The sequence below is a fragment of the Rothia sp. CCM 9418 genome (assembly GCF_048512825.1).
Classification (GTDB): Bacteria; Actinomycetota; Actinomycetes; order Actinomycetales; family Micrococcaceae; genus Rothia.
Genome location: NZ_JBLXXX010000005.1, coordinates 1 through 115,343, shown reverse-complemented (window position 1 = coordinate 115,343; position 115,343 = coordinate 1). Strand labels below are relative to the sequence as shown.

The window sequence follows — 115,343 nt, the reverse complement described above, 5'->3', positions numbered from 1 at the left end:
ATCAGATACAAGAGCCCGTTTTTGATGGTGCACCCAGACTATCTATCAATACACAAGGACAAATAGAGCAATACACCATTATCAATGGTGCTAACCTTGGTCGTTTCCAATATAGAGCACACATTATTAACCACGACGGTGTACTTGCAGAAGTCCACATTGTTGATGATATTAACCGTGCTTCGTATGTTCGAGAGTCATCATTCCAAGAGACTACTCCAACAAAATCCCTTACGGTTGTCGAGTCCTTAGACGATTTTACGTTCGTACAACTCTTTGCATTACGTACAGTTATTGCATCTGGCTGTGAACGTCTACGAATCGTTTTGCACAGTGCTAGAGCAGATGCTGAAGTTGTGAAGAGCCTCGTAAAAACAGACTGGATTAAGGTTCAAGTTGTTGTTGTACGGCCTGTAGAAAACCTTGATATTACTCGCCGCCCATTTGCAAACTGGATTAAAAAACGTCGCCTTAATGTGCTGGGTAGTGCCCAACGTAAACGCACGTTGTTCACAGAAACACCTCATCAAAAGACGGTTCTTCCGCGTCGACGAGCAATCACCCCAGACCAAATTAGTCTTTCATCAAGTAGCACTCCACAACCTACCGTGAAGAAAGCAGTCAAAAAAACTACCGCAAAGGTTCTTGCTCAAAGCTCCCCCGCAGAAACTATCACCGAGAGCACCCCCGTAGAAAAGATGCCTTCTGCAGTGCTTCATGAAGTTTCGTATAAAGACTCACCTTCAGCTAATCTTAAGGAAAGTAACAAGGAGTCCTCCCCCGCGCAAAACACTGAAACCGTACAAGAAAATACCACCCCCAAACATAAAAAATCCCGTGGTTCTGCAAACCACAAGAAAAAGGGAAATCTACTTGCCCGCAAGCGCCGTCGATAGGAATGACGACACATGCACGTTTTAAAAGCTATATCTGAGTACAAAGATCAAGATGGAAACCAGATTATCTTTGCTGGTAAAAAACCGCTTGATAACAAAATATCTATTACTTTTCGAGGGAAGAATAACACTCTCGTTGTACACGAAAATGCACGAGTTCGTCTTGTCAATATCTTATTTGACCAAAACAATGGTCGATGTGAGATTGGTTCCAATGATGCTTCGGTAGCACCTTTCAGCGCAAATATCCGTATCGGAGAAGATTCTTCTGCCCTCATCGGCAATAACGTGTCAACAACAACCCCCGTACAGATTTCTGCGGTGGAAGGCACAACAGTACGTATCGGTAACGACGTGATGATTGCTGGTAGCGTTAAAGTACGAGGTGATGATGGACATCCAATTTTTGATGTACGCACCAGCCAAAGAATTAACACCGCAAAAGATATCACCATCAAAAACCACGTATGGCTAGGAATAGAGTCCTACATTATGGGAGGTGCTGATATTAGCGACGGTTGCGTAGTTGGAGCACGTTCCATCGTGAATAAGGCTTTTCCTAATAACTGTATTATCGCGGGTTCTCCAGCAAAAATTATTCGACGTAACATCGCATGGGAACGTCCCCATCTGTCAATGGCGTCTCCTGCTTACAAAGATTCTGGAGATACCGTAGAAAAAAGCGATTACTGGAATATCACCGTTGATCTTTAACCGATAAGTCTCACCTTGGGAGTTCTCATGTCTAACCGTTCAGTCACCTTTGTCGGCTTGGGGTATATTGGTCTACCTACCGCGGTGATTATGGCAAACCATGGGTTAGACGTGCATGGTTTCGACATTAACGAACAAGCCGTTGATGCTATCAACAGTGGTGAGCTCACTATTGTTGAACCAGGTTTAAAGCAGAAACTCCGTCATGCGCTAGACTCTGGTTGTTTCCGTGCCAGTACAGAGCCTCGGCATAGCGATACTTTTGTAATTGCGGTACCAACGCCTTGTACTGAGACGAAGGAAGGCGATCTTTCGTATATTTTTAGTGCTGGTGAAAAGATTGCTCCGTTATTGCGCGGTGGAGAACTCATCATTTTAGAGTCTACGTCTCCACCTCAAACAACTCAGAAGTTGGCGCAATATATTCTGTCGTTACGCCCAGATTTGTGCGCAGATGGGGCTCCTAATCCTCAGGGGTTGCCTGTTATATATTTTGCTCACTGTCCTGAAAGAATTTTGCCGGGGCGTGCTTTAGAAGAGCTGGTGACGAACGACCGTATTATCGGAGGACAGTCTCCGCGTGCTGTTGAGAAAGCCTGTGAACTGTATCGGACTTTTTGTACGGGAGAGCTTTTAGAGACTGACGATGTTACTGCGGAGTTAGCTAAGCTTACCGAGAACTCTTTTCGTGATGTCAATATTGCTTTTGCTAATGAGCTATCGCTGATTGCAGAGACTTTAGGTGTTGATGTGTGGAAGCTTATTGAATTAGCAAACCATCATCCTCGCGTTAATATTTTGCAGCCTGGCCCTGGTGTCGGTGGTCATTGTATTGCGGTAGACCCATGGTTTATTGTCTCTTCTGACCCCAAAAATTCACCTCTGATTCGTACTGCCCGTGAGGTTAATGATAGAAAACCGCAATGGGTGATAGAACAGGTACACGCGGCCGTAGCATGCGTAGATTCTGCTCGTATTGCAGTGTTGGGCTTATCTTTTAAAGCTGACATTGATGACTTACGCGAGTCTGCTGCGTTAAAGATTGCTCAGCAGCTAGCGCACGAGCTTCCTGGTGTTTCCTTAGCCGTGGTGGAACCGCATATTTCGGAGCTTCCATCTGTGTTAAGAGACTATCCTCAAGTACATTTGGCTTCTTTAGAGGATGCTTTAGAAGAAGCGAATATTGTGCTTTTATTAGTGGATCATCAGGTTTTTTCTTCAGTACCTGCGTGTGCTCTTGCTGGGAAAGAAGTTATTGACACTAAAGGCTTTTGGAGATAGCTACTAGCTGTGAGGCTCAGTTGATGGTGAATTCTTCGCAATCTGTACGTAGCCCAAAAAATTTCTCTAAAGCGTGAATGATACGCTCACTTGCGTAACCGTCACCATAGGGGTTTACTGCTACTGACATCTTTTGGTAGGCGTCGTTATTGTCAAGTAGTCGTATTGTTTCAGAAATAATGTTGTCGGTGCGTGTACCTACAAGTTTTACGGTGCCAGCGGTAATGGCTTCAGGACGTTCCGTATTCTCACGAAGGACGAGTACAGGAATGCCGATGCTAGGAGCTTCTTCTTGTAGACCGCCGGAGTCTGTGAGTACGAGTGTTGAGGCGCGCAGTAAAGCCGTAAACTCTTGGTACGGTAAAGCGTCTAAGACGATAATATTCTTGATACCGGCAAATATCGGTAGCAGGCTCCCCCGAATTTTAGGGTTCATATGTGCGGGGAAAACAAAACGATGCCCGGGATATTTTTGAGCTAAGTAGGCGATGGCTTGCCCGATTCGTTCCATCGGTTCGCCAAGGTTTTCTCGACGGTGAGCAGTAATGAGAATAATGGGTGAGGTGTCTTTGAGAAGGTGTTGCACCTCGTGGGAGAAACCTTCAATTGACAGTTCCTTTTGAGAAAGCAAAGCATCTATAACCGAGTTACCTGTTACAAGAATATCGTTAGGTTTAAAGTTTTCGGCAAGAAGGTTATTTTTAGAGCCCTCAGTTGGTGCTAAGTGCAAGCTAGATATTTGGCTGATCAGTTTACGGTTTCCTTCTTCAGGAAAAGGTGATGTGATATTTCCTGAGCGAAGGCCAGCTTCTAGGTGGATGACTGGTATCTGGTGGTTGAATGCAGCTAAAGCAGAGTATAAGGCGGTGCCGGTGTCTCCTTGTACAAGTACGGCGTTGGGTTGTTCTTCTTCGCAGAGTTGACCCATCTGGTCGAGGATTTTGACAGCGGTGTCGTTAAGACCTTGGTTCTCTTGCATAATGTCTAAGCTATAGTCTGGTTCAAGCCCTAGGACAGTGTTAACTTGTTCTAGCATTTGGCGATGTTGCCCAGTAGAAACTACGAGAACATTAAAACGTTCTGAGGTTTTGAGCTGGTGAATTACCGGAGCAACTTTGATTGCTTCGGGGCGGGTACCGTAGACGACCATCACGGTATATTTGCCAGATACTTTTTTCATGGTTTTCTTCTCTTAGTCACTCAAGAATGTTCTTCTTATTCTGAGTTCTTGACGTATCCTTCTCGTCCTAGTTCTTTTGCATCGTATAGTAGTCGGGCTGCTTTACGTTCGTCGCCTTGGGCGATGTTGTGGGCGAACCAACGATACTTTCTGGCTACTTCTCGAGCGTCACCGTCCATGACGAGTTCGCCAAAATCGAGCCAGATTGCGCGAGTACACATATTTTCGATGGTTTGAGCGGCGTGACTTACAAGAAATACTGTTCCGGCTTGGTCTAGGAGTTCTTTCATCGCTTGAGCTGAACGATCTGCAAAAGATGCGTCACCGGTTGAGAGGGCCTCGTCGATGAGAGTGATGCGCGGACGATTCGCTAACATGATGGCGAAGCGGAGACGGGCTGCCATACCTGAAGAGTAGGTTCGCATCGGACGGTTAATAGCTTCTCCGATACCTGCTAATTCCATGATTTGGGTTTTTGCATCAGGTAGTTCGGCGGGGGTAAGCCCCATCGCAAGACAGCCTAGCTCAATATTTTCTTCGCCAGAGAGGTCGTTGTTGAGCACACCGTGAACACCGATGAGGGAGGGCGGAGAAGATGCGTATACTTCGCCGCTGGTGGGTGTTTCTAGTCCGGCGATGAGGCGTAGGAGGGAGCTTTTTCCAGAGCCGTTACGCCCTACGATACCGATGAACTCTCCTTCATGGGCGACGAAGGAAAGTGGTTGCAGTGCGTGCACAATCTTTTTAGGGGCAGATTGAGTGATACGGCTTCTACCTGATGAGACAACGTAGTCTAGAGAAACGTTGTTTACAAGTACGTTCGGTGTTTTTGTGCCGAAGACGAGTTCGCTTAGATCAGTTGTTGAGTTCACGACCGTACACCTCCTCTGCATGCCAGAATGTGAAGAAACCGATGAGCAGTAATCCGATGCTCCATGCGCCAAGAGATCCCCAGTGATATAGGGTTCCGAGAGAATGATCCATGAGGATATGGCGGTATAAGTCTAAGAAAATATAGATGGGGTTTGATTGGATAATATGGGTTATGACGGGGTGGTGAATGAACCGTTCGATGGGGAAGATTACTGCTGAACCATACAATAAGAAACGTGTCAGGACGTTAATTACTTGAGATATATCGGGGATGACGTAAGCGATACGAGCAATGATGAGCCCCAAACCAAGGTTGAAGAGAACGTTGAGTAAGAATGCGGGGATAAAGAGTAACCATGTCCATGAGGGGATGACGTGTGGTGGGATGAGCACGATACCGATAATCATGACGATGATAACGGGTATGCTTGAGAGCGCTTCACGAAGCGCTAAGGAGATAGGCACAGTCAGTCTAGGGAAAGAGAATGCCCTCATCATTGAGCGGTTTTGTGACATAACGGTGGAGCTAGTCACGAGTGCTCGTGAGAAGTATTGGAACATCAGCACCCCAATGATGATGTATGCGTTGTAGTTGTGCATACCGCGTGAGGTGTTGAGGATAAGACCAAAAAGAACCCAGAAGAAGATGACGTCAAAGACGGGTTTAATCACTAGCCACCAAGAGCCGAGACGGTGTTGGCGGTTCTGCATTCGGACTTTAGCGCGGGAGTCTTTCCACATGTAGGCGCGGCGTTCCCAGGTTTGTCGTAGGTAGACGATGGGACTTTTACGGACACCTACTCGGTAGAGTTTTCCAGACTCGATATAACGTCGGTATTCTTCTACGGATGGATTTAACGGTGAACTCGGCGTGTATTGGGGTTTTTGTTTACTCATGTTGAGAACCCCCTACTATTTTGTGGTATACCTCTGTCATTCGTTCAGCGTTACTCTTCCATGTTCGTGTCCGTGCGAATTCTCTGCCTTGACGTGCTAATTCTGCTCTTAGGGGCGGATTATTCTTGAGGTCAATAATGGCTTCTGCCAAAGATTGGCAATTTTCTACTAAAAATAGTTTACCTGTCTGCGCTGTTACTGTGTTGTTGATAAGCTCTGCTAACGGTGGAATATCGCTACATAGTACTGGGCGTTTGAGCGCCATCGCCTCAATGGGTTTGAGTGGTGTGACAGAACGGCATACTCTTGTATTTTTTCGAGGAACAACGAAGAGGTCTAACCCTTGATGCGCAATCATCGCTTTGTCAGGGTTTATTTTGCCGAGAAACGTGGTGTGTTCTTGAAGGTTGAGTTCTTGGACGAGAGAACGCAGAGAAGGCTGCGCTGCTCCGCTTCCAGCAAGAAGTACTCGGATGTCTTCTCCTTGAGATCGTGCAATAGCTACTGCTCGAAGAAGAACGTCGAAGCCTTCATAGTCGACGAGGGAGCTTACCGAACCGACCCAGAAGCCTTCGGGGGGAAGACCTAAGAGGTTGCGTGCTTGTGTTGAACTGAGATTTTGTTCAAAGAGTTCTTCTCGGACGGCGTTAGGGATAACGGTAATTTTTTCAGCGGGAATACCGCGTTCGATGATGAGGTTTTTCATCACGTTGCTGAGTGTCACGATATGGTGGGCTTCATGCATGAGTTGTGTTTCTCGTGCTTGGATGCTTGTGAAACGTTGACTCTGCTCGGCATCTTTTTGCTGTTGTGGGGTTTTCTTTTGGGAGACCCACGTTTGTTCCATCATTCCTCGTACCTCATAGACCCACGGAATGTTTAGTTCTTGGGAGAGGGCTTTGGCAACGATAGCGTTGGGGTAGTTTGTGGTGGTGTGAATGAGGTTAATTTTTTCTTGTTGAACAATCTGACGGGCATAGTTTGCCCATTGGGTTAGTCGCTGGGCGTGGGTTTTTGCCAGTTTGAGGGGCAACGTACGCTGGTAGGTCACTTCCTCTACATGCACTGTTGGTGTTGCGTTCCATGTTCCAACCATGACGGGGTATCCGGTGCGGGTGAGCGCATGAATAGTCACTCCAGCATGGATGAGGGCGTTGAGTAGGCGTTGAGTGCGTAGAGTGTACCCAGATTGTGTTGCTGGCAGGGAGTTGGTGATGAGGTGTAGTGCGTTAATTTTTTGCCCGTTGGCTGAGGGTATTGTTCGTTGTGGCACGTGTTGTGTGCTGCCATTTAGTGGAAGCTGATAGTTGGGGTCTAGCAGGTTTTTTTCTGATTCTAGGCGGTGAGCGTAAGAGTGTGCTCCTGCAGTGTGCGCAAGGTCAATAGCCTCATCGATTGCACCGTTATCCCATGCGCTGCGGGCACGGGTTTTTGCTGGTATTTTTGGGTCTTTCCAGTGGATGAGTCCGTAATGTATGGCAGTTTCTGCGGCAATTCTTTGCTGAGTTTTTTGCCATCGTGAGGTGACGTGTGTGGTGAGCAATTCTTGTGCTTCGGCAGGAAAATCTTTTCCAAGCAGGTAGGCTCCTAAGGCATGTGTTCCGGCTCCGGGTAGTTGTGTTAAGAGTTTGCCGATGCGTTCAGAAAGTTGTGCTGGCGCTAAACGAGCAATGTTAATCCCTAGTAGTAAGGGGTCGTCGTTGAGGTGTCTACCGATAACTTGGCATGTGATAACGCTATTACGCGCGACGTCTCGTAGGGGTGGTAAGGTCATTTTCTTGTGCGAATTCTGGTTCATGGTGGTGTTTTAGCCGGTACGGTGTTGTTGGCAAAAGTCTAAAGCTTTTTGGTAGAGCTCTGCCATGGTGTTGTAGCTGTACCGTTCTTTGAGGAGTTTTACTCCAGATTCGCCGACGATAAGGTCTTCTGGATATGCGTTGAGGTCGGCGAGAGCGTCTGCTAAAGCTGAGGAGTTTTGTGGTGGTATCACGGTGGCAACACCGCTTTGTTCGAGGAGTTTTGCGGCACTACCGTCAACAAGGGCGATAATTCGTCGTCGAGTGGCTAGTAGCTCAAAGATTTTTGAGGGCACTGTCCATGCAAACGGTTTTGTTTTGCGAAGTGATACGAGGTGCACGTCTGCCCACGCATATGCTTCTCCTAGGTCTTTTCTAGGTACAGGGGGGAGAAAATGAACCTCAAGGTTTTCTTTTTGGGCAAGTTGTTTGAGGACTGGGATTTCGGCGCCTTCTCCGATGATACGTAAGATAAAACGTTGCCCTGGTCTTTTGTGTTCGAGTATTTTGAGGGCTTCAAGGACGACTCTCAGACCTTGACTACGCCCCACGGTACCGAGGTATTGAAGACGGAGTTCATGACGGTGCCGTTCTGTTAGTTGGAGAGGTTGAGCCTGCTCAAATTCTTGAGGTTCTGCCCCGTTTGGAACAACAAATACTGGGTGTATTCCACGTTCTTTAAGCACGTCACTAAAATGCTCAGTGGTGACGACAACAGCCCCTGCTTGACGTTGGCAGTATGTGATGGTGGCGTGAATACTGCGTTTAATGAAGTGACGATACCATGGAAGTTTTCTGGTCTGAGATGTGATGTCTCCGGTAATGATGTCTGGCCAAGCATCACGCATCTCTGCAATATGTTCAACACCCCATAGTTTGGACACAACAGCCCCAGCAAAAAGACTCGGGATACCAGGAACGGTCGAAATAACAACGTCAAAGGAGTGCTCTCTACTGTTTTCTGAGTTTCGCCACCTACGCAATACGTGTTGCACTCGTTGCACGGCACAATAACCTACCGTTCCTGCGGCGGTAATCATTTGATCTAGGGTTCGTGGTATTGAGTGGTATCCGTGTAGAAGATACGGCATGCGAATCAGGGTTTCACCGTATCTTCCGCTGGTACGGCGAAATATCTGACTACTGTTTTTGCGTAGGTTTTGAGTACTTGTTTTATCAGGATAATGCGGAGGTGGGCAACACACAGTGACGCTGTGACCGTCTTGCATCCAGCGTTGGATAAGGGCAGACCAGCGACGCTGAGGTGCGCCAAGTTCTGGCTCATAGTGGTGCGTGATAAGGAGTATGTTCATGTGTGTTGCGCTGTCTGTAGGCATAAGTTGGGGAGCCCACATTTTTAGCTACTCTTTAGGTTACCCTATAAGACAAAAGAGAGGACAGACATGTCTGACCCATGTCTGTCCTATCGTAGAAGCTATCTAGCAAACATTTGCTGCCGTTTATAGATGGCTGTTTCTGTAAAGAAAGCATGAGATTTAGGCATCCATAATGCAACGATAATGACGATAGAAGTAATAAATACTAAGACCTGAATGACGGTGTCGAAAGGTCCGGCGCTTGTTGTGTCGGGAAATTCTGATAGGAACGGTTGCAATATGCTTAAGAAGAATAGTCCAACCAGAGACGTAAAAATGCTAAGACCAGAGATCACCGTCATGACGATTCGTGCCCAACTAGTGCCTTTAGCGATGAGAATAGCAAGAAGAATATAGAAACCTAGAATTGCGAGGCTAAAGACGACTCCGACAAGTTTGGCAGCAAACTCTAGCGTTTCATCACCAATTTCGGTATCTGCTGAGGTGAAGAAGAGAGTGTAGATATTGGAGATGAGATAGAACCCCACCAGAACGTAAATAGCGGATGCCGCAATTTTGATGGTTTGTGGAGTTACGGGTTTTGTTCGTTCTTGCCCACCGGTATACCCCATGTATTGAGAGTATGGGATGGGTTGTTGCCCAGCATAGGGTTGGGAGGTTTGTGGTGTGTATTGATGTGTTTGGTAGTTCCCCTCAGTGCGAGGGGTGTAACCGTTATTGTCTGTCATCGTTGTCTTACCCTTCACAGAGATTTGTTGTGTCTATCTCATACTATCTCAGCTGGTATCAGTGTGCACTGATGAGTTTTTAGATACCTAACGTCTACTATTCAGAAACAAAGATTCCGCGTGAGCGGTCTTTGCGTACTTCTTCTGCGGAGAAGACTTTTCCGCTCATGCAGATGTAGACTCCGGGACTCAGTAGATTCATTGCACCCACTGCTACCCCGAAGTTAAAGCCTGCATCAGAGCTGCGCATAGAAGCTGGTTGCATGGCACCGCATAGGACAATGACTTTGTTCTCTCTTTGCGCATATTGGTGGATGTATCGTGCGGTCTCTGGCATGGTGTCGGTGCCATGAGTAATGATGATGTGGTTATCAGCAACTTTTTCAAGAGCATTCACGAGTACCGCACGATGTGAGTCTTCCATGTCGAGTGAGTCAAGACGGAGTACGGATTCAAGAGTGAGTTCGATGTCGGTCAGTACCGGCGCTAATAGTTGTGGGACGGAAGGGTCCCCGATCTCTAGTTCGCCTTGGAGGGAATACACCTTGTCAATGGTTCCTCCGGTGGCAAGAACAGTAATCCTGTCGATTTTATTGATGGTCATAAGGTTTGTTCATCTCCTTGAGATAGGTCGTTGTTGGTGGCCTCTGCACAGAGTGTGGCGAAGGCAGTGACTATGATTCTATAGCTAAAACTTGGTGCTATTTGTGTTCTATGAGGTGGCGGTTGAGTTCAATAACCGTAGTTTTTCAGAGAGTTCTGCGGTGGCTCGTTCAATACGGCTATTTGTGCGGTGAGAGTCTTCCGCTGAGGGGTTGAGCGAAGTGTTCGTTGTGTATATTCCGGTAGGTACAAGGTCAGCTTGAAGGTATCTGAATAGCGGTATGAGGCTGTACTCAACCATGAGTGAGTGTTTCCAGCTTCCTCCCACCGCAGCAACGATGGTTGGGGTTCGAGCAATGTCACCGAGTTCGGTCATATCCCAGAACATTTTGAAAAGACCAGAATAGCTGGCGTTAAAGACTGGTGTAATAGCGATAATAGCCGAGGCTGAGCGGACTCTTTCAAGCGCTTCTGCTAGGTCATCTGAGGGGAATCCATCTGAGATGAAGTCTGCCATGTCCATGGCATATTGGCCTAGGTATAGTTCATGAAACTCTCGTGAACGAGCATGATGCTCGCGTTCTGTGGTGAGGCCTTGACGTATTTTTTCTGCGAGCATCGCTGAAGCAGAATGACGTGACCCGGAGCCGATAACGATAAGGATTTTTTCTGTACTACGCACAACCATAGACACTATCCTAAGTCTCTATTGTGTGTAATGGCTCAAAGAATACGCAATCGGGGGTGCGCACCGTATCAAAGATACACACCCCCGTTTGTGTCACTGCAATGTTAGATAGTATCGCCAGTTTCTTCTAAGAGACGCTGACGAAGCTCTCGACGTTGAGCTTGAGCGTCAGGGTCTGGTAGAGGAACAGCAGCCAGCAGACGCTGAGTGTATGCTTCACGTGGGTGACGAAGAATCTGCTCACGAGAACCTTGCTCTACGATTTCGCCACGACGCATAACGCAAATACGGTCTGCAAGAGCGTCAATGACAGCAAGGTCGTGAGTGACGAATAGGCAGGCGAAGCCCATTTCTGCTTGAAGTTCTTGGAAGAGCTCCAGTACGCGTGCCTGAACTGAAACGTCAAGAGCAGAAGTCGGCTCATCTGCGATGAGCAGTTTGGGTTTCAAGGAGAGTGCACGCGCGATACCAACACGCTGTTTCTGGCCTCCAGAAAGTTCGTGTGGGTAACGGTTACGGTATGAACGAGGCAACTCAACACGGTCGAGGAGCGCTTCAATACGTTTTTGTAATTCAGCGCCTTTAGCAACACCTGCCAGTTGCATGGGTTCACCGATGGATTCGCCAATGGGCAAACGTGGGTTCAAAGAAGATGAAGGATCTTGGAAGACCATACCAACTTCGCGACGGACCTTAGCAAGCTGAGCACGAGTTGGTTTGGTGATATCTTCACCGTTGACGGTAAGTTTTCCTTCTGCAACGTCCAAGAATCCAACGGTTGCACGACCAATCGTAGATTTGCCGGAGCCTGATTCACCAACAAGACCGACGACTTCTCCAGCATGAACGGTAAGATTTGCGTTAGAAACCGCACGGAACGGTCCAACGCGTCCTTGCTTTGGATACTCCAAAGAGACGTTCTCAAGGCTAAGGATGACTTCACCGGTAGGTTGAGGAGCAACTTTTTCGAGTACCTCTGTTGCTGGGCGAATCTGTTCGGCGGCGTCGTCGATAGCTTCATTGACGTCAATTTCGTTACCGCCAAGGTGTAGCACAGCATCCAAAAGTGCCTGAGTGTATTCATGTTGAGGGTTATTAAACACCTCATGGATTTCGCCTGACTCAACGATGACACCACGACGCATCACAGCAACACGGTCAGCGAGGTCTGCAACAACACCCATATCGTGAGTAATCAAGATAATTGCTGAGTGAAGTTTTTTCTGCAGGTTGCGCATGAGCTGAAGAATTTCTGCTTGGACTGTTACGTCAAGAGCAGTTGTCGGCTCATCTGCAATCAGAAGTTTAGGGTCGGTCGAGAGCGATTGCGCAATCATGGCACGTTGACGCTGACCACCAGACATCTGGTGAGGATAAGAGTTAAATGCTTTGACGGGGTCTGGCATTTCTACCATTTCAAGCATTTTGAGTGCTTCAGCTTTTGCTTCAGCAGGAGAGATGTCCTTGTGAAGACGTAGAGTTTCAACGATTTGGTCGCCGACGGTCATGACAGGGTTCATCGCTGTCATCGGTTCTTGGAAGATGACGGCGATGTCGTTACCGCGAACGCTTAGTAGCTCACCGTTGCTCAGCCCAATGAGTTCACGACCATTGAGTTTAACGGAACCGGTGACTTTGGCATTTTTTGGGAGCAGCCCAATCATGCCCATTGAGGAAACAGATTTACCGGAGCCGGATTCACCAACGATGGCGAGGACTTCTCCGGGGTGAACCTCATAGTTGAGGTTCATGGCAGCAGGAACCCATTGTTTATCGACACCGAAGTCTACGGAGAGGTCTCGGACGACGAGGACAGGCTCACTGCCTTGACGTGTTGTAGCTGGCTGTGTAGTCATTGGTACTATCCCAACTGTAAAAAAATTTATGGTGTTCTAAAGCGGCAGATCAAAAAGATCAGAACGAAAGCTGAATAAGAATGAGAAGATAGCCTGTATGGCTTCACAATATTTGCACCAACCACCGGTAGTTATTCGTTCTAAGATGTCGTACGTTTATCTAGCTATTGCTATTTTTGGTGCGTTGAGCATCTTAGCTGCTTGGACAATGACTGGACGAACAGACCTTTTAGTTCGTTCTATCCTGCCTCTGTTCTTTGCTGTCTATGCTACCTGGTATGTGATGTACTACCCCAAAGTGGTTATCGATGTGGAAGATGTTGTGGTAGTTAATCCCTTTGTGACTCACCGCGTTAACTACTCTTGCCTTATCGATGTTTCTACACGCTATGCGCTGACTCTCGTCACCGCTGAAAAAAGTTACTCTTCCTTTGCCGTAAGTGGTTCTGGAATGGCTCATTCTTTCAAAGCTCATCGTTCGGAGTCACAAGGATTGCCCGCCATTACTCCCCAACAAGACGGGGCGATTCGTCCTAGTGACTTACCTTCGACTCTCTCTGGCGCTACTGCACGTATGATTCGTGGGTATTGGCAAGAGCTTGTCGAAGATGGTGCGCTCGAACAGGTAGAACCTGTAGCTTCTAGCGTTCGTGATACCCGCGGAATCATCATCATATGTATTCTTGGGGGTCTCACGCTTATTCAGCTGTTCACTCTGTAATTATCAATTCTCACGCCGTTGGTGGTTAGCTCAGGTGTTTTTATCTGAGCTAACCACGAGGCGTCTAGTTATCTCGTGTTTCTTTACGGATAACTTCTTGGTCGTGTTCACGGGTCTCGTCGTCTGAGAGAGGACCAGAACCTTGGAATCCGCCTGATTGCATTTGCAAGGATTCTCCAGCAATACCCAAACCGTTTTCAGCTGAGTGCGCTACACGCTCTTTAGCTTTGCGTGGATTGAATTTCTTTTGACGCGGGTCAAAGGCATCGCGTAGGCCGTCGCCAATGAAGTTGATGCACAAAGAAATTGCGAGAATAAACAAGCCGGGGAACCAGAAGAGCCATGGGCGGGTTGCAAAAGCAGTTTGGTTCTCGGAGATAAGGCTACCTAGGGACCAGTCAGGTGCTTTAACGCCGAAGCCCAAGAAGCTCAAAGCGGTTTCGGTCAGAATTGCTGAGGACATCAGCAAGGAGATGTTTACGGTAATAACGCCGACAGTGTTAGGCAGGATGTGTTTGAAGATAATACGAGTATCAGAAGCACCTGCTAGACGTGCAGCATCCACGAACTCACGTTCTCGCAAGGACAGAAACTCTGCACGGACAAGACGGGCAAGAGAGCTCCAGAAGAAGAAGCCGACAACCACGCCTAAGGCGATGATTGCGGTTCGTCCATTGAAGTGGGTTCCTGCAATTTTACCGAGCACTGCGCTGATGAGCAGAAGCGGAATGATAATGATGACGTCGGTAAAGCGCATGATAATGGCTTCAACCCAACCACGATAGTAACCGGCGAGTCCGCCAAGCACTACACCGATAACACCAGCAAGGATGCTAATAATCATCACAACAAGGAAGGTGTTTTGGATGCCACGCATCGTCATTGCGAAAAGGTCGCGGCCGGTGGCGTCCTGACCGAACCAATGTTCGGAGCTAGGAGCTGCACCATTGACGATAGGGTGCATGTCGGTGTATCCGGTATTCCACCATCCGGGGATTGGCCCGATTCCAAGTGAAGACCAAGAAAGGAGCAAGATGCCGATAATGATGATGAGTGAAACGACAGCGCCGGTGTTACCGAAGAAGCGTTTACGAACAATTTGTCCCTGAGTTTTTCCCAAGGTTTCGCGCTGGGTGATGTCGATGCTTGCCTCAACTTCGCGTAGTGCTGCAGTTTCGGTTGTCGGTTCTTTACCAGCATTAAAATCAACGTTTTTAGTTGTCATGCTTTCACCCTTACTCGCGGGTCGAGGATTGAGTAGACGAGGTCTGCAATGAGGTTGAAGACAAGCGCCATAATTGCGGTCACGATGAATACGCCCATGACGGGGTTAGGGTCGACTTGAGCAAGACCGTCAAGGAATAGTGTTCCCATACCTTTGAACGCGAAGATACGTTCGGTAATTGCTGCGCCACCGATGATAGAGCCGAAGTCCAAGGCAACGATGGTTGCTAGAGGAATGAGCGCATTCCGGAAAGCGTGCTTCATGACAACGCCACGTTCAGAAACACCTTTAGCACGTGCTGTGCGGATATAGTCTTGGTTCATGATTTCGAGCATGGATGCACGAGAGTAGCGAGAGTAGCTTGCTAACGAGATGAGCGTTAGTGCAACGGTCGGAAGCAAGATGTGCGTCATGGTATCGAGGTTAAGAATCCAGAAGTCACCGGTAAGGTTTGCGGTTGATGCATTTGCGGTGGGAATGGGGCGTCCACGGATACGGGAGTTACTGATGTAGTCCGGCCATGCTTGCATGAAGCGGTCTGTGAAGATTAACAGTGCCATGAGGAAGGCGGTTAGTCCGCCGACTCGCATATTTTGTCCGCGGTCGTATCCGCCAGCGACAAAGCCGAATCCGACACCGAGCAAGGTAAAGCACACGGCGATGATGAAGACCATCAAGAATGTTGCTTGGTTGAGAAGTGTCTGAAGCGGGAAGTAAACGATAAGTCCTAGTGCTACTGCTGCAATACCGCTATAGAGGGCACGGCGGTTTCTAATGCCGGAGACAAGAATTGTCATAACGTATGCGCAGAGTAGTCCAAGTACTGCTAGGAATGGAATGCCTAGTCCGGGGTGTAAGAACCAGTCGGTTACGGAGACGAAGAAAATAATGCCAAAAGTCAGTACGGCGCCGAAAAGACCGAGGCTGATTCGTGTTTTGGGTTTTCCGTAGGAAGCTGAGTACCAGAAGAGTCCGGCAACGAGAGAGATGAGCAGGTTACTCATCAAAGATACTTGCGGATTGGCGAGGAAGTCGTTGAAGCCAATCGCGAGGATTTCTTTGAGCAATACTGCAATCCAGAAAGATGGCAAGGAGAAGAACAGGAAGCTTGCAAAAGTGATGGTGTAGTCAAGCCCTGAGTACTGACGTAATGCTGAAACGATACCTAGGCTAATACCGATGAGAATTGCTAGAACGGTGGCAGCAAGAACCAAAATCAGTGTTTGGTAGATAGCGTTTGAGAGTAACTGTGTAACAGGCGTACCTGAGAGGTTTGTTCCAAAGTCGCATTGTCCGATAAGGCACTTGGATACGCCAGTAATCCATAGGACGTAACGAACGGGGATTGGTTTATCTAAGTTCAGCGCTTCAGTGCGCTGAGCGATAAGAAGGTCTTTATTAGGGCTATTGCTGGTACGTAGCTCTGCCAGAGGATCGCCAGACAGAGCAGTGAGTGTAAAGACTAGGAAGGAAGCGGCAAGTAGGATAAAGACCGCTGTTATTAGTCTCCTCACGGTATAGGTCAACATGATGATTTCCTGAAGGGGTGAGTCAATGTGGGGAGAGTTTTAAAAAAATAAATAAACGTACGGCGTGGATGCCCAAGAAGATGAGCATCCACGCCGCCGTTGGCGTATAGCACTCAGTGCTAAGCGCTATACAAAGAACGCTGCACCTAGATAAGATGAGCCGTTGTTACTTGATGTCCCAATCAGCTGCGTTCCAGGTAGCAGGGTACTGACCTGGCTTAGGCTCAATACCGGTGATGGACTTGTTGTAAGCAACGAGGCTTGGGCTCTGGAAGAGAGGTAGGCCGTAACCGTCCTTGAAGAGCTCACCATCAGCTTGGATAGTAACCTTTTCAATTTCGCCCTTATCAACAGTGCTCATAACCTTCTTAGCATCTTCGTCAACGGTTGCATTGGAGTAACCGGTGAAGTTAGATCCGCCGTCGGTTGCGAAAATCTGTCCGAGGGATTCGTGTCCGACGCCAGGGGAAACCCAACCGAAGATAGAAGCATCGTAGTAGCCTTCTTTACCCTTGGAAAGTTCGCTAGCCCACTGCTCAGAGCCGAGAGATTCAACCTTGAAGCCTGCCTTACCAGCTGCTTCTTTAATCATCTGGAAGGTATTTTCACGGTTGCTGTTCTTGTTGTTGTAAAGAATCTTCACGGTAGGTGTTGCACCATTGAGAAGTTCTTTAGCCTTAGCAATATTTGCTTCAGGGTCAGTAATGGGGTAATCGCTGGAGTTGTTCTGCTTCACAGCATCTTCATAGACCTTACCCTGTGATACAACGAATAGTTCAGAGTTGAGAACGACTGCATCTGGCTGCATCGGTTTGATGAGCTTGTCGACAACATCCTGACGAGGAATGGTGAGCAAGAATGCTTTACGAACGTTCTCATCTTTGAAGACCTCAGAGTGGAAGTTCAAATCGAGGTGATCGTAGGAAAGGTCTGGTGCAACGTGAGTTTCTGCGTTGTCCAAAGCCTTAGCCTGAGAAACAGTATCGATAGATGCCTGAGGATTAATGACGTCTACGTCGCCGTTCTTCAATGCCTGAATCTGAGCTGCCGCATCAGGAAGAATTTTAAGGGTAATTTCAGAAATCTTAGGCTTGTTAGGGCCTTGATACTTATCGTTAGCAACGAGAGTAACAGACTGGTTTTCGACAACAGCGTCAAGCTTGTATGGGCCGTTGCATACGATGAGGTCTTCGCTTGGCATGGTGGTGGTGTTGAAGCCGGTGTTCCATGCGTCTGCGATTTTACGTAGGTCTGCGTTTTCTTCGCCGGGCTTAGCGTTCTTGATAACCTCTACGAGCTTATCTTCGTCCATGCCTGCGAGCTTAGCTACGACGTGAGCGGGGGTAGCGATTAGGTCGTATGCAACCTCCCAGTCAGCAAACTTCTGTGGGTAGGTGAAGGTAATGGTCTTTCCGTTGTCAGAGAGAACGGGAACGCCAGCGTTGCCTAGACCAGCGGTGTCGCCAGCATAGGAGAAGTAGGTGAGGTCTTTTTCGGCGTCGTCGAAGTGTCCGGAAAGAACAGCCCATGCCAAGAGGAGGTCACCTTCACCGATTTCATTGCCGTCAGACCACTTCATGTCGTCTTTAACGGTGTACTTAACTTCCATGCCGTCGCCTTTATCGGATTCCTCGTAGGTTCCGAACCAGTCGTTATGTACAACCTCAAGCTTATTGTTGATGGAGTAGAAACCGGAGGTGGTCATGTTAGTAATCATGCCGTTGGTGTCGACGTTACCGTCAGCAGAATTGCTATTGAGGGAGCTGAAGGTGTTCACGATTGCCATTGAGACAGATTTTGAACCCTTATCCCCAGAAGATGAGCTTGCATTGTTTCCGGTGCTTGCACAAGAGGATAGTGCAAGAGCGGATACGGCTGCGAAGCCGATGATGGAGGATCTACGTGAAATGCGCATTCCTTCTCCTTTTTCAATATGAGATGTTGTGTGCGACTACCAGAGCTCATCGTAGATGAACGACAGGCAACCTAAGTGACTGGAAACACATGTAAGTTTCATTGTAAACAAAACTTAACCAGTTGTACATGAAGATACCCTAAAACGAATCTTTATTCATATGATGAGAAAAAGCTAAATAAAGGTAAAATTTTTATTACCAAACACAAGCAACCCTCTTTAATCCCAAATAATCAAATCAATAAATATCATTTGACTAGGTTTTATATGGGTTACATCAATAATTAGTTATTTTCTTCGTAAAAGATTTATGTTCTTTTTAAGTGCCGTTTAACACCCTCTCCAAGCCCAAAAAATAATATGGAATTAACATACAAACAGGCGTGGTGTACACATAGTGGACACTTAAAACACAGAAGCCGGCGAGAAAACACCCCGCCGGCTTCATACAGCAAGCCTTACATCTTATTACGATAATCAGCAGTTTCGCCACTAACCTCAGCACGCACAGCACAAAGATTATGCGCAATCAGCTCCTCAGGATTCACAGGACGTCCACCAGCCGAATGAGGAGTAATCACCAAATTCTTCGTACCCCATAGAGGAGAATCCGAAGGCAAAGGCTCTTGCTTCACCACATCAACCGCAGCACCAGCAATAGAACCACTCTCCAACGCCGCAATCAACGCATCCTCATCAACAGTGACACCGCGACCAACATTCACCACAAATGCGCGAGAAGGCAACAACTCCAAACGCTGTTCGTTCAACGCATTCTCCGTCTCAGCAGCAGCCGGAAGAATCATCACCAAAATATCAGTCTGAGGCAAGTACTGTTCAATATCATCAACAGCAATCACAGGGAAACCAGATCGTTCACCAGCAGAACGCGCCACACCCTGCACCTGAGCACCAAAGGCCTGAAATAAGCGGGCTGTGCTCTGACCGATAGATCCAAAACCCCAAATCAAAACACGAGCACCCAAAAGAGTTGTGACTTTATCCGCAGGATGAAGCTCCTGAGGACCACCTAACTCCCCCGCCCAACGAGAATTATCTTGCTCCTCAGAGAGTAACGGCAAGAAACGCACAAAATTTAATGTCAAAGCCAGCGCATGCTCAGCAACGGTCAAAGAATGCAAGCCAATACCAGAACAGATAACCGCTTCATCACGGAAACCAGCCGCACGAGCCTGATCAGGTCCAGCAAGAAGAGCCTGAACCAACTTCACCTGAGATAAATTCTTCGCTGCATCTTGCAACTGTTCATTAGTATTACCCCAGCTAATCATGACATCGGCATCATAGTGCTCTGCAGGTAAAAGCTCAGTAGGGTCATAAGAAACTAGCGTATCTTCTGCCTGAAGACCAAGCTTCTGAACGTCCAAAGGAATAATGGTAGGAGCAAGGATTTTCATATCAAATCTTCCATATCACGAGAAAATTAAACATGCCGTAAGGCACTCTTCTTAGATTATGTCTTAGAGCACACAGAATAAAAATATCAACACCCAAGTTACGACAAATACATCCACCCAACCAACACACATACCCCGAAGAAATATAAGAAAATACACTCTTCTAACCTGAAAAACTTTCTATAGAATAACTCTCGTGGACCCTCTTAACATCTTTGGACTAGCCCATCTACCTACGTGGTTAGCGTTAACACTCTTCATCCTCGATATCACCTTACGTATTATCGCAATCTGTTGGCTACCCTATAACCGCAAACCCGTGGTTGCTCTCGGCTGGCTCATGGCAATATTCCTCGTCCCATATATCGGGTTTGTTGCCTTCTTGCTCTTTGGATCTTCCCGACTACCACGACACCGAAGAATCCGACAACGCACCATCAACGACATGATGAAAGAGATACTCGCATCCAAAAATGCTGATGAAGAATCCCGTTCCGTCCTCGGAGCACATGGAGAACTCCCTGAACCAGCACGAGTAGCAGCGAACCTCAACTACAAGCTCGGAGCACTCCCCCTCGTCGGTGGCAACACTTTCACACTCATCAAAGATAACCACCAAGCTATCCGACAGATGACAGAAGAAATCAATCGGGCAGAACGATACGTACACTTCGAGTTTTATATTGCCGCCTACGACAACACCACCAAACCGCTATGGGATGCGCTTCTTGCAGCACACCAACGCGGAGTACTGGTCAAAATCATGATTGACCATTGGGGCTCTCGAAAATACCCCAATTGGAAAAAACTCTGCAAACTCCTTGACGACTCCGGAATCAATTGGCAACTCATGTTGCCCCTGAAACCATTCCAAGGTAAATGGCAACGACCAGACCTACGTAACCACCGCAAAATCGTCATTGTCGACGGACGCATCGCATTCTCCGGCTCACAAAACGCTATCGACCGTTCCTACAATCTACCTGCCAACCTCAAAAAAGGACTCGTCTGGCAAGACCTTACGTTCTCATGCACCGGCCCCGTTGTTGAAGAACTTAACGCCGTCTTCATCTCAGACTGGTACTCCGAAACACGAGAACTACCACTGAACGAAATCGAAACAGCTATTCCCCGTGTACACAGCGGAATGTTGGCACAAATTGTTCCATCGGGCCCCGGATTCGAAACGGAAAACAACCTACGCCTCATCAACTACCTCATTTACAATGCAGAACGACGCATCGTCGTCTGCTCCCCCTACTTCGTCCCAGAAGAAACACTCTTACAAGCACTCACCAATGCAGCACTATCAAAAATTGATGTCACCCTCATCGTCTGCGAAAAAGGAGACCAGTTCCTACCCAATATGGCTCAACGCTCCTACTACGAGAAACTTCTCCACGCCGGAGTCAACATCAAACAATATCCCGGGCCAACCGTATTGCACTCAAAATACATGTTTGTAGATGACCATCTCACCTTCATTGGATCATCAAACATGGATCCGCGCTCATTTGCGCTCAACCTCGAAGTATCCACCTTCATCGTCGATACAGGAATGGTTAAAGAGTTAGAAAGCATCTCTGAAGAATACATCTCTCAATGCAAAACCCTCCGATACGACGAATGGGTTGCCCGCCCCAACCGTATCAAGGTCGTAGAAAATATCTGTAGGCTCTGGTCATCGCTCCTTTAAAAGATTAGGGTTCTCTCTGATATACCCCCTACACCAAAGAGAACCCTAACATTGCGAATCATTACCAGAAGAAAAACTCTTATAAACGCTCTGCCTGATTCTGAGCCAAGCTCAAAAACTGACGGGCAGGAGTGTCAGCAGCATTAGGACCACCAGCAAAAGCGCCACGATATGCTGCCGCAGGATGACGCTCATTCACACGTGTATGCCCCACACCAAAAAGATTCTCACGTAATGTATTCCCCTCATACTCTGTGCGATACCGGCCACGCTTTTGAAGCTCAGGAACAACAAACTCCACAAAATCTTCAAAAGAGCCAGGAGATACATGGTAGGCAAGGTTGATACCATCTAAATCTCCCTCGTCAATCCAGCGCTCCAACTCATCGGCGACAGTCTGAGCAGAGCCAACAATTACATCACCCATACCACCGATAGCGCAATGACGAGCAATATCAGCACGAGTCCACTTCGTCGTCTGAGACTGCAAGGTAAAAGGTGTCAAAAAGGATTGAATGGATTCCGTCTTGACATACTCAAGAATCTCGTCCTCATCAAATGCTGAAAGATCAACACCAGACCAACCACCAATAATCCCTTGAGAAGACTCTACATCCACATATTTCAAATAATCCTGATACTTCTGCTGTGCTTTCTCGTCTGTCTCGTCAACTACCACCGAAAGCATGGCAAGAATCTTCACATCATCACGACGCCGACCGGCACGTTCAGCCTCATCACGGATACGAGAGGTCACATGCCTAGTCAAATCTGGACGTAACGCAGAAATGAAAATCGCCTCGGCATGTTTCCCCGAAAAAGCCTGACCGCGAGAAGACGCACCAGCCTGAAAAATAACGGGAGTACGCTGAACAGACGGCTCGGTCAAAGAAATTCCAGGAACTTGAAAATACTTGCCCTGATGCAAGATAGGATGAATTTTCTCAGGATCTGCGAAAATCCCGCGCTGACGGTCACGTAGCACCGCTCCGTCTTCCCAAGAGCCTTCCCACAACTTATAACAAACGTCGAGAAACTCGTCAGCAATTTCGTATCGTTCATCATGCTCAATCTGACCGGCAAGCCCCTGATTCTCTGCCGCAGATTGAAGATAAGAAGTCACCACGTTAAAACCAACACGACCACCCGTTAAATGATCTAACGTCGCATAAGAACGAGCCAAAGTATAAGGCTGGTTATACGTCACGGCAGCTGTCACTCCAAAACCAAGATGTTCCGTGACTGCTGCCATCGCCGAAATCTGTAAGAACGGGTCACCTACCGGTACCTGTGCACCATCACAAAGTACGGGTGCAACAGAATCCTTATATACGTCGTATACGCCCACCACATCAGCGATAAAGACCGCGTCAAAAAGCCCTTTTTCGCACACTTGAGCTAAATCTGTCCAATATTTAATGGTGTTATATTCATCGGCTCGCGAGCGCGGGTGACGCCATAAGCCGAAGCTTTGGTGGCTTGTTGTTGTCATATCAAACGCATTGACAACGATACGTTTTTTAGAAGAAGACGGTGTCGTAGTGGGTTGTTCTGTCGTGGCGGTATGAGTTGCCATAAGTTTTTTCCTTTGCGTTCTTAGAGGAGAGAGCCCTCCTCTATGAGGCGTGGCATGTCGAAAACCATATTTTTCGGTGTTGATATGCCCGACGCATAGGCGCCGTATTTGCCGTTGTGATTATTTTGAGCCGGATCTTCATCTGGGGCACCCCGCTACGGAAAGAGGGTTGCCGTCCAACGAGCCAGAGCTTGACGTTGGAACTCGTGATCGCTGGGTTTAGCTTATAAAAAGTTCTTCTTGGTACCCAAGAGCTTCAGTGTTTATTGCGGTGGGTGACGTTCGCTAAGGAATATGACTCTATGCAACGTCATGTGTTCATCTGCTGGCAATGGAAAGTAACGTCTAGATGAATGTGTACGGAAGGTATTACGGTAGAACTCGTCTAAACCATCCAGAGCGACTGAGAGACCTGGCTCTAAGACGTCGCAGCAACCTCGCTTATGCGGTGGTGCTAACGCCAGAAACGATGGGAGTATCGATGTCGTATTGTTCGTCTTTTTCTTATTCAGACCCTCGAAATCAGGTGCAGAATCCGGCAGATGTTTCAGATCAAGAACGTATTGATTTTTGGGCAAGGCAGGCGCGAGAACGTCTTAGTTGGGGGAAGCTATGGGATGAGGATAAAACGCATGAGTTTATTCCTCCTCGTTTAGTAGACGTTCGTGAAGATGGTGTTCAAGAATTTTCTGTTCCAACGATTAAGTGGTTTGAGGGTGGTCAGCTCAACGTTGCCTATAACTGTGTGGATAGGCATGTAGAGCAAGGTTTTGGCGACAAGGTTGCGCTTTTCTTTGAGGGTGAACCTGGTGATCGTGAAGCTATCACTTATGCTCAGTTGCAACGCCGTGTGGCTCAGGCGGCACATGGTTTAGAGCGTTTGGGTGTGGTTAAGGGTGATCGTGTTGTTGTTTATTTGCCGGTGATTCCTGAAACTATTATTTTTGCTCTTGCCTGTGCGCGTATTGGGGCGATTCATTCTCTTGTTTTTGGCGGTTTTTCGGCGGAGGCTTTGAAGTTTCGGGTAGAGGATACCGGTGCCAAGGTATTAATTACAACTGATGGTCAGAATCGTCGGGGTAAGGTTGTTCCGGTCAAGTCGATAGCGGATGAGGCGTGTTCGTCTGAGAATAATATTGAGCATGTGGTGGTGGTGAACCGTACCTCAGCTACCGAGCAGGAAAGACAGAGTGTTCCGTGGTGTTTGGGGCGAGATGTTTGGTATCACGATTTGATTGAGGGTGTTCCAGATACGCATGATTACCCATTGCATGATGCTGAAGATCCGTTATTTATTATTTATACGTCGGGGACAACGGGCCAGCCTAAGGGTCTTGTTCATACTATGGGCGGGTATTTGACGCAGACGGCGTATTCTCATGCGTTACTTTATGATTTATTACCCGATATTGTTGATGCTGATGGTGTGCTTCGTCCTGATGAGTTAGCTACTCGTAATAATCGGCAAAAAGTTGCGGATACTGTTCATTGGTGTACAGCCGATTTGGCGTGGGTGACAGCTCATACTTATGAGATATATGGGCCGTTGGTCAATGGCGTAAGTCAAGTAATTTTTGAAGGTACACCTGATACTCCTACTTTTGAACGGCATTTTGAAATGATTGAACGCTATGGTGTCACAAACTATTACACGGCGCCAACGTTGATTCGTTCGTTGATGGGGGCTTTCCCGCATGGCCCAGAGCCTGGAAAATATGATTTTTCGTCGGTTCGTCTTTTGGGTTCTGTGGGTGAGTCGATTAATCCACAAGCTTGGTATTGGTTACGTGAGCATATTGGTTCTGGTCGTGCTTCCTTTATTGATACGTGGTGGCAGTCTGAGACAGGTTCAACGATCTGTTCTCCTCGTCCGCATGATCCTCAGTTTGCGCCTGAGGGGACTTTTGAGCAGGGTACTCCAGGTATAGCTGTCAAACCAGGTTGTGCTACTCGTGCTATTCCGGGGGTTTCTGTGCGTGTTGTTGATGAGCACGGTGAGCCGGTTCAGACGGGAGCTCAAGGGTTCATTGTGGTTGATAAAGTGGGCCCGTCGATGGCTCGTACTGTGTGGAAAAATCCTCAGCGTTATCTTGATTCTTATTGGAGACATTATGGGGAGCGTGGCTGGTTTTTGGCTGGAGATGGCGCAAAGCAAGATGAGGACGGGGATATTTATATTCTGGGCAGGATTGATGATGTTATTAATATTTCGGGGCATCGTCTTTCGACGATTGAAATTGAGTCAGCTTTAGTACGTCATGAGGCTGTAGTTGAGGCTGGTGTTTGTCCTGTTGAGGATGAGTTGACGGGGCATCAAGCAGTAGCTTTTGTGACACTTAGTGATGAGGGTAAGGCGTTGTCTTCTTCTGAGCTACGTAAGGTGTTGGAGTTGCATATTCGTTCTGAGATTGGCCCTATTGCAAAGCCTAAAGATGTGGTGGCGGTTGCTGAGATTCCTAAGACTCGTTCAGGGAAGATTACTCGTCGTTTGTTGTCTCAGTTGTATGAGAGGAAACCTCTAGGAGATACGTCGTCTTTGCAAAATGATGAGGCGTTGCGGGATATCGCTCAGGTTTTGTCTTGCTCATGAGGGCAGGCAAAAATCATGGTTGTTTCAACAGTATCGAGATGCGAGTGTACTAATTCACTAACATCACATGATTATTTGCGTGGTTGGAGTCTTTCATCCTAAGAACCTCTATGCGAGATGCTCTCATCGAAGAATATCCTTACTATCCGCTTTAAAAACAATGTTCGTGAAAGGGCGGCTTACCGTGTGTGGTAAGCCGCCCTTTCGGACAATACTACCTGTACCGGTGGTCTGTACATGCTGTAGCATGTATCGGTATTTATTGAAGTCATTCTATCGATATGAAACGTCAGAAAGAGGCATGCGTATGCAGGTATGGGATCCAAGCGTGCTCTTTAGAGTGGTCGATGTAGCAGCAGTTGTTGCTAATGGTTTGCTCGGTGGCGCAGTTGCTCGCGCATTCCGCTTTGATGTTGTAGGTTTTATTCTCTTAGCGGTGCTCTCCGGTATGGGTGGAGGGCTAATCCGTGATGTTCTTCTTAACACTGGTTTACCCGTTGCATTGACTGATTCTGCGTATTGGGCGGGTGCTCTCATCTCAGCATTGTTAGCGTACTGTATTGATTTGGGGAGTCGTTGGGCTAACCGTGTTTTAGTTGTTGTGGATTTTCTGGGTATGGGTTGTTGGGCCGCTACAGGAACTATTAAATCTTTAGGTATTGGGCTTCATTGGCTTCCGGCTATTGCCCTTGGTGTGGTGACCGCGGTGGGCGGTGGCGTATTGCGAGATATGATGGTCAACCGTATTCCAGCTATCTTGGGAGGTAATTCTCTCTATGCGACAGTAGCGGTTGTTGGCGCGGCAGAGACTGCTCTATGTACGACACTTTTTTCTTCTCCTAATATTGGGATGGGCATATCCATTATTTCGTGTCTAGTTTTTGGGCTTCTTGCGCACACGAGGCGTTGGCAGTTGCCGGAGCCTGTTAAGCTTTCTGTTCCTCGACCACGTTTCAGACGTAAAAAACCTGAGACTCATACGATTGCTGGTGAAGGCTGGACGCCGGGGAATCCTCTTACCGAGAATTTAGAAGTTATTCCGATGAGCCAGGTCAAAAGAACATCACACAAGTAATGACATACCTGTTTTTAACGGTGATATATGCAGAACCCCGCAGCTAGTCTGCGGGGTTCTGCATAGGGTTGAGGTGTTGTGGATGGTAAGAGGTTTTAGCCGTCGATATCCCTAAATTTTGTAGGTGACGACGTTACTCAAAGCGAGAGCTCCGCCGTGTGCAGCATCTTGATAACGCCCAAAATGAACGTATGCTCCGCGATATGTCGTATCGGCGATGGGCGTAGAACGCGCCCCCGCAACATCAATAATGATGTTTGATGGTCGGACGATAATTTTGCCACGAATATCCTCACCTGCAACAAAAGGTGTGCGAGGGCGCAAGGTTACTAGTGGTGTTAGGTGCGCTGATCCAGCGTCAACACGTAGTAGCTGAACGACATCTCCTGAAACGTATGCACCGTTTTCATCGATGACGGATGCACCGGGGCGAATAGCTACGATGTATCCGCCGCCACGAGAGTTTGTGGTATCGAATTTTGCGGCGATACCAAAGGCTGAATCGTCTTCTCGCCCGAAGGCAAGATAACCGTATTGCCATGTTGTTTGAGGGAGGGCGTCTTTCCACTGCATCGTGAAGTTGATGACGTAACTATCAGCGGTGGATGTGCGGTGAGCTAATGGGCCTAGAAGGATAGAGTCGTCATAGGCTTGTTGATGGACGAGTTCACCGTTTTCCCAGCGGGGTAGGTTCACAACATCTTGTTGTCCAGCCGGTAGCATGCCGTGTAGTCGTCTGCCTTGTTCTAGGGCAAGGTTGGGGCTTGTTGTTCTTCCGCTGAGCCAGAAGGGGTCTGGCGACATGAATCCGCGAACACCTAGGGATGCAAAATGTTCTTGTACCCAACGACGGTGGGTTTCCCAGACGATAACGGGTTTTCCGAGATTGATAATTTGTGATATTTTTTCGTCGCTCATGGAGCTTTCAGTACGTCCAATGACGGTTTCGAAGAAGGGCACTCCCAGCATGTCGACGTTATCTGATGATGCTAATTGCGCAATGTCTTCGAAGGAATCGTGTGCGTCGAAGTAGCACCAGGTGGTGAATCCTGCTTCTTTTGCGTACCGAATGAAGCCGTTGTTGCCGTCGAATTCGCCTTTACCGTTGCGGAACATTTTAATGACGACTTGGTCTTGCATACCGCGGGCAGTTAGGAGTTCTAGCAGCTTGGGTTGACCGGCAGAGTCTTTAGCTTCAATGAAGAGAACAGCGGAGCCGCCTACGGATTGGTAGGGGCCGCCGGCTTCGGTTGCGAGGATGACGCCGAGGGCTTCTTCGAGGGTGGTGATGTGTACGAGGGGTGTGTTAGGTCCGAGGAAGTCTCTCATATCAATGAGAGGGCGTTTAACTTCGGCGAGGGTACTTGTGCTGACGTACCCTGTTTTTTCGGTGGTGGTGCGGCGTAGTGCGTTGTCGTGCATACAGACGAGTTCTCCGTCGGCGGTGGTACGCACTGATATTTCTACAGCTTGAGCGCCTTTGAGGATGGCTTGTTGATAGGCGTAGGCGCTGTGTTCAGGGTTGACGTCTCCTGCCCCACGGTGGGCTATGACGAATTGTTCTTGTGAGAGGAACTGTTCAACGAGTGTTGGTTGTGGTTGTTCTTCTGCGGTGTGGTTCTGTTCTTCTGCGTAGGCTGTTGTTGTGGCGGCGCTGAGTCCGAGTGTTGTGGTGGCTCCGGCTACCCAGCGGAGTGCGGTTCGACGGGATAAGCCATGAGAATGTTGTGGTATCGACATGGAGACTTTCTAAAATATGAGGTTATAGGGCCCTTGGGTATAAGGGTAATGTGGTCAGTTAGTTTTTACCAGATACGGTATCTGGAAAGATTATTCTCTCAGATAATGTTCTTGATGAGTTTTATCTCGTGATGTTTTTCTAGTTCAGGTTCTTCCCTGATTATGGCAAGGATTCTTTTGAGGAAAACACAGAGTTACTTATTTGATTCTCAAAACTTTTTTATTTTACCAATAGTTTTCAAAGAAAAATTTTCAGTTTTAGAGTTGATCATGAAAGCTGTCAAAACTGAAACCACGATAATACATCGTAGATACTTTAGACAACACTCTGCAAAAAAGTTTCACTATTTTAAAAATCTTTATTTTTGATCTGACCTGCGACGTCATTGATTTAAAGTTCAATTAATAATGATATTCGTCATCGTGTCGAGATACTCTAGAGAACAATTACCGTATAATCTCTAACGTCAAATATTTAAATATTTGCGGCCGCTTCTTGCGGTAATCATCTGTGGACATACCACGTATGAGAATCATTATAAGAATTATTCTCAGAGGTTTTCTTGGGGAAGAGAATCGGTAGTTCACATCTACGCAGGAAGGTGCTGACATACTTTGGGGAAGGTCATGTCAGCACCTTCCACCGCGTAAGAAACAACAAGCATAAAAGACTCATGCTCCTCAACGCAAGAAGGAACATGAGTCTTTTATGTATCTCAAGAAAACTATGCTGTTATTTGACGGCGTGAACTGACCACACCAGTATTAAAACCGGCAAGATGCAAACCCCCATGAAAACGGGCATGCTCAATTTTGATACACCGGTCCATCACGACATGCAATCCAGCCTGCTGGGCAATCTCGGCGGCTTCTTCATTCCACAAACCTAATTGCATCCACACGGTTTGAGCGCCGACCGCAATCGCTTCACGCACCACATCAGGAAGATCCTCATGGCGGCGAAAAATATCAACAATATCAGGAGCTTCAGGCAAATCCGCCAAAGTAGCATACACTTTCTGCCCTAACACCTGTTTCCCTTTCTGCGCTAACAGGGGGTTCACAAAAAAGAGCTGGTAATCGGCAGAAGAATTCAAATACGTTGCCACAAAATATGATGAGCGTGAAACTTTATCGCTCATACCGACAATAGCGACACTGCGACTACGACGAAGAATCCCTAAACGTTGCACAGCAGATGGTGCTTCCCACGTACGCTTCGTAGACATTAACGCACCTCCTGAGCAGAATTACCCTGTGATAATGATTCTTGGGTTCGCAGAATCTTTGCCCCATAATGGTCTTTACCCGTTGCGGCACTCAGCGCCTGATCTAAGTCCCATACAATGTCATCAAGGTCTTCTAACCCCACAGAAATACGAATCAAATCCTCCCCTACCCCAGCAGCGTCAAGTTGCTCCGCGCTGAGCTGCTGATGAGTTGTTGATGCAGGATGCAATACAAGCGTTTTTGCATCACCAATATTCGCTAAATGTGAAGCTAACTGAAGATTCTCAATAAAGCGCGCACCAACTTCACGAGCAGAATCTTCAGCGCCTGCAACAACACCAAAGGAAAACACAGACCCAACCCCTAAAGGCAGAAGTTTCTGCGCCCTCTCATAATGAGGATGATGAGCAAGACCAGCATAATTGATATAGCGAATACGGGCATCTTCATCAAGCCATTGAACAAGGCCTTGAGTGTTCTCCAGATGGGCGTCCATCCGCTGAGCTAAAGTTTCAACGCCTTGAAGCAAGTTAAATGCTGCTTGAGGACTTAAAGACGGGCCAAAGTCACGTAACTGTTCAGAACGCAGCTTCGTTAAGAATCCATATTCCCCAAAGTTGCCCCACCATGAGATGTTGTTATAAGAGGGAATTGGTTCTGTCATTGTAGGAAATTTTCCATTAGCCCAGTTGAAGCGGCCAGATTCCACCACAATACCGCCCAGAGTTGTCCCGTGACCACCAAGGAATTTCGTCATCGAATGAATCACAATATCTGCACCATGTTCTAGTGGACGAATTAGATACGGCGTTGAGAGCGTCGCATCCACCACCAAAGGAATGTTGTGAGAGTGTGCAATAGCGGCAAGACCTTCAAGGTCAGCTATCTCTCCAGAAGGATTAGCGACAACTTCGGTGTAGAGAGCCTTCGTTTCAGGGCGAATTGCATTCTCAAAATCTTGGGGGTCAGTTCCTGACACAAAAGTCGTATCAATACCGAATCTTCGCAAAGAGACATCAAGCTGAGTAATCGTCCCACCATATAGTTGAGAAGAGGCAACAATATGGTCTCCGCTTTGGCAAAGAGCCGCAAAGGTAATGAACTCGGCGGCCATTCCGGAAGCTGTGGCGACAGCTCCAAGACCACCTTCAAGAGAAGCGATACGTTCTTCTAAAGCAGCAACAGTAGGGTTTCCAAGACGTGAATAGATGTTGCCGTATTTTTGGAGAGAAAAAAGGTTGGCGGCATCTTGTGCGTCGTCAAAAACAAAAGAGCTTGTCTGATAAATCGGGACGGCGCGCGCCCCGTGGATCGCGTCAGGGGTAGCTCCGGCGTGGAGGGCACGAGTGCGAAAACCAAAGGTATGTTCAGCCACGGTATCTCCTCAAATGATGTAACACTGACGGGTCAACCCGTCACAAGACGTACCCCTATCTTGGCTGATGCACATCAGCAATGCACCATCGTGACGGCACATTGCTGATATTGCGTTTTATTGAGTTTTTATCGTTAAAAGTTACGTTATAACCTCACACAGGAACATCATCTAGATGTGATAGTCCGTAGTGTCATAAATATTCAAGAACTTTTGAATACGCTCTGAACTTGAGTTGAAGAACCCAGATGGGGCTCCCTCGTACACTATTTCTCCTTGGTCTAAGAAAATAATACGGTCCGCAACTTTCTGAGCGAACGCCATATTATGGGTGACCACAACTAAAGAGCGGTTCTCTCTCGCCAAAGCAATCAGGACTCTAATCACTTCGGCTTCTAGTTCGGGATCTAGTGCACTTGTTGGTTCGTCAAAAAGTAGATAATCCGGATTTACGGCTAAGGCACGAGCAATGGCGACACGTTGCTGCTGACCTCCTGAAAGGTGGTCTGGGTACGCGTCCGCGCGATGTTTCATTCCTACTTTGTCGAGTAGTTCACTAGCAAGAGCTTCAGCTTTTTCAGCGCTCAGGGTGCCGTTGAGCACGGGAGCTAAAGCCACATTTTTGAGTGCGGTGTAATGAGCAAAAAGGTTGAATTGTTGAAAGACCATCGCAGAGTGTGACCGAATTCGGCGAATGTCTTCCGTCTCAAGATTTTTGCTCAGGCTGACCGTATCAGAACCGATTGTTAGCGTTCCTTCTTCTGGTGTTTCAAGAAGATTTAAGCAGCGTAGCAATGTTGATTTACCAGATCCAGAGGGGCCAAGAATTACGGTAGTTTCACCATCATGCACATCGAAAGAGAGGTTTTTGAGGATGGTCTGTTCCCCGAAACTTTTTGAGATGTTTTTGACACTAAGCATGGGAACTCCTAATGTACCGGCTACTACGTTTTTCGAGGACTCTTTGCACCGCAGAAAGAGCGGTAAAGATTATGAGATATATCAGTGCAACCTCAACATACATTGCTAATGGTTCAAAGGTTCGTGCCGCTACTTGTTTTCCTGCTTGGAAAAGGTCAATCAAAGAGATGGTTGAAACAAGTGAAGTACCTTTTACTAAGTCAATGAGGTCATTACCTAATGGTGGTAAAGCAATACGTGTAGCTTGAGGAATAACAACATGTCGTAATGTTTGTTGACGTGTGAAGTTCAGCGTTTGTGCTGCTTCAAATTGTCCACGTGGGATAGATGCCACCGCTGCTCTAAATGTTTCTGCAACATAGGCACCAGTATTTAGACTTAAGGCAACGATGGCTGCCGTCCACGGGTCAAAAGTGATTCCTATTTTAGGTAGACCATAAAAGATGAGGAATAGCTGAACAAGCAGCGGTGTCCCTCGAAAGAACCATACATATCCTCGTGACATCCATTGGAGAAGGAAGAAGCGATGTGTTCTTAGGGCGGTTGCCACCAGCCCAATCAGCAGTGCAAGGATGAAGGAAACAACTGCTAATGGGATGGTGACTTGAATGGTTGCGATGAGTAGTTGAGGTAAGGATTCTGTCCAGAGGTTTAAAAAGTGGTCCATAATTTATGAGTTTTTAGGGGTGAGGTCTATACCCACGTATTTTTCGTAGATGGCTTTGATGTCGCCGTTGGTGAGGTGACGTTCTAAGGAGTCGTCGATAGCTTTTTTGAGTTCTGGTTGATCCTTAGGCATGAGAATTGCAGCTTCTGAGGTTCCGCCGAGTTGCCCGTCAAGAAGTCGAATAGGTGCTTCGGGGTGCTGTTGTTTGTAGATTTGGAAGGTGACAGCATCATTACCGCAGCAGTCTACACGTCCGGAGAGGACTTGTTCGATAGCCTCGTCAAAGCCGGTGACGGTGACGATGCGCGCTCCGGCAGCTTCTAGGAGTGTACGGAAGTTTGAGGTTTCAGATGAGGCTGCGGTATGCCCTGGGATGTCAGAGATGTTGCGCAATTCTGAAGAGTCAAGAACAGCTACTTTGCCTTCTGAACGAACATAGGTGGTAGAAAAGTCGTATTTTTTCTGTCGTTCTTCTGTTGGGGAAACATTGTTGATGACGATGTCGTAGCGGTCTGCGTCTACTCCTGCGATGAGCGAGTCCCAGAGCGATTCAACATATTCTGCTTTAACACCTAGGTCTTGGGCGATGAGGTCTCCGATTTCTTTTTCCATGCCGACGAGGTTTCCGGATTCATCGTGGTAATTCCAGGGGCGGTAAGTTCCTTCCATGCCGATGCGGATAGTGCCTCGTTCTTTAATCTGTTCCAGACGGTTGGTTTTTTGCGCCGGTTGGGAGGATGAGCATGCGGAGAGTAATCCGGCTAGGCTGAGGGCTCCGGTCAGGGCGATGGCAGAGCGTCTGTTCAGGGTGTTTTTCATGGGTTATTCCTCACGGTGTTGTTGATTTTTATATGGGATAGAAATTTTTAGGATGCGTTGAGTGCTGTGGTGAAGTCTTCGAGCAGGTCTTCGTAATCTTCGATTCCTACGGCTACTCGGATAAGCCGTGGGTGCACTCCAAACATGTCAAGGTGTTCTTGGGTGTAAGCGCCTTGAGTCATTGTTGCAGGTAGACATACAAGAGATTCAATACCGCCAAGGCTTACAGCAAAGCTGAAGATGTTGAGGGCTTCGATGAATTTTTGGATATCGTGTCCTTCTGCAAGGATGAAGGAGAATACTGCGCCTTGGCCTTGTGCTTGTTGAGATTGAATTTTTGTTTCTTCTGCGCTTGCAGAGCCGGGGTAAAGGATACAGTCTACTGCGGGGTGTTTCTTGATGGCTTGAATGAGGCGTTGTGCGTTCTCTTGTTGGCGCTCTAGGCGTAGGCCGAGAGTTTTAACGTTTTGGAGTAGACGGTAGGAGTCTGCAGGCGGGAGTATTCCACCGAGAATGAGTTGTGCTTTGTGAAGTTCTTCAGCTAGCTCAGGGTTATTTGTTGAGGCGACTCCGCCGAGGAGGTCAGCATGTCCAGATAGGTATTTTGTGGCTGATTGTACGGTGATGTCGGCGCCGAGTTCGAGGGGTCGTTGCAGGTATGGGGTTAAGAAGGTGTTGTCGACGACGACGATGGCCCCGTTTCGGTGTGCAATCTGGCTGATACGTGTAATGTCGCTGACTTTGAGGGTGGGGTTTGTGGGCGTTTCGAGGAACACCATGGTGACGTTATCTGAAAAGTCTTCATCGGAGAGGGTCGTGAAGTCTGCAATAAATTTGACGTGTGCTCCGCGTTTGGGAAGTTCTATGGTGGCAAAGCGGTAGTTTCCGCCGTAGCTGGGCATTCCCATCAGAAGTGTTTCGCCGTTGCGTACGAGTCCTAGTGCGGCGGAGCTTGCTCCCATTCCAGAGGAGTACACGTAGCTGTATTGTGCGTTTTCAAGTTGCGCCAATGTAGTTTCTACGGCGGTTCTGGTGGGGTTTGAACCGCGTTGGTATTCGTATTCTCCGGGTGTTCCGTCGCTAGGTTGTATGAAGGTGGAGGCTAGATAGATAGGAGGAACTATGGCATTTTTTTCGAGGTTATGTACGGCATGTATTGCTCGTGTGGTGAACCCTGCCATGTTTTCTCCTGAGGTGTAGGCGTGCGTTATCGTTGTGAGAACAAGCCTATATCCTCAGCAGTCAAATTGACGAGTTTTTATGACGCAATTGTTACGAAGATTATTTCCACTAGCCAACCGTGTTTTTTATGGGCAAAAAATATATTCCTCCAAAAGTATTAATTTTTTATTGCCAACCTCAGCGCCAAAAACGGTTCCGCGCGTGAATAGCAGAAGGACGAATCTGAACCCACGAAGGACACTGCAAACGCACAGCCCTTTCACAATCAGTCAACGCCACAATAATCGACTCACACCGTTGGTTGAAAGCGTGAACATACCCCTTAGCAACCACCTGCCCCGGAAAATGACGATGCATCTTCGACACAGAATCCGAGGACTCTTGAAGACCATGCCCAGAATGTCCCGGAATATGTTTAACAATCACACGATAATCACGAATCGCTTCAGTGAGTTTCATCATCTCAGCAACAACTAAATGATCTTGAACACCCTCATTTACCCATTTCTCAAAAGAGCAACGGTTATGGGCAAGACGCAAGACAAACGTCAAAGCCCCCAAAGAATCAGTATGAATCACTAGCTGACGCCCAGGGTGATAAAAAATATTAAATGCTGCCAACATGGCAGAAAGCTCACCAGTCATAATATTCGTCGCATCATAATGCAAATGGAAGTAGAAGCCTTCTTCGCTGACACCACCGATACCCATACGACCGCCGCGAGAATACTGCTTGTTCTTTGAAGCGCGGAAAGAACAGTCTGTAAAAACCTCATATACGGGTAATTCTTCTACAGGACGTTCACGTTGGTCTTCTTCTTTCTCCTGACGAGCTATCTCGGCAGCACGCTGAATATGCTCATCCAGAATTTTTCGGTCACAATCACTCGTCAACCGGATATGTAATTCCCCCAAAGAATATGAGTCTTGAGGATTCAATAATTTATCGATAGGACGATACTGCATAATGGTGCGTAACGTTGGAAACTGCTGAAAAAGAAGCTTCAAATAGCGCACATGAGCAGTAACCGTCACCAAATTATTCTTATAGAGCGCTGGGATATACTCCCAACATTTAAGAATCGCTCTGCCAATCATGCGAACATGTGCCTCATCGCATGGCTCTAAAAGTGAATGAGAACAAGAGTCCGTCACCGGCTCAATCTCAAGTATTTCTCGATCACCGTTCTCACGGGAAATAAATATCAAACATGACAGCCCTGTATAACATCGTCCTTTTTCTTGAATTGATTCCATTAAGAGCGCGATAACAGCTACTCCTAAGTCTATAAACCCTTCTGGATACGAGGATGTATAGTCTGGGGCTTCCCATGTAAGCGTAGTTTTTTTAATATGTGCTGGTGATATTTTCATCTTCTCCACCTCCTTAAGTTGGAATGTTCCATCATTAAATATGTGGCGTGATGCCATCTGTCGAGCGGCTAACCCGCTCCTTATGATGCGCTGATAAATCGTTAAGATTTTTACTGATAAAACACTACGCAGGTGCAAGAAAATTATTCAATATTTAGGGTAAAGACTAGTAGAGGTGCCTCATTCTTAAGGCTTTACGTATGGTTGTTGAGTCATCGCACTATCGTTTGCACATATATCCACACCTAGCTACGTAATATTGCTATCAGGTGTTTTCTCAGCGTTGCGCGTGTATTCAAAACAGGCGCTTGTATCATGAGGTCTAAAAAACAGCGAACAGAACATCGCGTGAACCGCTCTTATGAGAACTTAGAGCAGTAGCTTGTCCTCGAGATACGACAAAGCATATAACCAATTTCTACCCCCTTACGTTCTTTAAAACAGTTATCCCATATATATCTTTTATATCTTTTCTATGTGAACGAATCAACACTTTTTCTCTGCAAGAGCAAAAAGACAGAATATCCGCAGACAGCTATCATGGAATGTCCCACGTGCTGATACGCCCCTCGTCATCAGCCTCAAGCGGTGATAGGTTGATACCCCACACACAAGGAACCAAACACCCATATACTTTAAGGAGCATCATGATCGGCGTGTACGCACAAGCAATCATTAAAACCACCCATGCCCAAGAGTTTGAAAAAATAGCGCAGCACCTTGTTGACAAAGCTCAAGAAGAACAAGGTATGGTCAGCTATAACTTTGGGTCACTAGCCACCGAAGAACAACCGGCAGAACACCGAGAATACGCATTCATCGAACGATGGGAGTCCATCGAAGACCTCGAAACTCATATGGATACTGAGCATTTCAAAAAAGCTGACCAACAATGCCAGCGCCTTCTAGCATCTCCCATGCAAATTACCATCTATGAGCTTCCCACAGCGTCCTAACTGCTGTTAGGCTCTAAATACACCACATAATATGAGCCACATCCCAACCATTCTCATGTTAGGAGCAAAACCATGATTGGTGTTTTTGCCAAAGTATCCATCAAAGCAGAATCTATCGAAGCATTCGAAAAATCTGCACACACCCTCGTAGAAGCAACACGCTCCAACGATGAAGGACTCATCAGCTACGACTTTGGAACTCTCTCAGAAGAAGGCACCGAAGGCGAATACGCCTTCATCGAACGCTGGGAATCTCATGACGCACTCAAAGAGCACATGGGCAAAGAGCACTTCACCACAGCTGTTGGTGAGTGGGAAGAATACCTCGCAGAGCCCCTACAGGTAAGCGTCTACGACTTCTAAAAATTAGCACTGTTCCTCAAGGATGAGAGAAACAGAGCACGAAGAAGGGTGGGGTGGCACAGACATTATGTCTGTGCCACCCCACCCTTTATGTTGAGCTAAAAATATTTTTTAGACAGAAGTCTCGTCGCTGTACTCCGGCGGAAGAATACGCACGCCACCCTTATCAGCAGAAGCGGCCATCATGCCATAGGCGCGAAGCGCCTTTGATACGCGACGCTCTCGCGGTTTTGAAGGATTCCACGGAACAGCACCCTTGCGAGCGCGACGCTGTTCAAGAACCTCGTCCGAAAGGTTAACACGCAAAATACGGCGAGAAACGTCAATCTCAATTTCGTCGCCTGTTTCCACTAGTCCAATCGCTCCACCTGCTGCAGCTTCAGGAGAAACATGTCCGATAGAGATACCCGATGTGCCGCCAGAGAATCTTCCGTCTGTGATGAGCGCACAGGTTTTTCCTAGTCCAAGACCTTTAAGATACGAGGTGGGGTAGAGCATTTCTTGCATACCGGGGCCGCCTTTGGGGCCTTCATATTGAATGACCACGATATCGCCGGCTTGAACATTCTTTGAAAGAATTTCTCGTACTGCTTCATCTTGAGATTCCACAACAAAAGCTTTGCCAATAAAATGGAAAAGTTCTTCATCAATGCCAGCAGATTTGATGATGGCTCCGTCTTGAGCGATATTGCCACGTAGTACAGCAAGTCCACCGTCTTTGGTGTAAGCATGTTCAACAGAGCGAATACACCCGTTCTGCGCATCGTACTCGAGAGATTCGTATTGATTTGCGGTAGAAAATGCTACTGTTGTGCGGACACCACCAGGTGCAGCTTTGAAAAGTTCTTGCGCTTGTTCACTTGCTTTTCCGGAACGAATATCCCATGTGTTAAGCCATTGTTCTAGAGATTCAGAATGGACAGAATGAACGTTGGTGTTCAGTAGCCCAGCACGGTATAGCTCACCTAAGAGAGCAGGAATTCCTCCAGCACGGTGAACATGCTCAATATGGTATTTGGTGGAGTTTGGGGCTACTTTTGCTAAGCACGGGACACGTCGTGAGATAGCGTCAATATCGTCGAGGGTGAAATCTACTTCTGCTTCGTGGGCAATAGCAAGAATGTGTAAGACGGTGTTGGTCGATCCTCCCATTGCGACGTCTAGTGCCATAGCATTTTCGAAAGCTTCTTTTGTGGCGATAGAACGAGGTAAAACGGAATCGTCGTCTTGCTCATAATAACGTTTAGTGAGCTCAACGATGGTTTTTCCGGCATTGAGGAAAAGTTCTTTGCGAGCAATTTGGGTCGCAAGAGTGGTGCCGTTACCGGGTAGTGCTAGTCCGATTGCTTCGTTGAGGCAGTTCATGGAGTTTGCGGTAAACATGCCGGCACAAGACCCGCAGGTGGGGCAAGCATTCTTTTCGATTTGTGCGAGAGCTTCATCGGAGACTGATTCGTCAACGGCCATCACCATAGCGTCAACAAGGTCGAGGCGGTGTTCTACGATGTCTTCGATACCTTCTCCGGATTCCATTGGCCCACCGGAGACAAAGATTGTAGGAATGTTAAGGCGCATTGCGGCAAGGAGCATTCCAGGTGTGATTTTGTCGCAGTTAGAGATGCAGACGAGGGCATCTGCTCGGTGCGCGTTGACCATGTATTCTACGGAATCTGCGATGAGGTCTCGTGAGGGAAGGGAATAGAGCATTCCATCGTGTCCCATGGCAATTCCGTCATCTACAGCAATGGTGTTGAACTCTTTTGCGACAGCGCCGGCTTCTTCGATAGCGCCGGCGACGAGTTGTCCCATATTTTTGAGGTGGACATGCCCTGGAACGAATTGTGTGAACGAGTTTGCGATGGCGATAATGGGTTTCCCGAAGTCTTCGTCGCCCATTCCGGTAGCACGCCATAGTGCGCGTGCACCAGCCATGTTACGACCGTGGGTAGAAGTACGTGAACGTAATTCGGGCATAGCTCTTCTTCCTTATGTTCTGTGGTGACTGTCCTCAAGTGTACGCCTGCTTCTGGGCAATCATTCAATTTCTTCCCGTGAAGTACTCATATTCCGAGAATATTGCTGCGCTAGTCTTAGCTTCCAATATGTGTTGAGGATACAACAGCTATCCAATTGTCCGTACCTGTAGCATAATATTGCGTTAAAATGAAAAAAATATGTCAAAAACTCTTATATGCCCCAAAGTACGTAACGCTTAGTTAACACGTAGACACTCTTATAAAGCACACCTAAACTTGTGCTGTACTGCCAAGCACTCATGGCTATATCCTTCCCACCTTTTATATGAGTGTTAGCAGCAGTTTTCGACGCATACACACACCATGAAGAGGTAATCGATCGATGGGAAAATATGAGCGTGTTTATCAAGACCTGTCAACAAAGATTGATGATGGCACCTACTCGGTAGGATCCCTCCTACCCAGCGAAAAACAGCTCACAGAACATTACGGAGTTTCACGCGAAACAGCTCGTAAAGCCTTAGCTCTCCTGACCAACCGCGGGTACATCCAAAAAATTATGGGTAAAGGATCCATCGTCATTAACCGACCCCAATATGCGCTTCCCGTATCCTTTATCGCTAGTTACCAAGAACTTGCAAATATCAGCGGTTTTAGCTTCTCTAGCAAAGTTATATCGTGCGGCGAAAAAGTTCACCACCCACCACATATCTTTAGGTCTATTACCCCATCATTCCCCACCGGTCCCTATTACTACCTAGAAACCGTGCACTATATTGATGGGGAACCCTCCATTATTGACCGAAACTATATTCTGTGTTCAGTGGTGCCGAGCATTCCGCGCAACGTTGCAGAAGAGTCCCTCTTCACCTACCTTGAAGACACATTAGGGCTTGCTATCTCTTATGCCAGTAAACAAATCAAAATCGAACCAGCAACAATCGATGACCGCGAACGCCTGAACCTAGCCGCCGGAGAATACGTCGGTGTTACCACAACGGTCACAAGCCTTGAAGACACCACAACATTCCAATTCACCGAATCACGCCACCGCGCCGATAAATTTGTGTACCAAGACTTTGCACGCCGACAACGATTCCACCACTAACCGCTAAGGAGTAGGCGACCTTCGCCATACCACTAACTATGCCGTGGACAGAACGCACCATCTATCAGATATACCCAAAATCTTTTTACGATAGTAACGGCGACGGTATCGGAGATATCCGCGGAATTATCGAAAAAATACCCTATATCGCGTCATTAGGAATCGATATGGTGTGGTTTAACCCGTTCTTCGTCTCCCCACAACACGATAACGGATACGACATCTCCGACTACTACAATATCGACCCAAGCATGGGCACCATGGAGGATGTTGAAGAACTCATCCAAAAACTCAACGCCCACAATATCGATGTCATGTTTGATATGGTGCTCAACCACGTATCAACCGAACACCCGTGGTTTCAAAAAGCACTCGCTGGAGAGAAAAAATACCACGACTACTTTTACATCCAAGCACCACAACAAGACGGTTCACTACCGACCAACTGGGAATCTAAATTTGGTGGACCAGCATGGGAATCCTTCGGAAAAACCGGGCTCTACTATCTGCACCTCTACGATAAAACCCAAGCAGACCTCAACTGGCACAACCCTAATGTGCGTGAAGAACTCTTTAACATCGTCAACTTTTGGCTCAACAAAGGAGTACGAGGATTACGCTTTGACGTGCTCAACGTCATCGGTAAAGATAAACAGCTCTGCGACGCACCAGCTGGTGTCGTGGATAAGACACTCTACACCGACACCCCACAAGTTCATTCATGGGTCAAAGAGCTACATCAAAAAACCTTCGGACCATATCAAAACGTCATCACCGTAGGTGAAATGTCCTCAACAACCATCGAACATTCTATTGGGTACACCGAACCTAGCCGAGACGAATTATCGATGGTCTTTAGCTTCCACCACCTCAAAGCGGACTACGACAAAGGACAAAAGTGGACTAACACTCGTTTTGATTTTGCGTTACTCAAAGAAACTCTCAACGAGTGGGCTCTTCGCATGCAAAATGGTGGGGGCTGGAATGCTCTCTTCTTCAACAACCATGACCAGCCCAGAGCACTCAACCGTTTTGGTGATGCACAACAGTATCGCCAAGAATCTGCCACCATGTTAGCGACCGTAACGCACATGCTTCGAGGCACACCTTATATCTACCAAGGTGAAGAAATCGGAATGGTCGATCCAACATACTCCCAGATAAACCAATATGTAGATGTTGAAGCACACCACGCCTATCAGAGCCTACGAGCACAAGGACTCAGCGACGTGGAAGCCTTCAACATTGTTCGTACCAAGGCAAGAGATAACTCACGCGTACCTATGGCGTGGGATCACAGCACCTATGGTGGTTTTAGCGACGTACAACCGTGGCTCATGCCCACCCACGCACAGCAGATTAATGTTGCTCAAGAAGAACGTGATGGAAGAATCCTTCCCTATTATCGGAAGCTCATTCAACTGCGTAAACAATACGCGGTTATTGCCCGCGGAACGTATGCCCCCTATCAATTAGAGCACCCAGACATTTACGCATTCTTCCGTGAAGACCACAAACATCGTATGCTTGTAATCACCAATTTCTACGGCAAAAACAGCACCATTAGCGTGCCTGAAGAGTTCTCTCACGCGCAGATACTACTCAATAACCGTGAAGAAGAACCGCAGCTTACCCAATCAACAATTACTCTTGAACCCTATCAAGCTCTCGTGCTTCTTTACTCGCACTCAGCAGATAAAGAACACTAATCGTTCTTCTTCGAGGAGAAGTGTTCTTCCACCCACTCTTGAGCCACTTGTGAAGGGTTTGCTTTCTCCTGCCCAGAGACTCGACTATTCAGATGAATTAAGTCGTCCGTCGTCAACAGTGCAGACACTTCATCAAGAACTTGTGCTGCAGCATACGAAACATGTTGAGCGTTAATAACGGGTATCACTTGTTGAGCTAAGAAATTATTTTTGGGGTCATCAAGAACCACAAAATTATTCTGAGCAATTGCCGGATCGGTGGAAAAAATATTAGCAACCTGCACTTGATTATCTAATAACGCTTGAACGGTTAACGGCCCACCACCATCGTTAATAGGGTTAAACGAGGCTGGAGTGAAACCATATTTTTCTTTCATACCAGCTAACCCATAAGAACGTTCAGAGAACTCTGGAGGAGCACCAATCGAGAGCTGATCTTGATGTTGAGCGAGGTCAGCAAGAGAACGAATCCCATATTTTTGAGCGGTCTGCTCTGTTACCACCAGAGTATCTTTATCTTCTGCCGGCGAAGCCTGTAAAACGGCTAAAGAAGAAGGCAAAGCCTTAGGCAACGCTTGAAGTATCTCTTCTGGAGACGTTGCAGACGTTTGAGCATCAAAATATAAAAGAAGGTTACCCGAATAGTCGGGAACAACACTAATAGTTCCTTCTTCTAAAGCACCAAGGTACGCCTCACGTGCACCAATTGCTGGTTGTGTCTGAGCCGATAGTCCGCGAAGGTTAAGGGCACTTGCATAAATCTGAGCAATAATCTGAGACTCTGTAAAATCTGCTGAACCGACCACAATAGTCTCAGATGGGTTAGCAGTACCAAAAGCAGTATTTCCAGAAAGCCCACACGAAGAAAGCGCCAACGAGGTAACACCCACACCAGCAAGACCAAATATTTTTCGGCGAGAAAGAGAAGCAGTCATATCAACAAAGTCCTAACGAATATGAGAAGAAGTAACGAGCCGTTGCACCAAGCTCAACAGAATATCGACAAGAAACGCTAAGGCAGCAACAAGAACTACGGCGGCAACCATACGGGTGTAATCTCGAACAGCTAAACCATCAATGAGGTATCGCCCTAACCCGCCAAGATTGATATAAGCCATCACCGTAACCGTAGCGATTACCTGCAACGTGGCGTTACGAATACCACCAAAAATTACGGGTAATGCTAGTGGCACCTCAACCCGCCACAGAATCTGCCATTCTGTAAGACCTTGGGCACGAGCAGCGTCCACTGTTGTAGCGTCCACAGAAGAAATACCGGCATAGGTTCCCGCCAGTAGAGGAGCCAACGCAAGAAGAATCAGAGCCAACGCCGGAGCAGTAAAACCAATACCAAGCCACAACGCAAATAACGTCAACAAACCAAGAGTCGGCAAAGAACGTAAAGCGCCAGTTATCCCAACGATAAGAGACTCTCCCTTACCGGTATGACCGACCCACAAACCTAACGGTATGGCGATAGCCGCAGCAATAAGCAGAATAATCCCCGAATAGCTCAGGTGCTCAATGATGCGCTGCCAAATACCACCAGGAGCTGTCCACGCACCCTCAGCAGTAAACCATGCCCACGTTTTATCAAAAATATTCATAGCTTCCTCCACCGTGTCAGCAATGCGCCTGCGCTAGCTAATAAACGGTCCAAGACGAGAGCCAAAAGAAGAGTTCCAATAATTCCTGTCCAAATTTCAGCTGGTAAGTCACGACGTAAACCGTCGGTAAATAGCGTTCCTAAAGACTGAATACCGATAATAGCTCCCACCGAAACCATGGAAATATTTGATACTAAAGCAACACGTAAACCAGCCATCATCACCGGAATAGCAAGTGGTAATTCTACGAACCAGAAACGAGATATAGGACGATAACCCACAGCAGTAGCAGCTTCAAGGGTTATCGGAGACACTGATTCAAAAGCATCGACAGCCGAACGCACCATCATCGCAATAACGTATAACGTCAATGCCACGTAGACGTTAAGCACTGATGTGATAGAAGTGCCCAAAATCAACGGCATCACCACAAAAAGCGCAAGAGAAGGAATGGTATATAGTAACGCAGCAAAGTTGACGACCGATGAACGTCGAACCTTCCCCCAACGAGTGCTCTTTTCTGTGGAACGTCCATCTCGACGACGACCTAAAGCAAGACGAGCTAAAGGAATGGCTATAAGAGTTCCGGCAATAACCGGAATCACCGATTGAAGAAGATGTAAGACTAGCAGGTGTAACACATAAGTGCTGTTAGAAATCAGCCAGCTCACACACTCACCCCATAACGTCGGTGACGTTCTGCCTCTGTAGCGTCAAGAACATCATCAGAGTTTAGAAGACCTTTAACGTAGCCTTCATCATCAATAACGACGCCCCAACCTGAAGGTGAAGAAAGAACAGAATCTAAAGCGTCACGTAAGTTACCACCTTCACGATACAGCGAACCGCCTGCAACGAGTCTGTTGTCGATAAACCATCCGGCGGGTTTTCCGTCCTCAACGTTAAGTTTCCACCGCTGCCATGGGGTATTGAGACTATCGAGAGGGTACACTTTGAGCCCCTCTCCTGAGGCGAAGGTTAACCGTCGCATGCCACGGTCACGCCCAATAAAGGAAGCCACAAAATCGTTAGCTGGTTCGCGAAGAATTTCCTCTGGAGAACCAACTTGCGCTAACTCCCCCTCAGAAAACACAGCAATATAATCGCCAAGAAGAATTGCCTCATCAATATCATGCGTTACAAAGATAATGGTTCTATTCAAGGTCTTTTGAAGCCTCAATAACTCATCTTGAAGATCTTTACGCACCACCGGATCTACAGCAGAAAACGGTTCGTCCATCAAAAGGATGGAAGAATCATTTGCTAATGCACGAGCAACGCCAACGCGTTGCGCTTGACCGCCAGAAAGCTCTGAAGGGTATCTTTTCGCTAAAGAACGGTCTAAGCCCACCGTGTCCATTAGTTCACACGCTTTTGTGCGAGCAAGTGAACGACGCATACCGTTAAGGCGCGGAACTGTTGCAATGTTATCGACGATAGTTCGATGAGGCATCAGCCCTGCCTGTTGCAACACGTATCCCATAGAACGACGTAGCTGATAGTCACGGATGCTGTGGTTTGGTTCGCCATGAACAAGAATCTCTCCTTGGGTTGGCTCAATCATGCGGTTAATCATGCGCAATGATGTAGTTTTCCCGCAGCCAGAGGGGCCAACAAAAACCGTGATTTTTCCTTCAGGAATACTTAGATTGAGATTGTTAATAGCGGTAACCTCACCGTATTTTTTGGTGACGTTACGAAACTCAATAGCATTCTTGAGGTGATGAGTAGAGTGTGTTTCGTGGTGTAGTTGTCCCACAGGTGTCCTTGTGTTCAATGGAAGGTTTTCGCATAGATGAGGGTAACAATCATCTGATATGTGAAACAGTACAATCTAGAAAATTATTCCCTGCCCATCAAGAAAGGTGGGGTTGCTGAAGATACTACTGAGCAACCCCACCTCCTTGACGTTATGATGATGTTCTGCCTTCGACGCGACTAGCCTTAACTAATCTTGATACCACGTATCAAAGATAGTGACAGGGATAGTTCTCTTATGACGAGTGCGCATAAAACGCTGTTCAAGGTTCTGTGCTACAGCATCAGAGACCGTTTTTCCTTCAAGGTAGTCATCAATATCGTCGTAGCTTAGTCCGAGTTCATCTTCATCGGCACGTCCAGGCACTCCGTCGAGCAAATCTGCAGTGGGTACTTTCTCCCACAGACGCTTCTGTGCACCTAATTCTTTAAGTAATTCGCGGTTCTGACGTTTGTTCAGACCGTATAAAGGAAGGATATCAGCACCGCCATCACCAAACTTTGTGAAAAATCCCGTGATAGATTCGGCGGCATGGTCTGTTCCAACTACTAAAAGATTTTTCTGACCGGCGAGAGCATATTGGGCGATCATGCGTGAGCGAGCCTTGATATTTCCCTTATTAAAATCAGAGGAGCTCTCCCCTAACGCATGAGCAAACTCTTGAGTAAAGCCATCTACTGCGGGAGCAATGTTATAGGTGATGCTCTGCTGAGGTTGAATAAACTCTAAGGCTTGTTGAGCATCAGCTTCATCAAATTGCACCTTATATGGAAGTCGTACCGCAATAAATTCTGCGGGAGTTCCTTCTTCTGCTAGTTTTTCGACAGCGAGCTGGCATAGTCTTCCAGCAAGGGTAGAATCTACGCCACCGCTAATACCTAAAACAAAGCCCCGAGTATGACTTGCTTTGAGGTAATCACAAAGAAATTGCACTCGTTGGCGAATCTCTTCTGCAGGGTTAATGCTGGGTTTGACGCCCATCTGTTCAATAATTTTTGCTTGTATATCGCGCATAGTCCCTATCGTACTCGTGTGCTTATCCCAACCATAGGGGTTTATCCTCCTAAAGGATGATTTATTCTGCAGCTCCCCCCACCCTCATGGTGAGATAGTTACTATGGTTATCATCGAAAACTCTCAGATTCTGATAAGAAAGAGCAACGCTATGAGCGATCAACACCCCTCGGAGCCGATACCTCCAACCGACGCAACAACACCCATGGATTTTTATGGCAACTATACGCATCAGGCACCGCACGATTCTGAGAATTTCTACGATGCTTCAGGTGTAAAAATCAGCGATAAAGAACGAAGCATTGCCGTTTTATCACATATTCTTCCGATTATTTTTCTTTTCCTTTCTGCCGGCACTCTCAGCATCTTTTCTCCTCTGATCATTTGGTTTATCTATCAAGACAACCCAGATTATCGGTTCGCTTCAGCATCTGCAGCCCGCGCTTTTAACTTTAATCTCACTCTGATGACCATCAATATTGTGGCAATTATTCTGACACTTCTCACCTTCGGATTAGCCATTTTTGTACTGTTCATTACATTGGTCATTACATCTCTTATGCTACTGATTTTCCATATCAATGGCGCCCTTTCCGCTCGCCAAGGCACCATTTATGAATATCCACTACAGATTCGTGTTCTTAAATAATTTCTGTTATCAGTTCTACTTGTCATAATAAAATCCATAAAGCAAAGAGTCCTTGTTGTTCGTGCTGCAGCACGAACAACAAGGACTCTTATTATCTAGTGGAATATCATTCCACTAGATTGTTTTAGCGTCCGGAGAGAACTCCACGATCGTAACGATAGATAAACGCTGCCATCTGATCACGATTCACTGGTGACAGGGCACGGAAGGTTCCATCTGGCCAACCGCGAGTAATACCCTGCTCTTCCATCCATGAAATCTCCTTGTAGAAGACGTAATCCGTGGAAAGATCACTGAAAGCAGAAACGCTTGGTGCAGTGTACTCTGGTGATCCTGCCATGCGGTAGAAGAACGCTGCCATCTGATCGCGATTCACAGGAGTCATGGGGCGGAAGGTTCCATCTGGCCAACCACGAGTAATACCCTGATCGTGCATCCATGCAATTTCCTTGTAGAAGACGTAATCCGTAGGAACATCCTTGAAGGGGGATACGCTTGGTGCAGTGTACTGAGGTGATCCTGCCATGCGGTAGAAGAACGCTGCCATCTGATCGCGATTCACAGGAGTGAATGGACGGAACGAACCGTCTGGCCAACCACGAGTAATACCGCGTTGAGCTAACCAAGAAATTTCCTGATAGAAAGGATGAGTCTTGGAAACGTCAGTGAAGTGCGGGTCAAAAGCGGTGATAGGCTCTTCAGCCGATACTGCCATAACCTGTGCACGATCACCGTGAACACCCTGTTTGATGCCGGAGAGGTTTCCGGTCGCGTTATGAGTGAAAAGGAACAACGCCTTATCGTCTTTGTTGGTACCGTTACGGTGAGCTTGGAGTTTGTCGCCCGCTTTGAAAAGAACGGGAGTCAAGAAGTCATCAGAGCTGAACCATAGTTCAGGTGCTACAGGGTTGTAGGTGATGACATCACTCGTATCAACCGGAAGGCTTTCACCGGTTTCTGGATCAAGGTTACCAAGATACTTGCTGAATGCTTTGACCTGGTAATTGATGGTTACTGGCGAAGAGCCGTCGATACCCAATGCAGATAGGCGGATAGGAAGAACCAAGGTGTTGCTGTCCATAGTATTGGTATCGACGTCACCGAAAGCACCGTTGAGAGGAAGGATATCGAGAACCTCAACTTTTCCGCTAGCGTTTGGTCCTTTAAGCGCCACCACTGGGTAGTCCAAGCCCTTAGGCATCATGGTGTATGCGGTGTAGTCAGTAGTACCATCGTTATTTGTATCGATAGATACTTCAAACGATGCATCAGATGGGGTCAAGGAATCCCATGTTCCCCAAGTAGAGATACCAATACCGAGCATGGCCTCGCTGGGGTCACCCTTTTCAGCAAGAATCTGAGGCAGAGTTGAAGAAGCACCAACGTACTGCAAATCTGCAGACTGCATGGTAGGTCCGTTCAGGTCACCGGTGGGAATACGTCCACTGGTGTAACCTAGCTGGAAAGCTCCAAGACCAGCACGGTATCCCTTAAGATCAAGGTTCTTACCACTGATAGTTAGTTCTTTTTCAAGGGAACGTCCGAAGTCAATATTCTCTCCATCAACTTTAAGTGAGGAAGAGGGCTTCGGAGCAATGTGCAGTGGTACACGAAGGTGGCTTTGAGCATCACGAAGCTCTAAACGACCAGAATCAGTAGCAATAAACTGTCGTTCGTATTCGCCAAGCTGCTTTTCAACAGTTGCCTTATCAAAGGTCTTTTCCATGCGATTGCGATCGATATGAGCAGTAATCACAATGGTCTTTTTCTGTCCTGCGCCAACAGTAACAGATTCAGGGTAACTAAAATCTACGCCAGGCATATCAACGCTTGGAGCGTAGGATACCTTGAAAGTGCGCTCAGAAGCGGACTTGTTTTCAACAGTAAGTTTACGCGCGAAAGTTGCGGTATCTTCAGTAACTTCTACAACACCGAATGCGACAGAGACCTGCTGAGGTGAGTCAGCGTTGTACACCAAAACATCGTTGTTGATAGCAGCTAGAGCATCGACACGTCCGCTACCGGTACGCTCCACAGAATAGATGTTTCCTTCACTATCACGAACATCGTGAGTAGCGGTGTTCATGATAGTGCTCTTAACCTGAGCTGGAGTGTAGTCTTTGTGGGCTTCCATCACGAGTGCAGCAATGCCAGCAACATGTGGAGTTGCCATAGAAGTACCGCTCATGGTCAAGGAACCGTTGCCCAACCCGACACCAGCGGAAACGATGCTTGTACCAGGTGCAGCAACATCTGGTTTAACGTTTCCGTAGCTTCCATGGTCACCACGAGAGGAGCTTGTATTCAATGTGTCAAAGTTGCCAGATTCGAATTGCATAGCGCCACGCCATTCAGGGTTAACCTGAATCTTGAGGTTTCCGGCAGCAGCAGCGGTACGAACCTTTGCTGCACTGGACTTGTTCAAACGAACACCAGGAATGGTACGGTTACCAGCAATACCAGCATTTTCTGCTTCAACAGCGCCGGCAAGGACAACACCCTTACCGCCAGCAGCTTCAATGTTGTTGAAACGTGTTGCAGAACCACAGGGGAAGGAACCTGGTTCATCTTCCCAGTCAATCCATACCCATTTGCCCGCGAAGTCGACACCGTCAAAAGCGTTACAACCGAAGCGATTATCAGCTGGTGCCATAACGACGTCACCCATCAGGTCTTCTGGTCGAGCGGCATCATAGTCAAAGTTGACGCTGTAGTCACCGATTAAGTCCATAGGCTTATCAGACCCAACAGTAGCAACGACCTTATCGCCGTGTGCGATAGATCCAACCGAGTTAGCAACGGTCAAAGCACTTGGGGCGTTGCCGGGGTTACCACCAATAGAGTAGATATCGTCAGAATTACCAGCAGCAACGACAGAAAGGACGCCCGCACGAGTCAGAGCTTCGACAATAGCGTTTTCAGGGTCATCAACAGGTCCGTAGTCAGCGCCAAGAGACATGTTCACAACTTGAGCCATATCGTCAAAGTTGCCATCACCGTTAGGATCAAGCACGCGGTCGAGAGCCTCGCCAGTAAGGTTAGTGCTACCATCACAACCGAATACACGCAGGCTCACGAGCTTTGCTTCTGGAGCAGAGCCAGGACCAATTTGCATATTGTGGACGTCATCCGCAGTGAGTTTGTTATAGTCGCCTTGGAATGTTTCGCCGTCAGAGTTAACACCGTATCCAGCAGCAGTACCTGCTACGTGAGTTCCATGTCCAGCGGCTTTACAGTCTAGCGGGTTGTTATCTGGTTTCGGGATGCTTGTTTCAGGATTCCGTGCATCGTAATCATCACCAGCAAAGTCGTATCCGCCCACAAATTTCTGTGGGTTGTATAGTCCTGAACGGGTAGAAGGAAGATCCGTTGAGTTCTTCGCCTTTTGATAGGCTTCCTCAGTTCCAGGGCCACCAAAATCGGCGTGAGTGTAATCAAGTCCTGTGTCAATCACAGCGATGGTGACGTCTTTACCAGTCTTTCCGGTATTAACCCATGAAGCCAGTGCTTTAGTGTCTACGTCAGAAACAGAGTTTGCAGGGAATTTCTGGGTAATAGGAGTAATGCGTTCAACGTCTTTACGCTTCGCAAGCTGTCGAATAGCTTCAGCATCACCAAGAATAGCTGCACCACGAACAGTGTTGTGAGTGGTGTACAGCAATGTCGCATCAGAGTTCTGAGCGACAGATTGCCCTTGAGATTCAACGGCAGAGGCAATTGACTGCACGCGGCCTTTAGCTTCTACCGGCGCTTTATCGCCGTTGAGAACTTCGGCGGGCTGGGTTAGTTCGAATGCGCCTTGGCCTTTGAACTGAACAAAAGCTGCAATTTTTCCTTCAGCTTTTTTCATGGATTCAGACAAAACTTCGTTTGCTGCATCCTTCAGGTTAGTGATAGGCGATTGGCTATTGGACTCAGTAATAACTGCCTGTGCGCCGGGGAGCATGGATACTGCCATGCTGACTCCAGCAACAGTAGCTATACATGAGCGAGCCACTTTCCTACCGAAAGGGTGGTGTTTCATAGAAAACTCCTGTGAATTCAACATTACGCGAGTGACACGTAACACTCATGTTCCCTAGCATTACGGTGCAGGTCAAGTAAGAAACAGTTAATTGCCCATTAAAACGCCTAGTAATTCCACAATATGGAATTTTGGGTAGAAATGACCTCATCTCACCACCACCCACAACGCACAACACCAAAAGCAAACTGACTATCACATCAACACGGAATACACACAGCTACACCACAAAGCTATAGCCAGCCGAATAAATCACTGTATTCTAGTACATGGTGTGTTTTCTGAGCCGTATCAAAAAGCTAACAACCCTCAAAACACTTTGAGAATCACAACGCCACTAAGCTATGGACAGCACACACCGCACTGTTCGTGAAATCCGAACGGTGAAGCACTCAAAGGAGCATGACCCAATATGCCAGCAATAGTTATCGTCGGCGCTCAATGGGGCGACGAAGGTAAAGGTAAAGCAACTGACCTCCTCGGCGGAAGAGTCGACTACGTCGTCAAACCCAACGGAGGAAACAACGCCGGACACACCGTCGTCGTTAACGGTCAGAAATTCGAGCTAAAACTCCTACCCGCCGGTATCCTCTCTGAAAACGCAACCCCCGTCATCGGAAACGGCGTCGTCATCAACCCCGAAGCACTCTTCGAAGAAATTGACGGACTCGAAGCACGCGGAGCAGACACCTCAAAACTCAAAATCTCCGCAAATGCACACCTCGTTGCCCCCTACCACCAGACCATGGACAAGGTAACCGAACGCTTCCTCGGCAAACGAGCCATCGGCACCACCGGACGAGGAATCGGCCCCACCTATATGGATAAAGTAGGACGCCTCGGCATCCGCGTACAAGACATCCTCGACGAATCCATCTTGCGTCAAAAAGTTGAAGGCGCACTCCGCCAAAAAAATGAACTCCTCGTCAAGGTCTACAACCGCCGACACGTAGAAGTTGAAGAAATCGTCGAGTACTTCATGCAATACGCAGACCGACTCAAACCCATGATTGTTGAATCCACCCAACTACTCAACAACGCACTCGACGAAGGTAAAACCCTCCTTATGGAAGGTGGACAAGCGACTTTCCTCGACGTAGACCACGGAACATACCCCTTCGTCACCTCCTCAAACCCCACCGCCGGCGGAGCATCAGTCGGTTCAGGAGTCGGACCCACCCGCATTTCACGAGTCATCGGAATCCAAAAGGCCTACACCACTCGTGTGGGTGCGGGCCCCTTCCCCACCGAACTCTTTGACGAGATGGGAGACTTCCTCCGAACCACCGGCGGAGAATTCGGTGTTAACACCGGACGGCCTCGCCGTTGCGGCTGGTACGATGCCGTTCTCGCACGCCAAGCTGTACGCATTAACGGGTTTACCGACTTGTTCATCACCAAATTGGATGTGCTTACCGGTCTCGAAAAAATTCCTGTCTGCGTCGCCTACGACGTCGACGGAGTACGCCACGACGAAATGCCCATGACACAATCTGAGTTCCACCACGCAAAACCCATTTTCGAATATTTTGACGGCTGGAATGAAGACATCACCGGAGCAAAAACCCTCGAAGACCTCCCCGAGAACGCCCGCAAATACGTCGAAAAACTTGAAGAAATTTCTGGTTGCCGTATCTCTGCCATCGGTGTTGGACCCGACCGCGATAACACCATCGTCGTCCGAGATCTTATCGACAACGACTAATATTCCATCCACTACGTCAAAGGGTGGTGTGCTGTTCCCCATTTCTCAGGGAACAACACGCCACCCTTTGGCATATTAACAACGACCTTGTGAACGACGCGAAGCGGAACTCTTCATATCACCAAATCCCATCACCACGGCACCAGCTAAGACGAGTACCGCCCAAATCCACCAAGCAACAGAAAAACCAGCTACTTGTGCCATCGCACCAACAGCTAAACCGCCTAACCCCGTACCAATATCAAAGTTTGAGTTCCATAGAACAGCTGCACCAGCACCATTTTTAGCCCCAGCATCTGCCAAGGCACGCACCATAGAAACACTCTGCAAGAACCCATAACCAATACCTAAAATAACGGTGGAGACAATAAAAACTGTGGCACGAGAAGAACCTTCTTCCATGCCTGCAGAAATACCGATACCAGCAATACCCACCGAAGAAGCACCCAAAATAGGGGTCATCAAAATACGTGTACCCCAGCGATCAGTCAAAGAACCACCGTATAAACGGGTTGGAACCCCCACCGCCGTCAAACACAATAACGCTAACGTTGCCAGTGCCGGTGTATAACCTAGCTCGGTAGCAAACGTAAAGAATGCTCCGCCAGCGGCAGTAATTAATGTCAAGGTCAAAAGAGCCGGCCAGATTCTAAGAATTACAAGACCAAGACCATCTACACCTTCGCCAGAAGGTTCAGCAGAAGTCTGTTCTTCTACAAGACGCCCTAACTTCCATGCAAAGGGAGCACCAACTACCGCGATGAGTCCACTGCTGAGCACAAAACCGTACCCGAGAACCTCAATAAGCCACGGCGCAAGAGGAGTAAAAATAACTTGCGGAATAGCGGCAGCTAAACCATATAAGCCAACAGCAGTCCCTCGACGGTGACTAGGAATAAGAATAGACAACGCTGTTGAGCCGCACACCGTCACAATACCAAAACCAATACCGCGCAAAGCAGAACTTAAAAGAACCACCCATAGGTCTGAGCTAAGAGCCTGTAATGGTGAAGGGAGGCCCATGAATAAAGTGCCTGCGCACACTGTGACGGGCCAGCCGATATAGGTTAACATTTTGCGTACCGCAACCAGCTGAGTTAAGACGGTAACTCCCATGAGGGTAGCTGTCACTAAACCCGCCCCAGAAGCACCAGCACCTCCAGCAGTAACCCATGCAGGAGACGCCGGAAGAAGTATTGATAAGCTACTCATCACGGCAGCAAAGGTGGCAAGAATAGGAACCATGCCGGGCATACGAAGAACGTTCTCTTGCATCTTTTCTTTCTATCAGAGGAGTAACTGTCGGCAAAAACACCGACAAACTAGCGTATCACTCCAAAACAATATCTACAGAAGCTTTACGATTGTTGCTATGCCTATTCTCGTCAACACCATCAACCTGCCCGACGGTTCTTCAACTAGTAGCGATTCTTTAGAGAACACGCATTCACTATTACGTGAACAGCCAGAGTCTGTAGCGTTTATTGGAATGAGAGATCCCAGCGTTGAAGAGATGCGAAGTCTCGTTGAAAAATTTGGGATGAATGAGCTCGCAGTAGAAGACTCGATGGAAGGTCATCAACGAGCCAAAATTGACCGTTATGGCGACAGCTATTTTTTGGTGTTACGACCGGCAGTGTACCGTGACCGTGAAGAAGAGATTCGACTCGGTGAAATTCACTTATTCATGGGGCCAAATTTTCTTGTCAGTATCATCAAAGACTACCTACGAGAAGAGCAGGATATTCGTCAGCTCTTCGCTCAAATTGCAGGGCAAATGGGTGGGCAAGACAGCTCATGGGACATGATGCACCTCATTCTTGACGCCGTAGTTGATGGTTACACCCCTGTTATTGATGGTTTAGAGAATGATGGCGACGAAATTGAAGACAGTCTCTTCTCACGTGAAGATGTAGATTCTTCTAAAATCTCACAACGTATTTATGAACTACTCAACGAGGTTGCAGACTTTAAACGTGCATGTAAACCTATGACAACAATTCTTGACCTGTTAATGGGTAGGCTCAGAATGCTCCGATACCGTGATGATTCTGAAGAACAGTTAGAAATTCTTCGCCGTTTCCGAGATGTGCACGACCACGCCATTCTTGTCAATGAACGTCTTGACGATTTACGCAACTCGTTACAAAACGCTTTAGAGGTCAACAGTACCCTTGTCGCAGAACGACAAAACGATGATATGAAGAGAATTTCAGCGTGGGCGGCAATTCTTGTTGCTCCAACGATTATCGGAGCTATCTACGGTATGAACTTTGATAACATGCCAGAGCTTCATTGGAAGTATGGTTACCCGTTTTCTCTTGCACTAATGTTTGGTATATCCATGTTTTTGTGGGGGCTGTTTAAGCGTAAAGATTGGTTATAAAAGAACCGCTCTGTACATATCATAAAATCTGGTTTCATAAGATGATGTTGAACCGTTAACGGTATATCGCATCATCTCTAAGATACTATTCCAGTATTACTGGCTATCGGAAGAATAATGATGAAATTTCTACTCGTTCCCGGATATATGAACTGTACACCGGGGCACTGGAGCCGGTGGCTCTCAGAAACGTACCAAGACTTCATCACGGTAGAACAAGACGACTGGGCACACCCTATCCGAGAACAGTGGTTACAACAACTTCACCACACCATCACTCATATCACAGAGCCGTTATTCCTCATTGGTCATAGCTGTGGTGGTGCACTTATCGCCCAATGGGCAGAAGAATACGGGCAAGAAACCCATAGTGCCCCTGTCCTTGGTGGTATTCTTGTCGCTCCTGCCGATGTAGAATCTGCAACCCTATACCCCGACATTAAAGCCCAATCACCATTACCTAGCGGGAAACTCCCCTTACCTCTCCATATCATTGCTTCAACCAATGACCCCAACACCACCGTCGAACGCTCCAAAGAGTTTGCCCAACGCTGGGGAACAACTTTAGAGTTCGTCAAAGATGGAGGTCATTTAGATACGCCTGACGGGTTTGGGCAGTGGCCGTATCTTGCACATTTGATTGAAGAACGCTCTGGGCAAAAGTTACGCCCGCACAACTAATAGCTATGATGCGGGCGTAACTGGTCAGTGTGAGTTAGAGAGTTGGAAGAGTATAGAACCCTTCAATAGCTCTTGTCATATATGCCATATCATCTATATGGCACATTTCTCGAGCAGAATGCATAGAGAGCAAGCCAATTCCCACGTCGATGGTTCGGATACCTAGACGGGTTGCCGTAATAGGCCCGATAGTGCTTCCGCAAGGAACATTATTATTCGAGACAAACTCCTGATAGGGCACTTCTGCGTGACGGCAAGCTAACGCAAAAATACCGGCGCCGATGGAATCTGTTGCATACCGTTGGTTAGCATTGATTTTGAGAAGTGGCCCGTGCCCTGGTTGAGGTCGCACCTGAGTGTCGTGGTGTCCGCTATAGTTCGGGTGGACGAGATGCCCCGCGTCAGAAGATAGACACACTGAGCTTGCAATAGAGCGCAAATATTCTTCCTGAGTTTCTTCACGTGTCTGTGAAATACGTTTAATGACGTCCTCTAAGAAGGGCCCCGCAGCACCAGAACGTGTTTCTGAACCGATTTCTTCATGATCGAACGCTGCCAGCATGACGGTATGTTCAGCTGTTTCGTCGTACCCAGCGGTTACGTAACGTTCGAGTGCGCATAATCCTGCATGCACAGAAGACAGGTTATCTAAACGTCCAGATGCGAGGAATTCTTTGTTGGCGCCAAAGGTTTCAGGGTGTTGGTAGTCGGCAAAAAGTAAATCGTAGCCAAGGATATCTTCTGTAGCGATATCTTCCTCTGTGCCGTGTTCTACGAGGTAGCCGAGGACATCATTCTCTGTTTTGTCGGTTCCCCATACGGGGTAGAGGTTCTGTTGTTTGTTGAGTTGGAGTCCTTGGTTAACGTCTCTATCAAGGTGTATGGCTAGCTGTGGGATACGTGCCATCGCACCAGTTGAGACGAGAACGTTTCGGGTGGAGGCACCATCTTTGACGGTTAGACGTCCAGCTAGACGGAGTTCTCTATCAAGCCAAGAGTTCAGGAGTGCACCACCGTAGACTTCAACGCCGACTTGATTCCAGCCTAATGTTGAAATCGAAGACTGTGGCTTAACTTTGAAGCTAGGTGAGTCTGTGTGAGCACCTAAGATACGGTATTGGCTAAGATGTGTCTTTTGTCCGCCAGCCCAAGCGATGATGGCGCCATCTCTGATGACGAAGAATCGCCCTGTTGCAGTGTTTTTTGGCCAGCTTTCTTGTTCTGAGAGTTCGTAGAAACCAGCTTTTTTAAGGCGTGAGGCAACTTGTTCAACGGCGTGGAAGCTAGTTGGTGAAGCAGCAACAAAACGGGCAAGATCATCTATATTTGTACGAGCATCAACAGTCATGCTTCTATCCTATAACTACTGATACTTTATAGACGATCTTGCCCGTTGTTCTCAGAGGAAGATCTATCGTGGGATAGATTTTCCGTGAGTCATAGCAACACTGAATGTTTGTGTATTGTGGATACCCATTTTGCGTGCTGAGAGCATCACAATGAGCACGATAATGAGTTGTATGCTCAAAGCTCCGAGGAATTCTCCTGCTGTGGAGCCTTCCTGAGCGAAGGGGTCAGCTAGTCCAAGGCTTCCCATGAACATGACCCAAAGGTTGTTAACGACGTGCAGTGCGATGCCTGCTTCAAGACCACCAGTTTTCCATGTTAGGAATCCGGCAACTAAGCCCATGGTGAGTACGGACATTTGCGCCCAAAAATCGTATCTGTGGCCGAGCATAAAGAGTACGGCAGGTAGCGTAATAACGATGATGGGGTTACGTATCCACCGTCCGAGGGTTTGCATGAGGTAGCCGCGGAAGACAAGTTCTTCTGCGTAGCATTGGATGGGGGTAATCGTAAAGACGAGGACGAGGAGCCATACAAGGTTTTTACCAGGAGATTCAACGTCTGGGGCTTGGACGCTTTCGCCTAATGCGTTGATGAGCATGGGCAGTACGATGTATCCGATGATGGCGATAGCGAAGCAGAAACCCATCCAGCTCCAACGGATTTTTCCGTAGACGGAATGTACTAGCCCCCAAGGTTTTGGCCCGGTTACGAGCCGTGCTAAGAACATGGAGGGATAAAGAAGCGCGACGGAGCCGAAGACTAAAGCAAAGATGAGGGGGTCTTTGAGTGCAAGGCTCTGTAGGCTTTGCAGGTTAAGGGCGATGTTTTGCGGTCCGAGGATAGAGGCAAAGGCTATGCCGAGGGCTATGGAGAATCCGAGGTAGAAGAGTCCGCCGAGGAGGCCTTCTGCAAGGGGTGACCACCAGCGGGTACGGGGGTCGGCGTGAGAGAGACGGTGGTATGCGAGGGTACGTTCTTCTACCGGTACGTGGTAGATAAAGGGTTGTCCGACAGCGGGCTGGGGTGTTTGCTGTGGTGCTGGTTTGTGTGAGTTTTCCTGCTGGTTTTTTTGTTGCCAGGGTATGTGGATATTCTCTCGATGAGGTTGTTGTTCTACTGCCATGTTTCTAGCCTAATTTTCCTTGTGTGTTTTTTCATCAGCCTTAGGGAGTATAAAGCGTTTTATTGGCGCGTTGTGTGCCCTATTGTGAGGTTGTTATTCTTCTGTTTTTAGGTTTTTATTGCATGCGAGTTGGGTATATAGCTGATTTGGAATATGACGGTTTTGTGGAGGGTGCAGCCTTTTCTTTCACGACGATGCCATATTCTTTGAAGATATTTGAGGCGTAAAAAATGGTGCGTTCACTGTCATGAATGCACCACTTTAATTTAATGTTATGGACTGTTATACAAGTGGCTTATTTGTAGTTTTTAGAGAACTGTATATCCAAAGCAGTACGGCGCTAAAGAGTGCCGTAATGGGAATTGCCGAGAGAATAAGCCCTAGCGGTGCAATATCTTCCAGACGATCAAGGGAACCGTGTACAGCGATACCAATCCACATCGGTGAAATATAGAGTCCAACAACACCTACCCAGGAGAACACCAACGCGCTCATTCGAACGGCTGAGGACATCTGATCGATAAATAGGGGGAATGCATCCGCCCACAGAGCAATTGCTAGTAGCGGCAACCATGTGTTGTGGTGAGACCAGCTAATGGGAGAGATAGAGACCATTAAGAAGGCGTTGAGTGCTATCTGTGAGATGAGCAGTTGACGTTGTTCTAGACGGTAGATAAGCCATGCTGTACCTGCCATGAGCAATGCAATAAGCCCGTAGTGTAAAACTTTGAGTAGTATCCCCGAACTTAGCCCAAAGTGCATGAGCCAGCCCTGAATAGAGATGTTATCGAGGTAGTTCGTATTTCCGACACGGGAGGGGTCAGAAACCGCTGAGGTCCAGAATTCGATAGCTTCTTGGGGTAGGAAGATGAAACCAATAATGATAGTTATGAAGAAACTTGCACCTAAGGTTATGACGCCTTTGAAGTCTTTACGCATGAGCAGAATAAGCCCAAAAGCCAGAGGGGTAAGTTTGATACCACCGGCTATGCCAATAAATAGTCCGCGAGGAATACGCGTAGCTGGGCGGATAAAATCCCAAAGAACAAGAAGCATAATGAGCGGGTTAATCTGAACGAGCCCTAGCCCACGACGCCAAGGGCCTGAAAGCAAAATGATGGCAGCAAGCAAAGCAATGGTGCCGTATCGTCCGAGGCGGTGTTGAAGAGGTAAGGTACGCCCTCGTTTTTGCACATAATTGTAGATAAGGGTTGCAACCCACCATGCAACAGCGTAGGCGAGTATCATCATCAGGAAAATGCCTACTTTTTGGGGTAAGAACGCAAAGGGTAAGAACAAAAGTGCCGCAAAGGGAGGGTAGGTGAAAGGCAACGCAAAATCTGGGCCAAGGCGCAATAGGTCAATGACGTAGAGTTCTTTGTCAAAGCCTTCATTATGAAAAATGGTCATGGCCCCAGAACGGTACACCGAAAAGTCTAGTCCACCGATGCTCAGCGAATACATGAGGTTACCGATACAGACAACGGCTAACGCTGCATATGCGTATCGTTGCAACTGCGGTGTGTTTGGCCAAGATTCTCGGGGTGATATTTTCATGGTGCTCCGGTTCTGAAAGGTAACGACATAAAGGGTATATATTACCGTTATTTAGTAGTTTCTGAGGAGTTATTTTTTGTTGAAGTTGCTACCAAACGGGTGCTTCCATGACGATGTGGGGTCTTTTGTGCTGGTGGTTTAGGTGGCTTATTTTCTTTAGGTGGTAGCGCTGCAATGATAAGGCTGACTTCTATCACTAGTAGCAGTAGCGCAACATAGTACAAGTAGGGTGAGGGGTATAAGCTGGTGAAACTTGTAGCGAATCCTACGACTGTTGCCACGAGAGTTAAGAGCGCTAAGCCGAGTATGGTGAAGTGCCCAATTTTATATTTATCGGCAGCTTGAGGGTTACGGAATACAAGGTAACTTTGTAGCAGGATAAAGATAATGGGGAAGAATACTTGACCTGTAATTCCCATAGAGTCATTGGTGTACGAGAACATTCCCATTGCTTGGGTGATGAGTGTGGCAACAAGAAGTAAGGATACTGGCAAAGATTTCACGCAGGCTAGTCTACATCTTTTACTCGAGGTTGCGTTCTGATTTTTTTAGGAGCCTTATAATCGCAAGTAAAGTCACCACTTTTAGGTATAAAGGATGAGACGTTGACACATCGCGGTAATCAGCCAGTACGAACTTTTCTCACGGGGGCTCGCCCGATTCCCCAAGAATTTGTTGATCAGGCGTCAGGTCGAGCGACGTGGCATCGTAAGGTTGGTCGGCCAGTAACATTTTGGTTAGTGGTTTTGCCGTTCGTGCTTCTTGCGAAGCCTTGGGTTCCATCTTTCTCGTGGCTTGTTGTTCACATTGTGACGTTGGGGCTTATTACAACATCGATTATGGTGTGGAGTCAGCATTTTACGGAGGCGTTGCTGAAGAATCGTTTGCCTGAGTCAGCTCGACTATGGCAGGTACGTCGTATTTACACGCTGACCGTAGCAATTTTTGTCATTATTGCGGGGATGCTGAATAATATCTTTGCGCTGACTTTTATGGGTTCTTTAGCGGTTGGTATTGTTCTTACTTGCCATGGTTTTTCTTTACTATGGCAGTTGAAGAAGGCTCTGCCAGCACGTTTTAGATCCACTGTTTATTTTTATATTGTGGCGGCATGGACGCTTCCATTAGGTGCCGTATGCGGTGCTTTATTGACCTATCCTCCGGTAATTCATCGCTGGTATGCGCAGCTGCTTCTTGCTCATGAAGCGATTAATATTCTTGGTTTTGTGGGTATTACCGTTGTTGGTACGTTGATGACGTTATGGCCGACGATGTTGCGCACCAGAATGCACCCACAAGCAGTACGTTTGTCACTGGTAGCTTTAGCAATGATGAGCTGGTCGGTACTTGTTATTTTGTTAGGTGCATTCATTGGTGCGTACTATGTTTCGGGGGCTGGGTTTGTTCTTTATGCTGTGGCTATTGGGTTGGTTCTGGTGTTGATGGTTCAAACCTGTGCTGCTAAAAAGCCGGTTGATTATTCTACCGGTTCGGTGTTGTGTGCGGTGTTCTGGTTGTTTATTGCGGTTGTTGTGGCGTCATTTTTGGTGTTGAATGCTTCGTCTTTTGCTGATGTCAACATGCGTGTTTTGACGCCCATATTTGTTGCAGGGTTTTTATTGCAGGTTCTTTTAGGTTCTATGACGTATCTTTTTCCGGTGCAGATTGGTGGTGGGCCTTCTGCGGTGCGTTCCGCTAATGCTATTTTTAATCGTTATGCGTGGGTGCGGATTAGTGTTATTAATCTGGCGTTATTGGTCTCTGTTGGTTTTGAGTATGTTGAGCGTCCTCTTCCTCCATTGACGGCGAGTTTAGGGGTGTTAGGATTCTGCGCTTTTATTCCGTTAATGGTTCTTTCGGTGAGGGCGTCGGTTAGGGGGCGTGCTCGGCTTCTTGAGGCTCAGTCTCGCGGTGAGAAAGTGCAGTTTAGCTTGGAGCAGACGACTCAGCAGATTCCGGCTATTGGTCGGGAGGTGTCTGTGGGTGTTGCGCTGGTGATGTTTGCGCTTATTGTCGATGGGTTCTTCTTTTTATAAGTGTCTAGTTCTGATTCGTGGTGGTTTTGTTTCCGATGTGGTTCTTCCTCGTCGTACGTCAGAGAAACGCTCACGATAATTTGGGTTAGTGTATCTAAGCAGAGATTTACCTCGAATTTTAGGTTAGTCTAGTATCCGATGACTGCAGAAAAAACTTCACGTTCTCCTTTTATAGTCCGCATCTTCTCTGGCGTGCTCGCTCATTGGCAGGTTATTGCTTCAGCGGGTTTGCTGGCCGGCGGTGTGGCTGGTCTTGCCGCAACATATACAGATTATTGTGGTGAGACTGATTTGACGTATGCTCCTGTGGTGATTCATGAAGATCTTAAGCGAGCTTCTGAAGAGTCTGGTATTCGCACTGGTTTTCTTGCGGCTCAGTTAGAGACAGAATCTCATTGGAGAGTAGAAGCCTCATCTCATGCCGGCGCTCAGGGGTTAGCGCAGTTTACACCTGATACTTGGGAGATTTGGGGCCAGGGCGATATTTCTAACCCTCATGCTTCGGTTCGCGCTCAAGGCAAGTATCTTGCGTATCTGAAAGAGCGTCTTGCTCCTTTAGCTAAGACACCGCAAGAACTTCAGGATTTTGTTTTTGCTGGATATAACGCAGGCCCCGGAGCTGTCGAAGAGTACCGTGGAGTACCGCCGTATGGTGAGACTCAAAATTATGTGAAGAGTATTAATAAACTTGCTTCATCAAAGTACAAGGTTACTTGTGACCCGGATCCACATTATTCTGTCGAGAAACTTAAGTATCGTCAGTAATGTTCACTTCCCGGTATCTTCTTAAACGTTAGTTTGCATAGTGTATGGTTTGATGCCGTACAAGAGGATATTGAATAAGTTCTTTGCCGTTGGTATCGCAGGAAGACATCTCTATAGCATTGATACAGCTATTGTCGTATGTTTTGTAATAGTAGATACCACGGGAAGTATTGCAGCAGGACGAATACACCGTATGTTCGCATTCTCCTTGCTCATTAAAACAAGAACCTTTAACCATCCCAACATTGTCGAGAATGTGGAAGAACTGGCTTACAGCTACTGTTTCTTGTTGGTTTTCTGCTGTTTCTTGCAATATTTTTAGATGATTCAAAGTGCTAGAGCGCAAGAAAACAGCTTTGACGAACCGTGATGCTGGTGAGCTGTCGCCAGGTAGTCCAAAACCGCCGAAGCCAACACCCACAGGATTCAAGGGTTGTTCTGGTGCAACGTTATTCGCAGGCCATTCCGGCGTGAGATTAATATAGTTTTTGATGTTCTCAAGATGGTAAGGAAATGGCGGGTTATTAGTCAGGACGCCGAAGGGATTATCGTAAAATTTTAGCCCTTCAGTGGTGGATTCTATAACTATTGATTTTTGTGAGTCGCTGACCATCCAGTGCAAGGGTGCTAACGGCATATTTTGCGCAAAAGCAATATGGGTGAGGTTCAGGTTCGGCAGCACAACTTTTAGCTCATCTACACTTGCGTATCTGCTAAGAACCCAAGGAATTAGCTCGTAAGGTGAAACATTAGTTTTCTCGTGGTGAGGCTCAAAATAATGTGCATTATCCGGAAAATTTAGTCCAGCAATGCTGAGACCTTTTTCATTGCTTGCTTCAGCGTATAGAGGGTAGTTGTTCACAACGGTGGCCATACCAATCATGCAGTAATGCGATGGGGAGGAAGAACCGTCGGTGAAGTTGAAGGTGTAGTTTCGTGGAGTGATGACGACTTCTTCGCCGAATCCGCAATTTAGGTCTAGGTTCCTCCCGTAATAGGTCTCTCCGTTGACGGAAAAGGTGAGGGCCGTACACATGGCTATTGTCTCCTGAAGATTTTAAGACGTTATGTGAGAGGTGTTAGTGGTGCATATGTTTATGACGAGAAATCGCTCATGAGGTGTGCGTAATCGGTAAAGAGTCCGGTTACTCCCCAGTTCACTAATTCGTTAGCGCGAGCGCGAGAGTTTACGGTCCATACGTTGATATCGTATCCTGCATCTCTCATCTGTTGGGTGAGTTTTTCTGTCATGACGCTATCTTCTGGGTGGATAGCGTCTACCTCTAGCATTTGGACTACCGATAACCAGTCTGGTTGTAGCATTTCTGCGGTAAAGAGCGCCGCTGTTTTATGTCGGGGGGAACGACGCGAGAATTCGTTGAGAAGCACATGGTTGAAAGAGCTGACGAGGACTTCTCGTTCAGGGTTGAGTCGTTCAAGTTCTGCAATGACGGCGTCAAGTAGCTGGTAACTTCTTTCTGCGCCTTGTTCATTGGATTTAATTTCGATGTTGGCGTTAAGGCCTTCGGCGTTCATGAGATCAATGAGTTCGGCGAGGGTGGGTATTTTTTCTCCACGGTATTTCTCGTTGAACCATGAGCCTGCGTCAATGTTTTTGAGGTCTTCTTGAGTGATGTCGTAGAGGGTTTTGGTGCTGTTGGTAGTGCGTGCTAGTGAGGTGTCGTGCATGAGTACGGGTGTTCCGTCGGCGAGGATGTCGACGTCTGTTTCGAACCATGTCACGTTGTGTTCACAGCATGCTTTGATAGCACTGAGGGTGTTTTCAGGTGCAATTCCAGAGAGTCCACGGTGGGCAAAAATACGAGCCATAGTGACAGAGTACATAGTTTTTGCCGGAAAAGAGAAGTTTTTATGAGCATCTATTTTTAGTGTTTAACGTTTTATGCCCTCCTTCGTGGCTTGAAGGAGGGCATCGCTCGTCTTTGCATGCGTGTGTGGTTTTATATAAACGTCTTAGGTCGCGTTGTTTCACCGGTTGTGTTGTCAACTTGAGCAGAGGTGAAATATTCGCTCTATGTGTTGTGCCCTAGGACGCGAGCTTGATGCTTCTTAGACCATCCGCGCAGATGGGCTGCAAAGGTTGATGATTCATTGAAACGGCTTAGGGTTGCCGTTAGGGATATACAAAGAATCCAACTATCCCAAGGTAGTTGAATCTAAGATATTATCCTACGGTCTTTTTGTACGTAGTTTAGGTGACAGCGTGGGGTTCTCTTGTTCTGAGGTGCAGATTCTTTGGGGAAGGTTTTAAAAAAAAAATAGTGCGCTCCACCGCAACATGACCTTATTTTTGGTATTGCTGAGGTAGAGCGCACTATCGAGGTTTATCGGTTGAACACTTCTGCTAAGCGTCGTACCCCTTCTTCTAGTACTGCAGGTTCTACTGAGGAGAATGCGATACGTAGTTGGTTTGCTCCAGGGTTTTTTCCGTCTACGGTTTCGTAGAAGGCGGCTCCGGGGACAAAGACAACGCCGTTATCTATTGCTGGGGCTAGCGCGTCTGTTGCATCTTTCCATGGGCTGTTCTCAGGTAATGTAAGCCAGGTGAAGAACCCTCCGCTTGGGGTGCTCCAGCGGGTTCCTTCAGGCATGTATTTTTCGCAGGCGTTCAGGACTGCTTCGCATCGTTGTTGGTAAAGTGATGCGGTTTTTCGAGTGTGTTCTTCCCAGAGCCCGTCGCTCATGAAGCTCAAGACGAGACGCTGTGAGAGCACGGAGGGGCAGATGGTGACTGCTTCTGCTGCAATCTGTAAGAATTTACGGATGCGTTCTGGGGCGATCATCCAGCCGACGCGTACACCGGGAGAGAAGACTTTAGAGAAGCTTCCGAGATAGAGCACGTTCTCTGGGTCATATGAGTAGAGGCAAGGACGTCGTGTTCCGTCAAAGGAAAGCTGCCCATAGGGGTTGTCTTCGACGATGAGGATGTCGAGTTCTCTACATACACGGGTGAGTTCTTGACGTCGTTCTTCGGAGAGGGAGACTCCTGTGGGGTTTTGAAAGTTAGGGATGGTGTAGAGGAATTTGATGTCTTTTCCCTCGGCGCGAATGGTTTGCACCATTTTTTTCACTTTTTGGGGGTCAAGGCCGTTTTCGTCTACATCGATTTGGCGAACGTCGGCTTGGTATCCTTCAAAGACGCCGAGTGCTCCGGTATAGGTGGGTCCTTCTGCAAGGATGACGTCTTGTGGGTTGACAAAGAGTTTTGTTGCAAGGTCTAATCCCATTTGGGAGCCTGCGGTGATTTGGATGTCTGAGACTTTTGGGTTTGCCCCTTCTGTTTTCATGAGGGTGCAGATGAGTTCTGCAAGGGGTTCAAGACCAGCACCGGAACCGTATTGTAGGACTTCTAAACCTTCTTCGATGATGATTCGAGAGGCTCTTGCACCGAGTTCTTCTAGGGGCAGGAGGTTCAGGTCTGGGTTTCCTCCTGCGAGGGATATCATGCCGGGGCGCATTGCGACTTCAAAGACGTCGCGCACTGCTGATGGTCGGAATCCTCCTGCGCGTTCAGCGAAGTGTTGCATGAGTCGTGCTTCTTCGGTGTTTGCGCCGTCGAGTAGTTCATGAATTTTTACCATGGGGGTGGGGTTTCCTATTCTTTGTCGCCGTAGCTGATGGGGGCTTCGCCGTAGGCTGGTTTTCCGGTTCCGGCGTTGGCACCTAGTGCGTGGAGGCTGATGAATTCGTAGACAACGTGTGCTGCTGCTATTCCGGTGAGTTCGGCGTGGTCGTAGGCGGGGGATACTTCGACAAGTTCTGAGCCGACGATGTTCAGTCCGCGTAGTCCACGCAGTATTTCGAGTAATTCTCGGCTGGTGATGCCTCCGGCTTCGGGTGTTCCGGTGCCGGGTGCGTGTGCGGGGTCTAGTACATCGATGTCGATGGAGATGTAGAGTGGTCGGTTTCCGATGCGTTTTCTGAGGAGTTCAACAACTTTTTGCACTCCGAGGTAGTAGACGTCTGCGGAGGAGACGATACCGAATCCGAAGCGTCGGTCGTCGTCGAGGTCTTCTGTTCCGTAGAGTGGTCCGCGGGTTCCGACGTGGCAGAGGGCGTCAGTGTCGAGGAGTTCTTCTTCAAATGCTCGACGGAAGGGGGTTCCGTGGGTGTATTCTGCTCCGAAGTAGGTGTCCCAGGTGTCGAGGTGGGCGTCAAAGTGTAGTAGCGCAATTTTTCCGTGTTGGCGGTGCATATTACGTAAGTTTGCGAGTGCTATGGTGTGGTCTCCGCCGATGGTGATGAGTTTTGCCCCGTTTTTGGTGAGTTCTTGTGCGCCGGCTTCCATTTGTGCCAGTGCTTCTTCGATGTTGAAGGGGTTTCCGATGATGTCGCCGGCGTCGGCTACTTGTGCTTCTTTAAACGGTGAGATGTTGGCGGCGGGGTTGAAGGGGCGTAGGAGTCGGGAGCATTCGCGGACGTGGTTTGAGCCGAATCGTGCGCCGGGGCGGTAGGAAACGCCTGAATCCCAGGGCATTCCGGCGATAATGATATCTGCGTTGGGTGTTTCGTCGAGGCGTGGTAGGCGGGCGAAGGTGCCGAGTCCTGCCCAGCGTGGTACTTGTGCGGCGTTGATGGGCCCGATGCGTTCTACTCCGTCTGCGCCTGTTGCGATGACGCGTTCTGCTTGTGCAGAGAAGGAGGGTTGTGCGGGGATGTTGGTTTGGTGTGTCATGTTTTCTCCTGGCGGTGTCTGTGGTGTTGTGTGGTGCGGTTCTGTCTTTCCCACTATGCAATAAATTGACGGAGTTGTGAACTACCCCATAGGTTTTTATTCATTGGTGAATATTTATTAGTGAGCTGGATAACTTTTCATAAGGCTAAATACCTCATAAACAATCAGTGTACTTATACACTTGCTTCAATACACTGTATCGATATTCCATAAAAACTATCCACCTCAAAGACCCAACCACCGTCACCAAGGAGCTGTTTGTGACCACAACAACCCCGCGCCACAACGCAGGCTACGCCATTCTAGCCACTCTCAAAAATTACGGTATTGACACCGTCTTTGGCATCCCCGGAACACACAACCTTGAGTTCTACCGACACCTAGAAGAACTCAACATCACCCCCATTACCACCCGACACGAACAAGGTGCAGCCTACGGCGCTGACGGCTGGTCACAAATCAAAGGATTACCAGGGGTTGTCATTACCACCTCCGGACCAGGATTACTCAACTCTCTTTCTGGCGCAGCCACCGCATACGCAGAATCACGCCCCATGATTATCCTCTCCCCCGGCAGACCTGTCGGCCAAGAATACCGTGATATTGGGGCACTACACGAAACAAAAAATCCCACCGGAGCAGTAGACTCCATCGTGCAATTTAGCCGTCGAGTCAGCTCTGCAGAAGAAGCCGTCGACATTATCCATAACGCATTTCGTTCTTTTGCACATGAACGCCCCCGCCCCATTCATATTGAGGTTCCCCTCAATATCCTCGAACAAGAAGTTGACCTCCCTGACACACTACTCCAAGCACGCCCACTGGGAAGCCCACAACCAGCACCCGTAGAAGATATTGAGAAAGCTGCCGATATTCTTGCGAACTCTTCACGCCCACTCATCGTAGCCGGTGGCGGGTCCCTACCAGCAGCAACATCAATATTGGCGCTAGCTGAAACTCTTGAAGCACCAGTTATCACATCCGTCAACGGCAAAGGCGCGATTCCAGAAAAACACCGCCTGTCCTTAGGCGCAGACCTCCGTCTATCAGCGGCACACGCTTTCTGCCGTGAATCCGATGCCATGCTCATCATTGGCTCTAAAATTGGTGAAGCAGAATTATGGGATGGAGATATCCACCCACAAGGGCCCGTGATTCGCGTTGATATTGAGCGTTCTCAAATGCTGTGCAATATCGCACCTGATATTGAATTACCAGGTAATTCTGCAGCAGTAGTTCCCCAATTATTAGAAGCTCTCAAAGAGCGTGGAGTCACCCAAGGCACCCGAGAACAACGAGATTTACAAGAAGTTTTTGACGCTCTTGATAATGAGGGGCGAGCTATCGCACCAGAGCTTGCAGAACTCAACGAACGCATTATGGAAGTTCTTCCTGAAGACACCATTATTGCCGGCGATTCTTCTCAGGTAACTTACATGGGCACCACAACGTTCTACCGTGCACCACAACCTCATTCTTTGCTCTATATGGCAACGTACGCCACGCTAGGTTACGGCTTACCTGCAGCAATTGGAGCTAAAGTTGCAGCCCCTGAACGTCCTGTCGTCTGCTTACTCGGTGACGGCGCGCTCATGTTTGCAATACAGGAACTCATGACGGCAGTCGAGCAGCACCTCGATATTGCAATTATCTGCGTGGACAATGGCGGGTATGGAGAAATTCGTCAAAATGAGCGTGATCGTGGCATTTCAGATGTTGCGGTTAACTTGGTTCAGCCAGATTGGGTTAAGTTAGCTGAAGCGTTTGGTGCCACCGCGTTTTCTGCTACTGTCGATTCTTTGGCAGACACAGTAACAGAAGCTCTCAACACATCTGGTCCCTCATTAGTTCACTTGAAGATTAGTGAGACATTGCGCTAATTTTTAGGTACGCGCAAGGCGCTGGATATAGGAGGGAAATCCCCGCGAGGGTTTCCCTCCTGTTGTTTTTTATGGGAATGATTTTTATGGTGACGAGCGCACCATTTTGAGCGGTGAGTCATTTTTGAGGAAACACAGAAACACACCTGGTTGAATCGTTATACAGATTAGTGCATACTTTATATACATTGCACGTTACTCAGACCACATTTAGTGTCTGCGACCTATGGAAATGAACTTCTTATGAACATCCTCATTATTGTCCTCTATCTCATAGCACTCGTAGCATTCGGCTACCTCGGCAAAAAACGAGCACATAATGCAGAAGACTTCCGTGTAGCAGGACGCAGACTCGGCCCCGTTCTCTACACCGGCACCATGAGCGCACTCCTTCTCGGTGGAGCCTCCACCGTTGGCGGTGTAGGACTCGGCTATACCTACGGAATCTCAGGAATGTGGTTGGTAACAGCCATCGGCGTTGGAATGCTACTGTTGAGCCTTATATTCGCCCCTATCATCACCCGCGTCAAGCTATATACCGTCTCACAGGTACTCACCTTGCGGTATGGCGTGCGCACCACCCAAATATCATCTATCGTGATGCTCGCGTACACCGTCATGCTCACAGTCACTTCTACAGCTGCATACGCATCCATCTTCCGCGTGCTCTTTGATGTAGACCGCACATGGGCTATTCTTCTCGGCGCTATCATCGTCATCGGGTATTCCATGCTTGGTGGCATGTGGTCCATTACCCTCACCGACATGATGCAATTTATCCTAATGACCGTCGGCGTATTTTTCCTCCTCCTCCCTTTCTCTCTACATCATGCAGGAGGCTGGGACGGTCTACACCAGCGCCTTGATGCAGAGTTCTTTGCCGTTGGTAGTATCGGCACTGAATCTATCATCACCTATTTCGTCATTTACACGTTCGGTCTCCTCGTTGGACAAGACATCTGGCAACGCGTATTCACCGCTCGCTCCCCAGAAGTATCCCGTTGGGGCGGCACTGCAGCAAGTATTTACGTCATTATTTATTCTGTAGCTGGAGCAATTATTGGCATGTCTGCACGCGTCATCGAACCTCATATTGAGCATCGTGATGATGTCTTTGCGACTCTCGCTCAAAACTATCTACCGATTGGCATAGGCGGCATCGTCCTTGCAGCTGGTGTGGCGGCTATGATGTCCACAGCTTCTGGTTCACTCATCGCCTCAGCAACTGTTGCCCGCGTAGATGTTGTACCGTTCCTGCTAGGAAAAGATTCTTTGCAGAACTCCGATGAATCATCTGATAGCGCTCTTGTCGCAGACCGCTGGTATGTTCTTGGATTTGGTGTAATCACCACTGTTATCGCACTCTTCCTCACCGACGCTATTACAGGGTTGACGATTGCCTATGACATTCTTGTCGGCGGTCTTCTGGTTGCGATTCTTGGTGGCTTACTTTGGAAGCGCGGAACAGGAACCGCTGCAGCATTATCCATGGCAGTCGGCTCTATCGGCGTTATTCTTGGCATGATGATATACGGTGTAATGGCTAACGAACCGATTTATATCGGTCTGGTTGCTTCTTTCATTGTCTATATCGTGGCTTCACTTCTCACAAAGCCTACTGATCCTCAAGTGGCTCAGCGATGGCAAAAACGTATCCGTCAAGGTGCGTAGCTATTACGAAAGAATCCTTATGGTGGGTGTTTTCAATACATTGAATGTAGTGAAAACACCCACCATTGTTATATCGTGCAGGTATCTACACGATATGCAGATTTTTGCCCCTTAGAATAGGGCGATTTTCGGTGGGGCGGGAAAGATATGATTTAGTTCCTCAATATCAGATTGGTTTAGTGCCACTTGGGTTGATTGGACATTCATGTGTATTTGTTCTGGTGTCGTTGCTCCAGCAATCACAGAGCTGACGGTATCTTGAGCTAGAAGCCAGCTCAGAGCAATTTGTGCTTCTGGCAGTTCTCGTTCACGGGCGAAAGTGAAGAACTGTTCAAGTTGTTCCCACGGCGCTTGTCGTAGATATTCTTTACGCGAATGAGACAGCCGTGAGCCTTCTGGCGCTTGCTGATGTTGACGGTATTTTCCTGTGAGTAGACCGTTTGCAAGTGGGAAGTATGGCAGTACCCCAAGTTGTAGTTCTCGCGCTGCAGGGATAACTTCCAGTTCTGCTCGACGGTCCATGAGATTGTAATGATTTTCTGCTGCGACGAAACGTTCACATCCCAGTTCTCGAGCAACATATTCGGCTTGAGCTATTTGCCAACCAGCCTGATTAGAGTGAGCAATGTAGCGTACTTTTCCTTGTGCGATAAGGGTGTCTAATGCACGAAGTGTCTCGTCAATTGGGGTGATGCCATCGGGTGTGTGGTAGATATATACGTCAAGGTGGTCTACGCCAAGTCGCGTCAGGGAATGTTCTACTGCCCGCATAATATACGCGCGAGAACCGCGGGCGCCGTAATCTGCACCAGAGGCACCGTTCATGTCCATACCAAATTTAGAGACGATTACCATGTTTTCTCGTTCTTGAGTCCCAAGGTATTTGAGCGCTTGCCCGAAGCGTGTTTCAGCTGACCCCGGAGTTTTTCCATAAATATCAGCAATGTCAAAGAGGTTGATTCCTGCTTCTCGTGCTGAGCGGAGGACGGTATTAGTACCTTCTTGAGTTTCTGTGGGTGTTCCTGCACGTCCGAGGTTGTTGCATCCTAGTCCAATGGCGGAGACAGTGAGCCCAGATTGTCCTAATTGACGGTATTCCATGGTGTTTTGCATAGTTCTAGGGTACGCATATTCATGCTTGCTGTGGTAGCAGTTCTGCAATGTTTTAACTGCAATTACACGTGACTCTCCTCTAGACTTAGGTTGTATGAGTACTAAAATTTCAGGAATTAATACCGAATATTTTGACCAGTCGGTAGCCCCTTCAGAAGATTTTTTCCGCCACGTTAACGGACGTTGGATTGACAACCATGTTATTCCCGCAGACCGCTCTAAAGATGGCGGTATGTATACTCTGCGAGATCGGGCAGAGGAGAATGTCCGTGAGATTATCGAGCAGACAGCTCAGCAGGAGCCAGAGAGTCGTATCGGCATCCTCTATCAGGCGTTCATGGATACTGAGACCATTAATAAGGACGGCATTTCTCCTATTCTGAGTGAAATCGATCCGATTCTTTTAGCGTCAACTCGAGAAGAGCTCTTTGATGTCAATGCTCGTGCTTCACGTGTGGGGGTTGGCTCTTTTATTGGTTGGTACACTTCTATCGATGTTCAGAATCCTGAAAGATACGTTGCGTATCTGATGCAGTCTGGTCTAGGGCTTCCGGATGAGAGCTACTATCGCGAAGAGAAGTATGAGCAGATTCGTCGCCAATATCAGGAGCATATTCGTCAAGTCTTTTCTCTCAGTGCCCTCGATGAGCGTGTTGGCGTTGAGGCTGAGGACATTGCTGAGCGCATTATGTTGTTGGAGACTAAAATTGCATCTCATCATTGGGATAAAGTCACCTTACGCGATGCTCATAAACGCTATAACCCTTATGATGCTTCTGCGTTAGAGGGTGAGTTCCCTGGTTTTGCTTTTTCTCGATGGTTTGAGCTTCTTGGTTCTTCGGCTGAGCAATTTGGAACGGTGATTGTGGGGCAGCCTTCGTATCTTCGCAAGGTGGCTCAGCTATGGCAAAGTGTTGATCTTCAGTCATGGAAACTCTATTCGTTGTGGAAGGTGCTTCTGGCTCGGGTTTCATATCTTAATGACGAGTTAGTTCAGGCTCATTTTGAGTTCTTTGGACGAACACTTTCAGGTACGGAGGAGTTACGTCCTCGATGGAAGCGCGGAGTGTCTGCGGTTGAAAGCTATTTAGGTGAGGAATTAGGGCAGAAGTATGTTGCTCAGCATTTCCCACCGGCGCATAAAGAGAAGATGCTCGTTTTGGTGCAGAATCTTATTAAGGCGTATCACCAGTCTATTAGTGAGCTACCGTGGATGACAGAGCAGACTCGTGGTCGCGCGCTTGAGAAGTTGAGTCAATTCGTGACGAAGGTTGGCTACCCTGATAGTTGGCGTGATTATTCTTCTCTTGAGCTTGTGCCTGGTCAATTGTGTGAGAGTATCCGTCGTGCTTATGCTTTTGAGACGCAATTCCATCTTGACCGTATCGGGCAACCGGTGAATAAGGATGAGTGGTTGATGACCCCTCAGACGGTTAATGCGTATTACATGCCTCCGGCAAATGAGATTGTGTTTCCTGCGGCGATTCTTCAAGCACCTTATTTTGATCCTGAGGCTGATGACGCCGCTAATTATGGTGGTATTGGTGCTGTTATTGGCCACGAGATTGGCCATGGTTTTGATGACCAAGGGTCTAAGTATGATGGCACCGGTGCGTTAAATAATTGGTGGACTGATGAAGACCGTGAAGAGTTTGGGCGTCGAACACAGTCTCTTGTTGATCAGTATTCTCAGTACACTCCTCGCGGGCTTGATGCTGAGCAGTATCGTGTCAATGGTGAGCTGACTCTGGGTGAGAATATTGGTGATTTAGGCGGTTTATCTATTGCGTTGAAGGCGTATCGTATTGCGCTTCAAGAAGCTGGTGTTAACGATATTAGTCAGGCACCTGTTATTGATGGTTTTACGGCTTTACAACGTGTGTTTATTGCGTGGGGGCAGGGCTGGCGCACGAAGACTCGCCCTCAGCAGGCGCAGATGTTGCTTTCGACGGATCCTCATTCTCCAGATGAGTTCCGTGTTAATGGTGTTGTAAAGAATATTGATGATTTTTATGATGCTTTTGATGTTCCAGAAGGTAGCCCGATGTATCTTTCTACGGAGGATAGAGTTCGCATCTGGTAGATAACTTAAATGGAATATATACTAGCCATATAGTTAATTTTTCTTTTAGATAAAGAGTCGTGTGGGTGTTTTCAAAGTTTCTTTTTGAAAACACCCACACGACTCTTTATTGTAAGGTGCTGTTTTTTGGAACGACATGTAAAGAAAATTTTTTAGCCATATACTGATAACGATTCTCATTATTAAGTTATGATGCTGAATGCATATCACTAGAAAGGCAATGATGTTTACACCCACACCTGGTGCATCAAAGCACCCTATTACCCGTTGCACGCTAGCAGCAGGTTTAGCATTTAGCTCTCTCTTCGCCGCTCTACCAGCAGCACAGGCTGGACCTGATGATGGCAAAATTGTTGCCACTCAAGCACATATCGACACCCCCAAAAGTTTCTGGGATGAAGATCAAAACACCTTCGCGATTTATGCCGAAGCACCTTCACAAGATGGCACAGGGCCTGCAAACTACGATCCAAATGATGCTGTTATTTGGGTTGGCAAAGGCTGGGGCTCAGACTTTAAACAAGCCAATCAGTACGCTTTCGTTGTACCAGATTCTGAATCAGCACGCTTTTTAGGCAATCCTGGTGACGTACTCTATACAGCGCCACAGCTTCCGAACTTCAACCATGACCCTGCATGGGTTGGCTTTGGTGCAGACTCTGATATTCCTGTTGAAAAATTCCGTGATGCAACGTTCTACCTTGATTTGCTCCATGTAGACGGCCCAGGCGAAGTTCAGCTTTTTGGGTACAGTGGAAGCAACTCCCCCACCGCTTTCCGCCGTCTTCTTAGTTCAACAGAAAACGGTTATCAGTCTTCCCTCTTGCGTCAAGGAAGCCACACTCACAATTACACGAGTTTCACCACTCCTGGACGTTATAAGTTCACCTATCGCACTGTTGCTCGTGCAACAGATGGAACGATTATTCAGTCCAAGCCAACAACCGTTACATGGCAGGTAGGCGGTCAACGCCCACTCTCCGGTAGCGGAGCATCTCAAGCGAACGAGAATGACACTCAAAACCGCTACGATGCCGCGCCTTCTGGTGATGTAACGACGGCTCAGTACGAGCTCTCCTATGCTCCGAAGGAAAAAGTTGAACGTGATGGAGATGATTTACTCACAACTCTCACATTCCATGCCGACAGCAAGGTTAACGGAAAACTTACCTTGTTCAATAATGGTTATTTCCTGACTGATTTAGATGTTGTCGATGGACAGGCTCAATGGGATGAGCTCTTTGGAACATCAGCTACAAATATTCAGGCAGTATTCACTCCACATGAAGGTTCTGAAGGCATTCGATGGATTTCAAAACCTCTGTCTTACACTCAAGGGGGCTCTGGTAGCGTCACTAGCGCAGAGGGAGAGAGTCCTTGGCCTGAAAAGGTGTCAGACCCCGATAATTTGACCCTTAAAACCGAGAATTATTCTATGACTTCCGGTAAATATTCCGTTGAGGTTCTTCCTTCAGATATTGAAGGATATGGGAAAGTTAAAGTTAAATTTGATGACCCTAATTTCCGAGGAGTCTTAGGCGGAGGTTTCTACTTTAAGGCTGATTCTCCATATCCAGATACAGCTTTTGATGCGCCTTTTGTTAATGGTGAAGCAACGGCTTACTATAGCGATGATGGTTCTTGGATTAACAACGATCACTTGATTGTTAAGATTTTTCCTCATCCAGATATTGATGCTTATGCATCATCTCTTGTACTAAGCGATAAGTATAAGAGTGGTACTTCTTATGCTGCTGATTCAGAAATTAAGCTGAATTCCGTAGCTTCTCCTGCTCCGGCTGAGCCTGTTGATCCTGCTCCGGCTGAGCCTGTTGATCCTGCTCCGGCTGAGCCTGTGACTCCCGCTCCAGCCGAGCCTACTAAAGACCAATGTGTGGCAACACCATTTATTGGTAAAAAAATCCTAAGTGATGGACACGTCGACATTAAAGGCACGCTCAACCTTTCAGAAAAAAGCCTCGGCTTAGCTCTCAAAGACGAAACTGGCCAAATCGATTCAAAAGCTGTCGATAGAAACCTCAATGATATTGTCTTTACTGTTGGTGACCATGCTCGTCATACCCGCACAGCGCTCATGGGTGGAGAAGAACTTGATAGCTTTGTCGGTAAAGAAGGATCAATGTTCTACGCTTTGCCACAGACTCAGATTCAAGGAACCATCTGGCCAGGGTACAACACTCAAGAAATTGATTATTCAAAGATTGACGGCAGCGTTAAATTGCACATTGAACCGACGATGATGCCTCAAGACGCTACTTTTGGTATGTACCTTAGCGATGCTTTCGGTCAGAATCGAGTTCTTTTAGACTCAACAAAGAACCTCGATACTATCGATATTTCCTATGCAACGCATACCCATACGAACTGGATTTTCTCTACAGCAGGTAACTATGCATTTACGACGTATTACACTGCCACTCTCAAGGATGGAACTGAAGTAAGCAGCGAAAAACAGCAGCTTTCTTTTGCTGTTGGAGAAGAAGCTATTACTTCTTGCATGACTGCAGCTGAAGTCGAGGATAAGGCTCCTGAAGCTCCTGAAGCTCCTGAAGCTCCTGAAGCTCCTGAAGCTCCTGAAGCTCCTGAAGCTCCTGAAGCTCCTGAAGCTCCTGAAGCTCCTGAAGTAGAGGATAAAGCTCCCGAAGCAACGATGCCACCGTCTTCAGAAGAAGACACCCCAGCTCCAGAAGTCACAGACCCTGTCGTTGAGGTTGTTGTCCCTGAACAGGCTGAGCACGGTGACCATCATGAGCACGGTGACCATCATGAGCACCATGAACATGGGCACACCCACGGTGTAGCTCCAGCACCGACTGCCCAAGCACCATCATCTGCTCAACACGCTAAAGCAACAGCTCCAGCAGGTAAGAAGTGTTACCCCAAAGAGCAAGTGATTGCCCACGCATCTCACAATGATCACGCGCATCATGCTACTAACGCTTCATTTGTACCGGCTATCAAGCGAGCTGTTCAGACGAGCACCGTCGTCAATACTTCAGCTGACCAAGTTCACGAAGGACACTTTGACTTCGGTGCGCTACTTAACGGAGGAAAACTCTCAGCCTCCGTCAAGGACGATCGCGTTAGCCCATCTCGATGGGTTGCACCTACCTCATTGCAATTCGTCTTGGGTAACGCCGCACAGAAAAAACTCCCTGCTGGCATGAGTGACATCGCTCCAGCCGGTAGCGAGGTGTACTTGATTGGCGCAACCCAAGAAGCTGGAGTTCCATGGTTAGGTTGGAATACTCAAGATCCAGAACTTGTCAAAAACGCTCAAGGCCCTGTCACCATGAAGCTCAACAGCCTCAAAGGTCCAGGAAAAATGGCAGTATTCCTCTCCGGAAACTTCGGTTCTGCTGGGCAAAAGGTCTTTGACTCCAACACATTAGGATCATTTGACGTTCCAGTAAACACCCACCAACACGGCAACTGGGTATTTACCGAACCCGGCAACTACACCGCAAACATCTCCTTCACCGCAACGTTGAAAAATGGACAGAAAGTCACAACTTCTGCCGACCTCAACTTCCAAGTAGGAGACGTTCAAAAGGATAAGAGCCAAGCAGAAGAAAAAGCTTCTGCCCCTAAGGCACAGACTCCTCAAAAAACTCCACAACAAGAATCACAAGAAACCCAACGAGGCACTGTTGATACCGCAACAGGTATCGTCACACGTCCTGATGGGGCGAAAGTTCGCATCGTTGGAAAAACCGCTGACGGAGAAGACTGCACACTACCTCAGCAAGAACTTGCACAAGCACAGAAAGAATCTGCAGCCGGCAAACTTGCATACACAGGTTCGCAAACCGGAACATATCTCGGTTTCGCAGCTTTGCTTCTCGTAGCTGGCGCGGGCGCGTTGACTATCGCTCGTCGCAAGAATGCGTAAATCGCGCATAGCGCGCATATTGGCGTACATCCCAGTCTTTGCTCTTGCACTGACCGGGTGTACGCCCCCTGCAGCCACCACCAGCAACCAACCATTGCAGGTGGTGGCTTCCACGCCTATCCTGGCAGATTTAGCACAAACTGTTGGAGGCTCACGCGCGCACGTTACCTCACTCGTTCCCCCCGGTGCTAACCCCCACTCATATGAGCCTTCTTTACGCGATATTCGAGATATCGCCTACGCTCATGTCGCGTTAACTAACGGTCTTTTATTAGAACAAAATAAGCTTATTCGGACTATTGACGCGAACCTTCCCGAACCGGTAGAAGCCGTTCCCGTTGCAGAACATATCTCTCAATACGGTGGGCAACTCCAACGTATTGTCGAAGACGCATCCTTAGATTCCCTCTGGCTCGGTGTACGTATTGAAGGTGGACATGCTGGTGAGCCAGTTCATCTGAACACAACAAAGATGGTAGGCCCCGGACAATCCGCAAGTTTTATTACAGAAACTTTCGGTGCCGTTGACACTGTTTCAGATTCTCATTCTTCCCAAGCAACTCGCAAAGATTTAAATGGGCAAGAAGTCTCGACTGGTGCTTTAGGATCGGTAGAATTGCCGGCACAAGCTCATACCCACCTTTCGTGGAGTTTTGCAAAACCTGGGCTCTATGAGATAACGGTCCAAGCAGCAGACCATCAAGGAAAAACCACACAAGAACAAGTTGTTCGTTTTGCTGTTGGTGTTGATTCTGCCCAGCTTGCTCAAAAACTTGGTTCAGAGGTGAAAGTTCTCGATGCAGGACACGCAGATATTACTGCAAATATTGATACCGGCAAGATTTCTCTACGTACCGATTCACACGAAAATATCGAGTACTTAGACCCCGACAAGACCCTTATAGAAGTTCCGACCCGCACCTTGCAAGAAATACCTTCAGGTAGTCACTACCGTTTTTTGCATAACGATACGGGACAGGTGTATCTCTTAGCTCAAGCTGTTCTTGGAAAACACGTTCATGGGGATACTGACCCTCATTTTTGGCATTCTATTCCCAATGTTCAAGCTGCTGTCTCTGTTATTCGTGATGTCATGAGCGCAGCAGACCCTCAAGGTGCTACCGAGTACGCACGCAATGCTTCTGAATACGTTAAAGAACTCTCAAAAGGGCACCAAAAGTTACAGGAAATATATGGGGCCCTCAACGAGTCTGAACGAAATATCATCACCACTCATGACGGTTACCGGTATCTAGCCGATACATATCAGCTCAAAGTGGCAGGTTTTGTTACTCCTGCCGCCGGCTCAGAACCAAGTGCGCAACAGCGAGCGCGTTTGCGTCGAACCATTGAAGATCTCAATGTTCCAGCACTTTATTTAGAGCGTGGAATACTTCAGCGGACAAGTGTTCTTGCAGAAGTTGCCTCAGATACTGGTACAAGAGTGTGCGAGCTGTATTCAGACACGCTCGATGATCAAGCCCCTCATTATTTAGACATGATGTTAGCTAATGCAAACATGATACGAACCTGTTCATCAGGAAAATAATTCACAGATGACATGTTGGGAGAAAAAAATTCTATGAAAAAATTTCCTCGTTTAACCGCCGCTATATGCACTCTATTATTTGTGGGGATGAGTTCTTCTATTGCTCCAGCAATAGCAGATGAGTCTGGTTCAGAGCATCACGATGCAAATGTTTCAGTTCAAGAAAGAGCGTTAGAGCAGACGCTAAGTTCTGATGCCCCAATTGGTACAGAACATGTTGTCATTTCCCAAGGCCATGTTGATATGGGACCAAAGTTTGTTGATGGGCAGTGGCGTTTGATGCTTCACGACGATCATGGTCAGTCCCCTGTATGGCGTCATCTATCTGATGTTGTTCTTCACGGTAATGATGATGCTAAGCTTCCGGTACCAGATGACCCGCGCTATGCTTTTGTGCAAGCTTCTGCTGGTGATGATGTTTATGTTATTCCTCAGACCGAACGTTCTGGTGTTGTTTGGCCTGGATGGAACAGTCAAGACCCAGAGGTAGTTTCACGTCTTGGTGAGGGTATGACACTCACCCTAGAGAAGGTTGAGGGCCCAGGCCAGATGAGCCTCTACCTCGAAAACGGTAATTTCAGTGCCCCGCAGGTACTGTGGAACTCTGCAGATACTCAAGCTCAAGATATTTGGGTCGACAATAATAGCCACGTTCACGCAAACTGGGTTTTCACGAAACCTGGTGCATATTTTGTGACGGTTAAGGCTCATGGGACTCTCGCAGATGGCACAAAGGTCTCAGATACTGAAAGACTACAATTTGCTGTTGGCAATGTGTTAAATCCGCAAGAGCTTTTTACACAAGCAGAGTCAGAACCGGCAGAATCTTCTTCACCAGATGATGCTCAAGTGTCTTCTTCACCGGTAGCTCCTCAGTCAGCATCATCAGCTCAAGCAATTTCAGCACAAGATTCTCAAAGTTCAGGTTCTTCTATTCTTCCCATCGCATTATTTGCTGGTGTGGGAGTGATTCTTGTTGTTCTCCTGTATGTTTTCTCTCGTAAAAGTAAACGTGCTCAACAAGAAGCGCAGGAGCGTCTTCGTTGAGATATTCTTTTACTTCTTCTATTCAGGATTCTGCTGTGCAAACGCCCCTTGTGTTAGCTCAAGATGTTCGAGTTCATTACGGGCATCGGGAGATTATCTCGGGTCTTGATATGAAAGTTTCACCGGGAGAGTTTATTGCCTTAGTTGGTGCAAATGGTGCCGGAAAAACTACTCTTTTAAGAACTCTGATGGGCTTGATTTCTCCAAGTTCGGGTACCGTATCTATTTTGGGTCGGTCGCCGATAGCGGCACGTGAAAAGATTGGTTATGTCCCTCAGAAACATTACTTTGAGTGGTCTTTTCCCATTACTGTCAAAGATGCTGTTCTTACGGGTAGGACTCGTGCTATTGGGTGGTTTCGCCGCCCGTCAACGGATGATTGGGTGAGCGTGTTCCGTGCTATTGAGCGTTCGGGAATTACTCATCTGCAAGATCGGGTGGTCGGGGAGCTATCTGGTGGTCAGCGTCAAAGGGTTTTGCTTGCCCGAGCTTTAGCTTCAGATCCTTCTTTATTACTCCTTGATGAACCGTTCACCGGTGTTGATGCGCCCACGCAAGATTCTCTCAATGAGTTATATACGTCGTTAGCCGAAGAGGGTTTGGGTATTGTGATGTCTACTCACGATATGCTCTCGGCGCTAACGCATTGTTCTCGTATTTGTGGTGTTCGTGGGAGCCTTGCCTTAGATGCTCCTGCGCATCAGCTCAGTGTGGAAGAACTTCATCGTTGGCTTAGGGAGGCGTAATTGATTACCCCTTTGGATTTTATTCAAGATCTTTTGAACCCTCATCTGAGTTTTCTTCTTCGTGCGCTTGGTGCTGTTGTTATCGCCTCGGTTGTCACAGGAATTATTGGTAACCATGTTGTCTTGCGGGGGATGGTCTTTATCGGTGATGCTGTTGCGCACTCAGTTTTCCCTGGTTTAGCGGTTGCCTTTGTCATCGGTTCTAATCTGATGCTTGGCGGGATGGTCGCTGGTGTTGTGACTGCTATTTTGGTTGCTATTTTTAGTCAGAACCAAAAGTTACGTGAAGATTCGGTCATCGGCATTTTCTTTGCGGGGTCTTTTGCACTCGGTATTGTCATTATTTCCTTGCAGCCAGGGTATTCGGGGTCTGTCCAAGATTTCCTTTTTGGATCTATTGTTGGTATCTCGGCACAAGACGTTGCAACGGCTGCATTAATTGGTGCTGTTGTCCTTCTCGTTTTAGCTATTTTTCATCGCCCCATCGTCACGGTAAGTCTTGATAAAGAGTCCGCTCGAGCTCTTGGCATTCCTGTTTTACTGATGGATATTGTTCTCTACGTTCTGGTTACTGTTTCCGTGGTTATCTCTTTACAGACGGTAGGTAACGTTCTGGTTCTTTCGTTGATTGTTGTACCAGCGTCTGCTGCTCGCATGTTATGTTCTACGTTACGAGGGATGATGTTCTTCTCCCCTATTTTTGGTGCTATATGTTCAACGATTGGGTTGTATCTTTCGTGGTCTTGTGATTTACCCGTAGGTGGAACAATTGTTTTGACCATGATTGCGGGATTCTTAGTCGCGTGGGTATTTTCATCTGTGAAAACACGTCGCGCATCGTAGAGTTCAGCTCATTAAAAGAGTGTTTTTTGAAACCACGCTGGTTTCAAAAAACACTCTTTTGCGTTATGTCATAGGTTTTATGCTCTACGCAAGAGACGATGCACAACAACGGAAGCTGAAGCCATCAGTATTGCTGAGATAATAGCCGTCCACACAACCCCAGCGTCGAAAGCATGTTGAGCTGAGGAAAGTAACTGTGCACCGTGTCCCATATGTTGTGCCACAGCGACAGCACCTCCTAAGGTTTCTTGTGCATGATGTGCATCCTCAGCGTTAAGTCCTTGGGGTAGCTGAATCTGTGACCGGTATATTGCGGTGATGATTCCACCTAATATTGTTGTTCCTAAGAGTGCACCTAACTCATACGAGGCTTCTGAAATAGCTGAGGCAGCCCCAGATTTTTCAGATGGCACGCTCGAGAGCATGAGATCATTAGCGATAGTTTCACCTGCTCCGGAGGCAGAACCAAGCATGAGGAACGCAATCATCAGCCCTAAGTTCGTGACAGCGTTATCAGAAACTGCTACCACGACATAGGCGATAGCACTGAGCATCAAAGAACCAGCAACGACCGTCCCAGGAGCAATTTTAGGTACGATTTTTACGACAGCTAAACCTGCCAGAACGGTAATAGTTAGACCTGGTAAGAGAAAGATACCGGCGTCCATGGGCGACATTCCCCGAACTAGCTGAAGATGCTGTGAGACAAAGAAAATGAACCCCGCTAAGGAGAAAATTGCTAAGAGATTTCCGACGATAGCGCCGGTAAAGGTTGGGTTGGTAAACAACCGTACATCGAGCATCGGGATAGGACGCTTGAGCTGTCTACGAACGAAAAGTGCACCGCACATTATTCCGGTGATTCCTGTCAGAATGGTCAAGGGTGTTAACCCTGATTCTGCAACCGCTTTGATGGCGTAGACGATGGGGGTCATCGTTGATATTGCAAGAAAAATGGAGATAACGTCTATTTCTCCGGGGTTGGGGTCTTGAGATTCTGGAAGAATCCACGGCGCTAACGCAAGAAATGGTAGGAGAACCACAAGCCCCATCAGAAAGATGGAGCCCCAGGGGAAGTGTTCTAGCAGGAGCCCTCCAACGATAGGTCCCAATGCGGCACCACCAGAAAACGTTGCTGCCCAAATAGCTATTGCAGTCCTTCGTTCACTAGCGCGGGTAAAGATGTTACGAATGAGCGAAAGGGTTGACGGCATGAGCATTGCGCCAAAGAACCCGATAGTTGCCCGCCCGATGATGAGCCACGTGGCATTTGGCGAGAAAGCGGCTAAGGCGGAAGCGAGCGCAAACCCTGTTGAACCGATTAGTAGAAGTTTTTTACGGCCGATTCTGTCTCCGAGACTTCCCATCGGAACTAATAGGCCGGCAAGGACAAGAGAATATACGTCAATCATCCATAGTTGTTGCACCCCAGTAGGTTGTAGCGCTTGAGAGATAGAGGGCATTGCAAAAGCAAGTACAGTGTTGTCTACGGATACGAGTAGTACCGGTAGCATCAGCACAGCTAGAGCAGACCAGCGACGACGTGAGCTGCTTATCAGTTGGTGTTCAGAAACGATGGTGTTGGGGGCAGTTTTCACGAGTTATCTAAGGATTCTCCTATTTGAAGGTTCGATGCAGTTTGGCAAGGGATAGAGCAATATTTTTCCGGTTCCTGCGATACATTCCTAGTACTTTATATATTGGGTGGAGAGAGTATCTCCCCCATCGTGCTTCTCGGGCGTCAAAGGTTTCTCGTACTGTTACAGACCCGTCATGGTGGTCGATAAGTTCCCAGCCCCATTCGTGCCCTGCGGGGTGACGCCATGTGATGAATTGATTTTTTTGGGCACGGGTTACGGTGAGCGTCATCTGATAGGGAAGCAACAAGAACATTTTCTCTGTAAAACGGTCTCCTGTTGTGAGTTCTGGAGTTTGTTGTGAAAGCAGTTTTTGGACGCTTCCCCCACCATCGAGCTCGCAATGTTTTGCGGGGTTGGCAATGAAGGTGTAGAGCTCTTGGACGTTTGCGTTCAGTGTTGTTTCTGCGCAGATAATAGCGGCGTTAGTATCGACGAATTGCACCAAAGGTTGAGTCATATGCTGTACTCTATCCTAGGTTTTTATCTTCGTGGGAAATATTTCTTACTGTGCGTTTGGGGCTGTTATGCTGACGTGTCAAAATAAGAGTATCTACTTTTACAGTGGTTTGTACTCTAAATAGTTTAAATCCTCGAGAGGTACTTCCCATGATTTTTATTGTTGTTAAGTTCCCTGTTAAGCCTGAAGAAGCTGAGAACTTCGTTGAGAAGCTTACTCCGTTTACCGAGGCGACTCGTGCAGAACCTGGTAATAAGTGGTTCCAGTGGTCTCGTAGCGTAGAAGATTCTTGTGAGTTTGTCCTTGTTGAAGCTTTTGAAGAGGACGCAGCAGAAGCTCACGTTAATTCTGATCATTTCCGTGAGGCAATGAAAACGTTGCAACCACTTCTCACTCGTACTCCTCAGATTATTTCTCGTGTTATTGAGGGGCATGATTGGGATGAGATGGGAGAGCTTAAAGTCGAGGGCTAAACGGCTTTAACATGAGTTTTCTTGCGGGGAGACTCAGGGAATATGGGTGTTGTTTTCTCACCTCTAAGAGTAATAGCGTTTTCTCTGAGTCTTCTCGGTTCTAGTGTGGGTAATTTTCACTAGAATAAGTATGGATAGTGTAAACCCGTCTATATATAACCAACTATGGGAGATTCCTTAATGACTGTGAACCCACAGGAAACAGAAAACAATACTGCAGAGGGAGTGAATTGCCCTTCTACTCAGCTTGCGGTGTCTACTGTTATTCTTGCTTTGCGTGCTAAGGAGGGGGAATCGCAACATTCTCTATGGCTCCCATTAGTACGTCGTTTACGCGAACCTTATAAGGGACAGTGGGCGTTGCCTGGTGGTCCGTTGCCTTACGATATGTCTTTGGAACAGGCAGCAGGTTCTACCCTTAAACGTGCGACGGGGCTTGTTCCGGGTTATCTTGAGCAACTTTATGCTTTTGGTGATGTTCATCGGACACCAGATTATCGCGTACACCGTGATGGTGGGTCCTTACCTGTTCCATCGACGGATACTCAAAATACTCCGCGCACTGTGTCTGTTGTGTATTGGGCCTCTATTCCTGCGACGGAAGTCAGCCATACCCGAATCCATGAGAATATCCGCTGGTTCCCTGCTGATGAGTTACCGTTGTTGGCTTTTGACCATAACGAGATTATTGAGTATGCGTTATATCGTTTGCAGAACAAGGTGGAATATTCTCGTATTGCTCATTCTTTCTTGGGTGAGGAATTCACTTTAGCTCAATTGCGTGAGGTGTACGAAGCGATTTTGGGGCGTCCTTTGGATCCGGCGAATTTCCGTCGCCAGATTGCTGCGTCTAAATCTATTATTGATACAGGTAAACGAGTTGAGGGAACTCGTCATCGTCCTCCGCGTTTGTATCGTTATGATCATTCCAAGGCTTTTGCTGATCAAGGGCCGTTGGGTATGTATCGTGCTGCAGAGCATGCAGCAAATAACCTTTAACCTTTTTAACCTCTAAGGAATTTTATGAAAATCACTCGCACTTTTGTTCTCTCAGGGGTAGCTCTCTTGGCGCTTTCAGGTTGTTCTTCTGCTGCCCCGGAGGCTGAGCCTTCACCGTCTTCAAGCAAAATTTCTTATACGGATGGGTTGCACGCTAAGGTTCTTTCTGTTGAAACGGCGAACACGATTAGCGTTGATATTGATGGACAGACTAAGGAAGTCCGTCTGCTGAATGTTGTTGCACCAACCGAACATAATAATGAGTTTTCAGGGTCATGTTTAATACCTGAGTCCACAGACTTTTTAAGGCAGAAGCTTCCTGAAGGTACTGAAGTAACGTTGGACTTTGATAACTCACGAGTAGGTTCTTCCGGTTATCTTGAAGCTGCAGTCTATGTTGGTGATGATTTTATTAATGCTGATGTTGTCCGTGAGGGTTTTGCGACAACAACATTCCTTTCTCAGAGGGATGAGCATTATGCTCCTGTTTCTGAGGCTCAGCAAGAAGCTGCTCGTGAAGGGCGAGGTATTTATTCTAAAGATGTTGAGTGCGCTCTTCCTCATGCTATCCAGCTCCATATCGATCGAGTTCATCAAGCAAACGAGTCTGATGATGAGGATGCACGCATAAGCTCTTATAAAGCTGCGTCAAGATTTTATAACACGTTAATGTCTACGGCGAAATCTCCAAATACGTGGATTGGTTCTATCGTGACTCTTGATGCGGTCAAGGATCAGCTCAAAGAACTTAAGAACGCTCTCGGCAAGAACTATTATGACCTTCAAGGTAAAACTGAACAAGAAAAGCAGTCTGAGGCGAATGAGCCGGTTCGTCCTGGCAGCTAGTTTTAGCTGATTTTATAACCGTTAAATGCTGGTGGGGCAACACGTACGTGTTGCCCCACCAGCATTTAAGATTGATGTCTTAATGCAGGTTTATACGTTAGGGATGATGAGTCCTTTAGTTTGGGATACCGCACGGGAGAATCGGTCTTGGACGTCTGCCCAGTTAACGATGTTCCAGAATGCGTTGACGTATTCACCTTTGACGTTTTGGTAGTCGAGGTAGAAAGCGTGCTCCCACATGTCTAGTTGTAGTAGTGGGATAAGACCGACAGAGATGTTGCCTTGCTGGTCGTAGAGCTGTTCGATGATGAGGCGTTCACCAACGGTATCCCATGCGAGAATAGCCCATCCTGAGCCTTGGATGGTGGTGGCAACGTTCGTGAAGTGGTTGCGGAATCCGTCGAAGGAGCCGAAGAATTCATCGATTGCAGCAGCGAGTTCGCCGGTAGGTTTGTCGCCGCCTTCTGGGGAGAGGTTTTGCCAGAAGATGGAGTGGTTGGTGTGTCCACCGAGATTGAATGCGAGGTCTTTGGACAGTTTTGAGACGGTACCAAAGGAGTTGTTTTCGCGTGCTTCATGGAGCTGCTCTAGCGCTGCGTTAGCGCCAGCGACGTAAGCTGCGTGGTGCTTGTCGTGGTGCAGTTCCATAATGCGTGCTGAGATATGTGGCTCAAGTGCCGCATAGTCGTAGGGTAGGTCTGGAAGAACGTATTTCTCTGCCATCAGGAGAGTTCCTTTCACAAGTTGTGTTGTTTTGTATCGTGATTTTTTGGTTTCATGTACAGTTTACGCATTGAAAGTAGGGTTGTCTTCCAAGGGGAACTACAGTTCGACTTGTCGTTGAGGTTTTTTGAGTACTTTCAAGCTCTTGTATTTGTTCTATTGAGAATACATTTATTCATGTCAGAGACACTTTAAGTGGGTTTTAGGGGAGCTTTAGAGATTCACTCCCCCACATTGTTTTCTCAAGAAAATATTGTGAATAATGTGAACAAAGTTTTCCACAACTCGTGGATAAACATGTGGAATGTTCGAATATCAGCGATTGTATTGGCTTATTTTGAATAAAAATTGCTTATTTTTCTATGCAATTCGAATAATTTCAGAAATCATCGTATTAATCTTCGATAATGACAGTGGTGTAAGTTTTCCACCCTTGTGGATAAAACCTGTGCATAACTAGCCTAAAACAGCCTTCCCCTGAGGTCTCAACCATACATTTTTCCGATATTTCCACACCTAGAGCAGATTGTTCCGCCATTAAGTGGAAATTGTGCACATAGTTATCCACAAGTGGGGATAGTCAAATACTTTAGATAGGTAAGCCCCCGTGATGTTTTCTACCAGTGCTCAAAAAACACCTCTAGAAGCCAAAGAAACAGCATGTCAAAAGCTTATCGCTGAACACCCAACCTAGACCGCTATGACCCACATCCTCACACTGGTGTAATCACATAGTTGTAAGTTTTCCACCCCTGTGGATAAAAGCTGTGTATAACTCATCGCTATAAGAGACGATAAAAAAGGAAGGTTCGTCGTTGATATCAACGACGAACCTTCCTTAGAAGAATTTAGCGTGAAGACTAAGCAGCTACTTTCCCTCGAGAGAAGATACGGTCAACAGCGTAAGCTCCAGGCCCAGTAAGAACAAGGGCAACCGCCATGACTGCGTAGCTAAGAGGAAGCTCAAAGCCACTACCGCTTGCGAAGAATCCATGTGAAATGTGAACAAAAGCGATAGCGCCAAACATAGCAATGCTCGTAAGAAGCGCCGCTAAACGAGTTGCTAGACCGAGAACAATGAGCAAGCCACCAACAAGCTCAACATAGGTGGTAAAGTTTGCTGAGATTTCAGGAGCTGGAATCCCTAACTTCTCGAATCCCGCGGTAACACCACTGATGGTCTTTTCGCTGTATTTCTGCCAGCCGTGCAACATCATTGCAATACCTAGTCCAAGACGTAGGACCAAAAGCCCTACAGAAGATGAAGGTGTATTTCTTAAAATATCCATAACTTTATCTTCGTCTAGAAATACTTTCCATTACAAGTTCCTAGACGTATAAAGTAATATTTATCATGCCTTTTTATGGTGATTTATCACACTGTGACTCAAAAGGGTGTTTAAAGAGCAACGGGGCGCAGCTCAAAGATAATGCCACACCCCGCCACTCTTGAGACTCTATAAGAAGCTCAAATATTACACACTTTAGGAACCCGCGGGTGTCGGTGCAGAATCATCAACACCGTGGTCATCGCCAAACTCACGAGCAACAAAGTTCTCGATGTCAAAGAGGTTATCGGTACGCTTACAGATAGTTACCAAAGTTTCCATTGAAGCAACTTCCTCCACCTGCTCTTTGAGGAACCACAACATAAACTGCTCACCCAAAGCATAGTTCTCAGCACGAGCAGCTTCAAAAAGAGCCTCAATCTGCTCAGTCACAGTCTTCTCTTGCTGCAAAGAAAGCTCAGCAATTTCTAGAACACTTGAAAAATTGTTTTCAACATGAGGAATACCTGGAATCTGAATTTCTTGGCCCCGATCGAGCTGATACTGGACCATCATCAGAGCATGTCCGCGCTCTTCTAAAGACTGACGATAGAAATGGCGAGCAAGCTGAGGAAGATCCTCAGAGTCGAGCCACACTGCCATCGCTAAATATTGGTGAGACGCATGGAACTCATGTCCAATTTGTTCACTGAGAAGCTCATAGAAGTTCTTAGCCATTAGGTGTTCTCCTTATATATTGGCTCACATGCAGATAGGCATGTTTTTATGTGCAGAAAAAATACATGTTAATCTGCAATATCAATAGCTTCCTCATAAAGACTCAACAACGCTAAATCCTTAAAACCGGGCTATTTATATCCCAGTCTAAAGCACCCATACCCGACTAAGGCTAGCCCAAGAGCATAGAACGTTTAACCGAAATAACTTCAGAAGGCTTATCTCCTAAAACTGCTTCACCGATTTTTGCTAATTGTTTAACTTGGCGAGCGCCTAAATTATCAAAAATCTGCTGACGAACTTCTGTGACATGCCCCGGAGCAGCCTCTTGGACCTTCGTCAGACCTTTACTCTCTAACCTACACATCGACACTCGGCGGTCTTTACTCCACAAGGCGCGGGTGACATAACCATTTTTTTCAAGGCGAGTTACAACTCGAGAGAGTCTCGGCAATAACGTATTCGTTTGATGTGCCAGCTCAGTCATGGTCAGGCATTGTTCAGAAGCTTCTGATAACACTGCTAAAACCATATATTCGACAAAGCTCAAACCAGAATCTCGTTGGAGTTGCGCTTCAAGTTTTCCAGGCAAGCTAAACATCACGGAGGCGAGAAACAGCCATCCTTCGCGTTCTTCTTCAGATAGCCACGCTACGGTATCAGTATCCTGAGAAGATACTTCAGATGAGGGTGTACTCACGCTCAAGCCTCCGTTCTTTCTAATGTCCGCAGTATAAAAAATCTAACCTTTTCTATTTTAGTGATTAGTTAAGACATTATGTCTGTTTCATAAATATTTGAGGACATATATATGGACTTTTCTCATAGTAGTGGTGCCTAGACTAACAGAAGTCATCATTTATGACGCTTTCTCTCCTATGATAAGCTTGCTACCTAATACTCTATGTGGATAATACCGATGGAAAAGCGTATCGTAACTGTCCACCCGAGAGTATGGTGTGCCGGGAAGTCTGGTCGGCTCGTTTCTATATAACCCCTGTCGAAACGGAATATATCAAAGTCACACCACACACGCACAAGGAGCTATATGTCTTCTCAGACCGTCCTTTCGCGCGGCTCATATAAAGAGTCACAGCGCATTACTGAGATTCTACGCAAAGAATCTGTTGGTGGATTTATCCTACTCGGGGCAACAGTCCTCGCTCTCATACTCGCTAATACTTCGGCTGCAGATTTCTATTTCAACCTACGAGATACTAAATTAGGTCAAGATATTGGGGATTTTCACCTCAAATTGTCGTTAGGGCACTGGGCTGCAGATGCACTGCTTGCAGTGTTCTTCTTTCTTGCAGGTCTTGAACTCAAAAAAGAATTTGTTATTGGCGATTTACGCAACCCCGGAAAAGCTCTTGTTCCCGTTGCTGCAGCAGCAGGCGGCGTGGCACTTCCAGCCATTATTTATACGCTTATCAACCTCAATTCAGGTGCTGAAGCTCTCGGCGGATGGGCTATTCCTGCTGCGACCGACATTGCTTTTGCGGTAGCTGTTCTTGCCGTTATTGGCACTCATTTGCCAGCGGCTCTACGAACGTTCCTTTTAACTCTTGCAGTCGTAGATGATTTGATAGCAATTATCATTATTGCTATTTTCTACACCTCAGAGTTGAAAATTCATTACCTAGCGATCTCTATTGTGCCCATCATCATTTATGCGCTCATTGCTCGTAAAGGTGAAAAAATGTTCCACCTCAAGCCGGCCACTTCGTGGCTTGTGCTTCTTCCAATCGGAGCTATCGTATGGGCGTTATTCCTTAATTCTGGTATTCACGCTACTATCGCTGGTGTTATCCTTGCGTTCACTATTCCTGTAAAGCATACCTCGCATACCCATGCAGCTGATGCAGATCACGGGCTAGCAGAAGTCATGGAGCATCGAGTTCGCCCATTCTCTGCAGGGTTCTGCGTTCCAGTCTTTGCGTTCTTCTCCGCAGGTGTTGCTATCGGCGGTTTTAACGGTTTTACGAGTTCTCTCAAAGATCCTATTGCTCTCGGTATTATTGTCGCTCTCGTTGGCGGTAAAATTATCGGCATTTTTGGTTCTACATGGCTCATCACTCGATTGCGTCATGCAAACCTTGATCCTGATATTAAGTGGGTGGATGTTTTAGGGCTAGCGGCTCTGGGCGGTATTGGGTTCACCGTATCGCTACTCATTGCAGAGTTATCTTTCGGCATTGGTTCAGAGCACAATGACCACGCTAAAATTGCGATTCTTACAGGTTCTGTCTTGGCAGCATGTATTGGTGCTTTTATTCTTGGTTCTCGCAATAAATACTATAAGAACCTTGAAGCAAAAGAATCCGTTGATGCTGATGGTGATGGTGTCCCTGACGTTTTCACCGATGATTCAGACGGATAAAGTTACTCTTCTGTAGAAGTTTTCTATGAGCCCACGTTATAGCGTTTTTGACTATAGCGTGGGTTTTTTATGTCTGTCATGTATTAACTTTATTGTCATGAGATAGTACACACTATCCATCAACTAATCAGCAAACATACTATTTTTAGTCTTTATTAGCTAAAGTACATAACAACACACCAACACATTTAAAGGATTCTTCTTGCCATGGCACATTTAGCTCACGATGAAAACGACGAACAACCTAACGCTGTTTTCTCCCGTGGGACCTATGCAGAGTCTTCTCGTGTTGCAGATATTCTCAAACGAGAATCCACTGGCGGATTTATCTTACTTATTGCAACAGTACTAGCTTTGGTTCTCTCAAACAGCCCTGCCTCCTCTTGGTATTTTGGAGTCAAAGAAGCAGAGCTAGGCGCACATATTCCAGGGTTTAGTCACCTGATGATGTCTGTTAGCGAGTGGGCAGCAGACGGACTATTAGTAGTCTTTTTCTTCCTGACGGGTCTAGAGCTTAAAAAGGAATTTGTTCTTGGAGATTTGCGAGACCCTCAACGAGCTATTGTCCCCGTAGCAGCAGCTTTTGGTGGCGTTATTGCACCAGCACTTATATTTTTTGCTGTTAATCATTCCAGTTCAACAGCAGTCCATGGGTGGGCTATTCCTACAGCAACAGATATTGCATTTGCTGTAGCTGTTATTACGGCAGTTGGTTCTCATTTACCTTCAGCGTTAAGAACTTTTCTTCTGACGCTGGCAGTGGTAGACGACCTCATTGCGATTTTTATTATTGCTATTTTCTATACCCATAATTTTAAGGTAATGTACCTTCTACTAGCGATTATTCCGATAGTTGCATATTTGTGGATTGCTCATCGTTTTGAGTATTTCTTTCATACTCGGGATTGGGCGGCATGGGTGATTTTATTACCTCTAGGCGTCATAACATGGGCGCTATTTCTTGAATCTGGTATCCATGCAACAATCTCAGGTGTTATTTTAGGTTTTTGTGTGCCTGTCAAATATACACCACAAGCTCGCGCGGTTCAGGCCGATGCTGGGCTGGCAGAAGTCCTCGAAAAAAGAATGCGGCCGATTTCTTCTCTCTTTTGTATCCCGCTTTTTGCGTTCTTCGCTGCAGGAGTATCTTTCGGTGGAGTTGACGGGCTCCTCAAAGCTCTACGTGACCCCGTATCTTTAGGAATTATTGGAGGCCTAGTCCTCGGCAAGAGTATAGGTATCACGTTAACAACATGGCTGATTACTCGACTCAAAAATGCTCACCTTGACCCCGATATTCAATGGATAGATATTCTGTGTATTTCTATCACTGGAGGTATCGGTTTCACCGTCTCACTGTTAATCTCTGAGTTGTCGTTTCCGGCTCATTCTATCCATACAGAAAACGCTAAAATTGCAATTCTTGTTGGTTCCGTTACCGCAGCATGTATGAGCGGGACGTTACTTTCTCTCCGCAATAAAAAGTATCGAGATATTGAAGTTAAAGAGAACATCGATCAGAACGCTGACGGGATTCCTGACGTATTTAGCGACGATATTGACAAAATTAAAGCAGCATCACATCGGAAAACGAGTTAGCCAAAGTCCTCTTTACGCTGTTTTCAGGAATATCTCAAGAATTGCTTGTAGTACTGGATAGATAAACACATCTGCACATAAGATAGCACTCAAGCTAAAGCATAAGACGGGGATAATATACGCGAATAAACGCCCGCATCGACGACGTATCGCGTCAATCATGACCCCAAATATCGCTTCTCGTCGGTACAGCATCAACAGTAGCAGCAAGACAAGTGGAAGTTGGGAGATAGTAGCCCAACCTAATAATCCAAGGCTACGGATAGGTAGTGGTTGTTGTGCTGATAACGCAATATATGTGGTGAAAGAAATTTCGAAAGTAATGATTGCAAGGAAACCTAGTGTAAAAAGAGCTAACCCCACGGGGCTTGTGAAACGCATTTTTTTGGTGTGCATTTCATTGCTATCTAAGCGGTGAGCATGAAAACGTATTCTCATAATGGAATATATTCCGTAAGTGACCAATAGCAATGCACACACCAATTTACCCACAAGAACAGGAACCTGACGGCTACTGACAATCCACGAAAGAATCTGTTTCCACGGTAAATGATTTAGAGTCTCCCCCAAGACAGCAGTGAGCAAAAGACCCCACACTACAATGCCTAAAATAATTGACAGGCAGAAAACAAAGACGGCTCTACGTGAACGCTTTCCTGGGCGAACTGAAAGATAATACACCGCTAATAATGCTGGCGTCGGATCAAAACCAGCGATACCTAAAGGTAATAACAGCCCCAGATAATTCAAAACACTCATAAACACCGATTATTCTTATCAGCGTGTTGGTTTAACAAAAGGAAAACTCAAAACGCCTCGAATACTCTGCCCTGCTAACAACATGATTAAACGATCTACTCCAATACCCAAACCACCAGTCGGCGGTAAACCAACTTCTAAAGCGTAAAGGAAGTCTTCGTCAACTTCCATTGCTTCAACGTCTCCAGCAGCAGCTTTAAGAGATTGTTCATTAAACCGCTGACGCTGTTCTATCGCATCAGCCATCTCTGAATACGCAGTTCCTAACTCCATACCATCAACTACTAAATCCCATCTCTCAGCTAATCCAGGTATCTTTCGGTGAGCACTCGCTAAAGGAGACGTTTCTTGCGGAAAGTCAATATAGAACGTGGGGTATATCGTATACGGTTCTATGAGCTCACTATAGAGCTCCTCAATAATGGCACCAGAGCCCATATCATCTCGCACATAGATACCGTGAGTTCGAGCGTGAGCAAGCAAAACTTCAAAGTCAGTGTCTAAAGAAACAGGCTCTTTAAGCACCTCAGATAGTGCTTCGCACACCGTCTTGACGGGCCATGGTGCAGAGACATCGATAAGCTGTCGTTGTCCGTTCTTCTGTTCTCCTAAAGGTAGAGACTCACTACCAAAAACACTATATGCGACGTTCTTAATAAGAGTCTGAGTAAATGCAAGCATCACCCTGTAATCAGCATATGGTTTATAAGCTTCTAGGACTGTAAATTCTGGATTATGAGTAGCATCTGCACCTTCATTACGGAAGTTACGCCCAATCTCATAGACAGCGCCCATATCTCCTACAACGAGACGTTTGAGATATAGTTCCGGGGCAATACGTAAATATAGGTCTGAGCCATACGCATTGATAAATGTTTTAAATGGTCGTGCATTTGCTCCGCCATGGATGGTATGCAGTATAGGTGTCTCCACTTCAAGAAATCCTGACGCATCTAAGGTTTTACGTAAAGAAGTGATAACCGTGCTGCGCATTCTGAGGTATTCACGTTGTTTCGGGTGAACTAGCAAGTCTGTTGAACGGCGATGCAACCGTGCTTCAGCATCGCTAAAGTGTTCAAACGGAATATCGTGTAGAGCTTTTGCACCAAGAATCCAATGATGGACGATGAAGGAGGGCGTTCCGTTACGTGAAAAGCCTAAAGTTCCTGTAAGGATGAGAATATCGCCGCGATCTATTGTGGTGCGAAATATTCGGAAATCGTTAAGAAATTGTTGTTCGCAAATTGCTTGAGCTTGTTTAAAACCGTCTATGAGCGTTAAGAACACAACAGCTCCGTGCGTTCGGATAGCTCGAACTCTCCCGGCGACGGTTATATGGCCTGTAGGTTTCCCTCCATTAGAGGTCAAAAAATCTGCAAGTTGTCCAACAGTATATTGTGCTTTGACGCCTAGAGGGTAGGGGTTTATACCGTATTCCCTAAGCATCTCAAGATGACGAATACGGTCTCTTGTGTGGCCAGTGTATCGATGAGCGACCGAGGTGAGTGTTTCTGCATTATTTTCGATTTCATGAAGTTGATGCAGATGCTCATCATCTAGTATGGGTAAGTTTCGTTCTTCTTGCACGAGCAATGGTGGTAAGAATCCTTCTGCTACTCCTGAAGATATGCAAACTTGGAAAAGCGTCAACATAGAATCTGCTGCAAGGTAGCGAGGCTCCCATGTAGGCTCAAATTTTTGGTTAAAACGATAGAGTCTTTCAAGCTGCAAGAATCTGTTAAGGATTCCCAAAGTCGATGATGTTAGACGTGTCCAAGGGCTTGCACCAAAATGATCGGCTTCCACAAAAGTTTTTCGAAACATCGCAAAATTCAATGAAACTTTTGTAATTCCAAGTGTTGGCAGGGTTTGCATCATCGTTGCGATCATGAACTCCATCAAACCGTTGGGAGCCTGGGGAGAACGACGCATCACGTCTAGTGAAATTCCATTTTTTCCCCAAGGAACAAAAGATAAGATTCCTACAATATCTCCGCTGGGAGAAGAGGCTGTCATCAGTACGCATTTACCGTCTGAGGGGTCTCCAAGCCGGTTTAATGCCATAGAGAATCCACGTTCTTCTGCACCATGGCGCCACTGATTGACCAACTTTATTACAGATTCCATCTCATCCGCAGGGACGTCTACGTGGCGTCGAATGTTGAGAGTGTACCCGTCGTGAGATAGTTTTCTCGTTGCGTGACGTACTTCTGCTAAAGAGGTGTTGTTAATGCGGAATCGTTCAGCATTAAGTATCGCTTCATCTCCCATATAGGTGATCGCTAATCCTGCCCGAGCGTAGGCTTTCGCCCCGCGTTCACTGGCACTGATGACTCCAGGTGTCCAGCCGTAGGTTCTGGCGTGTTTCATCCAGTTTCTGATAGCACTGTCCCATGAGCTAGGTGCTCCGATGGGGTCTCCAGAAGCTAACGTTACGGAGTGGATAAGACGGTACGTAATAACAGCTCGGCGATCATCAGAAAAAATCATGGATTTTTCACGTCGAGTTGCGAAATATGCGAGGGAGTCTTTATCACCATATTCCCAAATGAGCGCTCGAAGTTCTAGTTCATTATCGGGAGTCCAGCTTTTTCTATCAGCAGGTGTTCTAAGTGCTACAGCGATAGTGACAATAAGGGTTGTTGCATAGCAGAGGTCAATCAGCGCTTTAAAAAAGTGGATTAGTCGATGAGACCCATCAGGGGTGCCCAACGGGGAAATATTTACCACAGAAAGCCCATATTCAAGAGTGTTTTTCCAGAGCGTTCCAGAGCCCATTCTTTCTTGGATATAGCCCATGGAGAATGCAATACACCATGTCATAAAAGTGCCGATTATCAAAGATACTGCGGCTTGTTTCCACCGCGAGCGCAGAGTGTGTGCAGGGAATGCGCTTTTACATGAGTACAGGAGAATTAGCGCGCATAAAGCAAAGATGAGGGAGAGTCCGTTGGCAACAGAGCTATAAACGTCAAAGAGATGTTTGAATTCTTGGCTATTTCCTATGACTTGCAATACGCCAGGGATACTGACGAGAATGCCAGCGTATTGGAAGAACACTACGGCGTATAGACCAACTCGACGTCTGCGAATTAAAGCTGTGGTGATGAGGAGTAGGACGACGGCTGACACCAGTGTGTGGTCTACTGGTATGTTCATGGCGCCAAGTAGTATTTCCCACCAGGGGTACCCTACGTGGTTTTTATGGAAGGGCGTTAGGACCCATGAGACGAATGATAATGCGAAACTAATAGTATAGATACCAATGACCCAGCGAGCGGTGCGTTCTGCACGTGAGGTAAGTTTTTCCCACAGCGTTGTGATGTGTTGGGTCTTTGAATTATTCTTCACGTTCGCAGCACTCTTTCTTACACAACCATAATGGTGTCGATTCTTACCGTTGTCGGAGCTCTTTCAATAGCGTACAGCTCTGGCCTTTTGAACTATGGTTATCTAGAGATTTTTCTTAGGCTTTGGGCTTTTTTGAGACTATTTCGCGTTTTGGTGTTACACCGATGAAACATTTTTCCCTTAGTGTATAACCCAGTTAAGTAATATCTACAGCCGTGCCTTATAGACTTTTTGGCTACCCTCATTGGGTTTTCGGATGTTGCCGATGGTTTCATCGTTTTCTATCTTGCTCGGTAACACACTGCGTTTCTGTCGTTCAGAGGCACATAATCATCCAGCTCAGCACATCTTATCCCCGTAAGATAGTGCGGTGCGTTCCTCAGTAAAGGAGCATTTTATGAATGCTTTTATTGATGTCATTAATAACATCAATGATGCTACTGCCTCCGCGGCAGAAGTTATTACATCCATTTCAGATAGTGTCTGGAATGTTTTATTTATTGTCTTAATCGTTGTTGGTCTTGGCATTACTATTGCTACTCGTGCGGTGCAGTGGCGTGCCCTTCCTGAGATGTTCCGCTCCATAGTTGAACCGTCTGGTAAAGAGAGCGATGGGCGTAAGGGTATTTCCTCTTTCCGTGCTTTTACGGTGTCTGCGGCTTCACGTGTAGGTACTGGAAATATTGCTGGTGTTGCGATTGCAATTTCTCTCGGTGGCCCTGGTGCTGTCTTTTGGATGTGGGTTATTGCTGCTATTGGTGCGGCTTCTGCTTTTGCAGAGTCTCTCCTTGGACAGCTATATAAACAGCATGGTCAAGATTCTTATATTGGTGGCCCCGCATACTATATGCAGCGTGGTTTGAACGCGCGCTGGTTGAGCCTCATTTTCGTGGCGTTTATTATCGTCACTTACGCTTTCGTTTTTGTTGCTTTGCAAACGAACTCTATTGTTGATGCGGCAGCGACTTCTTTTGGTTTTGATTCTGCGTCTGATGATTCTCTTGGTTTGCGTGTTGCTATTGGTGTCATCGTTATGGTGCTTGCTGCAAGCATTATTTTTGGTGGTATTCGCGCTATTTCTTCTGTAACTGAATGGCTTGTACCTATTATGGCGGTGCTGTATCTGTTGCTTGGTCTTGCGGTAGTGCTGATGAATCTTACCGAGATTCCTCATATTCTTGGAGAAATCCTTCAGGGTGCTTTTGGTCTTAAAGAATTCACCACTGGTGGTTTGATTGGGGCAATTACTCTGGGTATGCGTCGTGGTTTGCTCTCTAACGAGGCTGGTATGGGTACTGCACCTAACGCCGGTGCGACCGCAACAATTTCTCATCCTGCTAAACAAGGTTTTGTGCAGACTCTCGGTGTTTACTTCGATACGATGTTGGTTTGCTCGGTGACTGCGTTTATTGTTCTACTCTCAAACCCAGAATATGGTAGTGACGCTAAGGGTGCGGCATTGACTCAGTCTGCACTTTCTGAGCAGTTGGGTGGATGGTCTATTAACTTCTTGACCATTGCTATTGCGTTGTTTGCGTTCTCTTCCATCGTTGGTAACTACTACTATGGTGAGTCAAACCTTCGTTTCTTGACCGAGAGCAAGACCCCGATGTTTATTTTCCGTGTTCTTGTCTTGTTCTTCGTATTCTTTGGTGCGATTTCTTCGTTGAAGCTCGTATGGAACTTGGCAGATTTGTTGAATGCTGGCATGGTTGTTGTGAACTTGACGGCTGTATGCTTGCTGATGCCGAAGGTCATGAAGTTGCTTCGTAACTATGAGGTTCAGCGTAAGGCTGGTCTTGAGCCTATTTTTAAGGCCTCAGACATGCCCGAGATTAAGAATCTTGCTGCTTGGGACGGTACTGATGAGGTATGTACTCGTGAGTTCTGGGAACAGGTTGATCGAGAGAAGACTCGCCGTTAAGGTGTAGTTTTCTTCGACGATTGGTAATGTCGTGAGATAAGGCGTCGGTTCTCTTGTGTCGAGGGAGCCGACGTCTTCGTATATGCTATTTGAGTTTTATTCGGTTTATGGAGGTGGGAGTGTTTATGGTGTGGCGAAGTGCTGAGGTTTTGGAGGTCTCGCAGAGAAATACGTCTGATCCGACGGTGTTAAGTTGGGTTATTTTAGGAGGTATCTGTGTAGGTTCTGTTCTTGCGGCGTATTGCCTTTTGACCATTCATAGAAACCCTTATTTTTCTCGTGGTCAAAAGCTTGGGTGGCTTTTTGTGGCGTTAGCTTTTCCTGTTTTTGGTCCGATTTCTTGGATGGTTCGAGCCCATCATGAGAAGAAGTATCAGGAATCTCGTGGTTCTTAGCCGCGTTGTATGATGCGTTTAATAAAAGAGGTGCTTCCCTATTCATAGGTGAATAGGGAAGCACCTCTGTTGGTGCGCAAGGGGGGACTTGAACCCCCACGCCCTTGCGGGCACAGGCACCTGAAGCCTGCGCGTCTGCCAATTCCGCCACTTGCGCTAGAGTCGTTTTAATGACGACAACGAGAAATTATTATACACCTATAAACGGTGTTCTTTGCAAAAAATACCATGTCTTCAGTCACCCGACTGGTACATACTTATTCGTAATCATGACATGATGTTTTCATGAAAAAACCTCAAACAGATACTTCCTTAGAGATACGTTGGGGCAATGAAGAGCTCATTATTCGCCAATGATATGAGACGCTATCCATTTTGAATGACATTTTAATCGGTGTTATTTTCCTCATTGGTTCTTTTCTTTTTTTCTCACCTAAGACGGTTACTGCTGGAAGGTGGCTTTTTGTTGTTGGTTCAATGTTGATGTTGATTCGTCTTTCTATCCGCATTACTCACCATATTCATCTTCGGAAGCTTCGGACGAAATATCATTCAGCTTCAGGGCAAAAGATTGATCAGTCCTTTAACTTCTAAAAAAACTTCCTAGGGAGAGAAAACCCTAATTCCTACAGGTTTCTCTCAATCATCTATTAGACTGGCATTGTAGTGTGTTTACGTATAAGGAACGTAGATTATCACTCTTGAAAGTCATTATTAGGTGTTTTTACTGTTATCTGCGGTCAAGGACATATAAATTCTCAAGGAGGCAAGCATGGGTTTTATCAACAAACTTGAGCAAGGCCTAGAGAAAGCTGTTCGTGGAACGTTTAGTGGCGGGAATAGCCGTTTTGAGCCTGCCGACTTGGCTAATCGGATTCGTACGGAGATGGATGACCGTTCATATTCCATAGAATCTGGGCACACTTTAGCGCCTAATGTCTTTACGTTATATTTTGCTACTGAAGATTTTCCGCGCGTTAAAAGTTGGGGTACTCCGTTAGCTGAAGAGTTATGTGATGTTGCAATTCGGCAAGCACGTGCTCAGGGGTATTCTTTGCGTGGGGCGGTACGCGTGACTTTTATTCGTGAGGATTCTCTTCATGCTGGAGATTTTAAGATTTCTTCTGCTCAAGAGAAAATTTCAACCGGAGAGGTTCCTTCTCAACAATCTCGCCCGTCAGTTCCTCGTCCTCATCACCAAGATATATATCGTCAAAATAGTGCTGGAACATCTCAGGGTTCGTATAGCGCTCACGAACATTCTCCGTCGTGGGATCATCAGTTATCGGACGAAGCTGTCGAAAAAACCCAGGTAGTTTTGAATATTAATGGTCAGAACTATTCTATTGACTCTTTCCCCGTAGTTCTTGGTCGCGGGGCTCAAGCTGATATTACGGTCGAGGATTCTGGGGTCTCTCGATATCATCTAGAAATTATGGAACAAGACGGAACGTATCTTGCCGTTGATTTAGGATCCACTAATGGTAGCTATCTCAATGGCCAAAAACTTCGAGGTCGTAGAGAACTTACTCATGGCTCAATCCTTAAGATGGGTCGTGCACGAATTATTTTCCGTCTTATGGTTCCAAGGAGTGCACGTTAATGGCTTCAGAACTTACACTTTTTATCCTTCGTTATGCGTTTTTAGTAATTTTGTGGTTGTTCATTTATGGCGTTGTTGCTGCCTTGCGTAAAGACTTAGCAATCGGGAAAAATTACCGGATAGAACAACGGGAATATATTTCTGAGGGGTCAGCCCCGATAACAGGCCCACAATCAGCTACTCCAGCTAAGCCTAAGCCACCTGCGCGCGCTCAGCAGCTTCTTATTACGGACGGCGCGTATGCAGGTCAGGTTTTCCGCCTATCCGATACGCCTCTAGTAATTGGTCGAGGTGCTCATGCTGACGTGCAGATTGAAGATGATTATGCTTCGGGTCAACACGCACGACTGTTTCCACAGGGGTCTCGTTGGTTCATTGAGGATCTTTCATCGACAAATGGCACTTTTGTTAATGGTCAGCGTTTGACGAGGGCTACCTTGTTGGAGACAGGCATGCAATTTCGTGTCGGCCATACAAATATGCAGTTGAAGGCATAAAACCTATGGGAATTGCATTTCGTTTTGCGGCACGGTCTGATGTTGGTCGTGTGCGCTCTAAGAATGATGACTCAGGATACGCCGGACATTATCTAGCCGTTGTCGCCGACGGTATGGGTGGGAATGTCGGCGGTGACGTAGCTTCCGCAACAACAGTTCTTGACCTCACACCCTTAGATCACAATAATTATGAGGGCTCTGCGGGCGTGTACTTAGCGGATGAAATTCAAACCGCTAATATCATCATGAACGAACTCGTTGATTTAAACCCAAGCCTTTCTGGTATGGGAACAACGTGCACAGCTCTTTTAGTTGACGGTGAAAAAATTGAGCTTGCACATATCGGAGATTCGCGAGCTTATCGTCTACGAAATAATGTTTTTGAACAGATCACAACAGATCACACCTTTGTACAACGTCTTTTAGAAGAGGGACGTATCACCCCTGAACAGGCTCTGACTCATCCTCATAAGAACGTTATTATGCGTGTCCTCGGTGATGTCGACGCCTCCCCTGAGCTAGAACTATTGACCCTAGACGCAGAATGTGGTGAGAAATGGGTTCTAAGTTCAGATGGTCTTGACGCTGTTGTCAGCGTTGAGGAAATTGAAGAGTTGATGCGCTCCACGGAGGACCTCAAGCATATTGTGGATTCTCTTGTGGATTTAACCTTAGACCGTGGTGCACCAGATAACGTAACGGTGGTTGCTCTTTCTGTCATCGAAGAAGATTCCCTTTCTTCTACTGTTACCTCACCTCAACCGATTATTCCTTTACGTCAGTATTCTGACGAAGGCGAGTTTCTTGGTGTTGTTAAAAATCCTCATACGCTGGATGAAGATGCTCCTATCGAGTCAGTATCATCAGAGCAAGAAGAAGCCAAACAGGATCATTCTTCACATCGTGCTCCGTGGCGCCGTCGCCTTCCGGTAGAGACAAAGATTCGTAACGCCCTGACCCATGGTAAGTGGCGTGGAGAATCTTTCTCCGACGGTGTTTTTAATATGATGACTGAGACCTCTGGGGTAGATGAACGTCCAGAAAATATTGAGGATTCATCTGCAGCAGTGCTTCGTGAAGAATTGGCGGAGCGTCCACATCAGCTAGTCGGTGCAGCAGCAAATGCAACTAACACCGGAATGATTCCTACCGTCACGAAGCGTACGGTAGCACAGCGGGCAACTTTAGTTACTACGCCTACGATGCTGGTGCCGGTAGAAGAAGTTGAATTACCTCAAGAATTTCAGGCAGCTATTACCACGCCAGAGCCTTCAGTTCGTTCTCGGTGGGGTGTTCGAATTTTCACTGCTTTATTAGTTGCGGGGACTCTTTTTGCTAGTGTTTTGACTTTCGTGTCTTGGGTATCGAACCAATATTATGTCGGCATCAATAACGAGAAAGTTGCCGTTTTTAATGGGGTTCCACAGTCTTTAGGTGCCATTCATTTTTATAAGGTTGTTGAAGAAACTTCTCTTGAGGTTGCAGAGCTTCCGGAGTATTCGCAATCTTTAGTTCGTAGCACTATTTCTGCTCATGATTTATCCGACGCTACACGAATTGTCTCAGATTTACGGCAGCAGGTTGATTCTGCTCATGAGAAGAAAGACCAACAGAAACCTTCAGCATCTGCTACTCCTGTTCCAGAGCTGACCAGTGTTTCGCCTTCACCAAGTGCGTCCGAGGAGGCTACCCGTGGCTAAGTTGTTTAAGCCTTCAGACAGGCCTCGTTCTCGTCGTTTCACAGAACTATGTTTGACGGTTATTGCTATAGCGTTCTGCCCTATCAGCATGTGGCTTATAGACCCTGAGAATATTATGCTCAATCATGATAATACTTGGGTTCTTGCAACAGCTGTCCTTGGTGGTGGTGCGTTGCTCATTCATGGTGTTCTTTACATGCGAGCGCGGTATGCTGATCCGTTGATTTTACCTATTGTGGTGCTGTTGAACGGTCTTGGTCTGGCGATGATTTATCGTATTGATTTGACGACCCCTGCTAATGCTGGGGCAACGCAGATTATGTGGACAGCGTTAGGGATGGTTGTTGCGGCAGTAACGCTTTTGATGTTGAAAGATCATCGTGTTCTTCGTCGAGTAACTTATGTTTCTTTGCTGGTTTCGTTAGTGTTGTTGCTGTTGCCTCTAGTTCCGTTTTTGGGTGTTGAGATTTATGGTGCTCGCATTTGGATTTCAGTTGCGGGTCGTACATTCCAGCCTGGTGAGCTGGCAAAGATTACTCTGGCGATATTTTTTGCCGGGTATCTTTCAACTCATCGTGATTTGATTTTGGTTGCTGGTCGCAAGCTAGGTCCGCTTCGTTTTCCTCGTTTTAGAGATTTAGCCCCCATGTTTATTGCGTGGCTGGCGAGTATCGGCGTTCTTATTTTCCAGCGGGATCTAGGTTCAGCTATCTTGTTCTTCGGCTTGTTCGTCTCGATGTTGTATCTTGCAACGGGGCGTTCTACATGGGTCTTCCTTGGTCTGGGTTTTGTCGCTTTAGGTGGCGTCTTGGCGTACCAGTTTATCGGACATGTGAATGCTCGTATCTATGGGTGGATGCATGCATTTGATCCGGATATTTATAACCGTGCTTATGGCGGTTCAGGCCAGATTATTCAGGGGATTTTTGGTTTAGGCGCCGGAGGTCTTTTTGGTCGTGGCTGGGGTAAGGGACGCCCTGATTTGGTGGCGTTCTCTAATTCGGACATGATTGTCACCTCTTTGGGTGAAGAACTTGGGCTGGTTGGGTTATCAGCGATTTTATTGTTGTATTTTTTGTTGGTTACTCGTGGTTTCCGTGCTGCTTTAGGAACTCGTGACGCTTTTGGTAAGTTGCTCAGTGGCGGCTTGTCTGCTGCCATTGTGATTCAGCTTTTTGTGGTCGTTGGCGGTGTGACTCGTTTGATTCCTCTCACTGGTTTGACGACACCTTTCCTATCTGCCGGTGGGTCTTCTCTTCTGGCAAACTGGATTATTATTGCGCTTTTACTTTCAGTTTCACATTCTGCACGTGCCCCACATGTTGTTGATTCTTCAGCAGGCGTTGATGGGACATTAGATGCTGGTTCTCAAGAGAGCGGTGTGACTCGTTTTATTTCTAAAATGACAATGCGTGACCGGTTAGGAGGTTCACCCCGTGGATAAGGCCATTCGTAAGGCGTGGATTGCTTCTGGTTGCATTTTTGTTCTTTTGTTTTGTTCCCTGACATATATCCAGTTTTTTGACGCTAAGGCTTTAGCTGATAATCCGTGGAATTCTCGGACGTTATATGAGAATTATGGTTCTCAGCGTGGTTCTATTGTGGTTGACGGTAAGGAGATTGCTTCTTCAATTCCTTCTCATAATGGTTATGAGTACCAACGTGTTTATTCGGACCCGTATGTTTATGCTCCGTTGACCGGTTATTTCTCGTCTATTTATGGTTCAACTGGTTTAGAAAATGCTATGAATGATGAGTTGTCAGGAAATTCTGACAGCCAGTTCTATGATCGTCTTGCGCATCTTTTTACGGGTGGTTCTGCTCAGGGTGCGACGGTTGAGTTGACTATTGATTCTCAGTTGCAGACTTTGGCGTATCAGCTTTTAGAGGGACATAAAGGCGCTATTGTGGCGTTGAATCCGAAGACGGGTGAGGTTCTTGCGATGGCAACGAGCCCGTCTTATGATCCTAATCTTTTGTCTTCTGCTCAGAATGAGTCGGTGTTGGCTCAGTATCAGAAGCTCAATAATGATAAGAGTGCACCTCTGTATAACCGTGCTATTGCGGGTAAGACGTATGCTCCTGGTTCAACGTTTAAAATTATTGATGCGGTGGCTGCTTTAGAGTCGGGAAAATATTCTGCTAAGAGTGTTATTCCTAATCCTCAAGAGTATGTTCTTCCTGGGACGAATACGGCATTACCTAATTATGTCAATGGTCATTGTTCATCTTCTCAAGAGGCGACTATAGAATGGGCTTTAGCTCAATCGTGTAATACGCCTTTTGCTCAGATTGCGATAGATTTGGGGCAGGATGCTATTGCTCGTACGGCTAAGAACTTTGGGTATCAGGATGATTCGTTGAGGATTCCTTTACCTGTTTCGGAGTCGGTCTTTCCGTCAGATTTGTCGGATAGTACTTTGGCGTTATCGGCTATTGGCCAGTATGACGTGAGAACGACGCCTTTGCAGGTGGCGATGATGTCTGCGGCTATTGCTAATAATGGTGTTCAGATGAAGCCGAATCTGATTCGCTCTGTAAAGTCTCATAATTTGAGTTCTCTTTATGAATTTTCGGCGAAGGAGTTGCGTACTTCTACGTCGCCAAAGATTTCGCAACAAATTCGTGATTGGATGGTTAACGACGTGGATAACGGCATTGCCTCTGGTGCTGCAGTTAGTGGCGTGAAGGTAGCGGGCAAGACGGGTACTGCGGAGACTGGTGTAAATGGTCAGAATAATTCGTGGTTTACTGGTTTTGCACCAGCAGATGATCCGCAGGTTGCTCTTGCAGTCATGTATGAAGATGTCAGTACCATTGAGGGCACTCAGCTTACTGCCCCCGCAGCTAAAAAACTCTTTGAGGCGGTGTTGAATAAGTGAGACCTTCAACTGAGACGTCGTTAGGTGGCCGTTATAACCTGACCGAACGTATTGCTATTGGCGGTATGGGTGAGGTGTGGAAGGCTCGCGATAAGGTACTTGGTCGTATTGTTGCGGTCAAAATCCTTAAAGAGGAGTACACTGGCGATCCTGGTTTTTTGGAACGTTTTCGTGCGGAAGCTCGCCATACTGCTTTATTAAATCATCCTGGTGTGGCAAATGTTTTTGATTATGGTGAAGAAGAAGGCTCTGCCTTTTTGGTGATGGAGCTTGTTCCTGGGGATCCGTTATCGAACATTATCGAGAAGGAACGTACCTTAGATTCAGATCGTATTTTGAGCATTATTGCTCAGACTGCGCGTGCTCTTGCTGTTGCTCATGATCAGGGTCTTGTTCATCGAGATGTGAAACCTGGAAATTTGATTATTGCTCCTGGCGATCGTGTTAAGGTGACAGATTTTGGTATTGCTCGTCTTGCTGATCAGGTTCCGTTAACGGCTACTGGTCAGGTGATGGGCACTGCTCAGTATCTTGCTCCTGAGCAAGCTACTGGTCAGCAGGCAACTCCGTCTTCTGACATGTATTCTTTAGGCATTATTGGTTATGAGTGTTTAGCTGGGAAACGTCCTTTTACTGGGGAGTCTCAGATTGCTATTGCTTTAGCTCAGGTGAATGATCCGCCTCCTCCGTTGCCATCATCTGTTCCGGCGCCAGCGGCCGCGTTGATTATGTGTTTGTTGTCGAAGGATCCTGCTCAGCGTCCCAAAAATGCGACAGCTTTAGCTTCTGCTATTGATGCTATCCGCCGTAAGGATATTAAAGCTGCGATTAAGAGTGTGCCGACATTAGCTAATTTCTTGTCGCCTGATGGTACTTCTACGACCGAGGTAATTACTACGCCTACTGCTGTTACTCCTCAACGTCCTCGTTTTGGTTCTGGTCAACGTCATGTTCCGCAGTCTACGACGGCTCCAATACCGGCTGTCGCTGAGTCTACGTATCGTTCTTATCCGGCAAGACCGGAGAAGAAGTCACCGTGGGTTTGGGTGTCTTTGGTGTTGGCAGCTATTGTGGTTGCTTTGGTAGTTTGGTTTGTTGTTCTTGAGGGTTCTCAGAGAACACCTGGTTCTTCTGAGGATGTTCCTGTTCCAACGGCATCTGGTACGGTTTCAACGGTTGAGGCTTCTCCTGAGGTGAAGGCTCCTGCTGATGATTCTCCGGCAACTATTGAGGTGGTCTCCTCCGCTTTTGAGGGGCAGAAACTTGAGGTAGTTGTTAATGATCTTGTCGCACAGGGGTTATCTACAAAAACGGCGGGAAGAACTTCTGATCAACCAGCAGATACGGTATTGTCGGTATCACCTGAGGGTCCGTTAAGTCCAGGTTCTACGGTGACGGTGACATACTCGACTGGTCCTCGTTCTGTGACGCTTCCCTCTAATTTAGAGGGAATGAATACCGACACAGCTATTAGTGAAATTACTAAACTTGGTGTTAATGTGAAAGTTCATCAGGAGGAGTCTCATAGCGCGGAGCCAAACACGATACTCCGAACTAACCCTTCTTCTGGGACTAAAGTTGAAGTTGGTAGTAGCGTAGATATTTACGTTGCGACTTCACCGAAGTCAACAGCTTCGCCAACGGCTACAGATTCTCCTAGTGCTGGTTCTCAAGAACAGCCTGAAGATTCTCAGCCTTCAACTAATCCATCTACTACTCCAACTGCTTCGAATAACGGGTGAATTGAATGGAATTTCAGCTTCCTGAAATGATTGATAAACGTTACCGGATTCAAGATGTTCTTGGTTCCGGCGCGATGGCTACCGTGTATTCTGCCGAAGATACGCGGTTAGGGCGTCAGGTTGCACTTAAAGTGGTGCATCCAGAGCTTGCCGCGGATCCACTTTTCTGCGCACGTTTTCAACGTGAAGCAGAATCTGCTGCTGTTTTGAACCATCCTGCTATCGTGGCAGTCTACGACACCGGAACAATTACAGTAGAGGGTGAAGATGGTACTCCTCTACATCAGATTCCGTATCTTGTGATGGAATTAGTTTCAGGAAAGTCCCTTGCAACATTGTTGGAAGAGCGTGGCGAATTTCCAGTTGATGAGGCAGTTTCTTACGGTGCGCAGATTCTTGAGGCTCTTCAGTATGCTCAGGATCGGGGCATTGCCCATCGTAGTATACGTCCAACCAATATTATGGTGTTACCTTGCACTGAAGAAGACCGTTCAAAGAACCAATTTGGTCAGGTGAAGGTTTTAGATTTTGGTTTAGCTCGAGCGTTAGAGAATGTGGGAAGTTCCTCCGAAGACTCTGATCAGGCAGACCATTTTAATGCGTATATTGCCCCAGAGCAGGTTCGCGGTGAGACCGTAGATTCTCGTAGTGATATCTATTCTGTAGCCTGCGTCATTTATCAGATGTTATGTGGTCGCACTCCATTTATTGCTCAGTCAGCAAAGGATTTAGCGCGTCAACAACTTAGTGAGACCCCTGCTGACCCGAGTTCTTATGCTTCGGTAAAGTTTGCTCCGGCTTTAGATGGTGTTCTACTTAAGGCTTTGAGTAAGTCTCGTTCAGATCGTTTTCAGTCTGCAGATGAGTTCCGTTCGGCGTTGAAAAATGTTGTTCAGGGTGTTCCTTCTGCAACGTTTGAGGATGTTGAGACTGGTTCTACAACTGCGCTGAGTGCAGCAGCTGCGACAGGTGTTGCTGGTGGTTCTGCCGCGTATTCTTCGTTGAATACGAGTGCTCATGCTCAGCCTTCTTCCGATGAGGCAGCTGGTTTAGGTGGCTGGTTCGATAATGCTCAGGCTGAATATACTGATGAAGAGCTTTATGATTATGAGCGAAATGAAGCTTTAGCAAAGAAGCGTCGTCGTCGTCAGGCATGGACTCGTGTCATTACGGGCATGATTATTGTTGCTTTGGCTCTTTTCTCGGTGACAACGGTGTTGTATTACCAGAATGAGTTGAAGAAGGTTCCTGTTCATCCGGTTCCTGCTGTTCAGGGTCTGTCAAAGAATGATGCTGAAACGGCAGTCCGTAATCTTAATCTGACGGTTAAGTGGGATGAAGAGTTCTCTGATGCGGTGGCTAAGAACGATGTTATTAAGAGTACGCCGGTGACAGGTACTGAGGTTGAGGAAGGCAGCGAGGTTCTTCTGACGCTCTCTAAGGGTCCTTCTCAGTTGGCGATACCGGATAATGTCGAGGGCCAGTCTGAGGCTTATGTTCGTTCTGCTTTGCAGGATGCTGGGTTTGTTCCTGGACGTACGTCTACGGTCAATAGTGCAACGATTCCTGCTGGCATGGTTGTGTCGTTGTCGAAGGAGCCAGGAAGTAAGGTTGCGGCTGGTTCTACCATTGACATTGTTCTTTCAGACGGTAAAGTGACAGTTCCTGAGTTGATTGGGCTAAGCCGTGATCAGGCGATTGCTGCATTGAGTGCTCCTGATGTTTTGTTGAGTACGAATATTGAGACGGTTCAGACCAATGCTGCTCCAGCAGGTACGGTTCTTTCTCAGAGTTCAGCTGCTGGTACGACTATTGGTCAGGGAAGCACTGTGACTATTCGTGTTGCTGCTGCTCCTCCTACTCCGACGGTCGCTCCTCGTCCTCGTCCGACGGTTGCTCCTCAGCCTGAGCGTCGTCCGGCCCCTCCTGCGCCAGAGAATCCACGTCCTCCTCAGCCTTCGCATTCTACGGCGCCTTCTGCTCCTGCGTCAGGCGATGCTGAGGGCAATAATCAGCGCCGTCCGGCACCGGAGCGTTCTTCACAGGCCCCTGCGCCTTCTGCTCCTGCCGCTGATGAGAAGCCAGATAGCTAGGTGCTACTAGCAGATATGTTGTAGCTGGTATATCTTTAGTAAAAAAAATGCTGGTGTAGAACTCGCTATGAGTTTTACACCAGCATTTTTTATGGGTTTATGAGTTGATGTGAGGGCTAAGTTTTTGTGCTTTTTCTTGGGCACCGCTGAGTCCGACTTCTTCTAACCATGTTCCAAGCATGCTATATCCGCCTTCTGTTAGCACTGATTCTGGGTGGAATTGAACTCCGTGGATGGGGCATGTTTTATGTTGTAGTGCCATGATGATGCCGTTTTCGCTGGTTGCGGTGGCTTCAAGTTCTTCGGGCATTGTTGTTGGGTCTACAGCTAGTGAGTGGTAGCGCGTTACTCGTAGCGGGCTAGGTAATCCGTTGAATACGGATTGTTCGTTGTGTGTGATGTGAGATATTTTCCCATGCATAATTTCTGGTGCATGGTGGACTACGGCCCCGAACGCTTCTGCAATGGCTTGATGTCCTAGGCATACGCCGAGAAGCGGTTTGTGGTGTTGTGCCGCCCACTGTATCAGCTCGATAATGCAGCCAGCTTCATGGGGCGCTCCTGGGCCGGGGGAGATCATGATGCCATCATGTTCTTGGACTTGGGCGATGACGGTTTCTAAGGATGCTTCATCGTTACGGATGACAGTGACATGAGCACCTAGTTGTTCTAGGTAGCCAACTAGGGTGAAGACGAAGCTGTCGTAGTTGTCGATAACAAGGATTTTGGTCATAGTTCCTTCTTTGGATGGAGGCTAGTGGTCTACGGTCACGTCACGGTATAGGGGGCTATACTCTGCGATAGCTGGGAATACGTATTCCATGAGGCTCCAAATGATGAGGAGCACTAGTGCTATGGCGATGATGATACGTACCCAGAGCGGCCCGGGTAGGTGTCTAAAGATCCATGCGTACATATTTTCTTATACCTTTGGTTTTTTGCGGTGTTTATTGCGCTATTTGAAGTTCTTGGGGTGCTCCGGCAGAGAGTGGTTGCCAGTGTTCGTAGCGTGCGTGAACGATATATCGTTGGGTGTCTCCGAAGCGGGGGTGACAAGTTGTGAGTGTCATGATGCGTTCAGTGGGTTGTTCGTTGGGGTGTTGAGGATTCGGCGCAATAACGTAGATGTCTTCGGGGTATACGATTGATGTTTCGTAGATGGTGTAGGTGTAGTAGCCGTTGATGGTTTGTACATATATTCTGTCGCCGATACGGAGCTGGTCGATGTAATCGAGCACTGCTCCATTGGTTTGGCGATGTCCGGCAAGAGCGAAGTTTCCAATTTCTCCGGGCATTGCGGTATTTTCGTAGTGTCCTAGTCCGAGAGTGTCGAGGACGTCTGTTCCGGTGCCTTCTGCGATAGGGCGCTGGTAGTGTGCACCGAATCGTGGAATGTAGACGATGCCGTAGGCTTTTCCGTATTCTGGTTCGTGTCCTACAGGTGGGTTATTGGAGTCTGCATTGTTGTGTGTTGGCTGTTCTGAGGTTTTTTCTTCTTCGGGCGTTATGTTCTCATGTTTTTCTGGTGTTGTTGGGGTTTCTGTAGGGTGCGGTGTTAGTGGTTCATGAGGTTGTGTTTCTGGGGGTTGTGACGTTGTATTCGGGTCTTGTTGTGGTGTGGTTGTATCGGGTGTTGTTGGTTGTTGTGGTGATGTTTTCTCAGATTCTGCAGCTTGTTTAAATTCTTCGGCGAGGGTGTGCACTGCTTGTGATTGTGTTTGTGAAGCAGAGATGTTGGTCCACCAAAGTTGCCATCCGACGAAGAGGAGCAAGATGAGCCCTAGGGTGATGAGTATTTCTCCGATAATTTGTATGACCATGCGCCCTTTTGTATGAGGGGATGTATTTTTTTCTGGTCTGGTGGAGGTGTTTTTCATAGATTTTCTGTTGTACGGGTTCGTCGGTTTTCTTGAGGGTGTTTTTAGGTGTCTGCTATGTTTGTTAGGGTCTGAGCAGATAAAATTCTAAGCGATGAATCTGTTGATTTATTAGGTATATGTTCAACCGTACCTGATATGACATATGGGTAAATAAGTATTTGGAGGAAAGATGGCAGAAGATAAGAAAGTAATGACGGATAGTGATTTGCATGAGGAGGAGACTTTCCGTCGGATAGCTAAAGAAATGGTTACTGATGATTTCGCTTCTCCTACTCCTCTGTGGTATCAGGTTATTATGTTTGGTCTTGTTGTTCTCGGTATTTTATGGATTATGGTTTTCTATATTAGTGAGACAACTCTGCCAATTCCGGGTCTTTCAATGTGGAATGTTGCTATTGGTGTTGGTTTGATGATGGCTGGTCTTTTGATGATGACTCGTTGGCGTTAGTGGATGTTATGTCTGAGAAAGATACGGGGTCTTTATCTGATAAACCTGAGGTGACGAATCCGTCGAATTTGGCGCCGGTGAATCCTCATGAGCCTCGCCAGAAGAGGGAGGATATTCGTGCTGCCATTTTTGAGACAAAGTTACGTCGTTTAGCTTTAGCTGGTTTTATTTTTGCCGCTGTCGTGTATTTTGTATGGCAGGGAATACGATAAGTATATTCTCAAAACAGAATATACACTTGTCAAAACTATTATTATAGATTTTTCAAGCGTTATTTTTGGGTTCTAAATATTTTTGAGCAGCCTCATAAATACGCTCAGTAACACGGTCAAGAATACGTGAAGATATTTTCCAGCGTTGCCAATAAAGAGGAAATTCTAGGGGTTTCTCCCCCGCTAGAGATATTATTGTGCCAGATTCAAGACCTTGACGGCACTGAGCTTCTGGAACAAGCCCCCAACCAATACCGTCTTCTACTGCTCGAGCATAGTCAGGGGATGAGGGAATATAAATACTCGGTGATTCTCCTCCGTTATCTTCAATATTGTGGGCTTTGAGAATCAGATGACGAGAAGAACGCTGTCCGTGATCTTTTCTATCAAACTCAATAACGGGTGCAGTGTTGAGTTCTTCTGCTGTTATATGGTGTGGCCAACTTTTAAAATGTTCATCGACAAATTCTTGTGAGGCAACACACCAATACCGCGCGTGGCCAAGTTCTTCAACTTCACAACCATTAATGGGTTCTGGATGAGACGTAATTGCCGCCATAACTTCCCCAGAACGGAGAAGAGCTGAGGAATGCTGTTCTCCTTCTCTTCTGAGATCGCAAAAGATTTTATCGCATCGGGATAGTTCCCCTACAGCAGAGAGCAACCAGGTAGCCAAAGAATCAGAGTTTACAGCAATGGTTATGCTACCTTGTCCGGCACGCTCACCGAGTTCTTGTTCTAATTCTGCGTTGAGGTACTCATTTTGTCGGGCAACTCTGAGAACTACTTCACCGGAATCTGTTGGACGTACAGGATTGGTACGTTGTAAAAGGATACGACCGGCACTCGTTTCCATTGTTTTAATGCGTTGAGAAATCGCCGAAGCACTAACACCTAAAATTTCTGCTGCAGCTTCAAAGGTACCTTCATCAACGACTAAAGTAAAAGTACGCAATTGTTCATTAGTAAAACGAGTCATCGGCGAATCCTATCTGCATACTTAAGTTTATTCAGTCTCTACTACGCTAGAAAAAGACAAAATTGTATACTCTAGAATAGCAACTATGAGCTTATCTTCTTCAGAACATCATGAGGCATCACGTTGGTTTAGGGCGAATGGCCTTCCTTTAGTTATTCTTCCACAGGAGCGCCTTAAAGAAATGTTCGTGAGAATTACTCCTTTAGGGTTATGGCTATCAGTCACCTTATTCATTGTGACGATTTCTGTGGCTATTTTGGCTCATCTAGACGATAAAATTTTTGTTCAAGAAGATACCAGTGATGATATCCAACTAGAAATCATCAAAGGCATTGGAGCTTTCGTTCTCTTATTTGGTGGACCGCTAGTAGCATTTGTTATCCCGTGGCTAGTTCTTCGTTTTAAAAGAAAAATACCGCAAACACTTTTTGTTATTACCGGATCTACGAGCATTCTCTCCATCATGTATCTTTTATCCCCCAGCCTAAGCTATCGAATGGGTATTGGGGAGCCTCTCTTCTTTAGCTCTTCCACTGAGGTTATTCTTTGCGTGGTAGCTATACTATTAGCACTTTTTCTAGGGTTAGATTCAATTCTATGGTGGGCGTTTAAAGAAACTCTTGTACAGCTTGGATCGGCAATGATTATGATTGCAAAGGTTTTGCCGATGTTGATGGTTGCAGTCTTGTTTTTCTTTGTTAACGCAGAAATATGGAAAGTAGCAGACACTCTCAGTTATACAAAAACCTTTGGTGTATCAGCCGTAATGTTTACTCTTGCACTTTTTATTATCACAACAACTGTTATTGAACGTTCTAAAGAGGTTCTAGGAGATCATCAAGGCAAGGAAATCCACTTTAATGCAGAAGATTATCAGAGAGTATCGGCTGACTCTACGATCTTTTGGAACACGGTTACAGAACGTATAGAAGGTTCTGTTTCTGCTAAACCGTTAGGACTAAGTGAACGTATTAATTTTATTCTTGTCCCAGCTACGGTTCAGTGCATCCAAACTTTCATGTTTTCTATCTTTGTTTTTCTCTTTTTCATATGGTTTGGCAGTTTTGCTATCCCAACAGAAGCTGCTGCATCGTGGGTCAACCATGTTCCAGAGAACTTTTTATTGTTTGGAGTAGAACTTCCTATAAGCTCTGTTCTGGTGAAAGTATCCATTGTACTTGGAGCGTTTTCGGGACTTAGCTTTGCTGCTTCAACAAGCACCGACGAACGTTATATGCATGATTTTCTTGAACAGGTATTTATTCGTCTACGTCAACAAGTGCTTATTCGTAATATTTATCGAAGTGCGTATACAGCTTCGTAATTTTATCTATTGATTTTTAAGGGCAAGGATAGCTCTTAGAAGTATCACAAGGAATCAATCCTTCAATACAGTCAATAAGCATGAAATATCTCCACTGAGAACGCGAGTATACATTCCCATAAAAATAACTTCTAAGAAGGTTATTAAAATAAAAGAGCACCCCTCCGCAGAGGGGTGCTCTTTTATTACCTAGGTCTCTATCATCTCAATGATGAGAAAC

The 115,343-nt window shown here is 47.0% G+C and carries 94 protein-coding genes, 1 tRNA gene, 1 pseudogene and 2 riboswitches (1 of these 98 running past the window's edge); of the genes and pseudogenes, 44 read left to right on the top strand and 52 right to left on the bottom strand.

What is annotated here, in order from left to right:
- The 3 genes in view from ACN083_RS08025 to wecC are tightly spaced (at most 27 nt apart) and all read left to right on the top strand, a layout consistent with a single transcriptional unit that may run on beyond the window.
- Positions 1 to 896: the 3' portion of a hypothetical protein gene (locus ACN083_RS08025; protein ID WP_419102323.1), read on the top strand. 1,696 nt of this gene lie to the left of the window's left edge; 896 of the gene's 2,592 nt are visible here — the last part of the coding sequence; its start codon lies beyond the left edge, outside the window; it ends in the stop codon at positions 894 to 896.
- A 12-nt stretch (positions 897 to 908) separates the two neighbouring features.
- Positions 909 to 1,610 (top strand): acyltransferase, encoded by a 702-nt coding sequence (locus ACN083_RS08020; protein WP_419102322.1) that lies wholly within the window; start codon positions 909 to 911, stop codon positions 1,608 to 1,610.
- Positions 1,611 to 1,637: 27 nt separating this feature from the next.
- Positions 1,638 to 2,891: a UDP-N-acetyl-D-mannosamine dehydrogenase gene (gene wecC, locus ACN083_RS08015; RefSeq protein WP_419102321.1), complete on the top strand. Its 1,254-nt coding sequence runs from the start codon at positions 1,638 to 1,640 to the stop codon at positions 2,889 to 2,891.
- A 16-nt stretch (positions 2,892 to 2,907) separates the two neighbouring features.
- On the opposite strand, the gene wecB is transcribed toward wecC, so the two are convergent.
- The 9 genes from wecB to ACN083_RS07970 form a co-directional block, all read right to left on the bottom strand.
- The gene (gene wecB, locus ACN083_RS08010; protein ID WP_419102320.1) at positions 2,908 to 4,071 is read right to left on the bottom strand and encodes a non-hydrolyzing UDP-N-acetylglucosamine 2-epimerase; all 1,164 of its coding nucleotides are present in this window, start codon (positions 4,069 to 4,071) and stop codon (positions 2,908 to 2,910) included.
- A gap of 35 nt (positions 4,072 to 4,106) precedes the next feature.
- Positions 4,107 to 4,943 carry an ABC transporter ATP-binding protein gene (locus tag ACN083_RS08005; RefSeq protein WP_419102319.1) on the bottom strand — a complete coding sequence of 279 codons (837 nt, stop codon included), beginning with the start codon at positions 4,941 to 4,943 and terminating at the stop codon, positions 4,107 to 4,109.
- The gene (locus ACN083_RS08000; protein ID WP_419102318.1) at positions 4,927 to 5,841 is read right to left on the bottom strand and encodes an ABC transporter permease; all 915 of its coding nucleotides are present in this window, start codon (positions 5,839 to 5,841) and stop codon (positions 4,927 to 4,929) included. Before ACN083_RS08000 ends, ACN083_RS08005 begins: the two co-directional genes overlap by 17 nt.
- Positions 5,834 to 7,639, bottom strand: a complete 1,806-nt coding sequence (locus tag ACN083_RS07995) for a glycosyltransferase family 4 protein (protein ID WP_419102317.1) — start codon at positions 7,637 to 7,639, stop codon at positions 5,834 to 5,836. The genes ACN083_RS08000 and ACN083_RS07995 overlap by 8 nt, the downstream gene beginning before the upstream one ends.
- 9 nt (positions 7,640 to 7,648) lie before the next feature.
- Positions 7,649 to 8,950, bottom strand: coding sequence for a glycosyltransferase family 4 protein (locus ACN083_RS07990; protein WP_419102316.1), 1,302 nt, complete (start codon positions 8,948 to 8,950; stop codon positions 7,649 to 7,651).
- 122 nt (positions 8,951 to 9,072) lie between these two features.
- Positions 9,073 to 9,702 (bottom strand): hypothetical protein, encoded by a 630-nt coding sequence (locus ACN083_RS07985; RefSeq protein WP_419102315.1) that lies wholly within the window; start codon positions 9,700 to 9,702, stop codon positions 9,073 to 9,075.
- 97 nt (positions 9,703 to 9,799) lie between these two features.
- A complete protein-coding gene (locus ACN083_RS07980; RefSeq protein ID WP_419102314.1) occupies positions 9,800 to 10,306 on the bottom strand; it encodes an asparaginase domain-containing protein in 507 nt (168 codons plus the stop codon).
- 108 nt (positions 10,307 to 10,414) lie between these two features.
- The gene (locus ACN083_RS07975; RefSeq protein ID WP_419102313.1) at positions 10,415 to 10,987 is read right to left on the bottom strand and encodes an NAD(P)H-dependent oxidoreductase; all 573 of its coding nucleotides are present in this window, start codon (positions 10,985 to 10,987) and stop codon (positions 10,415 to 10,417) included.
- Positions 10,988 to 11,097: 110 nt separating this feature from the next.
- Positions 11,098 to 12,849, bottom strand: coding sequence for an ABC transporter ATP-binding protein (locus ACN083_RS07970; protein WP_419102312.1), 1,752 nt, complete (start codon positions 12,847 to 12,849; stop codon positions 11,098 to 11,100).
- Positions 12,850 to 12,946: 97 nt separating this feature from the next.
- On the opposite strand from ACN083_RS07970, the gene ACN083_RS07965 reads away from it, so the two are divergent.
- A complete protein-coding gene (locus tag ACN083_RS07965; protein ID WP_419102311.1) occupies positions 12,947 to 13,570 on the top strand; it encodes a hypothetical protein in 624 nt (207 codons plus the stop codon).
- A gap of 64 nt (positions 13,571 to 13,634) precedes the next feature.
- Here ACN083_RS07965 and ACN083_RS07960 read toward each other — a convergent pair whose 3' ends face one another.
- The 4 genes from ACN083_RS07960 to ACN083_RS07945 form a co-directional block, all read right to left on the bottom strand.
- Entirely contained in the window at positions 13,635 to 14,795 is a 1,161-nt protein-coding gene (locus tag ACN083_RS07960) for an ABC transporter permease (RefSeq protein ID WP_419102310.1), read from the bottom strand.
- Positions 14,792 to 16,324 (bottom strand): ABC transporter permease, encoded by a 1,533-nt coding sequence (locus tag ACN083_RS07955; protein WP_419102309.1) that lies wholly within the window; start codon positions 16,322 to 16,324, stop codon positions 14,792 to 14,794. The genes ACN083_RS07960 and ACN083_RS07955 overlap by 4 nt, the downstream gene beginning before the upstream one ends.
- Before the next feature lie 166 nt (positions 16,325 to 16,490).
- Positions 16,491 to 18,239 (bottom strand): ABC transporter family substrate-binding protein, encoded by a 1,749-nt coding sequence (locus ACN083_RS07950; RefSeq protein ID WP_419102308.1) that lies wholly within the window; start codon positions 18,237 to 18,239, stop codon positions 16,491 to 16,493.
- A gap of 458 nt (positions 18,240 to 18,697) precedes the next feature.
- Entirely contained in the window at positions 18,698 to 19,657 is a 960-nt protein-coding gene (locus ACN083_RS07945) for a phosphoglycerate dehydrogenase (RefSeq protein ID WP_419102307.1), read from the bottom strand.
- A 196-nt stretch (positions 19,658 to 19,853) separates the two neighbouring features.
- Between ACN083_RS07945 and cls the strand changes: the two genes are divergently transcribed.
- The gene (gene cls / locus ACN083_RS07940) at positions 19,854 to 21,353 is read left to right on the top strand and encodes a cardiolipin synthase (RefSeq protein ID WP_419102306.1); all 1,500 of its coding nucleotides are present in this window, start codon (positions 19,854 to 19,856) and stop codon (positions 21,351 to 21,353) included.
- A 79-nt stretch (positions 21,354 to 21,432) separates the two neighbouring features.
- On the opposite strand, the gene ACN083_RS07935 is transcribed toward cls, so the two are convergent.
- Positions 21,433 to 22,929 carry an LLM class flavin-dependent oxidoreductase gene (locus tag ACN083_RS07935; protein WP_419102305.1) on the bottom strand — a complete coding sequence of 499 codons (1,497 nt, stop codon included), beginning with the start codon at positions 22,927 to 22,929 and terminating at the stop codon, positions 21,433 to 21,435.
- A gap of 99 nt (positions 22,930 to 23,028) precedes the next feature.
- Positions 23,029 to 23,141: riboswitch (SAM riboswitch) on the bottom strand.
- Positions 23,142 to 23,316: 175 nt separating this feature from the next.
- Positions 23,317 to 23,405, top strand: a riboswitch (SAM riboswitch).
- Here ACN083_RS07935 and ACN083_RS07930 point away from each other — a divergent pair.
- Both ACN083_RS07930 and ACN083_RS07925 read left to right on the top strand, forming a co-directional pair.
- On the top strand, positions 23,399 to 25,519 hold the full coding sequence (locus tag ACN083_RS07930) for an AMP-binding protein (RefSeq protein ID WP_419102304.1): 2,121 nt from the start codon (positions 23,399 to 23,401) through the stop codon (positions 25,517 to 25,519). It overlaps the preceding riboswitch by 7 nt.
- Positions 25,520 to 25,820: 301 nt before the next feature.
- On the top strand, positions 25,821 to 26,594 hold the full coding sequence (locus ACN083_RS07925; RefSeq protein ID WP_419102303.1) for a trimeric intracellular cation channel family protein: 774 nt from the start codon (positions 25,821 to 25,823) through the stop codon (positions 26,592 to 26,594).
- Positions 26,595 to 26,705: 111 nt separating this feature from the next.
- Here the strand turns inward: ACN083_RS07925 and ACN083_RS07920 are convergent, their stop codons facing one another.
- The 8 genes from ACN083_RS07920 to ACN083_RS07885 form a co-directional block, all read right to left on the bottom strand.
- A complete protein-coding gene (locus ACN083_RS07920; RefSeq protein WP_419102302.1) occupies positions 26,706 to 28,334 on the bottom strand; it encodes a glycerophosphodiester phosphodiesterase in 1,629 nt (542 codons plus the stop codon).
- A 725-nt stretch (positions 28,335 to 29,059) separates the two neighbouring features.
- Positions 29,060 to 29,563 (bottom strand): CoA-binding protein, encoded by a 504-nt coding sequence (locus ACN083_RS07915; RefSeq protein ID WP_419102301.1) that lies wholly within the window; start codon positions 29,561 to 29,563, stop codon positions 29,060 to 29,062.
- A complete protein-coding gene (locus ACN083_RS07910) occupies positions 29,563 to 30,939 on the bottom strand; it encodes an O-acetylhomoserine aminocarboxypropyltransferase/cysteine synthase family protein (RefSeq protein WP_419102300.1) in 1,377 nt (458 codons plus the stop codon). The genes ACN083_RS07915 and ACN083_RS07910 overlap by 1 nt, the downstream gene beginning before the upstream one ends.
- Positions 30,940 to 31,110: 171 nt before the next feature.
- Complete coding sequence (locus ACN083_RS07905; protein WP_419102299.1) at positions 31,111 to 31,860, bottom strand: amino acid ABC transporter ATP-binding protein; 750 nt, start codon at positions 31,858 to 31,860, stop codon at positions 31,111 to 31,113.
- The gene (locus ACN083_RS07900) at positions 31,853 to 32,527 is read right to left on the bottom strand and encodes an amino acid ABC transporter permease (protein ID WP_419102298.1); all 675 of its coding nucleotides are present in this window, start codon (positions 32,525 to 32,527) and stop codon (positions 31,853 to 31,855) included. Before ACN083_RS07900 ends, ACN083_RS07905 begins: the two co-directional genes overlap by 8 nt.
- Positions 32,528 to 32,530: 3 nt before the next feature.
- The gene (locus tag ACN083_RS07895) at positions 32,531 to 33,346 is read right to left on the bottom strand and encodes a transporter substrate-binding domain-containing protein (protein ID WP_419102297.1); all 816 of its coding nucleotides are present in this window, start codon (positions 33,344 to 33,346) and stop codon (positions 32,531 to 32,533) included.
- Positions 33,347 to 33,393: 47 nt separating this feature from the next.
- The gene (locus ACN083_RS07890) at positions 33,394 to 34,527 is read right to left on the bottom strand and encodes a trans-sulfuration enzyme family protein (RefSeq protein WP_419102296.1); all 1,134 of its coding nucleotides are present in this window, start codon (positions 34,525 to 34,527) and stop codon (positions 33,394 to 33,396) included.
- A gap of 178 nt (positions 34,528 to 34,705) precedes the next feature.
- The gene (locus tag ACN083_RS07885; RefSeq protein ID WP_419102295.1) at positions 34,706 to 35,902 is read right to left on the bottom strand and encodes an RNase H family protein; all 1,197 of its coding nucleotides are present in this window, start codon (positions 35,900 to 35,902) and stop codon (positions 34,706 to 34,708) included.
- A 647-nt stretch (positions 35,903 to 36,549) separates the two neighbouring features.
- Between ACN083_RS07885 and ACN083_RS07880 the strand changes: the two genes are divergently transcribed.
- Positions 36,550 to 36,858, top strand: a complete 309-nt coding sequence (locus tag ACN083_RS07880; protein ID WP_419102294.1) for a putative quinol monooxygenase — start codon at positions 36,550 to 36,552, stop codon at positions 36,856 to 36,858.
- A 72-nt stretch (positions 36,859 to 36,930) separates the two neighbouring features.
- The gene (locus ACN083_RS07875) at positions 36,931 to 37,221 is read left to right on the top strand and encodes a putative quinol monooxygenase (RefSeq protein WP_419102293.1); all 291 of its coding nucleotides are present in this window, start codon (positions 36,931 to 36,933) and stop codon (positions 37,219 to 37,221) included.
- 111 nt (positions 37,222 to 37,332) lie between these two features.
- On the opposite strand, the gene ilvD is transcribed toward ACN083_RS07875, so the two are convergent.
- Positions 37,333 to 39,195 carry a dihydroxy-acid dehydratase gene (gene ilvD / locus ACN083_RS07870; protein WP_419102292.1) on the bottom strand — a complete coding sequence of 621 codons (1,863 nt, stop codon included), beginning with the start codon at positions 39,193 to 39,195 and terminating at the stop codon, positions 37,333 to 37,335.
- A 384-nt stretch (positions 39,196 to 39,579) separates the two neighbouring features.
- Here ilvD and treR point away from each other — a divergent pair, with 384 nt between their 5' ends.
- Together treR and treC are read left to right on the top strand one after the other, a co-directional pair.
- Positions 39,580 to 40,305, top strand: coding sequence for a trehalose operon repressor (gene treR / locus ACN083_RS07865; RefSeq protein WP_419102291.1), 726 nt, complete (start codon positions 39,580 to 39,582; stop codon positions 40,303 to 40,305).
- 38 nt (positions 40,306 to 40,343) lie between these two features.
- Positions 40,344 to 42,014: an alpha,alpha-phosphotrehalase gene (treC, locus tag ACN083_RS07860; protein WP_419102290.1), complete on the top strand. Its 1,671-nt coding sequence runs from the start codon at positions 40,344 to 40,346 to the stop codon at positions 42,012 to 42,014.
- Here treC and ACN083_RS07855 read toward each other — a convergent pair.
- From ACN083_RS07855 to ACN083_RS07840, 4 genes are read right to left on the bottom strand one after another with little or no spacing between them, the layout of a single operon-like run.
- The gene (locus ACN083_RS07855; RefSeq protein ID WP_419102289.1) at positions 42,011 to 42,949 is read right to left on the bottom strand and encodes an ABC transporter substrate-binding protein; all 939 of its coding nucleotides are present in this window, start codon (positions 42,947 to 42,949) and stop codon (positions 42,011 to 42,013) included. The two genes, treC and ACN083_RS07855, sit on opposite strands and share 4 nt — an antisense overlap.
- 12 nt (positions 42,950 to 42,961) lie before the next feature.
- A complete protein-coding gene (locus ACN083_RS07850; protein ID WP_419102288.1) occupies positions 42,962 to 43,621 on the bottom strand; it encodes an ABC transporter permease in 660 nt (219 codons plus the stop codon).
- Entirely contained in the window at positions 43,618 to 44,292 is a 675-nt protein-coding gene (locus tag ACN083_RS07845; RefSeq protein WP_419102287.1) for an ABC transporter permease, read from the bottom strand. Before ACN083_RS07845 ends, ACN083_RS07850 begins: the two co-directional genes overlap by 4 nt.
- Positions 44,289 to 45,380: an ABC transporter ATP-binding protein gene (locus ACN083_RS07840; RefSeq protein ID WP_419102286.1), complete on the bottom strand. Its 1,092-nt coding sequence runs from the start codon at positions 45,378 to 45,380 to the stop codon at positions 44,289 to 44,291. Before ACN083_RS07840 ends, ACN083_RS07845 begins: the two co-directional genes overlap by 4 nt.
- Before the next feature lie 60 nt (positions 45,381 to 45,440).
- Here ACN083_RS07840 and ACN083_RS07835 point away from each other — a divergent pair, with 60 nt between their 5' ends.
- Positions 45,441 to 45,563 carry a hypothetical protein gene (locus tag ACN083_RS07835; protein WP_419102285.1) on the top strand — a complete coding sequence of 41 codons (123 nt, stop codon included), beginning with the start codon at positions 45,441 to 45,443 and terminating at the stop codon, positions 45,561 to 45,563.
- A gap of 6 nt (positions 45,564 to 45,569) precedes the next feature.
- On the opposite strand, the gene nadE is transcribed toward ACN083_RS07835, so the two are convergent.
- Positions 45,570 to 46,394 carry an ammonia-dependent NAD(+) synthetase gene (gene nadE, locus ACN083_RS07830; protein WP_419102284.1) on the bottom strand — a complete coding sequence of 275 codons (825 nt, stop codon included), beginning with the start codon at positions 46,392 to 46,394 and terminating at the stop codon, positions 45,570 to 45,572.
- 151 nt (positions 46,395 to 46,545) lie between these two features.
- On the opposite strand from nadE, the gene ACN083_RS07825 reads away from it, so the two are divergent.
- Positions 46,546 to 47,043, top strand: coding sequence for a DUF4870 domain-containing protein (locus ACN083_RS07825; protein ID WP_419102283.1), 498 nt, complete (start codon positions 46,546 to 46,548; stop codon positions 47,041 to 47,043).
- A gap of 124 nt (positions 47,044 to 47,167) precedes the next feature.
- Here the strand turns inward: ACN083_RS07825 and ACN083_RS07820 are convergent, their stop codons facing one another.
- On the bottom strand, positions 47,168 to 51,067 hold the full coding sequence (locus ACN083_RS07820; protein WP_419102282.1) for a S8 family serine peptidase: 3,900 nt from the start codon (positions 51,065 to 51,067) through the stop codon (positions 47,168 to 47,170).
- A 412-nt stretch (positions 51,068 to 51,479) separates the two neighbouring features.
- Here ACN083_RS07820 and ACN083_RS07815 point away from each other — a divergent pair, with 412 nt between their 5' ends.
- On the top strand, positions 51,480 to 52,772 hold the full coding sequence (locus ACN083_RS07815) for an adenylosuccinate synthase (RefSeq protein ID WP_419102281.1): 1,293 nt from the start codon (positions 51,480 to 51,482) through the stop codon (positions 52,770 to 52,772).
- Between the two features lie 75 nt (positions 52,773 to 52,847).
- On the opposite strand, the gene ACN083_RS07810 is transcribed toward ACN083_RS07815, so the two are convergent.
- A complete protein-coding gene (locus ACN083_RS07810; RefSeq protein ID WP_419102280.1) occupies positions 52,848 to 54,047 on the bottom strand; it encodes an MFS transporter in 1,200 nt (399 codons plus the stop codon).
- A gap of 97 nt (positions 54,048 to 54,144) precedes the next feature.
- Between ACN083_RS07810 and ACN083_RS07805 the strand changes: the two genes are divergently transcribed.
- Both ACN083_RS07805 and ACN083_RS07800 read left to right on the top strand, forming a co-directional pair.
- Complete coding sequence (locus ACN083_RS07805; protein ID WP_419102279.1) at positions 54,145 to 55,158, top strand: magnesium and cobalt transport protein CorA; 1,014 nt, start codon at positions 54,145 to 54,147, stop codon at positions 55,156 to 55,158.
- A 117-nt stretch (positions 55,159 to 55,275) separates the two neighbouring features.
- Positions 55,276 to 55,839: an RBBP9/YdeN family alpha/beta hydrolase gene (locus ACN083_RS07800; RefSeq protein WP_419102278.1), complete on the top strand. Its 564-nt coding sequence runs from the start codon at positions 55,276 to 55,278 to the stop codon at positions 55,837 to 55,839.
- Positions 55,840 to 55,873: 34 nt separating this feature from the next.
- Here the strand turns inward: ACN083_RS07800 and ACN083_RS07795 are convergent, their stop codons facing one another.
- The 4 genes from ACN083_RS07795 to ACN083_RS07780 all read right to left on the bottom strand — a co-directional run bounded on the left by ACN083_RS07795 (position 55,874) and on the right by ACN083_RS07780 (position 60,372).
- Positions 55,874 to 57,187, bottom strand: coding sequence for a M18 family aminopeptidase (locus ACN083_RS07795; protein WP_419102277.1), 1,314 nt, complete (start codon positions 57,185 to 57,187; stop codon positions 55,874 to 55,876).
- Positions 57,188 to 57,250: 63 nt separating this feature from the next.
- On the bottom strand, positions 57,251 to 58,312 hold the full coding sequence (locus ACN083_RS07790) for a type II CAAX prenyl endopeptidase Rce1 family protein (protein WP_419102276.1): 1,062 nt from the start codon (positions 58,310 to 58,312) through the stop codon (positions 57,251 to 57,253).
- A 282-nt stretch (positions 58,313 to 58,594) separates the two neighbouring features.
- On the bottom strand, positions 58,595 to 59,869 hold the full coding sequence (locus ACN083_RS07785; protein WP_419102275.1) for a glycosyltransferase family 87 protein: 1,275 nt from the start codon (positions 59,867 to 59,869) through the stop codon (positions 58,595 to 58,597).
- A 47-nt stretch (positions 59,870 to 59,916) separates the two neighbouring features.
- Positions 59,917 to 60,372 carry a hypothetical protein gene (locus ACN083_RS07780; protein ID WP_419102274.1) on the bottom strand — a complete coding sequence of 152 codons (456 nt, stop codon included), beginning with the start codon at positions 60,370 to 60,372 and terminating at the stop codon, positions 59,917 to 59,919.
- Positions 60,373 to 60,474: 102 nt separating this feature from the next.
- On the opposite strand from ACN083_RS07780, the gene ACN083_RS07775 reads away from it, so the two are divergent.
- Together ACN083_RS07775 and ACN083_RS07770 are read left to right on the top strand one after the other, a co-directional pair.
- A complete protein-coding gene (locus ACN083_RS07775; RefSeq protein ID WP_419102273.1) occupies positions 60,475 to 61,905 on the top strand; it encodes a hypothetical protein in 1,431 nt (476 codons plus the stop codon).
- Between the two features lie 138 nt (positions 61,906 to 62,043).
- Entirely contained in the window at positions 62,044 to 62,670 is a 627-nt protein-coding gene (locus ACN083_RS07770; RefSeq protein ID WP_419102272.1) for a transglycosylase SLT domain-containing protein, read from the top strand.
- Between the two features lie 28 nt (positions 62,671 to 62,698).
- On the opposite strand, the gene bsh is transcribed toward ACN083_RS07770, so the two are convergent.
- The 4 genes from bsh to speB form a co-directional block, all read right to left on the bottom strand.
- The gene (gene bsh / locus ACN083_RS07765) at positions 62,699 to 63,706 is read right to left on the bottom strand and encodes a choloylglycine hydrolase (RefSeq protein ID WP_419102271.1); all 1,008 of its coding nucleotides are present in this window, start codon (positions 63,704 to 63,706) and stop codon (positions 62,699 to 62,701) included.
- 59 nt (positions 63,707 to 63,765) lie between these two features.
- Complete coding sequence (locus tag ACN083_RS07760) at positions 63,766 to 64,515, bottom strand: glycerophosphodiester phosphodiesterase family protein (RefSeq protein ID WP_419102270.1); 750 nt, start codon at positions 64,513 to 64,515, stop codon at positions 63,766 to 63,768.
- 500 nt (positions 64,516 to 65,015) lie between these two features.
- Positions 65,016 to 66,272 (bottom strand): PLP-dependent aminotransferase family protein, encoded by a 1,257-nt coding sequence (locus ACN083_RS07755; protein ID WP_419102269.1) that lies wholly within the window; start codon positions 66,270 to 66,272, stop codon positions 65,016 to 65,018.
- Positions 66,273 to 66,286: 14 nt separating this feature from the next.
- The gene (speB, locus tag ACN083_RS07750; RefSeq protein ID WP_419102268.1) at positions 66,287 to 67,366 is read right to left on the bottom strand and encodes an agmatinase; all 1,080 of its coding nucleotides are present in this window, start codon (positions 67,364 to 67,366) and stop codon (positions 66,287 to 66,289) included.
- A 260-nt stretch (positions 67,367 to 67,626) separates the two neighbouring features.
- On the opposite strand from speB, the gene ACN083_RS07745 reads away from it, so the two are divergent.
- Positions 67,627 to 69,246: a thiamine pyrophosphate-binding protein gene (locus ACN083_RS07745; RefSeq protein WP_419102267.1), complete on the top strand. Its 1,620-nt coding sequence runs from the start codon at positions 67,627 to 67,629 to the stop codon at positions 69,244 to 69,246.
- A gap of 243 nt (positions 69,247 to 69,489) precedes the next feature.
- Positions 69,490 to 70,917, top strand: a complete 1,428-nt coding sequence (locus tag ACN083_RS07740; protein ID WP_419102266.1) for a sodium:solute symporter — start codon at positions 69,490 to 69,492, stop codon at positions 70,915 to 70,917.
- 111 nt (positions 70,918 to 71,028) lie between these two features.
- On the opposite strand, the gene ACN083_RS07735 is transcribed toward ACN083_RS07740, so the two are convergent.
- Positions 71,029 to 72,018, bottom strand: coding sequence for an aldo/keto reductase (locus ACN083_RS07735; protein ID WP_419102397.1), 990 nt, complete (start codon positions 72,016 to 72,018; stop codon positions 71,029 to 71,031).
- A 106-nt stretch (positions 72,019 to 72,124) separates the two neighbouring features.
- Here ACN083_RS07735 and ACN083_RS07730 point away from each other — a divergent pair, with 106 nt between their 5' ends.
- From ACN083_RS07730 to ACN083_RS07705, 6 genes are all read left to right on the top strand, one after another.
- Positions 72,125 to 74,113 (top strand): M13 family metallopeptidase, encoded by a 1,989-nt coding sequence (locus tag ACN083_RS07730; RefSeq protein ID WP_419102265.1) that lies wholly within the window; start codon positions 72,125 to 72,127, stop codon positions 74,111 to 74,113.
- 220 nt (positions 74,114 to 74,333) lie between these two features.
- Positions 74,334 to 78,026, top strand: coding sequence for a TIGR03773 family transporter-associated surface protein (locus tag ACN083_RS07725; RefSeq protein ID WP_419102264.1), 3,693 nt, complete (start codon positions 74,334 to 74,336; stop codon positions 78,024 to 78,026).
- Between the two features lie 19 nt (positions 78,027 to 78,045).
- Positions 78,046 to 79,575 carry an anchored repeat ABC transporter, substrate-binding protein gene (locus ACN083_RS07720; RefSeq protein ID WP_419102263.1) on the top strand — a complete coding sequence of 510 codons (1,530 nt, stop codon included), beginning with the start codon at positions 78,046 to 78,048 and terminating at the stop codon, positions 79,573 to 79,575.
- A gap of 33 nt (positions 79,576 to 79,608) precedes the next feature.
- The gene (locus tag ACN083_RS07715; RefSeq protein WP_419102262.1) at positions 79,609 to 80,622 is read left to right on the top strand and encodes a choice-of-anchor M domain-containing protein; all 1,014 of its coding nucleotides are present in this window, start codon (positions 79,609 to 79,611) and stop codon (positions 80,620 to 80,622) included.
- A complete protein-coding gene (locus tag ACN083_RS07710; protein ID WP_419102261.1) occupies positions 80,619 to 81,368 on the top strand; it encodes an anchored repeat-type ABC transporter ATP-binding subunit in 750 nt (249 codons plus the stop codon). Before ACN083_RS07715 ends, ACN083_RS07710 begins: the two co-directional genes overlap by 4 nt.
- The gene (locus ACN083_RS07705) at positions 81,369 to 82,211 is read left to right on the top strand and encodes an anchored repeat-type ABC transporter permease subunit (protein WP_419102260.1); all 843 of its coding nucleotides are present in this window, start codon (positions 81,369 to 81,371) and stop codon (positions 82,209 to 82,211) included.
- A 77-nt stretch (positions 82,212 to 82,288) separates the two neighbouring features.
- On the opposite strand, the gene ACN083_RS07700 is transcribed toward ACN083_RS07705, so the two are convergent.
- Together ACN083_RS07700 and ACN083_RS07695 are read right to left on the bottom strand one after the other, a co-directional pair.
- On the bottom strand, positions 82,289 to 83,725 hold the full coding sequence (locus ACN083_RS07700; RefSeq protein WP_419102396.1) for an MFS transporter: 1,437 nt from the start codon (positions 83,723 to 83,725) through the stop codon (positions 82,289 to 82,291).
- A 103-nt stretch (positions 83,726 to 83,828) separates the two neighbouring features.
- The gene (locus tag ACN083_RS07695) at positions 83,829 to 84,308 is read right to left on the bottom strand and encodes a polyketide cyclase (RefSeq protein WP_419102259.1); all 480 of its coding nucleotides are present in this window, start codon (positions 84,306 to 84,308) and stop codon (positions 83,829 to 83,831) included.
- A gap of 149 nt (positions 84,309 to 84,457) precedes the next feature.
- Between ACN083_RS07695 and ACN083_RS07690 the strand changes: the two genes are divergently transcribed.
- From ACN083_RS07690 to ACN083_RS07680, 3 genes are all read left to right on the top strand, one after another.
- Entirely contained in the window at positions 84,458 to 84,781 is a 324-nt protein-coding gene (locus tag ACN083_RS07690; RefSeq protein WP_419102258.1) for a putative quinol monooxygenase, read from the top strand.
- Positions 84,782 to 84,961: 180 nt separating this feature from the next.
- Complete coding sequence (locus ACN083_RS07685) at positions 84,962 to 85,780, top strand: NUDIX hydrolase (RefSeq protein ID WP_419102257.1); 819 nt, start codon at positions 84,962 to 84,964, stop codon at positions 85,778 to 85,780.
- A gap of 24 nt (positions 85,781 to 85,804) precedes the next feature.
- Positions 85,805 to 86,626, top strand: coding sequence for a thermonuclease family protein (locus ACN083_RS07680; protein ID WP_419102256.1), 822 nt, complete (start codon positions 85,805 to 85,807; stop codon positions 86,624 to 86,626).
- 90 nt (positions 86,627 to 86,716) lie between these two features.
- On the opposite strand, the gene ACN083_RS07675 is transcribed toward ACN083_RS07680, so the two are convergent.
- The 4 genes from ACN083_RS07675 to ACN083_RS07660 all read right to left on the bottom strand — a co-directional run bounded on the left by ACN083_RS07675 (position 86,717) and on the right by ACN083_RS07660 (position 90,055).
- Complete coding sequence (locus ACN083_RS07675) at positions 86,717 to 87,349, bottom strand: superoxide dismutase (protein ID WP_419102255.1); 633 nt, start codon at positions 87,347 to 87,349, stop codon at positions 86,717 to 86,719.
- 860 nt (positions 87,350 to 88,209) lie between these two features.
- Complete coding sequence (locus ACN083_RS07670; protein WP_419102254.1) at positions 88,210 to 88,638, bottom strand: DoxX family protein; 429 nt, start codon at positions 88,636 to 88,638, stop codon at positions 88,210 to 88,212.
- A gap of 195 nt (positions 88,639 to 88,833) precedes the next feature.
- Positions 88,834 to 89,355: a ferritin gene (locus ACN083_RS07665; protein ID WP_419102253.1), complete on the bottom strand. Its 522-nt coding sequence runs from the start codon at positions 89,353 to 89,355 to the stop codon at positions 88,834 to 88,836.
- A 172-nt stretch (positions 89,356 to 89,527) separates the two neighbouring features.
- The gene (locus ACN083_RS07660; RefSeq protein WP_419102252.1) at positions 89,528 to 90,055 is read right to left on the bottom strand and encodes a MarR family winged helix-turn-helix transcriptional regulator; all 528 of its coding nucleotides are present in this window, start codon (positions 90,053 to 90,055) and stop codon (positions 89,528 to 89,530) included.
- Positions 90,056 to 90,403: 348 nt separating this feature from the next.
- Between ACN083_RS07660 and nhaA (ACN083_RS07655) the strand changes: the two genes are divergently transcribed.
- A complete protein-coding gene (nhaA, locus tag ACN083_RS07655; protein ID WP_419102251.1) occupies positions 90,404 to 91,735 on the top strand; it encodes a Na+/H+ antiporter NhaA in 1,332 nt (443 codons plus the stop codon).
- Between the two features lie 207 nt (positions 91,736 to 91,942).
- Positions 91,943 to 93,334: a Na+/H+ antiporter NhaA gene (gene nhaA, locus ACN083_RS07650; RefSeq protein ID WP_419102250.1), complete on the top strand. Its 1,392-nt coding sequence runs from the start codon at positions 91,943 to 91,945 to the stop codon at positions 93,332 to 93,334.
- Between the two features lie 12 nt (positions 93,335 to 93,346).
- On the opposite strand, the gene ACN083_RS07645 is transcribed toward nhaA (ACN083_RS07650), so the two are convergent.
- Both ACN083_RS07645 and lysX read right to left on the bottom strand, forming a co-directional pair.
- Positions 93,347 to 94,093 (bottom strand): hypothetical protein, encoded by a 747-nt coding sequence (locus tag ACN083_RS07645; RefSeq protein WP_419102249.1) that lies wholly within the window; start codon positions 94,091 to 94,093, stop codon positions 93,347 to 93,349.
- A gap of 18 nt (positions 94,094 to 94,111) precedes the next feature.
- Positions 94,112 to 97,444 (bottom strand): bifunctional lysylphosphatidylglycerol synthetase/lysine--tRNA ligase LysX, encoded by a 3,333-nt coding sequence (lysX, locus tag ACN083_RS07640; RefSeq protein WP_419102248.1) that lies wholly within the window; start codon positions 97,442 to 97,444, stop codon positions 94,112 to 94,114.
- A 397-nt stretch (positions 97,445 to 97,841) separates the two neighbouring features.
- Between lysX and ACN083_RS07635 the strand changes: the two genes are divergently transcribed.
- Positions 97,842 to 99,368 carry an alanine/glycine:cation symporter family protein gene (locus ACN083_RS07635; RefSeq protein ID WP_419102247.1) on the top strand — a complete coding sequence of 509 codons (1,527 nt, stop codon included), beginning with the start codon at positions 97,842 to 97,844 and terminating at the stop codon, positions 99,366 to 99,368.
- Between the two features lie 125 nt (positions 99,369 to 99,493).
- The gene (locus ACN083_RS07630; protein ID WP_419102246.1) at positions 99,494 to 99,763 is read left to right on the top strand and encodes a PLDc N-terminal domain-containing protein; all 270 of its coding nucleotides are present in this window, start codon (positions 99,494 to 99,496) and stop codon (positions 99,761 to 99,763) included.
- A gap of 70 nt (positions 99,764 to 99,833) precedes the next feature.
- Here ACN083_RS07630 and ACN083_RS07625 read toward each other — a convergent pair.
- Positions 99,834 to 99,920: transfer RNA gene (locus ACN083_RS07625), tRNA-Leu, on the bottom strand.
- 212 nt (positions 99,921 to 100,132) lie between these two features.
- On the opposite strand from ACN083_RS07625, the pseudogene ACN083_RS07620 reads away from it, so the two are divergent.
- From ACN083_RS07620 to pknB, 8 genes and pseudogenes are all read left to right on the top strand, one after another.
- A pseudogene (locus ACN083_RS07620) lies at positions 100,133 to 100,357 on the top strand (YrhK family protein); the annotation flags it as partial.
- 178 nt (positions 100,358 to 100,535) lie between these two features.
- Entirely contained in the window at positions 100,536 to 101,366 is an 831-nt protein-coding gene (locus ACN083_RS07615) for an FhaA domain-containing protein (protein ID WP_419102245.1), read from the top strand.
- Positions 101,366 to 101,863 carry an FHA domain-containing protein FhaB/FipA gene (locus ACN083_RS07610; RefSeq protein ID WP_419102244.1) on the top strand — a complete coding sequence of 166 codons (498 nt, stop codon included), beginning with the start codon at positions 101,366 to 101,368 and terminating at the stop codon, positions 101,861 to 101,863. Before ACN083_RS07615 ends, ACN083_RS07610 begins: the two co-directional genes overlap by 1 nt.
- Positions 101,864 to 101,868: 5 nt before the next feature.
- Positions 101,869 to 103,563: a PP2C family protein-serine/threonine phosphatase gene (locus ACN083_RS07605; protein ID WP_419102243.1), complete on the top strand. Its 1,695-nt coding sequence runs from the start codon at positions 101,869 to 101,871 to the stop codon at positions 103,561 to 103,563.
- Complete coding sequence (locus tag ACN083_RS07600) at positions 103,556 to 105,007, top strand: FtsW/RodA/SpoVE family cell cycle protein (RefSeq protein WP_419102242.1); 1,452 nt, start codon at positions 103,556 to 103,558, stop codon at positions 105,005 to 105,007. The genes ACN083_RS07605 and ACN083_RS07600 overlap by 8 nt, the downstream gene beginning before the upstream one ends.
- Complete coding sequence (locus ACN083_RS07595; RefSeq protein WP_419102241.1) at positions 105,000 to 106,445, top strand: peptidoglycan D,D-transpeptidase FtsI family protein; 1,446 nt, start codon at positions 105,000 to 105,002, stop codon at positions 106,443 to 106,445. Before ACN083_RS07600 ends, ACN083_RS07595 begins: the two co-directional genes overlap by 8 nt.
- Positions 106,442 to 108,187: a protein kinase domain-containing protein gene (locus ACN083_RS07590; protein WP_419102240.1), complete on the top strand. Its 1,746-nt coding sequence runs from the start codon at positions 106,442 to 106,444 to the stop codon at positions 108,185 to 108,187. The genes ACN083_RS07595 and ACN083_RS07590 overlap by 4 nt, the downstream gene beginning before the upstream one ends.
- Positions 108,188 to 108,192: 5 nt before the next feature.
- A complete protein-coding gene (gene pknB / locus ACN083_RS07585) occupies positions 108,193 to 110,280 on the top strand; it encodes a Stk1 family PASTA domain-containing Ser/Thr kinase (RefSeq protein WP_419102239.1) in 2,088 nt (695 codons plus the stop codon).
- 97 nt (positions 110,281 to 110,377) lie between these two features.
- Here pknB and ACN083_RS07580 read toward each other — a convergent pair whose 3' ends face one another.
- Genes ACN083_RS07580 through ACN083_RS07570 form a run of 3 tightly spaced genes read right to left on the bottom strand, consistent with a single transcriptional unit; the run spans position 110,378 to position 112,100 of the window.
- Complete coding sequence (locus ACN083_RS07580) at positions 110,378 to 111,013, bottom strand: anthranilate synthase component II (RefSeq protein ID WP_419102238.1); 636 nt, start codon at positions 111,011 to 111,013, stop codon at positions 110,378 to 110,380.
- 21 nt (positions 111,014 to 111,034) lie between these two features.
- Positions 111,035 to 111,196: a hypothetical protein gene (locus ACN083_RS07575; protein ID WP_419102237.1), complete on the bottom strand. Its 162-nt coding sequence runs from the start codon at positions 111,194 to 111,196 to the stop codon at positions 111,035 to 111,037.
- 31 nt (positions 111,197 to 111,227) lie between these two features.
- Complete coding sequence (locus ACN083_RS07570; protein ID WP_419102236.1) at positions 111,228 to 112,100, bottom strand: class E sortase; 873 nt, start codon at positions 112,098 to 112,100, stop codon at positions 111,228 to 111,230.
- A gap of 229 nt (positions 112,101 to 112,329) precedes the next feature.
- Between ACN083_RS07570 and ACN083_RS07565 the strand changes: the two genes are divergently transcribed.
- Positions 112,330 to 112,608, top strand: coding sequence for a cell division protein CrgA (locus tag ACN083_RS07565; protein WP_419102235.1), 279 nt, complete (start codon positions 112,330 to 112,332; stop codon positions 112,606 to 112,608).
- 8 nt (positions 112,609 to 112,616) lie between these two features.
- Positions 112,617 to 112,820, top strand: a complete 204-nt coding sequence (locus tag ACN083_RS07560) for a long-chain fatty acid--CoA ligase (RefSeq protein WP_419102234.1) — start codon at positions 112,617 to 112,619, stop codon at positions 112,818 to 112,820.
- Positions 112,821 to 112,872: 52 nt separating this feature from the next.
- Here ACN083_RS07560 and ACN083_RS07555 read toward each other — a convergent pair whose 3' ends face one another.
- Entirely contained in the window at positions 112,873 to 113,799 is a 927-nt protein-coding gene (locus tag ACN083_RS07555) for a LysR family transcriptional regulator ArgP (RefSeq protein ID WP_419102233.1), read from the bottom strand.
- Between the two features lie 85 nt (positions 113,800 to 113,884).
- Here ACN083_RS07555 and ACN083_RS07550 point away from each other — a divergent pair, with 85 nt between their 5' ends.
- Positions 113,885 to 115,123, top strand: coding sequence for a hypothetical protein (locus ACN083_RS07550; protein ID WP_419102232.1), 1,239 nt, complete (start codon positions 113,885 to 113,887; stop codon positions 115,121 to 115,123).
- The last annotated feature ends 220 nt before the right edge of the window (positions 115,124 to 115,343 follow it).

Excerpts from the sequence above, each read along its gene's own strand:
- ACN083_RS07880 (WP_419102294.1), top strand. The coding sequence starts at position 36,550 with ATGATCGGCGTGTACGCACAAGCAATCATTAAAACCACCCATGCCCAA.
- ACN083_RS07895 (WP_419102297.1), bottom strand. The coding sequence starts at position 33,346 with ATGAAAAACACCCTGAACAGACGCTCTGCCATCGCCCTGACCGGAGCC.
- ACN083_RS07760 (WP_419102270.1), bottom strand. The coding sequence starts at position 64,515 with ATGTACTCTGTCACTATGGCTCGTATTTTTGCCCACCGTGGACTCTCT.
- ACN083_RS07565 (WP_419102235.1), top strand. The coding sequence starts at position 112,330 with ATGGCAGAAGATAAGAAAGTAATGACGGATAGTGATTTGCATGAGGAG.
- ACN083_RS07580 (WP_419102238.1), bottom strand. The coding sequence starts at position 111,013 with ATGACCAAAATCCTTGTTATCGACAACTACGACAGCTTCGTCTTCACC.
- ACN083_RS07735 (WP_419102397.1), bottom strand. The coding sequence starts at position 72,018 with ATGGAATACCGTCAATTAGGACAATCTGGGCTCACTGTCTCCGCCATT.
- ACN083_RS07995 (WP_419102317.1), bottom strand. The coding sequence starts at position 7,639 with ATGAACCAGAATTCGCACAAGAAAATGACCTTACCACCCCTACGAGAC.
- ACN083_RS07700 (WP_419102396.1), bottom strand. The coding sequence starts at position 83,725 with ATGCTACCGGTACTACTCGTATCCGTAGACAACACTGTACTTGCTTTT.
- ACN083_RS07980 (WP_419102314.1), bottom strand. The coding sequence starts at position 10,306 with ATGACCATCAATAAAATCGACAGGATTACTGTTCTTGCCACCGGAGGA.
- ACN083_RS07955 (WP_419102309.1), bottom strand. The coding sequence starts at position 16,324 with ATGTTGACCTATACCGTGAGGAGACTAATAACAGCGGTCTTTATCCTA.
- ACN083_RS07610 (WP_419102244.1), top strand. The coding sequence starts at position 101,366 with ATGGCTTCAGAACTTACACTTTTTATCCTTCGTTATGCGTTTTTAGTA.
- nhaA (WP_419102250.1), top strand. The coding sequence starts at position 91,943 with ATGGCACATTTAGCTCACGATGAAAACGACGAACAACCTAACGCTGTT.
- ACN083_RS07730 (WP_419102265.1), top strand. The coding sequence starts at position 72,125 with ATGAGTACTAAAATTTCAGGAATTAATACCGAATATTTTGACCAGTCG.
- ACN083_RS07790 (WP_419102276.1), bottom strand. The coding sequence starts at position 58,312 with ATGGCAGTAGAACAACAACCTCATCGAGAGAATATCCACATACCCTGG.
- ACN083_RS07615 (WP_419102245.1), top strand. The coding sequence starts at position 100,536 with ATGGGTTTTATCAACAAACTTGAGCAAGGCCTAGAGAAAGCTGTTCGT.
- ACN083_RS07825 (WP_419102283.1), top strand. The coding sequence starts at position 46,546 with ATGAGCGATCAACACCCCTCGGAGCCGATACCTCCAACCGACGCAACA.
- ACN083_RS07885 (WP_419102295.1), bottom strand. The coding sequence starts at position 35,902 with ATGAAAATATCACCAGCACATATTAAAAAAACTACGCTTACATGGGAA.
- ACN083_RS07820 (WP_419102282.1), bottom strand. The coding sequence starts at position 51,067 with ATGAAACACCACCCTTTCGGTAGGAAAGTGGCTCGCTCATGTATAGCT.
- ACN083_RS07950 (WP_419102308.1), bottom strand. The coding sequence starts at position 18,239 with ATGCGCATTTCACGTAGATCCTCCATCATCGGCTTCGCAGCCGTATCC.
- ACN083_RS07555 (WP_419102233.1), bottom strand. The coding sequence starts at position 113,799 with ATGACTCGTTTTACTAATGAACAATTGCGTACTTTTACTTTAGTCGTT.
- ACN083_RS07810 (WP_419102280.1), bottom strand. The coding sequence starts at position 54,047 with ATGCAAGAGAACGTTCTTCGTATGCCCGGCATGGTTCCTATTCTTGCC.
- ACN083_RS07575 (WP_419102237.1), bottom strand. The coding sequence starts at position 111,196 with ATGTACGCATGGATCTTTAGACACCTACCCGGGCCGCTCTGGGTACGT.
- nadE (WP_419102284.1), bottom strand. The coding sequence starts at position 46,394 with ATGCGCGATATACAAGCAAAAATTATTGAACAGATGGGCGTCAAACCC.
- ACN083_RS07690 (WP_419102258.1), top strand. The coding sequence starts at position 84,458 with ATGATTTTTATTGTTGTTAAGTTCCCTGTTAAGCCTGAAGAAGCTGAG.
- ACN083_RS07945 (WP_419102307.1), bottom strand. The coding sequence starts at position 19,657 with ATGAAAATCCTTGCTCCTACCATTATTCCTTTGGACGTTCAGAAGCTT.
- ACN083_RS07605 (WP_419102243.1), top strand. The coding sequence starts at position 101,869 with ATGGGAATTGCATTTCGTTTTGCGGCACGGTCTGATGTTGGTCGTGTG.
- ACN083_RS07680 (WP_419102256.1), top strand. The coding sequence starts at position 85,805 with ATGAAAATCACTCGCACTTTTGTTCTCTCAGGGGTAGCTCTCTTGGCG.
- ACN083_RS07725 (WP_419102264.1), top strand. The coding sequence starts at position 74,334 with ATGATGTTTACACCCACACCTGGTGCATCAAAGCACCCTATTACCCGT.
- wecC (WP_419102321.1), top strand. The coding sequence starts at position 1,638 with ATGTCTAACCGTTCAGTCACCTTTGTCGGCTTGGGGTATATTGGTCTA.
- speB (WP_419102268.1), bottom strand. The coding sequence starts at position 67,366 with ATGACACACCAAACCAACATCCCCGCACAACCCTCCTTCTCTGCACAA.
- ACN083_RS07930 (WP_419102304.1), top strand. The coding sequence starts at position 23,399 with ATGGGAGTATCGATGTCGTATTGTTCGTCTTTTTCTTATTCAGACCCT.
- ACN083_RS07985 (WP_419102315.1), bottom strand. The coding sequence starts at position 9,702 with ATGACAGACAATAACGGTTACACCCCTCGCACTGAGGGGAACTACCAA.
- ACN083_RS07915 (WP_419102301.1), bottom strand. The coding sequence starts at position 29,563 with ATGTCTACGAAGCGTACGTGGGAAGCACCATCTGCTGTGCAACGTTTA.
- ACN083_RS07570 (WP_419102236.1), bottom strand. The coding sequence starts at position 112,100 with ATGGTCATACAAATTATCGGAGAAATACTCATCACCCTAGGGCTCATC.
- ACN083_RS07770 (WP_419102272.1), top strand. The coding sequence starts at position 62,044 with ATGACTGCAGAAAAAACTTCACGTTCTCCTTTTATAGTCCGCATCTTC.
- ACN083_RS07755 (WP_419102269.1), bottom strand. The coding sequence starts at position 66,272 with ATGGTAAAAATTCATGAACTACTCGACGGCGCAAACACCGAAGAAGCA.
- ACN083_RS07645 (WP_419102249.1), bottom strand. The coding sequence starts at position 94,093 with ATGAGTGTTTTGAATTATCTGGGGCTGTTATTACCTTTAGGTATCGCT.
- ACN083_RS07970 (WP_419102312.1), bottom strand. The coding sequence starts at position 12,849 with ATGACTACACAGCCAGCTACAACACGTCAAGGCAGTGAGCCTGTCCTC.
- ilvD (WP_419102292.1), bottom strand. The coding sequence starts at position 39,195 with ATGCCCGAATTACGTTCACGTACTTCTACCCACGGTCGTAACATGGCT.
- ACN083_RS07935 (WP_419102305.1), bottom strand. The coding sequence starts at position 22,929 with ATGGCAACTCATACCGCCACGACAGAACAACCCACTACGACACCGTCT.
- ACN083_RS08020 (WP_419102322.1), top strand. The coding sequence starts at position 909 with ATGCACGTTTTAAAAGCTATATCTGAGTACAAAGATCAAGATGGAAAC.
- ACN083_RS08000 (WP_419102318.1), bottom strand. The coding sequence starts at position 5,841 with ATGAGTAAACAAAAACCCCAATACACGCCGAGTTCACCGTTAAATCCA.
- ACN083_RS07670 (WP_419102254.1), bottom strand. The coding sequence starts at position 88,638 with ATGGATATTTTAAGAAATACACCTTCATCTTCTGTAGGGCTTTTGGTC.
- bsh (WP_419102271.1), bottom strand. The coding sequence starts at position 63,706 with ATGTGTACGGCCCTCACCTTTTCCGTCAACGGAGAGACCTATTACGGG.
- ACN083_RS07715 (WP_419102262.1), top strand. The coding sequence starts at position 79,609 with ATGAAAAAATTTCCTCGTTTAACCGCCGCTATATGCACTCTATTATTT.
- ACN083_RS07965 (WP_419102311.1), top strand. The coding sequence starts at position 12,947 with ATGGCTTCACAATATTTGCACCAACCACCGGTAGTTATTCGTTCTAAG.
- ACN083_RS07630 (WP_419102246.1), top strand. The coding sequence starts at position 99,494 with ATGGTGTGGCGAAGTGCTGAGGTTTTGGAGGTCTCGCAGAGAAATACG.
- pknB (WP_419102239.1), top strand. The coding sequence starts at position 108,193 with ATGGAATTTCAGCTTCCTGAAATGATTGATAAACGTTACCGGATTCAA.
- ACN083_RS07920 (WP_419102302.1), bottom strand. The coding sequence starts at position 28,334 with ATGTCGATACCACAACATTCTCATGGCTTATCCCGTCGAACCGCACTC.
- ACN083_RS07855 (WP_419102289.1), bottom strand. The coding sequence starts at position 42,949 with ATGACTGCTTCTCTTTCTCGCCGAAAAATATTTGGTCTTGCTGGTGTG.
- ACN083_RS07815 (WP_419102281.1), top strand. The coding sequence starts at position 51,480 with ATGCCAGCAATAGTTATCGTCGGCGCTCAATGGGGCGACGAAGGTAAA.
- ACN083_RS07905 (WP_419102299.1), bottom strand. The coding sequence starts at position 31,860 with ATGCTTAGTGTCAAAAACATCTCAAAAAGTTTCGGGGAACAGACCATC.
- ACN083_RS07675 (WP_419102255.1), bottom strand. The coding sequence starts at position 87,349 with ATGGCAGAGAAATACGTTCTTCCAGACCTACCCTACGACTATGCGGCA.
- ACN083_RS07850 (WP_419102288.1), bottom strand. The coding sequence starts at position 43,621 with ATGAATATTTTTGATAAAACGTGGGCATGGTTTACTGCTGAGGGTGCG.
- ACN083_RS07635 (WP_419102247.1), top strand. The coding sequence starts at position 97,842 with ATGAATGCTTTTATTGATGTCATTAATAACATCAATGATGCTACTGCC.
- treC (WP_419102290.1), top strand. The coding sequence starts at position 40,344 with ATGCCGTGGACAGAACGCACCATCTATCAGATATACCCAAAATCTTTT.
- ACN083_RS07695 (WP_419102259.1), bottom strand. The coding sequence starts at position 84,308 with ATGACTCAACCTTTGGTGCAATTCGTCGATACTAACGCCGCTATTATC.
- ACN083_RS07550 (WP_419102232.1), top strand. The coding sequence starts at position 113,885 with ATGAGCTTATCTTCTTCAGAACATCATGAGGCATCACGTTGGTTTAGG.
- ACN083_RS07785 (WP_419102275.1), bottom strand. The coding sequence starts at position 59,869 with ATGAAAATATCACCCCGAGAATCTTGGCCAAACACACCGCAGTTGCAA.
- ACN083_RS07890 (WP_419102296.1), bottom strand. The coding sequence starts at position 34,527 with ATGGCAGGGTTCACCACACGAGCAATACATGCCGTACATAACCTCGAA.
- ACN083_RS07960 (WP_419102310.1), bottom strand. The coding sequence starts at position 14,795 with ATGACAACTAAAAACGTTGATTTTAATGCTGGTAAAGAACCGACAACC.
- ACN083_RS07800 (WP_419102278.1), top strand. The coding sequence starts at position 55,276 with ATGATGAAATTTCTACTCGTTCCCGGATATATGAACTGTACACCGGGG.
- ACN083_RS07560 (WP_419102234.1), top strand. The coding sequence starts at position 112,617 with ATGTCTGAGAAAGATACGGGGTCTTTATCTGATAAACCTGAGGTGACG.
- ACN083_RS07900 (WP_419102298.1), bottom strand. The coding sequence starts at position 32,527 with ATGGACCACTTTTTAAACCTCTGGACAGAATCCTTACCTCAACTACTC.
- ACN083_RS07875 (WP_419102293.1), top strand. The coding sequence starts at position 36,931 with ATGATTGGTGTTTTTGCCAAAGTATCCATCAAAGCAGAATCTATCGAA.
- ACN083_RS07740 (WP_419102266.1), top strand. The coding sequence starts at position 69,490 with ATGAACATCCTCATTATTGTCCTCTATCTCATAGCACTCGTAGCATTC.
- treR (WP_419102291.1), top strand. The coding sequence starts at position 39,580 with ATGGGAAAATATGAGCGTGTTTATCAAGACCTGTCAACAAAGATTGAT.
- ACN083_RS07795 (WP_419102277.1), bottom strand. The coding sequence starts at position 57,187 with ATGACTGTTGATGCTCGTACAAATATAGATGATCTTGCCCGTTTTGTT.
- ACN083_RS07685 (WP_419102257.1), top strand. The coding sequence starts at position 84,962 with ATGACTGTGAACCCACAGGAAACAGAAAACAATACTGCAGAGGGAGTG.
- nhaA (WP_419102251.1), top strand. The coding sequence starts at position 90,404 with ATGTCTTCTCAGACCGTCCTTTCGCGCGGCTCATATAAAGAGTCACAG.
- wecB (WP_419102320.1), bottom strand. The coding sequence starts at position 4,071 with ATGAAAAAAGTATCTGGCAAATATACCGTGATGGTCGTCTACGGTACC.
- ACN083_RS07665 (WP_419102253.1), bottom strand. The coding sequence starts at position 89,355 with ATGGCTAAGAACTTCTATGAGCTTCTCAGTGAACAAATTGGACATGAG.
- ACN083_RS07990 (WP_419102316.1), bottom strand. The coding sequence starts at position 8,950 with ATGAACATACTCCTTATCACGCACCACTATGAGCCAGAACTTGGCGCA.
- ACN083_RS07925 (WP_419102303.1), top strand. The coding sequence starts at position 25,821 with ATGCGTATGCAGGTATGGGATCCAAGCGTGCTCTTTAGAGTGGTCGAT.
- ACN083_RS07805 (WP_419102279.1), top strand. The coding sequence starts at position 54,145 with ATGCCTATTCTCGTCAACACCATCAACCTGCCCGACGGTTCTTCAACT.